This is a genomic window from Kosakonia sp. S57 (assembly GCF_016516575.1).
Taxonomy (GTDB): domain Bacteria; phylum Pseudomonadota; class Gammaproteobacteria; order Enterobacterales; family Enterobacteriaceae; genus Kosakonia; species Kosakonia cowanii.
Map to the genome: position 1 here is coordinate 1 of NZ_JACVUL010000003.1, position 115,343 is coordinate 115,343.

98 protein-coding genes and 1 pseudogene (1 of these 99 running past the window's edge) are annotated in these 115,343 nt (G+C 57.3%); 56 read left to right on the forward strand and 43 right to left on the reverse strand.

All coding sequences use genetic code 11. The annotated features are described in order from the left end of the window. Nucleotides 1-213: 213 nt before the first annotated feature. Complete coding sequence (ydeE, locus tag IAE48_RS03305; RefSeq protein WP_200133468.1) at nt 214-1,401, reverse strand: efflux MFS transporter YdeE; 1,188 nt, start codon at nt 1,399-1,401, stop codon at nt 214-216. Between the two features lie 189 nt (nt 1,402-1,590). Here ydeE and eamA point away from each other — a divergent pair, with 189 nt between their 5' ends. Then, on the forward strand, nt 1,591-2,487 hold the full coding sequence (gene eamA / locus IAE48_RS03310) for an O-acetylserine/cysteine exporter (RefSeq protein WP_076769804.1): 897 nt from the start codon (nt 1,591-1,593) through the stop codon (nt 2,485-2,487). A 38-nt stretch (nt 2,488-2,525) separates the two neighbouring features. On the opposite strand, the gene marB is transcribed toward eamA, so the two are convergent. The 3 genes from marB to marR are packed head-to-tail and all read right to left on the reverse strand — an operon-like array spanning nt 2,526 to nt 3,611. Next, nucleotides 2,526-2,741, reverse strand: coding sequence for a multiple antibiotic resistance protein MarB (gene marB, locus IAE48_RS03315; protein ID WP_042715626.1), 216 nt, complete (start codon nt 2,739-2,741; stop codon nt 2,526-2,528). Nucleotides 2,742-2,777: 36 nt separating this feature from the next. Beyond that, nucleotides 2,778-3,158: an MDR efflux pump AcrAB transcriptional activator MarA gene (gene marA, locus IAE48_RS03320; RefSeq protein ID WP_023478575.1), complete on the reverse strand. Its 381-nt coding sequence runs from the start codon at nt 3,156-3,158 to the stop codon at nt 2,778-2,780. A gap of 18 nt (nt 3,159-3,176) precedes the next feature. After that, nucleotides 3,177-3,611, reverse strand: coding sequence for a multiple antibiotic resistance transcriptional regulator MarR (gene marR / locus IAE48_RS03325; RefSeq protein WP_023478578.1), 435 nt, complete (start codon nt 3,609-3,611; stop codon nt 3,177-3,179). Nucleotides 3,612-3,853: 242 nt separating this feature from the next. Here marR and IAE48_RS03330 point away from each other — a divergent pair, with 242 nt between their 5' ends. Beyond that, nucleotides 3,854-4,528, forward strand: coding sequence for a MarC family NAAT transporter (locus IAE48_RS03330; protein WP_042715624.1), 675 nt, complete (start codon nt 3,854-3,856; stop codon nt 4,526-4,528). Next, the gene (locus IAE48_RS03335) at nt 4,528-5,682 is read left to right on the forward strand and encodes a carboxylesterase (protein WP_200133469.1); all 1,155 of its coding nucleotides are present in this window, start codon (nt 4,528-4,530) and stop codon (nt 5,680-5,682) included. Before IAE48_RS03330 ends, IAE48_RS03335 begins: the two co-directional genes overlap by 1 nt. Before the next feature lie 594 nt (nt 5,683-6,276). Here IAE48_RS03335 and IAE48_RS03340 read toward each other — a convergent pair. Further along, nucleotides 6,277-7,473, reverse strand: coding sequence for a sugar transporter (locus tag IAE48_RS03340; RefSeq protein WP_094419817.1), 1,197 nt, complete (start codon nt 7,471-7,473; stop codon nt 6,277-6,279). A gap of 170 nt (nt 7,474-7,643) precedes the next feature. On the opposite strand from IAE48_RS03340, the gene IAE48_RS03345 reads away from it, so the two are divergent. Further along, nucleotides 7,644-8,435: a PhzF family phenazine biosynthesis protein gene (locus IAE48_RS03345; protein WP_200133470.1), complete on the forward strand. Its 792-nt coding sequence runs from the start codon at nt 7,644-7,646 to the stop codon at nt 8,433-8,435. 40 nt (nt 8,436-8,475) lie between these two features. On the opposite strand, the gene IAE48_RS03350 is transcribed toward IAE48_RS03345, so the two are convergent. Beyond that, nucleotides 8,476-9,420 carry an L-lactate dehydrogenase gene (locus IAE48_RS03350; RefSeq protein WP_128483011.1) on the reverse strand — a complete coding sequence of 315 codons (945 nt, stop codon included), beginning with the start codon at nt 9,418-9,420 and terminating at the stop codon, nt 8,476-8,478. 149 nt (nt 9,421-9,569) lie between these two features. Here IAE48_RS03350 and IAE48_RS03355 point away from each other — a divergent pair, with 149 nt between their 5' ends. Next, the gene (locus tag IAE48_RS03355; RefSeq protein WP_200133471.1) at nt 9,570-10,040 is read left to right on the forward strand and encodes a GNAT family N-acetyltransferase; all 471 of its coding nucleotides are present in this window, start codon (nt 9,570-9,572) and stop codon (nt 10,038-10,040) included. A 678-nt stretch (nt 10,041-10,718) separates the two neighbouring features. On the opposite strand, the gene IAE48_RS03360 is transcribed toward IAE48_RS03355, so the two are convergent. Further along, entirely contained in the window at nt 10,719-11,570 is an 852-nt protein-coding gene (locus tag IAE48_RS03360; RefSeq protein ID WP_139964810.1) for a LysR family transcriptional regulator, read from the reverse strand. Nucleotides 11,571-11,674: 104 nt separating this feature from the next. On the opposite strand from IAE48_RS03360, the gene sad reads away from it, so the two are divergent. The 9 genes from sad to IAE48_RS03405 all read left to right on the forward strand — a co-directional run bounded on the left by sad (nt 11,675) and on the right by IAE48_RS03405 (nt 22,337). Next, nucleotides 11,675-13,063 (forward strand): succinate-semialdehyde dehydrogenase, encoded by a 1,389-nt coding sequence (sad, locus tag IAE48_RS03365; RefSeq protein ID WP_200133472.1) that lies wholly within the window; start codon nt 11,675-11,677, stop codon nt 13,061-13,063. Nucleotides 13,064-13,163: 100 nt separating this feature from the next. Beyond that, nucleotides 13,164-14,753, forward strand: a complete 1,590-nt coding sequence (locus tag IAE48_RS03370; protein ID WP_200133473.1) for a methyl-accepting chemotaxis protein — start codon at nt 13,164-13,166, stop codon at nt 14,751-14,753. 60 nt (nt 14,754-14,813) lie between these two features. Continuing rightward, nucleotides 14,814-15,740 (forward strand): glutaminase B, encoded by a 927-nt coding sequence (gene glsB, locus IAE48_RS03375; protein ID WP_200133474.1) that lies wholly within the window; start codon nt 14,814-14,816, stop codon nt 15,738-15,740. Continuing rightward, a complete protein-coding gene (locus tag IAE48_RS03380; RefSeq protein WP_200133475.1) occupies nt 15,740-16,102 on the forward strand; it encodes a DUF4186 domain-containing protein in 363 nt (120 codons plus the stop codon). The genes glsB and IAE48_RS03380 overlap by 1 nt, the downstream gene beginning before the upstream one ends. A gap of 108 nt (nt 16,103-16,210) precedes the next feature. Beyond that, entirely contained in the window at nt 16,211-17,647 is a 1,437-nt protein-coding gene (locus IAE48_RS03385; RefSeq protein WP_200133476.1) for a GGDEF domain-containing protein, read from the forward strand. 212 nt (nt 17,648-17,859) lie between these two features. Next, nucleotides 17,860-18,834: a diguanylate cyclase gene (locus IAE48_RS03390; protein WP_042715599.1), complete on the forward strand. Its 975-nt coding sequence runs from the start codon at nt 17,860-17,862 to the stop codon at nt 18,832-18,834. Nucleotides 18,835-18,914: 80 nt separating this feature from the next. Further along, the gene (locus IAE48_RS03395; protein ID WP_200133477.1) at nt 18,915-19,439 is read left to right on the forward strand and encodes an N-acetyltransferase; all 525 of its coding nucleotides are present in this window, start codon (nt 18,915-18,917) and stop codon (nt 19,437-19,439) included. 117 nt (nt 19,440-19,556) lie between these two features. Next, complete coding sequence (locus IAE48_RS03400) at nt 19,557-21,008, forward strand: tagaturonate reductase (RefSeq protein ID WP_200133478.1); 1,452 nt, start codon at nt 19,557-19,559, stop codon at nt 21,006-21,008. Between the two features lie 414 nt (nt 21,009-21,422). Next, nucleotides 21,423-22,337, forward strand: a complete 915-nt coding sequence (locus IAE48_RS03405) for a bestrophin family protein (RefSeq protein WP_023478787.1) — start codon at nt 21,423-21,425, stop codon at nt 22,335-22,337. Nucleotides 22,338-22,489: 152 nt separating this feature from the next. On the opposite strand, the gene IAE48_RS03410 is transcribed toward IAE48_RS03405, so the two are convergent. Further along, nucleotides 22,490-23,911 (reverse strand): PLP-dependent aminotransferase family protein, encoded by a 1,422-nt coding sequence (locus IAE48_RS03410; RefSeq protein ID WP_200133479.1) that lies wholly within the window; start codon nt 23,909-23,911, stop codon nt 22,490-22,492. 91 nt (nt 23,912-24,002) lie between these two features. Between IAE48_RS03410 and IAE48_RS03415 the strand changes: the two genes are divergently transcribed. Further along, entirely contained in the window at nt 24,003-24,482 is a 480-nt protein-coding gene (locus tag IAE48_RS03415) for a carboxymuconolactone decarboxylase family protein (protein WP_200133480.1), read from the forward strand. A gap of 172 nt (nt 24,483-24,654) precedes the next feature. Here the strand turns inward: IAE48_RS03415 and IAE48_RS03420 are convergent, their stop codons facing one another. From IAE48_RS03420 to ansP, 3 genes are all read right to left on the reverse strand, one after another. After that, entirely contained in the window at nt 24,655-26,220 is a 1,566-nt protein-coding gene (locus IAE48_RS03420) for a methyl-accepting chemotaxis protein (RefSeq protein ID WP_200133481.1), read from the reverse strand. A gap of 245 nt (nt 26,221-26,465) precedes the next feature. Continuing rightward, complete coding sequence (locus tag IAE48_RS03425) at nt 26,466-27,704, reverse strand: EAL and HDOD domain-containing protein (RefSeq protein WP_042715587.1); 1,239 nt, start codon at nt 27,702-27,704, stop codon at nt 26,466-26,468. 314 nt (nt 27,705-28,018) lie between these two features. Beyond that, complete coding sequence (ansP, locus tag IAE48_RS03430; protein WP_023478618.1) at nt 28,019-29,482, reverse strand: L-asparagine permease; 1,464 nt, start codon at nt 29,480-29,482, stop codon at nt 28,019-28,021. A gap of 461 nt (nt 29,483-29,943) precedes the next feature. On the opposite strand from ansP, the gene IAE48_RS03435 reads away from it, so the two are divergent. The 11 genes and pseudogenes from IAE48_RS03435 to pptA all read left to right on the forward strand — a co-directional run bounded on the left by IAE48_RS03435 (nt 29,944) and on the right by pptA (nt 40,290). Further along, a complete protein-coding gene (locus IAE48_RS03435; RefSeq protein WP_200133482.1) occupies nt 29,944-30,960 on the forward strand; it encodes an LLM class flavin-dependent oxidoreductase in 1,017 nt (338 codons plus the stop codon). Continuing rightward, on the forward strand, nt 30,957-32,078 hold the full coding sequence (locus tag IAE48_RS03440) for an amidohydrolase (protein ID WP_200133483.1): 1,122 nt from the start codon (nt 30,957-30,959) through the stop codon (nt 32,076-32,078). The genes IAE48_RS03435 and IAE48_RS03440 overlap by 4 nt, the downstream gene beginning before the upstream one ends. Before the next feature lie 64 nt (nt 32,079-32,142). After that, nucleotides 32,143-34,406, forward strand: a pseudogene (locus IAE48_RS23995) (NtaA/DmoA family FMN-dependent monooxygenase). Nucleotides 34,407-34,416: 10 nt separating this feature from the next. After that, on the forward strand, nt 34,417-34,926 hold the full coding sequence (locus tag IAE48_RS03455) for a GNAT family N-acetyltransferase (RefSeq protein WP_200133486.1): 510 nt from the start codon (nt 34,417-34,419) through the stop codon (nt 34,924-34,926). Between the two features lie 9 nt (nt 34,927-34,935). Further along, on the forward strand, nt 34,936-35,859 hold the full coding sequence (locus IAE48_RS03460) for an amino acid ABC transporter permease (protein WP_023478874.1): 924 nt from the start codon (nt 34,936-34,938) through the stop codon (nt 35,857-35,859). After that, complete coding sequence (locus tag IAE48_RS03465) at nt 35,843-36,616, forward strand: amino acid ABC transporter ATP-binding protein (protein ID WP_200133487.1); 774 nt, start codon at nt 35,843-35,845, stop codon at nt 36,614-36,616. The genes IAE48_RS03460 and IAE48_RS03465 overlap by 17 nt, the downstream gene beginning before the upstream one ends. A 9-nt stretch (nt 36,617-36,625) precedes the next feature. Next, a complete protein-coding gene (locus IAE48_RS03470; RefSeq protein WP_042718555.1) occupies nt 36,626-37,519 on the forward strand; it encodes a transporter substrate-binding domain-containing protein in 894 nt (297 codons plus the stop codon). A 285-nt stretch (nt 37,520-37,804) separates the two neighbouring features. Beyond that, on the forward strand, nt 37,805-38,818 hold the full coding sequence (locus tag IAE48_RS03475; protein WP_200133488.1) for a LacI family DNA-binding transcriptional regulator: 1,014 nt from the start codon (nt 37,805-37,807) through the stop codon (nt 38,816-38,818). A 4-nt stretch (nt 38,819-38,822) separates the two neighbouring features. Then, entirely contained in the window at nt 38,823-39,350 is a 528-nt protein-coding gene (locus IAE48_RS03480) for a shikimate kinase (RefSeq protein WP_200133489.1), read from the forward strand. 33 nt (nt 39,351-39,383) lie between these two features. Continuing rightward, nucleotides 39,384-40,004, forward strand: coding sequence for a glutathione S-transferase family protein (locus IAE48_RS03485; RefSeq protein WP_200133490.1), 621 nt, complete (start codon nt 39,384-39,386; stop codon nt 40,002-40,004). Nucleotides 40,005-40,059: 55 nt separating this feature from the next. Continuing rightward, on the forward strand, nt 40,060-40,290 hold the full coding sequence (gene pptA / locus IAE48_RS03490; RefSeq protein WP_200133491.1) for a tautomerase PptA: 231 nt from the start codon (nt 40,060-40,062) through the stop codon (nt 40,288-40,290). Nucleotides 40,291-40,308: 18 nt separating this feature from the next. Here the strand turns inward: pptA and IAE48_RS03495 are convergent, their stop codons facing one another. Then, the gene (locus tag IAE48_RS03495; RefSeq protein ID WP_200133492.1) at nt 40,309-40,881 is read right to left on the reverse strand and encodes a flavin reductase family protein; all 573 of its coding nucleotides are present in this window, start codon (nt 40,879-40,881) and stop codon (nt 40,309-40,311) included. Between the two features lie 28 nt (nt 40,882-40,909). Next, nucleotides 40,910-42,688 carry a diguanylate cyclase gene (locus IAE48_RS03500; protein WP_200133493.1) on the reverse strand — a complete coding sequence of 593 codons (1,779 nt, stop codon included), beginning with the start codon at nt 42,686-42,688 and terminating at the stop codon, nt 40,910-40,912. A gap of 231 nt (nt 42,689-42,919) precedes the next feature. On the opposite strand from IAE48_RS03500, the gene IAE48_RS03505 reads away from it, so the two are divergent. The 4 genes from IAE48_RS03505 (at nt 42,920) to IAE48_RS03520 (ending at nt 47,201) form a co-directional block, all read left to right on the forward strand. Beyond that, complete coding sequence (locus IAE48_RS03505; RefSeq protein WP_200133494.1) at nt 42,920-43,621, forward strand: ABC transporter ATP-binding protein; 702 nt, start codon at nt 42,920-42,922, stop codon at nt 43,619-43,621. Further along, nucleotides 43,618-44,586, forward strand: a complete 969-nt coding sequence (locus IAE48_RS03510) for an ABC transporter substrate-binding protein (RefSeq protein ID WP_200133495.1) — start codon at nt 43,618-43,620, stop codon at nt 44,584-44,586. Before IAE48_RS03505 ends, IAE48_RS03510 begins: the two co-directional genes overlap by 4 nt. 41 nt (nt 44,587-44,627) lie before the next feature. Then, nucleotides 44,628-46,283: an iron ABC transporter permease gene (locus tag IAE48_RS03515; RefSeq protein ID WP_200133496.1), complete on the forward strand. Its 1,656-nt coding sequence runs from the start codon at nt 44,628-44,630 to the stop codon at nt 46,281-46,283. 75 nt (nt 46,284-46,358) lie between these two features. Further along, nucleotides 46,359-47,201: an arylamine N-acetyltransferase gene (locus IAE48_RS03520; protein ID WP_200133497.1), complete on the forward strand. Its 843-nt coding sequence runs from the start codon at nt 46,359-46,361 to the stop codon at nt 47,199-47,201. On the opposite strand, the gene IAE48_RS03525 is transcribed toward IAE48_RS03520, so the two are convergent. Further along, nucleotides 47,198-47,773 carry a TetR family transcriptional regulator gene (locus IAE48_RS03525; protein WP_200133498.1) on the reverse strand — a complete coding sequence of 192 codons (576 nt, stop codon included), beginning with the start codon at nt 47,771-47,773 and terminating at the stop codon, nt 47,198-47,200. The genes IAE48_RS03520 and IAE48_RS03525 overlap by 4 nt on opposite strands. Before the next feature lie 119 nt (nt 47,774-47,892). Here IAE48_RS03525 and IAE48_RS03530 point away from each other — a divergent pair, with 119 nt between their 5' ends. From IAE48_RS03530 to fdnI, 4 genes are all read left to right on the forward strand, one after another. Continuing rightward, nucleotides 47,893-49,380 (forward strand): SmvA family efflux MFS transporter, encoded by a 1,488-nt coding sequence (locus tag IAE48_RS03530; protein WP_200133499.1) that lies wholly within the window; start codon nt 47,893-47,895, stop codon nt 49,378-49,380. Nucleotides 49,381-49,669: 289 nt separating this feature from the next. After that, nucleotides 49,670-52,717 carry a formate dehydrogenase-N subunit alpha gene (gene fdnG / locus IAE48_RS03535; protein WP_200133500.1) on the forward strand — a complete coding sequence of 1,016 codons (3,048 nt, stop codon included), beginning with the start codon at nt 49,670-49,672 and terminating at the stop codon, nt 52,715-52,717. Nucleotides 52,718-52,729: 12 nt separating this feature from the next. Further along, on the forward strand, nt 52,730-53,614 hold the full coding sequence (fdxH, locus tag IAE48_RS03540) for a formate dehydrogenase subunit beta (protein ID WP_128482979.1): 885 nt from the start codon (nt 52,730-52,732) through the stop codon (nt 53,612-53,614). Further along, nucleotides 53,607-54,263: a formate dehydrogenase-N subunit gamma gene (fdnI, locus tag IAE48_RS03545; protein WP_200133501.1), complete on the forward strand. Its 657-nt coding sequence runs from the start codon at nt 53,607-53,609 to the stop codon at nt 54,261-54,263. Before fdxH ends, fdnI begins: the two co-directional genes overlap by 8 nt. Nucleotides 54,264-54,628: 365 nt before the next feature. Here fdnI and IAE48_RS03550 read toward each other — a convergent pair whose 3' ends face one another. Next, nucleotides 54,629-55,813, reverse strand: coding sequence for an MFS transporter (locus IAE48_RS03550; RefSeq protein ID WP_200133502.1), 1,185 nt, complete (start codon nt 55,811-55,813; stop codon nt 54,629-54,631). A gap of 108 nt (nt 55,814-55,921) precedes the next feature. On the opposite strand from IAE48_RS03550, the gene IAE48_RS03555 reads away from it, so the two are divergent. Beyond that, entirely contained in the window at nt 55,922-56,833 is a 912-nt protein-coding gene (locus IAE48_RS03555) for a LysR family transcriptional regulator (protein ID WP_200133503.1), read from the forward strand. Nucleotides 56,834-56,951: 118 nt separating this feature from the next. After that, entirely contained in the window at nt 56,952-58,121 is a 1,170-nt protein-coding gene (araJ, locus tag IAE48_RS03560; RefSeq protein ID WP_200133504.1) for an MFS transporter AraJ, read from the forward strand. A gap of 116 nt (nt 58,122-58,237) precedes the next feature. Here araJ and IAE48_RS03565 read toward each other — a convergent pair whose 3' ends face one another. From IAE48_RS03565 to IAE48_RS03620, 12 genes are all read right to left on the reverse strand, one after another. Further along, complete coding sequence (locus IAE48_RS03565) at nt 58,238-59,329, reverse strand: alkylhydroperoxidase domain protein (protein ID WP_200133505.1); 1,092 nt, start codon at nt 59,327-59,329, stop codon at nt 58,238-58,240. A 9-nt stretch (nt 59,330-59,338) separates the two neighbouring features. Further along, nucleotides 59,339-60,328: a putative FMN-dependent luciferase-like monooxygenase gene (locus IAE48_RS03570; protein ID WP_200133506.1), complete on the reverse strand. Its 990-nt coding sequence runs from the start codon at nt 60,326-60,328 to the stop codon at nt 59,339-59,341. After that, the gene (locus IAE48_RS03575; protein ID WP_200133507.1) at nt 60,325-61,932 is read right to left on the reverse strand and encodes an ABC transporter ATP-binding protein; all 1,608 of its coding nucleotides are present in this window, start codon (nt 61,930-61,932) and stop codon (nt 60,325-60,327) included. The genes IAE48_RS03570 and IAE48_RS03575 overlap by 4 nt, the downstream gene beginning before the upstream one ends. Continuing rightward, nucleotides 61,929-62,780, reverse strand: a complete 852-nt coding sequence (locus IAE48_RS03580; RefSeq protein WP_200133508.1) for an ABC transporter permease — start codon at nt 62,778-62,780, stop codon at nt 61,929-61,931. The genes IAE48_RS03575 and IAE48_RS03580 overlap by 4 nt, the downstream gene beginning before the upstream one ends. Beyond that, a complete protein-coding gene (locus IAE48_RS03585; RefSeq protein WP_200133509.1) occupies nt 62,777-63,721 on the reverse strand; it encodes an ABC transporter permease in 945 nt (314 codons plus the stop codon). The genes IAE48_RS03580 and IAE48_RS03585 overlap by 4 nt, the downstream gene beginning before the upstream one ends. A gap of 10 nt (nt 63,722-63,731) precedes the next feature. Further along, nucleotides 63,732-65,354, reverse strand: coding sequence for a TIGR04028 family ABC transporter substrate-binding protein (locus IAE48_RS03590; protein ID WP_200133510.1), 1,623 nt, complete (start codon nt 65,352-65,354; stop codon nt 63,732-63,734). 171 nt (nt 65,355-65,525) lie between these two features. Next, nucleotides 65,526-66,536: an alcohol dehydrogenase AdhP gene (gene adhP / locus IAE48_RS03595; RefSeq protein WP_042713088.1), complete on the reverse strand. Its 1,011-nt coding sequence runs from the start codon at nt 66,534-66,536 to the stop codon at nt 65,526-65,528. Between the two features lie 267 nt (nt 66,537-66,803). Beyond that, a complete protein-coding gene (locus tag IAE48_RS03600) occupies nt 66,804-68,513 on the reverse strand; it encodes an ABC-F family ATP-binding cassette domain-containing protein (protein ID WP_200133511.1) in 1,710 nt (569 codons plus the stop codon). Nucleotides 68,514-68,819: 306 nt separating this feature from the next. Continuing rightward, nucleotides 68,820-70,523, reverse strand: coding sequence for an NAD-dependent malic enzyme (locus tag IAE48_RS03605; protein WP_042713092.1), 1,704 nt, complete (start codon nt 70,521-70,523; stop codon nt 68,820-68,822). Between the two features lie 258 nt (nt 70,524-70,781). Beyond that, nucleotides 70,782-70,919 carry a stationary-phase-induced ribosome-associated protein gene (gene sra / locus IAE48_RS03610; RefSeq protein WP_023478646.1) on the reverse strand — a complete coding sequence of 46 codons (138 nt, stop codon included), beginning with the start codon at nt 70,917-70,919 and terminating at the stop codon, nt 70,782-70,784. A gap of 179 nt (nt 70,920-71,098) precedes the next feature. Next, nucleotides 71,099-72,175 carry a mannuronate-specific alginate lyase gene (locus IAE48_RS03615; protein WP_200133512.1) on the reverse strand — a complete coding sequence of 359 codons (1,077 nt, stop codon included), beginning with the start codon at nt 72,173-72,175 and terminating at the stop codon, nt 71,099-71,101. Between the two features lie 55 nt (nt 72,176-72,230). Beyond that, nucleotides 72,231-73,769: a methyl-accepting chemotaxis protein gene (locus IAE48_RS03620; RefSeq protein WP_200133629.1), complete on the reverse strand. Its 1,539-nt coding sequence runs from the start codon at nt 73,767-73,769 to the stop codon at nt 72,231-72,233. A 477-nt stretch (nt 73,770-74,246) separates the two neighbouring features. Between IAE48_RS03620 and IAE48_RS03625 the strand changes: the two genes are divergently transcribed. The 3 genes from IAE48_RS03625 to IAE48_RS03635 all read left to right on the forward strand — a co-directional run bounded on the left by IAE48_RS03625 (nt 74,247) and on the right by IAE48_RS03635 (nt 79,061). After that, on the forward strand, nt 74,247-75,479 hold the full coding sequence (locus tag IAE48_RS03625) for a diguanylate phosphodiesterase (RefSeq protein ID WP_200133513.1): 1,233 nt from the start codon (nt 74,247-74,249) through the stop codon (nt 75,477-75,479). Between the two features lie 85 nt (nt 75,480-75,564). Beyond that, nucleotides 75,565-77,115, forward strand: coding sequence for a sensor domain-containing diguanylate cyclase (locus tag IAE48_RS03630; protein ID WP_094419867.1), 1,551 nt, complete (start codon nt 75,565-75,567; stop codon nt 77,113-77,115). Between the two features lie 167 nt (nt 77,116-77,282). Beyond that, nucleotides 77,283-79,061, forward strand: coding sequence for a thiamine pyrophosphate-requiring protein (locus IAE48_RS03635; RefSeq protein WP_094419868.1), 1,779 nt, complete (start codon nt 77,283-77,285; stop codon nt 79,059-79,061). Between the two features lie 384 nt (nt 79,062-79,445). Here IAE48_RS03635 and IAE48_RS03640 read toward each other — a convergent pair whose 3' ends face one another. Beyond that, nucleotides 79,446-80,267 carry an alpha/beta fold hydrolase gene (locus tag IAE48_RS03640; protein ID WP_076769836.1) on the reverse strand — a complete coding sequence of 274 codons (822 nt, stop codon included), beginning with the start codon at nt 80,265-80,267 and terminating at the stop codon, nt 79,446-79,448. A gap of 168 nt (nt 80,268-80,435) precedes the next feature. Between IAE48_RS03640 and IAE48_RS03645 the strand changes: the two genes are divergently transcribed. Then, nucleotides 80,436-80,927 carry a GNAT family N-acetyltransferase gene (locus IAE48_RS03645; RefSeq protein ID WP_200133514.1) on the forward strand — a complete coding sequence of 164 codons (492 nt, stop codon included), beginning with the start codon at nt 80,436-80,438 and terminating at the stop codon, nt 80,925-80,927. Nucleotides 80,928-80,964: 37 nt separating this feature from the next. Here the strand turns inward: IAE48_RS03645 and IAE48_RS03650 are convergent, their stop codons facing one another. Genes IAE48_RS03650 through IAE48_RS03660 form a run of 3 tightly spaced genes read right to left on the reverse strand, consistent with a single transcriptional unit; the run spans nt 80,965 to nt 84,444 of the window. Then, nucleotides 80,965-82,296, reverse strand: coding sequence for an MFS transporter (locus tag IAE48_RS03650; protein ID WP_233631408.1), 1,332 nt, complete (start codon nt 82,294-82,296; stop codon nt 80,965-80,967). A 23-nt stretch (nt 82,297-82,319) separates the two neighbouring features. Continuing rightward, nucleotides 82,320-83,237: a hydroxymethylglutaryl-CoA lyase gene (locus IAE48_RS03655; protein WP_200133515.1), complete on the reverse strand. Its 918-nt coding sequence runs from the start codon at nt 83,235-83,237 to the stop codon at nt 82,320-82,322. 10 nt (nt 83,238-83,247) lie between these two features. After that, on the reverse strand, nt 83,248-84,444 hold the full coding sequence (locus IAE48_RS03660; protein WP_200133516.1) for a CaiB/BaiF CoA-transferase family protein: 1,197 nt from the start codon (nt 84,442-84,444) through the stop codon (nt 83,248-83,250). Between the two features lie 234 nt (nt 84,445-84,678). Here IAE48_RS03660 and IAE48_RS03665 point away from each other — a divergent pair, with 234 nt between their 5' ends. The 3 genes from IAE48_RS03665 (at nt 84,679) to IAE48_RS03675 (ending at nt 88,513) form a co-directional block, all read left to right on the forward strand. Further along, the gene (locus IAE48_RS03665) at nt 84,679-86,589 is read left to right on the forward strand and encodes a sigma-54-dependent Fis family transcriptional regulator (RefSeq protein WP_200133517.1); all 1,911 of its coding nucleotides are present in this window, start codon (nt 84,679-84,681) and stop codon (nt 86,587-86,589) included. 371 nt (nt 86,590-86,960) lie between these two features. Then, nucleotides 86,961-88,004: a hypothetical protein gene (locus IAE48_RS03670; protein WP_200133518.1), complete on the forward strand. Its 1,044-nt coding sequence runs from the start codon at nt 86,961-86,963 to the stop codon at nt 88,002-88,004. 131 nt (nt 88,005-88,135) lie between these two features. Then, nucleotides 88,136-88,513 (forward strand): DUF4440 domain-containing protein, encoded by a 378-nt coding sequence (locus IAE48_RS03675; RefSeq protein ID WP_200133519.1) that lies wholly within the window; start codon nt 88,136-88,138, stop codon nt 88,511-88,513. A 680-nt stretch (nt 88,514-89,193) separates the two neighbouring features. Here IAE48_RS03675 and IAE48_RS03680 read toward each other — a convergent pair. The 8 genes from IAE48_RS03680 to IAE48_RS03715 all read right to left on the reverse strand — a co-directional run bounded on the left by IAE48_RS03680 (nt 89,194) and on the right by IAE48_RS03715 (nt 96,908). Then, nucleotides 89,194-90,165: a hypothetical protein gene (locus IAE48_RS03680; protein ID WP_200133520.1), complete on the reverse strand. Its 972-nt coding sequence runs from the start codon at nt 90,163-90,165 to the stop codon at nt 89,194-89,196. A gap of 723 nt (nt 90,166-90,888) precedes the next feature. Next, nucleotides 90,889-92,142 carry a VWA domain-containing protein gene (locus IAE48_RS03685; RefSeq protein WP_200133521.1) on the reverse strand — a complete coding sequence of 418 codons (1,254 nt, stop codon included), beginning with the start codon at nt 92,140-92,142 and terminating at the stop codon, nt 90,889-90,891. A 213-nt stretch (nt 92,143-92,355) separates the two neighbouring features. Beyond that, nucleotides 92,356-92,931 (reverse strand): TerD family protein, encoded by a 576-nt coding sequence (locus IAE48_RS03690; RefSeq protein WP_023478842.1) that lies wholly within the window; start codon nt 92,929-92,931, stop codon nt 92,356-92,358. Nucleotides 92,932-92,986: 55 nt separating this feature from the next. Continuing rightward, nucleotides 92,987-93,565, reverse strand: a complete 579-nt coding sequence (terD, locus tag IAE48_RS03695) for a tellurium resistance membrane protein TerD (RefSeq protein WP_000116676.1) — start codon at nt 93,563-93,565, stop codon at nt 92,987-92,989. Nucleotides 93,566-93,613: 48 nt separating this feature from the next. Next, nucleotides 93,614-94,654 carry a tellurium resistance membrane protein TerC gene (terC, locus tag IAE48_RS03700; protein WP_023478822.1) on the reverse strand — a complete coding sequence of 347 codons (1,041 nt, stop codon included), beginning with the start codon at nt 94,652-94,654 and terminating at the stop codon, nt 93,614-93,616. Between the two features lie 22 nt (nt 94,655-94,676). After that, a complete protein-coding gene (locus IAE48_RS03705) occupies nt 94,677-95,132 on the reverse strand; it encodes a tellurite resistance TerB family protein (protein ID WP_042715814.1) in 456 nt (151 codons plus the stop codon). 22 nt (nt 95,133-95,154) lie between these two features. Further along, on the reverse strand, nt 95,155-96,327 hold the full coding sequence (locus IAE48_RS03710; RefSeq protein ID WP_200133522.1) for a TerD family protein: 1,173 nt from the start codon (nt 96,325-96,327) through the stop codon (nt 95,155-95,157). Next, the gene (locus IAE48_RS03715; protein WP_023478756.1) at nt 96,327-96,908 is read right to left on the reverse strand and encodes a TerD family protein; all 582 of its coding nucleotides are present in this window, start codon (nt 96,906-96,908) and stop codon (nt 96,327-96,329) included. Before IAE48_RS03715 ends, IAE48_RS03710 begins: the two co-directional genes overlap by 1 nt. Nucleotides 96,909-97,228: 320 nt before the next feature. Here IAE48_RS03715 and IAE48_RS03720 point away from each other — a divergent pair, with 320 nt between their 5' ends. The 13 genes from IAE48_RS03720 to IAE48_RS03780 all read left to right on the forward strand — a co-directional run bounded on the left by IAE48_RS03720 (nt 97,229) and on the right by IAE48_RS03780 (nt 109,832). After that, complete coding sequence (locus IAE48_RS03720; RefSeq protein ID WP_200133523.1) at nt 97,229-98,287, forward strand: ATP-grasp domain-containing protein; 1,059 nt, start codon at nt 97,229-97,231, stop codon at nt 98,285-98,287. 9 nt (nt 98,288-98,296) lie between these two features. Continuing rightward, on the forward strand, nt 98,297-99,439 hold the full coding sequence (locus IAE48_RS03725) for a phosphoribosyltransferase domain-containing protein (RefSeq protein WP_200133524.1): 1,143 nt from the start codon (nt 98,297-98,299) through the stop codon (nt 99,437-99,439). After that, complete coding sequence (locus IAE48_RS03730) at nt 99,432-100,205, forward strand: hypothetical protein (RefSeq protein ID WP_054804158.1); 774 nt, start codon at nt 99,432-99,434, stop codon at nt 100,203-100,205. The genes IAE48_RS03725 and IAE48_RS03730 overlap by 8 nt, the downstream gene beginning before the upstream one ends. Nucleotide 100,206: 1 nt before the next feature. Then, the gene (locus IAE48_RS03735) at nt 100,207-101,286 is read left to right on the forward strand and encodes a cysteine protease StiP family protein (RefSeq protein ID WP_200133525.1); all 1,080 of its coding nucleotides are present in this window, start codon (nt 100,207-100,209) and stop codon (nt 101,284-101,286) included. After that, on the forward strand, nt 101,286-102,242 hold the full coding sequence (locus IAE48_RS03740) for an HpcH/HpaI aldolase/citrate lyase family protein (protein ID WP_200133526.1): 957 nt from the start codon (nt 101,286-101,288) through the stop codon (nt 102,240-102,242). Before IAE48_RS03735 ends, IAE48_RS03740 begins: the two co-directional genes overlap by 1 nt. 155 nt (nt 102,243-102,397) lie before the next feature. After that, nucleotides 102,398-102,871 carry a hypothetical protein gene (locus tag IAE48_RS03745; RefSeq protein ID WP_042716798.1) on the forward strand — a complete coding sequence of 158 codons (474 nt, stop codon included), beginning with the start codon at nt 102,398-102,400 and terminating at the stop codon, nt 102,869-102,871. Nucleotides 102,872-103,164: 293 nt separating this feature from the next. After that, nucleotides 103,165-103,803, forward strand: coding sequence for a VWA domain-containing protein (locus IAE48_RS03750; RefSeq protein WP_023478652.1), 639 nt, complete (start codon nt 103,165-103,167; stop codon nt 103,801-103,803). 21 nt (nt 103,804-103,824) lie between these two features. Continuing rightward, nucleotides 103,825-104,466, forward strand: a complete 642-nt coding sequence (locus IAE48_RS03755; RefSeq protein WP_023478766.1) for a TerD family protein — start codon at nt 103,825-103,827, stop codon at nt 104,464-104,466. Continuing rightward, nucleotides 104,466-105,104 (forward strand): VWA domain-containing protein, encoded by a 639-nt coding sequence (locus IAE48_RS03760; RefSeq protein WP_042716801.1) that lies wholly within the window; start codon nt 104,466-104,468, stop codon nt 105,102-105,104. Before IAE48_RS03755 ends, IAE48_RS03760 begins: the two co-directional genes overlap by 1 nt. A gap of 75 nt (nt 105,105-105,179) precedes the next feature. Further along, nucleotides 105,180-106,220 carry a TerY-C metal binding domain-containing protein gene (locus IAE48_RS03765; RefSeq protein WP_042716803.1) on the forward strand — a complete coding sequence of 347 codons (1,041 nt, stop codon included), beginning with the start codon at nt 105,180-105,182 and terminating at the stop codon, nt 106,218-106,220. After that, entirely contained in the window at nt 106,220-107,776 is a 1,557-nt protein-coding gene (locus tag IAE48_RS03770; RefSeq protein WP_200133527.1) for a PP2C family serine/threonine-protein phosphatase, read from the forward strand. Before IAE48_RS03765 ends, IAE48_RS03770 begins: the two co-directional genes overlap by 1 nt. Nucleotides 107,777-107,802: 26 nt before the next feature. Continuing rightward, entirely contained in the window at nt 107,803-109,302 is a 1,500-nt protein-coding gene (locus IAE48_RS03775; protein WP_200133528.1) for a helix-hairpin-helix domain-containing protein, read from the forward strand. A 50-nt stretch (nt 109,303-109,352) separates the two neighbouring features. Beyond that, the gene (locus IAE48_RS03780) at nt 109,353-109,832 is read left to right on the forward strand and encodes an RES family NAD+ phosphorylase (protein WP_200133529.1); all 480 of its coding nucleotides are present in this window, start codon (nt 109,353-109,355) and stop codon (nt 109,830-109,832) included. Between the two features lie 279 nt (nt 109,833-110,111). Here IAE48_RS03780 and IAE48_RS03785 read toward each other — a convergent pair whose 3' ends face one another. The 4 genes in view from IAE48_RS03785 to nirB are tightly spaced (at most 50 nt apart) and all read right to left on the reverse strand, a layout consistent with a single transcriptional unit that may run on beyond the window. Further along, the gene (locus IAE48_RS03785) at nt 110,112-110,624 is read right to left on the reverse strand and encodes a GNAT family N-acetyltransferase (RefSeq protein WP_200133530.1); all 513 of its coding nucleotides are present in this window, start codon (nt 110,622-110,624) and stop codon (nt 110,112-110,114) included. Then, a complete protein-coding gene (locus IAE48_RS03790; RefSeq protein ID WP_200133531.1) occupies nt 110,621-111,316 on the reverse strand; it encodes a transporter substrate-binding domain-containing protein in 696 nt (231 codons plus the stop codon). The genes IAE48_RS03785 and IAE48_RS03790 overlap by 4 nt, the downstream gene beginning before the upstream one ends. A gap of 50 nt (nt 111,317-111,366) precedes the next feature. Next, nucleotides 111,367-114,000, reverse strand: coding sequence for a molybdopterin-dependent oxidoreductase (locus tag IAE48_RS03795; RefSeq protein ID WP_370568942.1), 2,634 nt, complete (start codon nt 113,998-114,000; stop codon nt 111,367-111,369). Beyond that, nucleotides 113,997-115,343, reverse strand: the 3' portion of a protein-coding gene (gene nirB, locus IAE48_RS03800) for a nitrite reductase large subunit NirB (protein ID WP_200133532.1). The gene runs 2,811 nt beyond the window's last position; only the last 1,347 of its 4,158 coding nucleotides appear in the window; the start codon falls outside the window, past its right edge — the gene reads right to left on this strand; its stop codon occupies nt 113,997-113,999. The genes IAE48_RS03795 and nirB overlap by 4 nt, the downstream gene beginning before the upstream one ends.

Sequence of the window (115,343 nt, forward strand, 5' to 3'; positions counted from 1 at the left end):
CCCCCCCCCCCCCCCCCCCCCCCCCCCCCCCCCCCCCCCCCCCCCCCCCCCTGATAAGGGGAGCGCGGCCGCTTCCCTTATCCCGTTCACCGCATAAAAGGTAAATGAAACTCCCGCACGCCTGGTGAACGGAACCCTTCCACCAGTCCAACATGCCAACCCATCGCCGGATGACGGCTCCGCCTTATCCGGCCTACGCGGTTCCCGCGCCCCTTATTGCGTCTGCAACACACCCCATGGCCGGACGCGCATCCCTTTAAGCATCATCAGCCAGGCGATGACAATGGTGACGATCAGGATGACAAACAGCGACCAGGGCGGCAGCGTGGTGAGGATCACGCCGGTTAACAATGGGTTCATCGCCGCGCCCAGCCAGCCGAGCGCCTGCGCCGAGAAATAGGTCGCTTTCATGCCCGGCGGCGCAATGTTATCAATCAACAGATATTCGCCCGGGGCATAGATCACCTCGCCGAGGGTAAAGACCGCGGCAGAGAGACCCCACAGCCATAAATTGTCGCCAGAGAGCATAAAGCCCGCTAGGCCGATAACAAAACTGAGCGTGCCAATCCCCATCAACGGCCGCAGGTTGCCAGGGGTGAGCTTTCGCCCAACGGCATACTGCAAGGTGACGACTATCGCCGCGTTGACCGGCAAAACCACCGCCACCACGCGCTCGGCGAACTCACTGCTGGCCACCACCATCACATACTGCGACAGGCAGGAGGCAAAAGAGCCGGCAACGAACGAGGCGAGAAAGTTTGAGAGGGTAAACCAGCCCAGCGCTTTATCCTTCAGCAGCACCGACGGAGACCAGGAGGCGGCAGGATCGTGGCCCTCTCCAACGGCGATGCGCTGCACATAAAGCTGAATAAACACCAGCGGAAAAGCGGCGCAGAACACGGCCAGCCAGAAGGGCAGATTGATGCTCTGCATCACCAGCAGGGTGCCGAGCGGCGGCCCGACGGTCCAGCCGATATTGAGGAAGGTGTAGTTGAGCGAGAAAATTTTCGCTTTCGTCGCTGGCAGCAAGGTATCGGCAAAATAGGCCTTTAACACCGTTGAAAAGACCGAATAGGCGCAGTTGATGAGGGCGAAAAAGAGCACCACCAGGCCAGCATGATGCGTCAGCGGAATGGCGGCAAATCCGCCGATAAAGGCGACAATTGCCAGCAACATATAGCGTTTTTTGTCGAACTTATCCGCCAGCATGCCAAAGCCAAGGCTGAAGATCACGCCGATGGTCAGGGCGATACTCATCGCATAGCCGACCTGATCGACCGCCATGCCGTACTGGCGATTGAGGTAGATCGTCATAAACGGCAGCGTTGCGCCGCGGCCAATCGTTAACAAAAGTGATGAAAAAAGTAATGCGGCAGTGGAGCGTGTTTGTGTCGAGGTCATTTTCTTACCCGGCATGATTATTTTCGTTTTTGTGATGCCAACAGCAATAACACGCCGAAACTGAGGCGCACAACCGCCAATTTGTCTGGAGGTGCCAAAAACGACCTACCGAATTTAATGATCTATTACTGGACTATTTTTTCAGTTAACGTAAATTTTTTACAAATTTGTAAACAAAAAGGGGCGTAGATGGCGCGTAAAGATGTGCTGCTGGCAATGCTGGTGGTCGTGGCCTGGGGCCTCAATTTTGTGGTGATCAAAGTGGGTCTGCACGCCATGCCGCCGCTGATGCTCGCGGGGCTACGCTTTCTGCTGGTCGCTTTCCCGGCGTTGCTGTTTGTCGCCCGACCCAAAGTGCCGATGCGCCTGCTGCTCGGGTATGGCCTGACCATCAGCTTCGGGCAATTCGCGTTTCTCTTCTGCGCTATTAAGTTCGGTATGCCCGCAGGATTAGCCTCGCTGGTTCTGCAAGCGCAGGCCTTCTTCACCATCATTCTCGGGGCGGGGATCTTTGGCGAACGGTTGCAAGTCAAACAGCTGGTCGGCATTGCGCTGGCGGTCGTGGGCGTGCTGGTGCTGATTCAGGCGAGCTTTACGGGGCAACATATTCCGCTGCTCGGCTTTATGCTTACGCTGGCGGGGGCCTTCAGCTGGGCCTGCGGCAATATCTTCAATAAAAAAATTATGCAGCACAGCTCGCGCCCGGCGGTGATGTCGCTGGTGGTGTGGAGCGCGCTGATCCCGATTGTGCCGTTTATGGTCTGCTCGCTGATTTTCGACGGCCCGGCGCTGATGCTGGAAAGCGTGGTGGCGATCGATACCACGACGCTGCTGTCGCTGGTCTATCTGGCATTTATCGCCACCATTCTCGGCTACGGAATTTGGGGAACGCTGCTGGGGCGGTATGAAACCTGGCGTGTTGCGCCGTTATCGCTGCTGGTGCCGGTGGTCGGCATGGCAAGTGCAGCACTGCTGCTGGATGAGAAATTATCCGTGATGCAGCTGGCCGGTGCCGTGCTGGTGATGGCCGGGCTCTATATCAATGTGTTTGGTTTTCGTCTGCGCCGGGCGGCACAGGCAAACTGAAGGTAAAAAAAAGCCCCGCACGGTACGGGGCAAAACGGTTAGCTGCGTTGATGGTAATACGCTACGCCTAACTCGTCAGATTTGTCGCTTCCCGCCCCCATATGGTTGAAGTCATACGGCGATGTTTGTTGGGCGGCGGGTATGATCATGGCGTCACGGGCGCTTTGCCCTTTGCTGTGATCAAACTGCTCCGCATAACTCTGGCCACTCAGCAGCACCAAAAATGCCGCTGCGGCACAGGTAATACGTTTCATACTTTCCTCGATACGTCTTTAATTACAGGCGATTAGTTAACAAGCGTGATTTAACGGATAGAGATAGCGGGACTCCGCAGGCATATCCGTGACACGGAACTTATGCGGCGGCACGTCAAAATAGTTTTTGAACGTGCGGGTCAGGGTCTGTTGCGATTCAAACCCGTAACGCTCCGCCAGATACAGGATCGGCTCATTGCTTCCCTTGAGCTTCTGCGCAATTTCCGTCAGCTTGCGGCTGCGAATGTATTGTCCCAGTGAATGACCAGTCTCTTTTTTAAACATCCGTTGCAGGTGCCACTTAGAGTAACCCGAACGCTCTGACACCTTTTCCAGGGAGAGCGGCGACTCCAGGTTATCCTCGATCCAGTCCAAAATGCTATGAATGGTAATAGCGTCAGTGTTGCGTCTGGACATCGTCATACCTCTTTGTTTTTACGGCAAGACTTTCTTAAGCAAATGCTCAAGTGTTGCCACTTCTTCTGCGGTTAAGTTTTTTGTTAATTCCTGATGCAGGTCTTGACCCACTAATTGATGACATTGCTCACAGAGCGTCGCGCCTTCAGGTGTTAATCGCACCAGCACGCCGCGCTTGTCATTAGGATTCGGGCTGCGTTCAATCCACCCTTTGCACACCAGCCTGTCCATCATGCGGGTCAGTGCGCCAAGGTCGACGGAGAGAACTTTTTTCAACTCAACCGGGGTAATACACCCTTCACAGCGGACAGAGCAGAGCACCTTAAACTGGGCGGCAGTGATATCCAGCGGCGAAAGATAGTCGTTGAGTAAACGATCTTTTTTTTGGTTAACCATGTGGATCAAGCGGCCTAAAGGAATGATGTCGTTAAATAGATCATTCGTGCTTTTCACAATGGTTGCCCCGGCAAGTAGTTTAATCACGGCAGATATTATTGCTCAGGCAAATATAAGTCAACCAAATGGGTATCGGATGCCACTAATTGCTAAAACTTTTCACGCTTAGGAATGTTTTTAATTTCATCTAGTTGAATTTACGTAACTTTTACCCATTATCAGCATAAGTGAAGGCGCTTTTGCCGCCGCGTTGCGGCTATACTGGCGGGGTTGTTAACCGGGGAGAGGTGAAACGTACCATGATGGAATTGATCAAAGTTATCGGTCTCGGGCTGGTGGTATTGCTGCCGCTGGCTAATCCGCTGACCACCGTCGCGCTGTTCTTAGGCCTGGCGGGCAACATGAACAGCGTCCAGCGAAACCAGCAGGCGCGCATGGCTTCGCTCTATGTCTTTATCATCATGATGGTCGCCTGGTACGCAGGCCAGGTGGTGATGAATACCTTTGGCATCTCGATTCCAGGCCTGCGCATTGCCGGTGGGCTGATTGTGGCGTTTATCGGCTTTCGCATGCTCTTTCCACCGGCGAAAAGTCATGAGTCGCCGGAGACAAAAGCCAAAACGGCGGAACTGGCGGATGAGCCGGAGACCAATATTGCCTTTGTACCGCTGGCGATGCCGAGCACTGCCGGGCCGGGCACCATTGCGATGATTATCAGCTCGGCATCGACCGTTCGCCACGGCGCTGATTTTCCCGCCTGGGTGATCGCCGTTGCGCCGCCGCTGGTTTTTGCCGCCGTGGCGCTGATTTTGTGGGTAAGCCTGCGCAGCTCCGGCGCAATTATGCGGCTGGTGGGCAAGGGCGGCATTGAAGCTATCTCGCGGCTAATGGGCTTCCTGCTGGTCTGCATGGGCGTGCAGTTCATCATCAATGGCGTGCTGGAGATTATTTCGACCTATCCGGCAGGCGCCTGATGCGCCAGCTCTCCTGGTTCATTCTCTGCTGCTGTCTGTTTATCGTTGGCTGCCAGCAGCAAAAGCGCGTCGAAGCGCCGCTTGGGCAGAGCAGTTTTGCCGAGTATCAACAGCAGACGCGCGATTATGTCGCCGCCCACCGCGCCTTTCAGACCCTGGATAAACCCGCCGAATTACGGCTCAATACGCCGCAGGAGTGGCGACCGGCGCAGAGCGCGCGCAAGGGGATTTTGCTGATCCACGGTCTCGGCGACGGGCCGGGATCGTTTGTCGATATCGGCCCGCAGCTTGCCCGCGAAGGGTTTCTGGTGCGCACGGTGCTGCTGGACGGGCACGGCACGCGTCCTGCCGACCTGATTGGCGTCAGCGTTGACCAGTGGCGGCAGGTGGTGAATGAGCAGGCGGCGATTCTGGCGAAAGAGGTCGATTCCCTCTGGCTGGGCGGCTTCTCTACCGGCGGCAACCTGGCGCTGGAATATGCCATGGCGCATGACAACGTGCAGGGGCTGCTGCTCTTCTCGCCAGCCTTCAGGCCAAGTACCCGCTACGCTTTTCTGGCGCCGACGCTTGCGCTGTTTCGCGACTGGCTGCGCCCGCCGGGGACGCTTTTCCCGCAGCAGATCGCCACCCGCTATCTGCGCGTGCCGACCAACGGTTTTGCCCAGTTCTGGCGAACCAGCGCCAGCGCGCAGAGTTTGCTGGCGCAGAAGTCCTTCAATAAGCCGACGCTGGTGGTGTTAACGGAGCATGATTCGGTGCTGGATACGCGCTGGATCCTCGATCTCTTCGACCGCGCCTTTACCCATCCCGCCAGCCGTGCGATCTGGTACGGCACGCCGCCGCCCGAATCAGTGACAATGTCACGTCTGCGCGTGAAAACCGATGTGCTACCGCAGGATCGCATCAGCCAGTTTTCCCATATGTCGGTGCTCTTTTCACCGGATAATCCGCTCTATGGTCGCCAGGGCAGCGTAAGGCTGTGCGGTAACGGGCAGTCGGAAGCTGCGGCAGAGCGTTGCCTGAAGGGTGACGAGGTGTGGTATTCCGATTGGGGGTTAGTGACGCCGGGGAAAATTCACGCCCGGTTGACGTGGAACCCGTGGTTTGCATGGCAGAATTCGGTGATGCACGACGTTATCACCGCAGCGCCCTGATGGCTGCACAGTAGCCGATGAAACCGAGTAGGCCGGATAAGCGTAGCGCCATCCGGCAATCGTTGCGGCACGTTGCCTGGGTGGAAGGCGTTCTGTAGGCCGGATAAGGCATAGCCGCCATCCGGCAATGGGCCTGGCATATGGCGTTTTGTGGAATGGTTCCGTTCACCAGGCGTGGGGGAGTTTCATAAATCTCATGTGCGGTGAACGGGACAAGGGAAGCGGCCGCGCTCCCCTTGTCAATCCCCGCGGCCCCGCAAGGAAATCGGTGCTGCGCACTACGCTCACCTCCCGCGTGCCTGACTACGGCCGGCTCGACTCGACCTGCTCGGCCGTTCCGGGGCTCGCTCCCTGTCTCGGTTCGCCTCTGTCCGCCATCCATGGCGTCCAGACCTTGTCATGCCCGCTTCGGTTCGCCGATTTCAGCGGGGACACAACACCCTCGCTGTCATATTGCAGAGAAAAGCCGCACCGGTGTTGCTGTATGCTCGTTTTGGTAGGCCGGATAAGGCGAAGCCGCCATCCGGCAATGGGTGCGGGAAGACAATGCCGGATGGCGCTGGCGCTTATCCGGCCTACATGGTTTCAGAACGATCACACTGACTCGCTCTGCTCCTCGAGCTGCACCGGCCAGCGGCGGAAAATCACCACCGCCCACACCAGCGCGGCAATCGCCGGGACGGCACCGGCATAACCGATGGTGCTCATCGACCAGTGCAGGCTCACCTGATTGCCCACCAGCGCGCCTGCGCCAATACCGATATTAAAAATCCCGGAAAAAAGCGCCATCGCCACATCGGTGGCATCCGGTGCCAGCGCCAGCACTTTCACCTGCATGCCGAGGCCAATAATCATAATCGCCACGCCCCAAAACAGGCTTAGCACGGCGAGATAGCTTTCGCTCCCGGCTGCGGGAAGCAGCATCACCAGCGAAATCACCAGCAGCCCGATGGCGCTGCACACCAGCCCGGAGGCGTGCCGGTTGCCGAGCTTACCGAACAGCACGCTGCCAATAATCCCCGCACCGCCAAGCAACAGCAGCAGGATAGTCGCGAAATTGGCGCTAAAGCCCGCTACATTTTGCACAAACGGCTCAATATAGCTGTACGCGGTGTAATGGGCGGTCACCACCACTGCCGTCAGCACATAGATGCTGACCAGCGCCGGGCGACGGAACAGCAGCGGCAGGCTTTTCAGCGAGCCGGAGTGCTCACTGTTGAGCGTCGGCAGCAGCTTCACCAGGCAAATAAGCGTTACCAGCGCGCCCATGCCAATCACAAAGAAGGTGGTGCGCCAGCCAAAGTACTGCCCGACGATGCGGCCAATCGGTAAGCCGAGCACCATCGCCAGTGCGGTACCGGTGGCGAGCAGGCTTAACGCCTGTGCGCGTTTACCCGCCGGTGCCAGGCGGATCGCCAGTGAGGCGGTAATCGACCAGAAGATGGCATGAGCAAACGCAATGCCGATACGGCTAATCACCAGCACCTCAAAATTCCACGCCAGGAAGGAGAGGACGTGGCTGGCGATAAACAGCACAAACAGCGCAATCAGCAATTTTCGCCGCTCAATATGGCTGGTTAGCAGCATAAAGGGCAGCGACATCAGCGCCACCACCCACGCGTAGATGGTCAGCATGATCCCGACCTGCGGGGTCTCCATATCGAAGCTCTGGGCGATATCAGAGAGCAACCCCACCGGCACAAATTCGGTGGTGTTGAAAATAAAAGCGGCAACGGCAAGCGTAACCACCCGTAGCCACGCGACTTTACGTGAAACAGTATTCGTCATCATAAGAGTGCTTTGGGTTGGTTTAAGAGAAGAAGAGGCGAAGATCTTAATGCTTTTGCTGGCGGAAAGACAAACTTTTTGTGATGTAGATCTCATTTTTCATTCAGCAAAAAAATAGCGGTTGCGCCGCTGAAATTTTGCCGTCAGAACAAAAGAAAAGATGAGGAAAAACAATGCAAACAATTGACTTCTATCTGGTCGATGCCTTCAGCGACCACACCTTCGGCGGTAACGCCGCAGCGGTCTGTCCACTTACCGAGTGGCTGCCGGACGAGCTGTTACTGAAAATGGCGCAGCAGCATAACCAGTCGGAAACCGCTTTTTTTGTGCGCAACGACAGCGGCTTCGAGCTGCGCTGGTTCACCACGCAGGATGAGATCAACCTCTGCGGTCACGCGACGCTCGCCGCCGCTCACGTTATCTTCGAATACCTCGATTATCCACAGACTGAGATCCGCTTCAGCAGCCGTTTTGTCGGCGAGTTAACCGTTGCGCGCAACGGCGACTGGCTCACTCTCAATTTTCCGGCATGGACAACCCAGGCCGTTGAGAACCCGCCGCCGCTGCTGCTGGAAACGCTGGGCATTGCGACGGCGCAGGCGGTGTATGAAGGGCGCGATTACATGGTCGTGCTGGAGAGCCAGGCGCAGGTCGAAGCCTTACAGCCCGATATCGCCGCCATGAAACCGCTGGGGAAAATGGTCTGCGTCACGGCACCGGGAGAGGAGTATGACTTTGTCAGCCGCTTCTTCTGCCCGGGCGAGTCGGTGGCCGAAGATCCGGTTACCGGTTCGTCGCACAGCATGCTGATCCCTTACTGGGGCGAGAAGCTCGGCAAAACGGTGATGCAGGCGCGCCAGGTCTCCGCGCGCGGCGGCGATCTGCGCTGCGAGTGGCGGGGCGATCGGGTGTTGATTGGCGGCCAGGCGACGCTCTATTTAATCGGCAAAGTCTATCTGCGCTAGCACAATGGCCGGGGGCGATAGCGCCCCCGCAGCGCACTGATTACGGCAAGCGCGCAATGTTGGCTTTGATCACCTCAACGGAGTGGTTGAACTTCGCCACTTCGTCCTCGGTTAAGTGCAGTTCGATAATCTGCTCCACGCCGCTGTGGGTCAGCACCGCCGGCACGCCAATCGCCACCTCATGCGCGCCATACTCCCCGTCAAGAATGCAGGAGATCGCCAGCGCACGGTGGCTGCCGGTAAAGATATTGCGGCAGATCTCGGCGATCGTGCCGGCAATGCCATATTCGGTACAGCCTTTGCGGGCAAAGATCTCAAAGCCGTGGCGGCGCACGCGATCCGCCAGTGCATCTGCATCCAGCGGCTGGCCAGTCTTTTGTTGATAGACGTCGGCGATGGGCGAACCATAAATCGATGAGTGCGACCACACCGGGAACTGCGTATCGCCATGTTCGCCCATAATAAACGCGTCAATGCTCTGCGCGCCGATATCCAGCGCCTGCGCCAGCAGACGGCGAAGACGGGTGGTGTCAAGCCAGACGCCGGTGCCGATCACCTGGTTGCGCGGCAGGCCGGAGAGGGACCACACCTGCCAGGTAATGATGTCGCAAGGGTTGGTCGCCACAAGGAAAATGCCGTTAAAGCCGTTTGCCATCATGGTGGGCACAATGTTTTTCACAATGCGCGCGGTGTTGGCAAGCTCATCCAGCCGCGTCTGGCCGGGCTTCAGCGCGCCACCGGAGACGGTAATCACCGCGATATCGACATCCGCGCACGCCTCGATGGAGCGGGTGGAGATGGTCATCATCCCCGGCATAAACGCGGCGGCATCCGCCAGATCCTGCGCGTGTCCCTCTACGCGCTGGGCATTTACATCCACCAGGATCAGCTCTTCACAAATGTTCTGGTTTAAAAGAGCGTAAGCGGCAGACGCACCGACATTACCGGTGCCGATAATCATCACTTTGCGGGCTTTTGTATTCATGGCGATTCCCTTGTCAGAATATTCTTGTGCGTAAAGTACAGCCTGTTATTGCCGGGGTGCAATATTGTCGCGGATCTATAGGTTATTCATATGAGTTAAGCGGCGGAATTTTCGCTAATTTAACAATGAGATAACCATAAGGAGCCGCTATGTACCGTATTGTTGATGCCACCGCCACACAGCCGGAGGTGATTGCCCTCATCGCCGCCCTCGACCAGTACCAGACCGCGCTCTACCCGGCAGAGAGCAACCATCTGGTCGATCTGGCTTCCTTTCCCGAAGAGACGCTGATCCTGCGTAAAATCATGCATCAGCAGGATGCCGTTGGCTGCGGCGCGGTGCTGCTTAATGAGGATGGCAGCGCGGAGATGAAGCGGGTGTTTATCGATCCGACGCACCGCGGGCAGAAGCTGGGCGAGCAGCTGATTGCCGCGCTGGAGCAGGCGGCGAGCGAGAAGGGGTGCCATACGCTGCGGCTGGAGACGGGCATCGAGCAGCACGCGGCGGTGAAGCTTTATCAGCGCTGCGGATACCAGATTTGCGAGGCGTTTTCGCCCTATGAGCCCGACCCGTTAAGTGTGTTTATGGAGAAGCAGTTGCCTGATGCGCTGCGAGCGTAGGCCGGATAAGGCGGAGCCGCCATCCGGCAATCAGCCGCGGTTTCAGGGGCTCCGTTCACGTAGGTTGGATAAGCGTGTAACGCGCCATCCGGCGATGGGGTTTTCATGTGGCATTGGTGGAATGGTTCCGTTCACCATGCGTTGGGGAGTTTCATTCATCTCTTCTGCGGTGAACGGGACAAGGGAAGCGGCCGCGCTCCCCTTGTCAATCCCCGCGGCCCCGCGAGGAAATCGGTGCTGCGCACTGCGCTCACCTCCCGCGTGCCTGACTGCGGCCGGCTCGACTCGACTTACTCGTCCCATCCATGGGACTCGCCCCTCCGGGGCCAGCGCAAGCGCTGTTCAAAATTGCTCCCGGCAATTTTGTCCCTGTCTCGGTTCGCCTCTGTCCGCCATCCATGGCGTCCAGACCTTGCCATTCCCGCTTCGGTTCGCCGATTTCAGCGGGGACACAACCCCATCGCTGTGAGCTCTGACGTAAAAACAATATCGATGTGGCTGTAGGCTCGTTTTGGTAGGCCGGATAAGGCGGAGCCGCCATCCGGCAATGGGGGCCGGGGAGACAATGCCTGATGGCCCTGCGCTTATCAGGCCTACGCGGTTTCAGCCGCACCTTTCCTGTAGGCCGGATAAGCGTGTAACGCGCCATCCGGCATAAAAAACCGCACGCCGAAAACCCTACGGCAACAGCGCAATAAATGCTTCAAGGTGTCGGCTCTTCGCGCCGCGTCGCCACACCAGCCAGGTGGTGAGCCAACGCCACTCCTCTGCCAGCGGCCAGGCATTGACCTGCTGATGGGCGGGCATGCTCTCCAGCATACTGCGTGGGATCAGCGCCAGCCCGGCACCGGCAATTACGCAGGCCAGCATGCCGTGGTAGGACTCCAGCTCGTGAATTTTCCCCGGCGTGGCGCGGTCGGCCTGAAACCAGCTCTCAAAATGGCGGCGATAAGAGCAGTTAGCGCGAAAGGCATAAATACTGGCACCGTTCACCTGCGAAGCGCGGGTAATCGGCTCATGGCCCGCCGGGGCGACAATCATCATCTCTTCGCGATAGACCGGAATGCCCTCCAGCCCCGGGTGCATAATCGGCCCGTCAACAAACGCCGCGCTCAATGTCCCCTCAAGCACGCCGTCAATCATGGTGCCGGAAGGGCCGGTGGAGAGATCGAACTGAATACGCGGGTAGCGCTGGTTATAGGCGGCGAGCGTCGCCGGAATGCGCACCGCGGCGGTGCTCTCCAGCGCGCCCAGCGAGAACAACCCCTGCGGCTCATCGCCCGCCACTACCATCCGCGCCTCATCAACCAGCGCGAGGATCTGCTGGCTGTAGCGTAAAAAGCTGTGTCCGGCAGGTGACAGGCGCAGGCGCTGATTTTCGCGGATAAAGAGATCGACGCCGAGATCCGCTTCCAGCTGGCGAATGCGCGTCGTCAGGTTTGACGGCACCCGATGCACCTTCTGCGCGGCCTGGGTAATGCTGCCGGTCTGCGCCACGGCGTTAAACATCTCAAGCTGGGTTAAATCCATGCTGTTCTCTTAACGTGAATAGTGAAGTTAATATTATTCAGTTTTCAGAAATAACAAACTGCGTCACCCTAATGCAAGTTCTGAAATCATTGAGGGAAAAAATAATGTCTCTGACCGCCACCACCCATGCACTCTCCATCAACCCGGCAACGGGTGAAACCCTGCGCGCCACACCGTGGGCCAGCCGTGAAGAGGTTGACCGCGCGCTGGCGTTGGCCGATAGCGGCTACCGCCACTGGCGCAACGTCAGCGTCAATGAGCGCGCGCAGAAGCTGCGCGATCTGGCCGCCGTGCTGCGTCACCGCGCAGAAGAGATGGCGCAGATGATGAGTGAAGAGATGGGCAAACCGATCCTGCAGGCGCGGGCAGAAGTAGCGAAATCCGCCGCGCTGTGCGACTGGTACGCCGAGCATGGCCCGATGATGCTCGGCAGCGAAGCCACCCAGGTCGAAGCGCAGCGTGCGCGCATCGAATATCGCCCGCTGGGGCCAATTCTGGCGGTGATGCCGTGGAACTTCCCGCTGTGGCAGGTGCTGCGCGGCGCGGTGCCGATCCTGCTGGCGGGCAACAGCTATCTGTTAAAACATGCGCCGAATGTGCTCGGTTCTGCGGCGCTGATCGGCGAGTTGTTCAGCGAAGCCGGGTTCACGCCGGGCGTCTTTGGCTGGGTCAATGCAACCAATGAGGGCGTTAGCCAGGCGATAAACGATGCGCGCATTGCCGCCGTGACCGTCACCGGCAGCGTGCGTGCCGGGGCGGCAATCGGTGCTCAGGCCGGTGCGGCGCTGAAAAAGTGCGTGCTCGAACTGGGCGGTTCCGATCCCTTTATCGTGCTCAACGATGCCGATCTCGATCTGGCGGTGAAAGCCGCTGTCGCCGGGCGTTATCAGAATACCGGGCAGGTGTGCGCCGCAGCGAAACGCTTCATTGTTGAAGAGGGGATCGCCGACGCGTTCACCGAGAAATTTGTCGCTGCGGCGGCGGCATTACAGCAGGGCGCGCCGGAAAAAGAGGAGAACTACCTTGGGCCGATGGCGCGCTTCGATCTGCGCGACGAGTTGCACGCCCAGGTTGAGGCGAGCATCAAAGAGGGCGCTACCCTGCGACTCGGCGGCGAGAAGACGCCGGGCAACGGCAACTACTATCCGGCCACCGTGCTGACCAACGTTACGCCGCAGATGACAGCGTTCCGCCAGGAGCTGTTTGGCCCGGTTGCTGCGATCAGCACCGCCCGCGATGCAGAGCATGCGCTGGCGCTGGCCAACGACAGCGACTTTGGCCTCTCGGCCACGGTATTCACCGCCGACAGCGCGCAGGCCGAGTGGTTTGCCGATAATCTTGAGTGCGGCGGCGTGTTTATCAACGGCTTTAGCGCCAGCGATCCGCGCGTGACTTTTGGCGGCGTGAAGAAGAGCGGCTTCGGGCGCGAACTCTCCCACTTTGGTTTGCACGAGTTCTGCAACGTTCAGACCGTGTGGAAAGATCGCCTGTAAGCGCAACGCGCCCCTGTGGGGCGCGTCATCACTGGCTGTCATGGATGTGTCATGATCCTTTTGTAGACTCACCGCAACTTAGTGGTTACAGAAGAATATCATGAACTTAACGCAAATTTTACGCCGAGTTTTTCGGCGTATCGCACCGCAGCAGTTTGGTTTGTTGGCCGGGATTTTTTGCATCATCGCGCTCTTTTCCGCCCTGCAAATCGCCTCCTCCTTTTTCCTTACCGCCTCGCTTCGCAGCGCGCAGCACGATGAGAGCCTGAACCAACAGGCGCATCTGCAACAGGTGCGGGCAGACGAAGCGCGCATTGCGCTCCTCAGCGCAAGCGATCTGCTCAACCGCGCCGGGGTCTACTTTATGCAGGATAAAGCGACCGGTTCGGACGGCAGCTGGCACAGCCTGATGGACGAAACCCAGCAGGCACTGGCCGCGTCGAATAAAGCCTGGCTTGCTTTTCAGGCGCTCAACCCGCCAAAAGATGAAGGCTTGGTCAACAGTTATCAGCTCTTTTATGGCGCGCTGAAAGAGCAGGCCGACGGGCTGGTGAAAACCCAGTCGATCGATGCCTTTTTTGCCGTTCCGGCACAGGCATTCCAGGCCGATTTCAACGATAACTACGCCCGTTTTCAGCAGGCTGGCGCACAGCACGCCGAGCAGGGAAGGCAGTCGCTGCTTGCCAGCCTCAGCCGTTTGCAGCAGGTCTTTATGCTGATCCCGGCGCTGCTGGTTGCCATTGCGCTGGTGGTGTGGTTCGGCATGTCGCGCTGGGTCATCACCCCGCTGCGTACATTGATTGCTCACATCAATATTCTTGCCGCCGGCGATCTCGGCACGCCATTGCCGCCGGTGCAGCGCTTCAACCGCGAAATCACTCAGCTTAGCCATAGCGTCGGCACCATGCAGCGGGGGCTGCAACAGCTGGTAATGCAGGTGAGCGACGCCACCGCGTCAATGATTGGCACCATCGGCAGCCTGGCGGAAGGCAACCAGTCACTTAATCAGCAGTCGGCGAAGCAGGCGCAGGAGCTGAACGATGTTACCGAGCATATCGCCACGCTGGAGTCCCATGTCGAAGGCAATACCGGTTTTGCTGAAGAGGCGCGCCAGCAGGCAGATGAAGCACGTAAAGTCGCGGCGGGCGGCGACAGGATGATGGAGACGGTGACGCAGTCGATGCGCGAGATTGTCGACCGCTCCGCCGAGATGCGCAATATCGTGGCGCTGATCGACGGCGTGGCGTTTCAGACCAACATTCTGGCGCTGAATGCCGCCATCGAGGCGGCGCATGCGGGCAACCACGGGCGCGGCTTTGCGGTGGTGGCGAAAGAGGTGGGCTTACTGGCGCGTAAGAGCAGCCACTCGACGCAAACCATTCAGCAGCTGATTAACCACTCATTGCAGGGGATCAATGATGGCACCCAGGCGGTGAGCCGTCTCGAAGATAACCTGCAACAGGTGACCGGGCTGGTCGGGCATCTGAGCGGGGTGTTGAGTGAAATCTCTGCCGCCACGCTGAGCCAGGGGGAGAGCATCCATAAGATGACCCGACGCCTTCACTCCCTTAACAGTGTGGCGCGCCGCACCGGTGAGCTGGTGACCACGGCAGCAGCGGCCTCAGAGCAGCTTTATCACGATTCGCAGGTATTGATGCAAGCGGTTGCGCGTTTTCGTCTCAGCGCCTGACGCGGCAAAACAGCTCTGGTATACTCGCAGCCCGATTTGGCCTGTGGGCGAGGAGTGAAAGTGGCATCGGTGATGGATAATGGCGTGCTGGAGACGATAGTCGACCAGGTACGCCCGCTGCTGGGACGCGGAAAGGTCGCGGATTATATCCCGGCGCTGGCGGCAGTCAGCGGCAATAAACTGGGTATAGCGATCAGCACCGTCAATGGGGAGCACTATCAGGCAGGCGATGCCGATGAGCGCTTCTCCATTCAGTCGATCTCAAAAGTGCTTAGCCTGGTGGTGGCAATGAACCACTACGGTGAGGAGGAGATCTGGCAGCGCGTCGGCAAAGATCCTTCCGGCCAGCCTTTCAACTCGCTGCTGCAGCTGGAGATCGAGCAGGGCAAGCCGCGCAATCCGTTCATTAACGCCGGGGCGCTGGTGGTGTGCGATATGCTGCAAAGCCGCCTCAGCGCACCGCGCCAGCGCATGCTGGAGATTGTGCGCAAGCTCGCAGGCGTCGAGGATATCGTTTACGACACGGCGGTGGCGCGATCGGAGTTCGACAACGCCGCGCGCAACACCGCCATCGCCTGGCTGATGAAGTCTTTCGGCAACTTCCACAATGATGTCACCACTGTTCTGCAAAACTACTTCCACTACTGCGCGCTGAAGATAAGCTGCGCTGAGCTGGCGCGCACCTTTCTCTTCCTCGCACAAAGCGGGCAGGCGGAGCACCTCGGCCAGCCGGTGGTGTCGCCAAGGCAGGCGCGGCAGATTAACGCCCTGATGGCGACCAGCGGTATGTACCAGAACGCCGGGGAGTTTGCCTTCCGCGTCGGCCTGCCGGCGAAGTCGGGCGTTGGCGGTGGGATTGTGGCGATTGTGCCTCATGAGATGGCGATTGCCGTCTGGAGCCCGGAGCTGGATGACGCGGGCAACTCGCTGGCAGGCGTCGCGCTGCTGGAAGCGCTCAGCCAGCGCCTTGGCAGATCGGTCTACTGATGGCGGATCTCGACGCGCTGTTTGCCCGCCTCGGGCGCTCAACCTTTCGCTCCCGTTTTCGCTTAGGCGCAAAGGAGCGGCACTATTGCGAAGAGAAGGGGGCAGAGGTGATTGCTGCCCACGCCGCTGATTTTGTCGCCCGGCGCCTTGCGCCTGCGCTGCCTGACAATGACGGTAAACAGACGCCGATGCGCGGCCACCCGGTGTTTATCGCCCAGCATGCCACCGCCACCTGTTGTCGCGGCTGTCTGGCGAAGTGGCACGCCATTGCAGCGGGTCAGCCGCTTTCACCCGCGCAGCAGCAGTATGTTGTTGATGTGATTTATCACTGGCTGGTGATACAGATGAATTCGCCGCGCTGATGGCGGTTGCGCAACACCCTATAGCGGAAAACAAGCATGCTAAGCTTTAGGCTATTTCCGACGCTACTTCGGGCAGCTCCTGCCGCCCGCGACAGGAATTGAGATTTGATGCGAGCTTTGTTGTCCTCCTGGCGTCCGTTCAGGGAAGAGACCCCGCTGATAAATGCGGGGATGATTTTTGCGCTGACTACGCTGTTCTATTTTATCGGCGCGATGATGCGCCTGGTCGAGGAGCTGTCGCTCTTCTGGCCGCTAAACGCGGTGATGGCCGGGGTCTTCGCCCGCTACGCGTTTTTGCACCGCTGGCACTACTACTTAATTAGCTATGTCGCGATGCTGGCTTACGATGCCGTCACCACCAGTTGGGGCACGGCGTCGCTGATCATCAACTTCTCCAATATGGTGTTTATTATCACCATGGCGCAGCTTATTGGTTGGGAGCGGCGCCAGATCGCCAAGACGCCACAGCCGATCAATGCCCTGAAACTCTTTAGTTACTGTCTGGTGGCGGCGCTGCTCTGCGCCTTCTTTGGCGCGCTGGGCTCGGTCGGGATTGACGATCAGGGTTTCTGGCCGCTGCTGGCGGACTGGTTTGGCGAGCAGTTCTCAACGGGCGTGCTGATTTTGCCCTGCCTGCTGACCATGACGCGCCCGCGCGCGCTCAAAGGCTTTTCACTGCCGCAGGTGATGCCGATCCTCGCGCTGGCGGTGTCGGTCGCCGCCTCGGTGATGATTGGCGGTGCCGGAAGCCTGGCGTTTCCGCTCCCGGCGCTGATCTGGTGCGCGGTGCGCTATTCACTGCCGGTAACCTGCCTGGTGACGCTTATCACCGGCGGGCTGGAGATTATGCTGGTCTCGAGCGGGCAGATCGATATTCACGTCCACTCGCCGTTTGATATTCCGCAGATGCTCTCGGCGCGCCTTGGCGTGGCAACGATGGCCATCTGCCCGGTGATTGTGTCGGTCAGCGTTGAAGCCATCAACCGCCTGATGCGCCAGGTGTCTTTGCGCGCCGATTTTGATTTCCTCACCCGCGTTTACTCCCGCTCCGGCTTGTATGAAGCCCTGCGCAAAGAGGAGAAGCGCTTTGTCGGCAAGCACCTGTCGGTGATGCTGATGGATATCGACTACTTCAAAAGCGTCAATGACAGTTATGGTCACGAGTGCGGCGACAAAGTGCTGACTTCATTCGCGCAAAAAGTGCAGCAGGAGCTTGGCACACGCGGGCTGGTGGCGCGTATGGGCGGCGAGGAGTTTGTGGTGGTCGCCGTAACAGACGATGCGACGGCAGGCAAAGCGCTGGCGGAGACGCTGCGCCATGCGGTGGAAACCCATCTCTTTAAATGGCGCCAGCAGACGCTACATCTGACGATGAGCGTCGGCATCGGGCACGGCACGCCGGACCCGCGCCACTTAACCGAGGGGTTCAATGATCTGCTGGCTGAGGCCGATGAGCATCTCTACCGCTCGAAGAACCATGGCAGAAACTGCACTAGCGATAGCCAAAACGATGCGCGGGAAGTGGCTGTTTCGCCCGCCACGTGAAATAAGCAACACAATAAATATTAATAACTTATAAATATCTTGCGGCTGATTTTTGAGACCAATATGATTAACGTCGCGCGGTCGCAAGCAGCGGATTCGCTCACCCTGACAAACGTGCCGAATAGGCTACGCTTAATGCTGTAAACCGTTGTCTACTCGCCCGTTTGCTTGAGCGCGGCGGTCCAGACTGAGAATGATGAGATCGGCACTCTATGAAAACACCTGCGATTCCCGCAAATGAGGCACAGCGCCTGGCGTCATTACATGACTCCGGCCTGCTGGAGGGTGGCGTCAACGCCCGTTTAGACCGCTTAACGCGCCTGGCGCAACGGATGTTCAATGTCCCGGCGGCGTTGATTACGCTGGTCGATGAAGAGACGCTCCATTTTAAATCCACCGGCGGTTATCCGGCTGAAGCCCAGACGCTGCCGCGCAACATCTCCTTTTGCGGTCACGTTATTTTGTCTGAAACGGCGATGATCATTGAAGATACCCATCTTGATGAGCGGTTTACCGATAATCCGCTGGTGACCGGCGAACCGCACATTCGTTTCTATGCTGGTTACCCGCTGCGCCTGCCGGACGGCGCGCTGGTGGGATCGCTGTGCGTGATTGATAAGGCGGCGCGCGGCTTTTCCGGCGCGGAAGTCGACACCCTGAAAGATTTCGCCATGATCGTCGAAGATGAGTTCGCGGTGATGAGCGCGGCGACGACCGATGAGTTAACCGGTCTCTTTAACCGCCGTGGCTTCGATAACCTGGCGAAGTTCGCGATTGTTGGCGCACGCCGCCGCGCACAGCCATTGACGCTCGCGTGGATCGACCTTGATAACTTCAAAGAGATTAATGACACCTACGGCCACGGCGAAGGGGATGAAGCCCTGAAGGCGATGGCGGAGGTGATGACCGCCAGCCTGCGCGAAGCGGATCTGCGGGTTCGCTACGGCGGCGACGAGTTCGCGATTGTCTTCTCCGATACCAATGAAGAGGGCGCATGGATTGCGATGCAGCATCTGGTCGAACAGGTTGAGGCCTGGAACCAGCAATCGGGTAAACCCTGGAAGCTCGGTTTCTCCTGGGGCGTCAGCGAGTTTAATCACGATGGCAGTGACGATCTGCGCGCCTGGATGAAAGAGGCGGATGAGAAGATGTATGCCATGAAATCCCGCAACAATCGCGGGCGCTGATCCATAACGAAATCGTATGGGCGCGGCGCTTGAGTTAGCCTGTTCCGCGTTGAATAGTGGTCATTTTACAAGGAAGACAAATGACCGCTTATCATATCAATAGCCTCTCTGGTGAGGCGATCCTCTGCCATATCGACAGCCTGTGCGGCGTGCTGGAAAACTGCGTCGCCGGCGGTGCCTCCGTCAGCTTTATGCACCCGCTTTCGCGGGAAAAATCACATCAATTTTGGTCCGGGGTTGCCGCAAGCGTAACGCGCGGTGAGCGCATTGTGCTGGCCGCGCAGGATGAGGCGGGTGAGGTTGTCGGCACCGTGCAGGTGGTGCTCGATCAGCCGGAGAACCAGCCGCACCGCGCCGAAGTCTCGAAATTACTGGTGCATGGTAACGCGCGACGTCAGGGGCTGGCGCGTAGCCTGATGACAGCGCTGGAGCGTGAGGCGCAGGCGCACGGGAAAAGCGTGCTGGTGCTGGATACAGCGACCGGCAGCGGGGCGGAGAACTTCTACACCGCCTGCGGCTGGCAGCGGGTGGGTGAGATCCCGCGTTACGCGCTGATGCCGGATGGAAATGTGACGGCGACGACACTTTTTTACAAGTTCATATAACTGGCGCCAATAAGCCGCGCCAGTTTGATCAAAACAGGGTTTCATGGTCGTAAAGTCTGATAAGTTATTACACCAATCTTCCGAGGTTGTATGACTAATCTAAAAAAGGAACCCACTGTGAACACATTAAACCGTCGCAATTTTCCCGGGGCTGACTATCCAGAACGTATTATTCAGTTTGGCGAAGGGAATTTTTTGCGCGCTTTTATCGACTGGCAAATCGATCTGTTGAACGAGCACACCGACCTTAACGCCGGTGTGGTGGTGGTTCGCCCAATCGAGAGTGATTTCCCGCCTTCTCTGAGCACGCAGGATGGTCTCTACACCACCATTATTCGCGGCCTCAACGAGCAGGGCGAAGCGGTGAGCGACGCGCGTCTTATCCGCTCCGTTAACCGCGAAATCAGTGTTTACACGCAGTATGACGAGTTTCTTAAACTGGCCCACAATGCGGATATCCGCTTCGTTTTCTCCAATACCACTGAAGCAGGTATCAGCTACCACGCCGGGGATAAATTCGATGATGCCCCAGCGGTAAGCTACCCGGCTAAACTGACCCGCCTGCTGTTTGAACGCTTCCGCCATTTTGCCGGTGCGCAGGATAAAGGCTGGATCATTATCCCTTGTGAATTAATTGATTATAACGGCGACGCGCTGCGTGAACTGGTGCTGCGTTATGCCAACGAGTGGGCGCTGGGCGCGGAATTTATCCAGTGGCTTGAGACTGCGAACAGCTTCTGCTCGACGCTGGTTGACCGCATTGTTACCGGTTATCCGCGTGATGAAGTGGCGAAACTGGAAGCGGAGCTGGGTTATCAGGATGCCTTCCTCGATACCGCCGAGCACTTCTATCTGTTTGTGATTCAGGGGCCAAAATCGCTGGCCGCTGAGCTGCGTCTGGATAAATACCCGCTGAATGTGCTGATTGTGGATGACATCAAGCCATATAAAGAGCGTAAGGTGGCGATCCTCAACGGAGCGCATACGGCGCTGGTGCCGGTCGCATTCCAGGCGGGTATCGATACGGTTGGCGAAGCGATGAGCGACACGGAGATCTGTGCGTTTGTTGAGAAGGCGATTTACGAAGAGATCATTCCGGTGTTGGATCTGCCGCGCGATGAGCTGGAGTCTTTCGCCAGCGCGGTGACCGGGCGTTTCCGTAACCCCTATATCAAACACCAACTGCTCTCTATCGCCCTGAACGGCATGACCAAATACCGCACCCGCATTCTGCCTCAGCTGCTGGCAGGGCAAAAAACCAGCGGTGAATTACCTGCGCGCCTGACCTTTGCGCTGGCGGCGCTGATTGCGTTTTATCGCGGTGAGCGTGACGGGAAAAGTTATCCGGTGCAGGATGATGCGCACTGGATTGAGCGTTACCAACAGCTGTGGAGCCAGCATGGTGACCGTCAAATTAACACCCGCGAGCTGGTGAGTGCGGTGCTGTCGGTGAGCGAACATTGGGAGCAGGATCTGAGCAAGGTGCCGGGTCTGGTGGAGCAGGTGACGCGCGATCTGGATGCGATTCTGCTGCGCGGCATGCGCGAAGCGGTAAAACCGCTCTGCTGAGAGCTGGCTGTTAAATGCCGGATGGCGCTGGCGCTTATCCGGCCTACATTTTCCACTTCCACAAACCACTCGATCCCCGTAGGCCGGATAAGGCGCAGCCGCCATCCGGCAATTCCACATATCACTCGATCCCCGTAGGTCGGATAAGGCGCAGCCGCCATCCGGCAATTCCACACACCACTCGATCCCCGTAGGCCGGATAAGGCATAGCCGCCATCCGGCAAAACAGCGATAGCTGAAAGAACCCCTCTAGTTACAACATACTATTAGCGAGTTGTATAACAGGTTCCAGCAACCTCTGCGCCAATACCACGTCGGGCAGGGCGAAATTGCGTCACAATCCATTAGCAAACTTGCAACTGTGACATTGATCACGTTTAATAGCCGCTGCGCTCCTTTTCCCCCTGAATAATTATGATTGTCCGTCCTGAAAAACACTGGCTTGCTCGTCTCTTCGTCTGGCACGGCTCCGTACTGCCGAAAATCGCTTCACGCCTGACCATGAACTTCCTGCTTTCGGTCGCCGTCATCTGGATGCTGCCGTGGTATACCTCGCTGGGCATCAAGCTAACGGTCGCACCGTTCAGCATTCTCGGTGTGGCGATTGCTATCTTCCTCGGTTTTCGCAACAACGCCTGTTTTGCCCGCTACTCGGAAGCGCGTCTGTTGTGGGGGCAGTTGATGATCGCCTCGCGCTCGCTGCTGCGGGAAGTGAAAACCACGCTGCCAGACGAAAGTGACGTGCGCCACTTTATGCAGCTACAGTTCGCCTTTGCCCACGCGCTGCGCATGACGCTGCGACGCAAACCGCAGGGCGACGTGCTGTCAAAATATCTCTCGGCTGATGAGTTACGGCAGGTCTTAAATGCCCATTCGCCGGCAAACCGTATTCTGCTGTTGATGGGCCAGTGGCTGGGCGAGCGCAGGGCACAAGGAGCGCTGTCGGATATTATGTTCCACAGCATTACTCAGCGCTTACACGATATGTCCGCGGTGCAGGCCGGCTGCGAGCGTATCTTTAATACGCCGCTGCCTTTTGCCTATTCACTGATTTTGCACCGCACGGTCTATCTCTTCTGCATCATGCTGCCGTTTGCGCTGGTGGTGGATCTGCACTTTATGACGCCCTTTATCTCGGTGCTGATCTCCTACACCTTTATCTCGCTCGATACGCTGGCGGAAGAGCTGGAAGATCCCTTTGGCGAAGAGGATAACGATCTGCCGCTGGATGCCTACTGCAACGCGATTGAAATCGATCTGCTGCAAATGGAAGACGCCGACGATCTGCCGGTCAAACTGACACCGGACAAAAATTACCAGTTGACCTAAACTTACAGGGGCGTAAGCCGTAAGATTTTTTCACTCTCCTGGCTCAGGTCATCTAAAAAGAGGGACATGTGATGGAAAAGTCCGATAAAACCTTCTCGTTCGCGCTGACGTTTATCGTTGGCCTGTCACTGCTCGCCACGGCATGGGATATCTCACTTTTTAGTAGCCTGCCGTGAGCCATCTGCCAGCAGCGCCTGCGTCTCTTGCGCCGGGCGCTGCAACAGTTCAATCGCCTCTTCAGCTGACGTGACATTGGTGTAACCGATAATCAAACCGTAACGTGGCGAATCGCCCCTGTACCACTCTGAAAGCGGGCTGACCTGCAACTGATGTTGTTGCCAGAGTTGTGCCAGCGCCACATCCTGCGTGCTATTACGCAAAAAGGCGATGATATGCATGCCACCGTCGCGCACCTCTACATCAAAAAGCTGCGGATAAATCTGCGCCAGCGCCGCCAGCACGAACCCGCGCCGGGCAGAGTAAAGATTGCGCATCTTCTTCAGATGTTTATAAAAGTGGCCTTCGCTGAGAAAGGCGGCGAGGATCTTTTGCGTTAACAGCGGCTGGCCGCTCTCGGTGAGTTCAGCCGTTTGCCGGAACTGCGCGATCAGCGCGCGCGGCAGCACCAGATAACTGGTGCGTAAGGAGGGCAGCATGGTTTTGCTGAAGGTGCCCATATAGATGACCCGGTCATCACTATCGAGGCTTTTCAGCGCAGGCACCACTTTGCGCGTGTAGTGAAACTCGCCGTCGTAATCATCCTCAACAACCCAGCTATTATGCTGTGTTGCCCACGCCAACAGCTGCTGTCTGCGGGGCAGGGAGAGGGTGACCGCCAGCGGGCTTTGGTGTGACGGTGTCACAAATAGCAGATGGGCGTCATGGTGATGGCGCAGCAGAAACTGCATATCCAGACCGTCGTTATCGACCGGCACGCTATGCAGTTGCTGGCACGTATGCTCGAGAATGCGCTGGCCTAAAAAATAACCCGGCTCTTCCAACACCACTTTCTGCTGAGGGCCTGCAAGCAGGGTGAGGATCAGCCGCAAATTGTGCTGATACCCTCCAGTGATCACCACCTGTTCCGGACTGCAGGCGAGCCCGCGCGAAACATTCAGATAGTGGGCAATAGCGTCGCGCAGAGGAGCGTAGCCCATTAACGGCGGCGTAAGCATTTCGCCCGGATGCAGCGCGCGCACCGCTTTAGCGCTGAGCAGCAGCCATTTTTTACTCGGGAAGGCATCAAGCGCCGGAATGCCGAGGCGCAAGAAACCGCTCTGTTTACGTTCGGCGTCGCCAAACGTTGACGCTGGGGTGGAAAGGGGCTTATCGCGAGCTTTACGCTTGACCGGCGACAGCACCAGTTCAGGATTGACGCGTGTGCCGCGCGCGCCATCGCTAACCAGAAACCCTTCACCAACCAGAATCGACCACGCGGTTTCCACCGTTTTTCGCGCCACGCCCAGTTCGCTGGCCAGCACGCGCACTGAAGGGACTTTATCTCCCGGCTTGAGCAAACCTTGCGTGATGCTGTCGCGATATTGCGAATAAATAGCTCTGTATCCCGGCTTCATGTCCTACCTGTTTTTCGCGTTTTTGCGTCTTTTTTCTGCGACATTGACGCGTAATATAGCCCCCGTTGAAACAATAAACGAGGCAAATAATATGAGCACCCGCATCAATCTCTTCCAGCGCGTTCCCGATCTGATCAACGCCTTTTCCGCCGCCAGCCAGGCGGCGCACAACAGCGGTCTGGATAGCACACTCAAAAATCTGGTTGATATTCGTGCCTCGCAGCTAAACAGCTGCGCTTTCTGTCTGGATATGCACATTAAACAGGCGCGGATTCTGGGTGAGCGGGAGTTACGGTTGCATCATGTCGCCATCTGGCGCGAATCGCCGCTATTCACCGCGAAAGAGAAGGCGGCGCTGGCGTTGACCGAAGCCCTGACCCGGCCCGGTGCTGAAGGGGTAAGCGATGCCATTTATGACGCGGCGCGTGAACATTTTGATGAAGTGGCGTTATCAGAGCTGGCGTTTGCTATCTCGATTATCAACACCTGGAACCGTTTGATGATCGTCTCGAAAACCGCGCCGGGCGCGCTCGATAAAGCCTACGGCCTCGATCGCGCGAATCTCGAATAGCCGTGCGGTTTCGTCGGCCGGATAAGCGTAGCGCCATCCGGCAACACAATCCGGCACCCATGCAAAATCAGTGCAGTTTCGTATGCCGGATAAGCGCCAGCGCCATCCGGCAATACAGCCCGGCTCATGGCTGAACCGGGCAGGAACATCGCTTTCCGACGTCAAAAAACCATTAATGCGCCAACTGGAAGAAACGCACCGAGTTGCGCAGCGCCTCGCTCTGCTCCGTCATGGATTGCGCTGCCACCGCGGCCTGTTCCACCAGCGTGGCGTTCTGCTGGGTCACCTGGTCCATTTGATCGATGGCGACGCTGATCTCTTTAATCCCCTGATGCTGCTCGGTTGAAGCGGCGGAAATATCGGCGACAATATCCGTCACCTTATTCACCGACGAGACAATCTCCTCCATCGCACGGCTGGCGGTATCGGCAAAACGCGAACCGTCGGTGATTTTTTCCACCGTCCCCTCAATCAACTGCTTAATCTCTTTTGCCGCATCGGCGCTCTTCTGCGCCAGGTTACGCACTTCGCCTGCGACCACCGCAAACCCTTTACCCTGTTCACCAGCGCGCGCCGCTTCCACGGCGGCGTTGAGCGCCAGAATATTGGTCTGGAACGCGATCCCCTCAATCACCGAAATAATGTCGACAATCTTCTGCGAACTGTCAGAGATCTCATGCATGCGCGTCAGCATATCGTTAACCTCTTTGCCGCCCTTTAGCGCGGTTGCAGAGGTCTGGCGCGCCAGCTCGCTCGCTTTGCGGGCGTTCTCCGCATTACTCTTCACGTTTTCCGTGATCTGTTGCATGTTCGATGACGTCTGCACCAGCGACGCGGCCTGCTCCTCGGTGCGCTGCGACAAGTCATTGTTACCCTCGGCAATCTCACCGGCGGCATGGGAGATCGATTCGCTGCCATCAATAATGCCGCGAATAATCTCCGCCAGCTGGCTGTTCATATATTTAATCGTCGCCAGCAGACTATTGCTGTCACCTTCACGCAGATCGACCGCCGTCTCCAGCTTGCCGGCAGCCACCGCCTGCATAATCGACATCGCATAATCCGGCTCGCCGCCCAGTTGCCGCGCCAGGCTGCGCGAAATAAAGAGGGCGCTCACGCCTGTCGCAATCAGCGCCAGCAGCAGTAAGCCGATCAGCACATAGAGCGCGTGGTTGTAATTCGCCTGCGTCGTTTCGCCCATACGATCGCCGATAGCCACTTCCATATCGACCAGCGTCGCCAGGTCTTTCATCAACTGCGTGCGGTACTTCGCCGACACCACGCCGCTGATTTTCGCCGCTTCTGCCGCGTCGCCGTGGTTCATCGCCTCAATCACTTTCGCGTTGACGTCGATGAAGTTTTTGAAGTTATCAACCACCATAACAAACAGCGCGTTCATCTCCGGCGTTGCATCGGCAGAGATTTTTGCGTACTGCCGCTGGGCATTGAGGAAGGTCTGCTGGTTTTGCAGCAGCTCATTACGATGTTGATCGAGGGAAGCGGGGGTTGTCGAAGCGATGTACTGCACCTGCTGTAAGCGCATTTCCGCTAACACACCGCGCATCTCAAGGGTGTAGCGAATGCCGGGCATGCGCTCCTGGCGGAATTTATCAATTTGTTGTTTGCTGCCGTTAAGCTGATAAATAGAGACAATGCCAACAATTAACATCATCACAATAAGAATAGAGAAACCAACGAGCAGTTTCGTTAATACCGTCGCGTGCGCAATTTTTTTCATGATCCTGAAGTTTTAAAAAAGAGTGGTACTGGTAATAACGGCAGAAACCGCAGAAAGATTGAGGTTAAAATTCGATCTGTATCACATATCGCACTGATATTAGGGCAAATATCTTACAGATGAGGTCAGTTTCAATTAAGGCAAGTGAGGGTGTTAAATAAGATCGGAGAGGTCTGTTAATTAATTGAAATAATATTTCACTTAAAGCGATAAATATATTCGCGCACGTTTGCGTGCGCGAATAATTAACCTTTAAGACTCAGCGGCAGCTCATCTGCCCACTTAGTGGCTTGCGTCATTAATTCTGATACTGCGGAGTAAGGCAGGCCAATCTTGTTTGCGATCGCGCTGGTCTCATCCCATAAACGCTGTTCATAGACGCGGGCGAGGTGAACATAGGGGTAGAGTTCGCCGCTCTCTTTTTCCAGCGCTGTTGCCACATCCGGCGAGACGGAGATCTGCTCCATCAGCTCTTCAAGCGGCAGGCCGAGGATCACATCCAGCAGGGAGAAGAGCCCCACCAGGAAAGCGTCATTGGCGACATTATTGCTGGAAGTGCGCGCCGCCACCAGTTCGCAAAACTTGGCGCGGATCAGGCTCAGATAGTAGATCTCGGTATTGGTAACATGCTCAAACGACGTAAGACAGGCCACCAGTACAAAACGGCGCATCTCGTTGATGCCGAGGTAAACCACAATGTCGCGTAAGGACTGGTTACGAAAGCCGCTAATCCCGCGTGTGTTATATAAGATGTTCTGCGCATAACGCATGATCTTAAACGACAGCGAAACATCGCGTTTCAACAGCTCTTCAATGCGGTTTAAGTTCGGCGACTCGACGTTCACTTCCTGCATCAACCGTAGTGCGAAGGCGCGGTTCTGCACCAGCTTGTTGCGCTTAGAGACCACCGGCTTGCTGAAGAAATAGCCCTGGAAGAGGCGAAAACCCAGTTTTTTATAGGCTTCGAACTCATCATAGGTTTCTACTTTTTCCGCCAGCAGCACCGCGTGGCGCAGCGCATCGCGGTTGGCGTTAACCCAGGCGTCAATCTCTTCCAGTGAGCTTCGTCTGATATCGAACTTAATCACATCGATATAGGGCAGGAAAGCGTCCCACTGGTTGCCGGGTGCGAAATCGTCGAGAGCGACGCGAAAGCCAAGGTTCTGCAGGCGTTTTACCGTCTCCAGCAGTTGCTTGTCCGGCTGCGCATCTTCAAGGACTTCGATCACCACGCGGTTTTTCGGCAGCGTTTCGGCAAGACCGTCAATCAGTAACTGGTAGGGGAAATTGACATATACCGTCGTCAGATCGTTCTTACGTCCGACAGGCGCACTGAGAAACTGCTCTTCGATCAGTTGGGTCGTGGCTTGCTCGGCAGAGATCTCCGGAAAACGGTTATCCATGCTATTGCGGAACAGCAGTTCGTAACCGACGGTGTTCAGTTGGTTATCAAAGATCGCCTGTCTGGCCACAAAAGAAAACATTTACCACCCCGTACACCGTGTACTTTTGTATAAGTATTACAAATATATAAGCTTATAACACGCCCTGAATAGCCGAAGCGTGTGTCTGATACTAAAAAAGTGACCTTTAGCGCTAAAAATATAGGCCAGCAAAGCGGTAAGTGTACAGGTAATGAGGATATTCTTAAGCGTAACCGCTCAAAGTAGCAGCATCACGCTGTAAAAAACGGCAAATATGCAGGAAAGCGTAAGCGAGGCAGGGGATAAAACAGGCGCTGCACCTGCGTAACAGTCAAAATCGCTGTCCGGCATGGTGCAGCGCCAAAGGCGCGGGATTAAGTACGCGGCGTCTGTTCAGCCGGCGCGGTGGCATGAACTTCGTTCACGCGTTTACGCACGCCAAACCAGCCGGCAATCAGCAGAACGGCGATCAGCGGAATAGAGCCGATAGTGAAGGTACCGTTCGGATAGTCGAACGCCATCAGTACCAGTACGCTGAGCAGGAACAGCAGCGTCAGCCAGGAGGTCACCGGCGCACCGGGCATCTTGAAGCTGACATCTTCTGCTTTGCCTTCGCGGATCGCTTTGCGCAGGCGCATCTGGCACACCACGATAAAGCCCCATGAAGCGATAATCCCCAGCGACGCGACGTTCAGCACAATCTCAAACACCTGCGACGGCACCAGGTAGTTCAGGAACACGCCCACAATGTAGACGCAGATTGTCGCCAGGATACCGGCATACGGCACCTGCTGGCGGCTCATCTTCGACATAAACTTCGGTGCGGAACCGCCCATCGACATCGAGCGCAGAATACGTCCGGTGCTGTAGAGGCCGGAGTTGAGGCTGGAGAGCGCGGCGGTCAACACCACGATATTCATCACGTCGCCAATGTACGGCACGCCAAGCTTCGAGAAGAAGGTGACGAACGGGCTTTGTCCCGCCTGGTAAGCGTTCCACGGCAGCAGCAGCACCAGCAGCACCACCGAGCCAACGTAGAACAGGCCGATACGCCAGATCACGCTGTTGATCGCTTTCGGTACCATGGTCTTCGGCTCTTTACATTCGCCTGCGGCGGTGCCGACCAGCTCAATAGAGGCGAAGGCGAATACCACGCCCTGCACCAGCACCAGTGCGGCCATCATGCCGTGGGGGAAGAAACCGCCGTTATCGGTAATCAAATGGAAGCCGGTGCTGTTGCCGTCAAGCGGTTTGCCGGTGCCGAGGAAAACCGTCCCGACCACCAGAAACAGCACAATCGCCAGCACTTTCAGCAGCGCAAACCAGAACTCCATCTCGGCGAACCACTTCACGCCGATCATGTTCATGGTGCCGACGATCGCCAGCGCGCCGAGGGCGAAGACCCACTGCGGCACGTCGCCAAAGGCGCCCCAGTAGTGCATATAAAGCGCGACGGCGGTGATATCGACAATGCCGGTCATCGCCCAGTTGATGAAGTACATCCAGCCGGCGACATAGGCGGCTTTTTCACCGAGGAACTCACGGGCGTAAGAGACGAAGCTGCCGCTGGAAGGGCGGTGTAAAACCAGTTCGCCCAGCGCACGCAGAATAAAGAACGAGAAGATACCGCAAACGAGATAGACGATAGCCAGCGATGGCCCGGCCATTTGCAGTCGCGCGCCGGCACCGAGGAAAAGACCGGTACCGATTGCGCCGCCGATGGCGATCATTTGTACATGGCGGTTACCCATCGCCTGGCTGTAGCCCTCTTCATGAGAGTTCAGCCAGCGACGTTTCGCCGCGTGATGCTCCGTGGTGTTGTTGTTCTCTGTTTTCATTGCATTACCCTGTTGACCTGTCTGACCTTGCGGAATGTCTCAAGCCGCAGCACAAAAACCACACGATTTGCACCGTCGGCTACACGTTCTCTCTTTCCATTGTTTCTGTGTATGGATAAGGGAAAACATGGCGCAGCATCGTAACCGCAATCGTTTACTGACGCAAAACATACCCAGCCGTAAACAGCACACTATTAGTCGAAATTGTGAAGTCAACTCCATCAAGCAGAGGAAATGATTCAGGATGGTGAAAAATGCAACAGAAAAAACCACAACCATAAAACGGTGTTTTACCCAGCCAGCACCTGCATTTGTCATCATTCATTTGCAGAACAAATAGCTTGAGCGCCTGGCAACGCTGACTTTGCGAATTTTTTGCTTACCAAATGTAAATTAATTGTTTCACAGCAGATTCTGCGCGCTCCAGTATTGGCTCATCTTCTCTGACACGAGAGCGTGCCATGTCTTACCGACTAAGTTTGCTGGACAAAAGCCCCATCGCGGAGCATGAAACCGCGCAGGACGCGCTCCTGCGCACGCTGCAACTGGCGCAGCAGGCGGAAAACTGGGGCTATCACCGCTTCTGGATAGCTGAACACCACAACACGTCACAGCTGGCGAGCCCGTCACCAGAGCTGCTGATCGCCTGGATACTCGGCCAGACGCGGCGCATCCGCGTCGGCTCCGGCGGCGTGATGCTGCAACACTACAGCCCCTACAAAGTGGCGGAGAATTTTAATCTGCTGGCGAACCTTGCGCCGGGGCGTGTCGACCTTGGGGTCGGTAAAGCGCCCGGCGGTTTACCGCTCTCCACCCGCGCGTTGCAGCAGGGGGTGAACCCAGAAGAGAAGGGGCGCTTTGCCGATCAACTGGCGCAACTGGATAACTGGCTGTCGCTAACTCCGGACGAAACCGCGGATGAATCCTTACTGGCGACGCCGCTTGCGCCAGTGCAGGCGGAGCGTTTCCTGCTCGGCGCCAGTCTTGAGAGCGCCACACTTGCGGCATCCCTCGACTGGAACTTTGTCTACGCCGCGCATCTCAACGGCGACAAAACCCTTTTTCGTGACGTTGTCACTAAATGGCAGCAACTAAGCCGCCGCGACACGCTGGTTGCCGTGCAGGTGATTGTGGCAGAAACCCAGGCGCAGGCTGACACGCTGGCGCAGCAGGTTGAGGTGTGGGGCGTTGAGCTGGCGAACGGGCAAAAAGTGAGCGTGGCGAGTGAAGCGCAGGGGCAGGCCTTTGCCCGCCAGGCTGGCAGCCCTGCAGTGCGTATTGCGCGGCGCGAAAGCGCAATCATTGCCGGCACGCCAGAGCAGGTGCGGGCCGGGCTGGATGAGCTGCATCAGCAGTTTGGCATTGACGAATTTATTATCGACACGCCGGTGGCGGAAGGACGCGCGCGCGTAAACTCGCTCCTGCTGCTGGGGCAGGCGGTCGCGCAGACGCAAACCCTACAGGAGGTGGCGGGATGAGTTTTACCGAACAGTTAATTGCGTGGCGGCGCGAGCTGCATCAGCACCCGGAGCTTTCACTCCAGGAGTTTGAAACCACGCGGCGCATTCGCCACTGGCTGGAGCATGCCGGGCTGCGCCTGTTGCCGCTCGATCTGCCGACCGGAGTGGTCGCGGAAGTCGGAAGTGGCGAAAAGGTGATCGCGCTCCGCGCCGATATCGACGCGTTACCAATTGAGGAGGCGGTTGACTCGCCGTTTGCCTCGCGCAACCCCGGCGTGATGCACGCCTGTGGGCACGATATTCATACCAGCGTCATGCTCGGCGCGGCGTTGCTGTTAAAGGAGCGTGAGCAGCACCTGCCGGGCAGGGTGCGCATCCTGTTTCAGCCAGCGGAAGAGAGTTTTGGCGGCGCGAAACGGCTGATTAAGGCTGGCGCGCTCGAAAATGTGAGCGCGATATTTGGCATGCACAACGAACCCGGCCTGCCGGTCGGCGCATTTGCCACCCGCGGCGGCGCGTTTTACGCCAATGTCGATCGCTTCAGTCTGAAGGTGAGCGGTAAAGGGGCGCACGCGGCGCGGCCGCATGAGGGCAATGACGCCATACTGCTCGCCAGCCAGCTGGTTGTGGCGCTGCAAAGTATCGCCAGCCGCAACGTCAACACCCTCGAATCGGTGGTGCTAAGCGTGACGCGCATTCAGGGCGGCAATACCTGGAACGTGCTGCCGGAGCATGTCGAGCTGGAAGGAACTCTGCGCACCCACGATGCGGCTATTCGCGCGCAGGTGAAAAAGCGCGTTGAGGCGATCGCCGGCGGGCTGGCGCAGGCCTTCGATGCCGGTATTGCGGTGACCTGGTTCGACGGCCCGGATGCGCTGGTCAATCACCCGCAGTGGGCGGACTTCGCCCGCGAGGTCGCCAACGAGCACGGCTACCGTACCGCAGAGGCGGATCTGCATATGGGCGGGGAGGATTTCGCCGTTTATCTCCAGCAGATACCCGGCGCGTTTGTCAGTATCGGCAGCGCCAGCCCGTACGGTCTGCACCACCCCGCGTTCAATCCTGACGAAGGGCTGATTGATGAGGCGGCGCGCTACTTTGCCCGCCTGGCAGAAAAAGCCTTACAGCACGCTTAACAAACCTTTAAATGACCTGGGGCGGTGGCTCCGGGCCACCTGTTGCCTGAATTCCGGAGGGAGTATGTCTACAGCACGACAATTGCGGCTTGGCACCATCTTGCATGGCGCATCGGGAAATATGTCCGCCTGGCGACATCCTGCGGCGGTCGCCGACGCCAGTATTAATTTTGACTTTGTGCAGGAGACGGCGCGTATCGCTGAGCAGGGGAAACTCGATTTCTTATTTGTCGCTGACGGCTTATATATCAATGAAAAATCGATCCCCCACTTCTTAAATCGCTTTGAACCGCTGACGGTGCTGTCGGCGCTGGCAAGCGTCACCCGGCATCTTGGTCTGGTGGGCACGCTCTCAACCTCCTATAGCGAACCCTTTACCGTGGCGCGGCAGTTCGCCAGCCTCGATCACCTGAGCCATGGCCGGGCAGGCTGGAACGTCGTCACCTCACCGCTGGAGGGCTCGGCGAAAAACTTCTCCCGTGAAAAACACCCGGATCACGCCCTGCGTTACCGCATTGCCGATGAGTATCTCGATGTGGTGAAAGGGTTGTGGGACTCCTGGGAGGAGGACGCCTTTATTCGTGATAAAGCCAGCGGGCAATTTTTCGACCCGGCGAAACTGCACACCCTCAACCACCACGGCGACTTTTTCCAGGTCGCAGGCCCGCTGAACATTGGCCGCACGCCGCAGGGCAGGCCGATTATTTTCCAGGCGGGCGCCTCGGAGGATGGCAAAAAACTGGCGGCGCGCCATGCCGATGCCATTTTTACTCACCATGAAACCTTAGCGGAGGCGCAAGCCTTCTACCGCGACGTGAAACAGCAGCTGGAACAGCACGGGCGACATGATGACGAGCTGCACATTTTCCAGGGCGTCAGCGTGATTGTCGGCGACAGTGAAGCGGATGCCGAGCAGCAGTATCAAACCACCGCCGCGCTGGTCTCCATTAATGATGCGCTCAACTACCTCGGGCGCTACTTCGAGCACCACGACTTTAGCCAGTACCCGCTCGACGAACCCTTCCCGGAGATTGGTGACTTAGGGCAGAACAGCTTTCGCAGCACCACCGATGAGATCAAGCGCAACGCCCGCGAACGCCAGCTGACGCTGCGCCAGGTGGCACTGGAGAGCGCCTCGCCGCGTCCGCGTTTTTCCGGCACCGCTGAACAGGTGGCCGACGGCTTGCAGGCGTGGTTTGAGAGCCGCGCCGCCGACGGGTTCATCATCCAGGGCGGTACGCCGGATACCTTCCCGCGCTTTGTCGAAAAAGTAGTGCCGATCCTGCAAGCGCGCGGTCTGTTCCGCACTGACTACCCCGGCACAACCCTGCGCGAAAGTTTAGGCCTGGCGCTGCCCGCACATCCCCGGTCAACACAATAGAAGAAGAGAACACTATGCAGAGACGCACCCTTTTACTGGCGGCAACGCTTGCATTGACGCCGCTGGCGCAGGCCAGCGAGGTGACCATCAATGGCACCGGCGTTAGCCTTGAGGCCAATTCCACGCCGATCCATACGGCGAAAAACCCGCAGGCGATAAGCCAACTGCCGCAAGGGTACCGCTTTGTGCAGCCGGGTAAGTTCACCGTGGCGGTTGCCGCGCTTAACTCGCCGCCGCTAACGGTGTTTGCCGCTGACAACAAAACCCTGCTCGGCAGCGAAGTGGATATTGCCCGGCTGGTGGCCGACAGCCTCGGGCTTGAACTGAATGTGGTGCCGACCTCCTGGGAGGACTGGCCGCTGGGCGTCGCCTCCGGCAAATATGATGCCGCGATCAGCAATATCACCGTCACCCAGGCGCGCAAAGCGAAGTTTGATTTCGCTACCTATCGCAAAGACTCCCTCGGTTTTTATGTCAAAACCACAAGCCCCATCAAACAGATTCAGCAGGCGGCGGATATCGCCGGGCTGCGCATCATTGTTGGCTCCGGCACCAATCAGGAGGCGATCCTGCTGGCCTGGAACGCGGAAAACCTGAAGAAGGGGCTTAAAGCCTTTACGCCGGTCTACACCAAAGATGACGCCGCGCAGACGCTGGCGCTGCAATCCGGTCGTGCGGATGCCTTCTTTGGCCCCAATGTGATTGGTGCCTGGAAAGCGGCGCTGACAGGCAAAACCCGGCTGGTGGGTAGCGTCGACGGCGGCTGGCCAAAGGCGGCGCATATTGCCGTGACGTTGCGTAAAGGCAACGGGCTGGCACCGGCGGTACAGAGCGCGCTGAATGGTGCGATGGCGAGCGGCGATTACGACAAGGTGCTCAACCGCTGGGGTGAAGGGGTAGAGCGTATCGCGCAATCAGAAATTAACCCGCCAGGCCTTGGCGATTAAGGAGCAGAGGATGAACGAACGTTTCCGCGATGTCTCGCCCGACGCCGACGAGCTGCAACCGATCCTCGCCGGGCTGTTTGCTGAGTATGCCGCCCGCTACGGCGACTACTTCTCCCGCGACGCCGAAGTGGAGCTGACTGAGTGGTATTTACCGCCGCAGGGGCTGTTTATCGTGCTGGAGCGCGACGGAAAGATCATCGCCACCGGCGCTTACAAACCTTTTGATCAGCGCACTGCCGAAATCAAACGCATCTGGACCGACGCCTCGCTGCGCCAGCAGGGGCTGGCGGCGCGCGTGGTGCAGGAGCTGGAGCGCCGCGCCGAGCTTGCCGGTTATAGCCAGATCTACCTGACTACCGGCTTTCGCCAGCCGGAAGCGGTACGGCTCTACCTGAGCCAGGGCTACCAGCCGCACTTCGACCTGACGCGCGATACGGAAGAGTACAGCCTGCCGCCATTTGATGGCCGGCTGCGCTTCAGCAAAGTGCTGTCGTCGGCCCGTCTGAGCAAAACCGCCTGAGGAGCGACCATGAAAAGTACCGAAACAATCAAAGTGGTGCCGGCCCGCTACCCGCTGCGCACCGTGGGGGCCATCGTCGCGCTGTTTGTGCTGGCGGCGGTGATCCAGTCCGTCGCTTTCAATCCGCGCTGGGAGTGGGGCGTCTTTGCCCGCTGGTTTTTCGACCCGGTGATCCTTGAAGGGTTAGGGCAAACGCTGCTGCTGACGCTGGTCGGCACGGTGTTGAGCGTCATACTCGGCGGGCTGCTGGCGCTGGCGAGGCTCTCCTCGTCGTGGCTGTTGAGCAGCCTTGCCTGGGGCTATATCTGGCTGTTCCGCTCGCTGCCGCTGATTGTGGTGCTGATCATTTTGTATAACTTCTCCTACCTCTATGACTCGCTCGCCATCGGCATCCCCTTTACCGGCATTGAGTGGGCGCGCTACGAGACGATTAATGTGCTCGGCCAGTTCGCCACGGCGGTGGTCGGGCTGACGCTGGTGCAGAGCGCCTATACCGCGGAGATCATTCGCGGCGGTTTTCTTGGCGTCGATCACGGGCAGTATGAAGCCGCTGCCGCGCTTGGGCTTCCCGCCTGGCGGCGCACGGTGCGCATTATTTTGCCGCAGGCGCTGCGCACTATTTTGCCTTCGGGGTTCAATGAAATTATCAGCCTCGCCAAAGGCACGGCGATGGTTTACGTGCTGGCGATGCCGGAGCTTTTTTACACCATCCAGATGATCTACAACCGCACCCAGGAGGTGATCCCGCTGCTGATGGTTGGCGCCGCCTGGTATCTGGTGATCACCAGCGTGCTGTCGGCGATCCAGTATCTGGTTGAACGCTGGCTGGCGCGCAGTGAACGCCGCTCGGCTATCAATCCGTCCGTTTACCGTGCAGCAGCGACAACGCACACCACCCACGCCACGGAGCCTGCCCATGCCCATCTCTCCTGAAGGCCATATCTCGATTAGCGGCGTCAGCAAATATTTTGGCCGCCATAAAGCGCTGGATAATGTGTCGCTGGAGATCCCGCCTGGCACGGTGACGGTGATCCTCGGCCCCTCCGGCTCCGGCAAGTCGACGCTGCTGCGCACCATTAATCACCTTGAGCGCGTCGACGAGGGCTTTATCCGTATCGACGGCGAGTACATCGGCTACCGCCAGAAGGGGGACAAACTCTACGAGCTGAAAGAGAAGGAGATCCTGCGCCAGCGGGTCAACGTCGGGTACGTGTTTCAGAACTTCAATCTCTTTCCGCACCTGACGGTGCTGGAGAATCTGATTGAAGCGCCGATTGCCCATAAAAAGCTGAGCCGCAAAGCGGCGGTCGAGCAGGCTTTTGAACTGCTGGATGTGGTCGGGCTGCGCAACAAAGCCGATGCCTGGTCGCGTCATCTCTCCGGCGGCCAGCAGCAGCGTATCGCCATCGCCCGTGCGCTCTCGCTGCGCCCGCGCGTGATGCTGTTTGATGAACCAACCTCCGCGCTCGATCCCGAACTGGTGGGCGAGGTGCTGGATGTGATCAAAAAGCTGGCGCGGGCCGGATCGACGCTGGTGGTAGTGACCCATGAGATCGGTTTTGCCCGCGAGGTCGCCGACCAGGTGGTGTTTATGGTCGACGGCAAAATTGTGGAGCAGGGGAGTAGTGAGGCGGTGCTGAACCAGCCGCAGCACGCCCGCACGCGCCAGTTCCTCTCGAAAGTGCTGTAAGGAGTGCGCATGAAACAGGCATTACTGGCGCTGATAGTGTTCAGCGCAGGTCCGGTTGTGGCCGGGCAGATCGATCTGCGCGCCAACGAGCAGCCGATTGTGGCCAAACGGGATGAAGCGGCGATCGCCAAAATCCCGGCGAATTACCGTTTTGTCGAGCCGGGCACGCTGACGGTTGCCATCTCCGCGCTTAACTCGCCGCCGCTGGCTCTGCTGGCGAGCGATAACCGCACGCGTATTGGCAGCGACCCGGATATTGCCAGGCTGCTGGCGAGCAGTCTTGGTCTCAAGCTGAAACTGGTACCGACCGCCTGGGAGGACTGGCCGCTCGGTATCACCTCCGGGCGCTACGATGTGGCGCTGGTCAATATTGCCGTCACCGAGGCGCGTAAGCAGAAGTTTGACTTCGCCACCTATCGCGCCGACTCACTCGCTTTTTCAGTGAAAGCTACCAGCCCGATAAACGCGATTAGCGGCCCAGCCGACCTGGCCGGGCGCAGAGTGATTGTTGGCTCCGGCACCAATCAGGAGCGGATCTTGCTGCGCTGGAGTGAGGAGAACCGCGCCGCCGGGCGCGAAGCGGCAAAACCGATTTACCTGACGGATGACGCCTCCGGCAATTTGTATATTCAGTCCGGGCGCGCGGACGTGGTATTTGGCCCGCAGTCGGTCGCGGCATATAAAGCGGCGTTGAATGGCACAACAAAAGTGGTCGGGCTGGGGCCGAAGAAAACCTGGGTGGCGACCACCAGCAAAAAGGGCAACGGCCTGGTGCTGGCTTTGCAGGCGGCGATCAACGGCGCCATCGCGCGCGGCGAGTATCAACAGGTGCTGGCGCGCTGGGGTGAGCAGGGCGAAGGGGTTGAGACTTCGCAGGTCAATCCGCCGGGCGTGAACTGGTAAAAAATGATAGCGCTAACATGATTGTTGTGGGCTTTTGCAGCTTGTTTAGTGCACCAAACTTGTACAAAAAGTGAAAATGCGATCGGCTGCAAAAATGTCCGTCAGGAGGGTATCAGCTCAGCGGCAGTTGGCGTGCTTATTAATGTTAGCGCTAACATTTTTTAAACAAAATGGTGAGGTAATACACTGATTTAAAAGTGAACGGAGGTATTGATTGGAGTTATGGTTATACTACAAAATATAACGTAGCCAATGCTAACGCCTCTGCGGGCTCTGTGAGTGAAGATGGCAAGACCTTCTCGTGCTGTTATCTCCCGCGCGCCGACGCTGGATGACGTCGCCCGCGCCGCCGGGCTCTCCTCCATGACCGTCAGTCGGGCGCTTAACACGCCGGACCAGGTACGGTCGGAAACCGTGAAAAAGGTGCTCGCCGCTGTCAAAGCGACGGGCTACATTCCCAATGCGTTGGCCGGCGGGCTGGCCTCCCGGCGCAGCAAACTGGTTGCCGTGCTGGTGCCCCACCTCAACGATCCGCTGTTTGCCGATACGCTTCAGGCAATGGGTGAAACGCTCTCGCAACGCGGTTATCAGATGCTGCTGTGCAGCGCCGGTTACACGCCGCAAACGGAAACCGAGCTGGTATCGACCCTGATGTCGCGCCGCCCGGATGGCATTGTGCTCCCCGGTATCCATCACGCTAATGACCTGAAAAAGATCATCTTCAACGCCAGCGTGCCGGTGGTGGAGACGTGGGATATCACGCCAACACCCATCGACATGCTGGTCGGCTTCTCCCATGAGAAAGCGGGCCTGGCAACAGCAGAGTATCTGCTCGGCAAAGGCTACCGGCGTCCGGGGCTGGTATGGACGACAGAGAGAACGGCTGCGCAGCGTAAAAACGGGCTGTGCGAAGGGCTGGCGCGTCACGGCATTACCGACGTGCCTTGTGTTGAGTCGCAACTGCCTGCCCGCTTTGCTGATGGCCGCGCCGGGGCGGCGCAACTGCTGGAAACCACAGAGTTAGATGTGATTATCTGCGGCTCCGACACCCTCGCGCAGGGGGCGATTAGCGAGATCCAGGCGCGCGGGCTGCGCGTGCCGCAGGATGTGGCGGTAATGGGCTTTGGCGATCTCGACTTTGCCGCAGCAACTGTGCCCGCCATCACTACGGTTGCTCTTGATCGTTACGCTATCGGCGCGCGGGCGGCGACACTGCTGGCTAATCGCATCGAAGGGCGCAGCGACGGCGAGCAGATTATCGATATTGGCTTTCACCTGACTGAGCGGGAATCGGCGTAAAGAGATGAGAATCAACATTATTGGCACCAGCGGCAGCGGCAAATCGACGCTGGGCAAGCGTCTCGCGCGCCAGCTTGACGTCCCTTATATCGATATGGACACCCTTTACTGGCGGCCCAACTGGCAGGGGACGCCGGACGAAGAGCTCTACGCGAAACTTGAGCAGATCCTGCAACAGCAGGGCTGGGTGCTGGACGGCAACTATAACCGCAGCCGCGACATCAAATGGCGTAACGTCGATCTGATTATCTGGATCGATTACGGCTTCTGGCGCACCCTGCGCCAGGCGGTATTGCGGGCGATAAAACGCGCGTGGCACAAACAGGAGCTGTGGCCCGGCACCGGCAACTGCGAAAGTTTTCGCCGCTCCTTCCTGAGCCGCGAGTCGATCATTCTCTGGACCATCAAGACCTGGCGCAGCAACCGCGAGCGTTACGCGCGTGATATGGCCGATCCGCGCTATCAGCACCTGCGCTTTGTGCGCCTGACCTCGCCGCAGCAGGCTGACGAATTTCTCGCCACTCTGACCTAAGCTTAAGCCTCTTGTGACGTGCGAGGTAACCCTATGATCACCGTTTATGGCGTACCCGGCTTTGGATCGGCCATCAGCGAAGCGATGCTTACGCTGGCTGATATCCCTTATCAGTTTCACGATGCTAAAGGCTTTGACCAGCCCGGCCCGCAGCAGGAGATGCTGCGCACGCTCAACCCGCTCTGCCAGGTTCCCACGCTGCAACTGGAAGATGGCAGCGTGATGACCGAATCCGCTGCCGTGGCGCTGATGATCCTCGACCGTCGTCCTGATTTGGCTCCGCCAGAAGGGACGCCGGAGCGCCAGCAGTTCTGGCGGCTACTGATATGGCTGGTGGCGAATGTCTACCCGACCTTTACCTATGCCGATTACCCGGAGCGCTGGGTGCCGGACGCGGCGGAGCAGTTGAAAGAGAGCTGCATCGCTTATCGCAAAACCCTCTATCTGTGGCTGGAGAGCCAGTTGCAGGCCGCGCCTTACGCCTTCGGCGAACAGCTTACGCTGCTGGATATCTATCTCTGCGTGATGCGCAGCTGGGGGCCGCGTCAGGCGTGGTTTGCCAGCAACACGCCGAAGATAAACGCCATTGCCGATGCCGTCTGTACGCTGCCAAAACTGCAGGCGGTGCTGCGACGTAACGAGATTATCGGCTAGCGCGCGTTGCCCGCTGTGTTATCGTCATTTTTTTATTAAAAACAAGGAGCAGACCATGCCGCATATCGATATCAAATGTTTCCCCCGCGATCTGAACGACGAGCAGAAGAGTGCGCTGGCGGCGGATATCACCGAGGTGATTATTCGCCATCTCAACAGCAAAGAGAGCTCCATCAGCGTGGCACTCACCGAGATCGCCCCGGAAGAGTGGCAGGTGAACGCCTGGGATAAAGAGATTGCGCCGCAGATGGATAAGCTGATTAAAAAGCCCGGCTACAGCATGTAACGGCTGGCCGGGCAGGCCTTACTGCCCGGCAACCATCCTTTTACCGCTGGCGACAAAGGTACCGCCGCCGAGATGGTGGATCGTGTTCAGCTGATCATTATCAAACTGCCAGCGCCCCTGCACAAAAGCGCGCTCATCGGCGGCGGCAGAGACCACTTCGCCAAACAGCGTGTCATATTTCTCCTGCGCGGCGGTCGGCGGCAGCAGGCGACACTCCATCCACGCCAGACACTTCTCTTCCACCACCGGCAGGCCCAGCACCGGCCCGGCAATCGCCGGAATGCCATAACAGTTGAACTTATCCTCATCGCGCCCGGTAATGCTGCCGACGGCATAGGTCCAGCTGGCGGCGGCGACGCCGGGAACCACAATGCCGAACATGCCGCTGCGCTCAATTAGCTCGCGCGACCAGGTGCTTTTATCCACCACGATGGCGATGCGCGGCGGCGAAAACTCGACCGGCATCGACCAGGCGGCGCTCATTACGTTGCGACGGTCAATCTGCTCATCGCGACTGGTGATCATCACGGTCGGGCCGTGGTTTAACAGGCGGCTGGCGTGCTCTAACGCCACCGGACGAAAATGGCTCATAACCTCTCCTTTAGCAAAATTTCCGCAACTACCCGGCGTGGCGGGCAACCACAATCTGCCCGCGGCCTTGCTCTTTCGCCATATAGAGCGCGAGGTCGGCGGCACGCACCAGGTTATCAGCCCTGGCGTGGCGCGGCCAGGTGGCGAGACCGATGGAGACCGACACCGGGCCGATATCCTGCGACTCGTAGCGCATCGGGTGTTTAAGTATGGTGTTTAGCAGCCGCTCGGCGATCATTTTCGCTTCGGTTTCGCTCTTACCCGGCAGGATCAGCAAAAACTCCTCGCCGCCGTAGCGGAAGGCGACGCCGCATTCGCCGAGCGTGTCGGTAATAATGCGCGACAGCTCGCGCAACACTTTATCGCCCGCGTCATGCCCGTGCAGATCGTTGAGTTTTTTGAAGTAGTCGACATCCAGCATCAGGCAGCTCAGCAGCGTATTGTCGACCATTGCCTGATCGATCATATTGCGCAGCGTCTCTTCAAGGCTATGGCGGTTACGCAGGCCGGTCAGGGAGTCATAGTTCGCTTTTTCGGTCAGCGTGTCGCGCAGCATCTGGTTGGCTAGCGCCAGCGCGAGGGTCTCCGCCAGCAGTTCAAGATAGATATAGGGCGGCTCTTTGCCCGGCGTGTAGTTATCAAAGGTCAGCAGGCCGATACTTTTGTTCTGCGCATTCAGCGGCACGCAGATTGCCCGTGCGGCGATCTCGGGCACGATGTGATCGCAGGGCATATCAACGTCACCGTTACCGGGGCTGTGTAACTGGCCGCGCTTCAGTGCCCAACAGCTTTCCGGCGCGAAAGGAGCATCTTCGCCGGGCGGCAGCGCCCAGCGGGCGACACAATTCATACGATTCGTGTTGTTATCCAGCAGATAGAGCCGCGCGCCCATATCGGGAACGATCTGCGGCGCAAAACGGCTCACCACGCGCACAATCGCGTGCAATGAATCACACCCCTGCAAACGCTGGGTCATGCGCGCCAGCAGGGTGCGCGTCGCCCATTCGGCATCGCGCTCCAGCTCGAGGCGCTGGCGGGCGAGCCCGTTTTCACGAAAAATGCGGATTGCCTGCGCCATATCGCCAATCTCATCGACCTGCGCCAGCACCGGCGCTTCGACGTTGTAATCCTGCGTCGCCAGTCGGTTCACCACGTCGCTCAGCGTTACCACCGGGCGCAGGATGCGGTGTTTGATAATAAAACCGAGCACAAACAGAAACAGCAGGGCGGTCAGGCCGACCATGATCTCAGAGAGGGTGCGCAGACGCAGGGAGAGGTCGGTGGCGTTCGCAATAGCGCTTTGTGTGCGCTGATCGAGCAGGCTGCGAAAATGCGCGAAGCGGTATTCGGCTTCTGAAAGACGCTCCTCATAGCTGGCGCTAAAGAGCAGGTTCATCGCCTCATCGTTTTTTGCCGCCTCAACGTCGTTGATGGCAATTCGCTGCTCATCTTCCAGCTGATCGAGGGTCTTAAGACCATCACGCAAAATAAGCAGCTCCTCATCGGAAGCGCCATTATCGCGCAGCGCGGCGAGATGATTCTCCAGATCAATATCCTGCTCAGCTCTGGTCTTCCAGCTCTGAATGGCTTCAGGCTGCTTTTTGATCACCGCTTCACGCGCCAGTTCGCTCAATGCCCAGGCCTCTTTTTCCAGCGCATCGGTAAGGGTGTCGAAGAGACGGCTTTGCGTCACCGCCTCGCGTTCATTGCGCTCGGCGCTGGAGGCCAGGAAGAGCGCGACGCCGGAGCTGAGCGTTAACACCACTGTGGCGATATAGGCAAAATTGGTTATCGTGGCGATCCGCACGGGCATCCCTTTTTGGTTAAGAACAGCGTTCTTTTCAGTGTAGACATTGCTTAAAAATCAAGGCGCCATATAAGTGTCATTTCACCGTCATACTCCCTGCCTATAGTCAGCCGCAATCAAATCCCAAAGAGGATAACAAGATGTTTGCTCCCCTGACTTCTGCTCAGGTGGATGCGCCCTGCGGATGCAGACCGCGGGTTTCGCACGGCTTCCTGAAACAGGAGGGCGTCGATGAGCGCATTCACTGACATCCGGCTGCAAGGCGTTTCGTACGCTTTCGGCGCGCACACCGTTCTCAATCGTATCGACTTAGCCATCCCCGCGGGCACCATCGTCGCGCTGCTCGGTCCTTCCGGCTGCGGCAAAAGCACGCTGCTGCGCCTGCTGGCGGGGTTGGCGCAACCGGCCAATGGCGACATCTGGTTTGGCGATCGCTGTGTGGCAAAAGCGGGCTGGTCATTACCGCCCGAAGCGCGCGACATCGGCATGGTGTTCCAGGATTACGCGCTGTGGCCGCACATGAGCGTGGCGCAAAACGTCGCCTTTCCGCTGAAGATGCGCGCTGTCCCGCGCGCTGAGCGTGAGGCACGCGTCGTGCAGGCGCTGACGCGCGTCGGGCTGGCGGAATTCGCCGATCGCAAACCCGCCGGGCTCTCTGGCGGCCAGCAGCAGCGCGTCGCACTGGCGCGGGCGATTGTCGCCGAGCCGGGCGTGCTGCTGTTTGATGAGCCGCTCTCCAATCTCGATACTGCGCTGCGCGAAGCGTTGTGCCATGAGATGGCGCGCCTGTTGCGCCAGCTTGGCACCACCGCCGTCTATGTCACCCACGATCGCCGTGAAGCAGAGCTGCTCGCCGACCGCATTGTTCACCTCGCCTCCGGCGAGGTGGAGTCTGTTCGCACCGTTACGTCAACCTCAGGGGAATCTGCATGAAAGGCTTACTGTCCGTGAAAAAAGGAGTCGCCCTCGCTATGGCGCTGTCATCGATGATCATCTCCAGCGCGCATGCGCTGACGGTTTACACCGCCGGGCCGGGATCGCTGGCGAAAAACCTCGCCAGCGGCTTCGAGCAGCAGAGCGGGGTAAAAGTGAATATCTTCCAGGCCACCACCGGCAAAGTGATGGCGCGTCTTGAGGCGGAGCAGGCCAACCCGCAGGCGGATATTTTGATCTCCGCCTCGTGGGAGACGGCAGAGGATCTGCATAAGCGCGGCTGGCTGCTGCCGTTTACCAGCGCTAATGCCGAAAAAGTGCCGGGAACGCTGAAAAGTGCGGACTATGTGGCGCAGGGCATTTCGGCGCTCGGCATTGTCTGGAACAGCAAAAGCGGCACCCCGGAGCCGAAAGAGTGGCGCGATCTCACCGCGCCTGCGTTTAAAGATAAGGTCACAACACCAGACCCGGCGCTCTCCGGCGCATCGCTCGATTTGCTGATCGGGCTGCAAAATGGCATGGGCAATAACGCCTGGCAGCTTTTTGACGATCTGAAAAAGAACGGCATGGTGGTGAGCGGCCCGAACGCGCAGGCGGTGACGCCGGTGATGCAGGGGGCGAAAGCGGCAGTCTTCGGCGCGGTCGATTACGTCACCTATGGCAATATCGCGCAGGGCGAATCGCTGAAGGTCATTTTCCCGGCCAGCGGCACGGTGATTGCGCCGCGCCCGATGATGATCCTCAAATCGACCCAGCATGAGCAGGAGGCGAAAGCCTTTATCGACTATGTGCTGTCGCCGGAAGGGCAGAAAATGGTCGCCGACGCCTGGCTGATGCCTGCCCGTACCGATGTTGCCGCCAAACGCCCGCTGTTAAGCGAGCTGAAACTGCTGCCGACCCAGAGCGACACCGGCAGCGAGCGCGGCGAGATCCTCAAGCGCTTCAACACGCTGTTTGCCCAGTAAAACCCACTGCGGGGGCAACCCCGCTTTCAGGATCCCTTGCCGTGAATCAGACCGTTATCGCCCGGATAACCACGGCGCTGCTGGTGATACTGGTGGCGCTGCCGTTACTCTTTATTGTGCTGCAGGCACTCTTTCCCCACTTCAGCGCAGGCTCGCTGATCGACCCCTTTTCGGCGATCCCGCACCTGCTCGCCGAGCCGCAGCTGCCGGCAATGTTCAGCGGCACGCTGCAAATCGCCTTTGGTGTGGCGCTGCTCAGTGCGGTGATTGGCCTGCCGCTGGGCGTCGCACGCGGGTTGTTCGATCTACCGTGCCCGAAGCTGTGGGATCTGCTGTTTCTGATCCCGTTTCTGACACCGCCTTACATTGCCGCGCTCTCGTGGATGCTGGTGCTGCAAACCCAGGGCTACCTGATGCAGCTCATCGGGCTGGATCTCAATAATCTGCTGTTCAGCAAAAGTGGCATTGTGCTGGTGATGACGCTCAATATCTTCCCGGTGGTCTATTTCGCCGTCTCGCGCAGCCTGCTTGCCAGCGGGCAGCGGCTGGCGCTGGTCGCGCGGGTGCATGGCGCAACGCCGTGGCGAGCTTTCTACCACATCACTTTGCCGCTGCTGTCACCCGCACTGGCGGCGGGGATGCTGCTGGCCTTCACGCTGGCGATTGAGGAGTATGGCGTGCCGGCGGCGCTGGGCACCCGCTCCGGGGTAGTGATGCTGACGGTCGGTATTGAGGAGAAGCTCGCCGACTGGCCGATCGATCTGCCCGGCGCTTCGTTGCTGTCGCTGGTGCTGATTGCGGTTGCGCTCGGCGGCTGGGCGCTACAACGTAAACTGACCGGCGGAACCGATGTCACCAGCGTCTCCGGCAAACCCGCCGCGCATGTTGGCGCGAAACTGGGGCTGTTTACCACGCCGGTGGTACTGGTGATGGCGATGGTCGGTTTTATCGCGGTGGTGCTGCCAGGGCTGTCGATGGCGGTGACCGGCTTTAGCGCGACGCTCTCTGGCGGGCTGGCGTGGGATAATCTCACTGGCGCTCACTTTGCGGCACTCTTTGCCCAGCGCGGTGATGCGCTGCCTGCGCTCGGCACCAGCGTTTCCCTCGCGTTTGCGGCGGCGCTAATTACCGGCCTGCTCGGGTTATGCGCCGCCTGGCTGGTAGTGATGCAGAAGATAAAAGGGCGCGCGCTTATCGATGCGCTGTCGCTTATGCCCGCCGCGCTGCCGGGCGTGGTGGTCGGGGTGGGGTTGATCCTGCTGTGGAACCGCGCCTTCTGGCCGGTTTCGCCCTATAACACGTGGGCGATTTTGCTGCTCTCTTACTGCTGTCTGCTGCTCCCGTGGCCGGTGCGCTACATCGGCAGCGCCATGCGCCAGCTCGGCGGTAATCTTGAACCGGCGGCGCGCGTGCATGGTGCCAGCGCGTTTCAGGCGCTGCGCTTTATTGTGCTGCCGCTGATTTTCCCGGCGATGCTCGCCTCGATGTTAATGGTTTTCGCCATTGCTTCGCGCGAACTGGTCACCTCGCTGCTGCTGTCGCCTGCGGGCACGCAAACCGTGGCGGTCTTTATCTGGCGGCAGTTTGAGCAGGGCTCGGTGGGTCAGGGGATGGCGATGGCGACGCTGACGCTGATTACCGGGCTGGCCTTGATGCTGACGGCGCTGGCCATCATGCAGCGCAGCACAAAGGGATAAAGTGAAGGCACGAAAACGCCAGTGGCGGGGCAAATATGGGTTATAACCAAAGGACATCACACGCAAGGAGCCTGTATGACCCCGTTTTTAAGCGCTTATCTGGATCGCATCGACTGGCCTCACACGCCGGATATTTCCCTTGAGACCTTACGCGCCGTGCATCTGCACCATAACGCCTCGATCCCGTTTGAGAACATTGACGTGGTGTTGCCGCGTGAAATCGATCTCAGCGATGAGGCGATTTTCGCCAAGCTGGTCGTCGGCAGGCGTGGCGGCTACTGTTTTGAGCAGAACGGCCTTTTTGAGCGCGCGCTGCGCGAGATAGGGTTTGAGGTGCGCAGCTTGCTGGGGCGCGTGCTGCTCGCTAACCCGGATCAGATGCCGCCGCGCACCCACCGCCTGCTGCTGGTGCAGCTCGACGGGGAGCCGTGGATCGCCGATGTCGGCTTCGGTGGGCAGAGCCTGACCGCGCCAATCCGCCTGCAGGAGGAGATTGAGCAGGCGACGCCGCACGGCCTTTATCGCCTGCTGCGGGCGGGGGAAAACTGGCAACTACAGTTCCGTCATCATGAGCACTGGCAGACGATGTATCAGTTTGAGATGGGGGAGCAGTACCAGGCGGATTACGTGCTCGGCAACTTCCACTCCGCGCACTGGCCGACCTCCCATTTTCGCCACCATCTGTTGATGTGCCGCCATCTGCCGGACGGCGGCAAAATGACCCTCACCAACTTCCACTTCACCCACTGGCAGCAGGGCAAAGTGGTGGAGGAGACGCATCTGCCCGACGTTGCCGCGCTGTATGAGACGCTACAGCAGCGCTTCGGGCTGGGAGTGAGCGATGCGCAGTCGGGCTTTACTCTGCAACAGCTGCAAACCGTGATGGACGGCTTTGATCTGCACAGCGGCAAGCGCTAGCGGAGCTCTTTCTCAATCATCCGTGCCAGATGGCGTTTGAAGGCTGATTCATCGACATCTGGCATGCCGAGGATGCAAATCCCGTCCATGCCGCAGACCATCGCAATCAGCCGCCAGGCGATATCCGCCGCCGGGTCGTGCAGGGTAAATTCGCCTGCCGCCACGCCCTGTTCGATAAGCCTGACGACTTTGACGTGCCACATCTCCATTGTCAGCAGATAAGCGCCTTTGATTTCCGGATCTTTACTCGCCAGCAGCAGCGCTTCGCGCCACAGATGAATATAGGGCTCCAGCCCGCCTTCATCGCTGCCGAGCATCGCGAACAGTTGCTCGCGCCACGGTGCGGTTTCCGGAACCAGCTCTACCTCCAGCAGTTCATCGATCAGCCGAATAAAGGCCTGCGATTTGAGTTCGTTCGACGAGATGAAATGGTGGTGTACCTGGCCCGTTGCCACCCCGGCTTCACTGGCGATGCGGCGCACCGTCATGGCGGAAAAGCCCTCTGCCAGCGCGACACGCATGGCGGCTTGCAGGATCACTTCCCGGCGATCGTCCCGATTTAAATAGCTCATGAAATATTTTCCCCTTAAAACGTGCCGCGGAGTGTAACAAAAAGCTGGACATGTGTTCAACAATCCGTAGGATCGCATTTCTGGACAGGCGTCCAGAACGGATAAAAGAGGAAGAAGTTATGTTTCGTCAGTGGTTAACGTTGGTCATCATTGTGCTGGTTTATATTCCGGTGGCGATTGATGCGACGGTGCTGCATGTTGCCGCGCCGACGCTCAGCACCGCGCTGGATGCCAGCGGGAATGAGCTGCTCTGGATCATCGATATCTATTCGCTGGTGATGGCAGGGATGGTGCTGCCGATGGGCGCGTTGGGCGACAAAATCGGCTTTAAGCGCCTGCTGCTGATCGGCAGCGGTTTGTTCGGCGGCGCGTCGCTGCTGGCGGCATTCGCCCCCACCGCAGGCTGGCTGATTGCCACCCGTGCGCTGCTCGCCGTCGGTGCGGCAATGATTGTTCCCGCGACGCTTGCCGGGATCCGCACCACCTTTTCTCAGGCGCACCATCGCAACACCGCGCTCGGCGTCTGGGCGGCAATTGGCTCCGGCGGTGCGGCATTTGGCCCGCTGATTGGCGGTATGTTGCTTGAGCACTTTTACTGGGGCTCGGTATTTCTCATCAACGTGCCGATTGTGCTGGTCGTGATGGCGCTTACCGCCCGGTATGTCCCGCGCCAGCAGGGGCGTGCCGATCAGCCGCTGCATCTTAACCAGGCGCTGGCGCTGATTGCCGCCATCCTGTTGCTGGTGTGGAGTGCGAAAACCGCCATGAAGGGCACGCTGCCGCTGTGGCTGGTGGCCAGCACGCTGCTGATTGGCGGTCTGTTACTGACCGGTTTTGTGCGCATCCAGCTGGCGGCGAGCCGGCCGATGATCGACATGCGGCTCTTTACGCACCGCGTGATCCTCAGCGGCGCGCTGATGGCGATCATGGCCATGGTGACGCTGGTGGGCTTCGAGCTGCTGATGGCGCAGGAGCTGCAATTTGTGCACGGCTTTACGCCTTTCGCCGCCGGGGTCTTTATGCTGCCGGTGATGATTGCCAGCGGTTTTAGTGGCCCGATTGCCGGGGTGCTGGTCTCAAGACTTGGGCTGCGTTACGTGGCGGCAGGCGGGATGGCGCTCAGCGCAATCAGCTTCTTTGGGCTGTCGCTGACCAATTTCTCGACCCAGCCAGTGCAGGCAGCAGTGCTGATGGCGCTGCTCGGCTTTAGCGCCGCCAGCGCGCTGCTCGCCTCGACGGCGGCCATTATGGCCGCTGCGCCGAAGGAGAAAGCGGCGGCGGCAGGGGCGATTGAAACCATGTCCTATGAGCTGGGCGCGGGTCTGGGGATTGCGGTGTTCGGCCTGATTTTAAGCCGCACATTCTCCGCAACCATCCACCTGCCACAGCAGCTGAGCGCCGAGGAGGCGGCACAGGCCTCATCGTCCATCGGTGAAGCGTTCCGCCTGGCGCGGGAGTCCGATCCGGCGCTGGCAGAGGGGATTATTGCCGCAGCGAAAACGGCATTTACCCACTCGCACAGCGTCGCGCTCAGCACCGCCAGCATGCTGTTAGTGGTTCTGGCAATTGGGATGTGGTTTAGCCTCGCACGCGTTGAGAAAAGCTGATCCCATCATCGCAACAGGGCACTCTGCCAGCCGTAAAAGCGCGGGGCGCCCATCCCCCTTGTTCCCGCAATAGATGCACCTTTCTGTAACTGACACCTGACGCAGATTGCGAAACCACTGCCATCTTCAGAACGACCGCATTTCTCCTACCTCTTAGGAGGCACTAAAACGCAACGGCAGCGACTATTAGGTGTCACGCGCCAGGCGTTATTGATTTACCGCAATTAATTCATCTCGTGAAATGTTTAGTTTCCCCGCCGCAAGCGAAGATTGATTATTGAGGAAAGCAATGAACGTCAACCGCAGACAGTTTTTCCGTATCTGCGCGGGCGGGATGGCAGGAACCACGGTCGCTGCTTTAGGGTTCGCCCCGAAGATGGCGCTGGCTCAGACGCGAAATTATAAATTACTGCGCGCAAAAGAGACTCGAAACTCCTGTACGTACTGTTCCGTGGGTTGTGGGCTATTAATGTATAGCCTCGGTGATGGCGCAAAGAACGCCAGAGAAGCGATTTACCATATCGAGGGGGATCCGGATCATCCGGTCAGCCGGGGCGCGCTCTGCCCGAAAGGGGCGGGTCTGCTCGATTATGTCCACAGTGAAAACCGCCTGCGTTACCCCGAATACCGCGCGCCGGGCTCGGATAAATGGCAGCGCATCAGCTGGGATGAAGCCTTTAACCGTATTGCCCGCCTGATGAAAGCGGATCGCGATGCGCACTTTGTCGAAACCAACGACGCCGGGGTGAAGGTTAACCGCTGGCTCTCCACCGGTATGCTGTGCGCCTCGGCGGCAAGCAATGAGACGGGCATGCTGACGCAAAAATTTGTGCGCTCTCTCGGCATGCTGGCGGTAGATAACCAGGCGCGCGTCTGACACGGACCAACGGTAGCAAGTCTTGCTCCAACATTTGGTCGCGGTGCGATGACCAACCACTGGGTTGATATCAAAAACGCCAACGTGGTGATGGTGATGGGCGGCAACGCCGCTGAAGCCCACCCGGTCGGTTTCCGTTGGGCTATGGAAGCCAAAAATAACAATGACGCGACGCTTATCGTTGTCGACCCGCGCTTTACGCGCACGGCGTCGGTGGCGGATATCTATGCGCCGATCCGCTCCGGGACGGATATCACTTTCCTCTCCGGCGTGCTGCGCTACCTGATCGAAAACAACAAGATCAACGCGGAATACGTCAGACACTACACCAACGCCAGCCTGCTGGTGCGGGATGACTTTGCCTTCGAAGAAGGCTTGTTCAGCGGCTACGATGCTGAAAAACGGCAGTACGACAAAACGACGTGGAACTATCAGTTTGATGACAAAGGTTATGCAAAACGCGATGAGACGCTGACTCATCCGCGCTGTGTCTGGAACCTGCTCAAACAGCATGTCGATCGCTACACCCCGGAGACGGTGGAGAATATCTGCGGTACGCCAAAAGCGGACTTCCTGAAGGTGTGCGAGGTTCTCGCCTCGACCAGCGCCGTAGACAGAACCACGACGTTCCTCTACGCGCTGGGCTGGACGCAACATACTGTCGGTGCGCAGAACATCCGCACCATGGCGATGATCCAGCTGCTGCTCGGCAATATGGGCATGGCCGGCGGCGGGGTTAACGCCCTGCGTGGTCACTCCAACATTCAGGGGCTGACGGATCTGGGGCTGCTTTCGACCAGCCTGCCGGGTTACCTGACGCTGCCGTCGGAAAAACAGACCGATCTGCAACAGTACCTGGCGGCGAGCACGCCGAAAGCGATGTTGCCCGATCAGGTGAACTACTGGAGCAACTATCCGAAGTTCTTCGTTAGCCTGATGAAATCGTTCTATGGCGATGCGGCGCAAAAAGAGAACGACTGGGGCTTCGACTGGCTGCCGAAGTGGGATCAATCCTACGACGTCATCAAATATTTCAACATGATGGCGAAGGGTGAAGTAACCGGCTACATCTGCCAGGGCTTTAACCCGGTAGCCTCGTTCCCGGATAAGAACAAGGTTGTCAGCACCCTCAGCAAGCTGAAGTACATGGTGGTGATCGATCCGCTGGTCACCGAGACCTCCAGCTTCTGGCAGAACCACGGCGAGATGAACGACGTTGACCCGTCGGCGATTGCGACGGAAGTGTTCCGTCTGCCCTCCACCTGTTTTGCCGAGGAGGATGGTTCGATTGCCAACTCCGGGCGCTGGCTGCAGTGGCACTGGAAAGGGCAGGATGCGCCGGGCGAAGCGCTCAACGACGGCGAGATCCTGGCGGGCATTTACCACCGTATGCGCGCAATGTACCGCATGGAAGGCGGTAAAGGCGCGGAGCCGCTGCTCAATATGTCCTGGCACTACAGCCAGCCGCATAACCCGCACTCTGAAGAGGTGGCAAAAGAGAACAACGGCTATGCGCTGGAAGATCTCTATGACACCAACGGTCAACTTCTGGCGAAGAGAGGCCAGTTGCTGAACAGCTTTGCGCTGCTGCGTGATGATGGCTCCACCGCCTCGTCGTGCTGGATCTATGCGGGCAGCTGGACCGAGCAGGGCAACCAGATGGCAAACCGTGATAACGCCGATCCATCGGGGCTGGGCAATACGCTCGGCTGGGCCTGGGCGTGGCCGATGAACCGCCGGGTGCTCTACAACCGCGCATCGGCGGATTTCATGGGCAAACCGTGGGATGCGAAACGGATGCTGATCCAGTGGAACGGTGCGAAGTGGGTCGGGAATGACATTCCGGACTACAACACCGCGCCGCCGGGAAGCAATACCGGGCCGTTTATCATGCAGCAGGAAGGGATGGGGCGTCTGTTTGCTCTCAATAAACTTGCCGAAGGACCATTCCCGGAGCACTACGAACCGGTGGAGACGCCGCTCGGCACCAACCCGCTGCACCCGAACGTCATCTCCAGCCCGGTGGTGCGTATTTATGCAGAGGATGTGAAGCGTATGGGGAAAAAAGAGCACTTCCCTTATGTCGGCACTACCTATCGTCTGACGGAGCACTTCCACACCTGGACCAAGCACGCACGGCTTAACGCCATTGCCCAGCCGGAGCAGTTTGTTGAAATCAGCGAAACGCTGGCCGCAGCAAAAGGCATCCGCAATGGCGATCGCGTTAAGGTCAGCAGCCAGCGCGGTTTCATTCGCGCGGTGGCGGTGGTCACGCGACGTCTGCAAACCCTGCAGGTGCACGGTCAGCAGGTTGAGACCGTGGGCATTCCGCTGCACTGGGGCTTTGAAGGCGTGGCGCAGAAGGGGTATATCGCCAACACCCTGACGCCTAACGTCGGCGATGCGAACTCGCAAACGCCGGAATATAAAGCGTTTTTGGTCAATATCGAGAAGGCGTAAGGGCGCGACATTATGGCTATGGAAACTCAGGACATTATTAAACGCTCTGCGACCAACCCTGTCACGCCGCCGCCAAAGGCGCGTGACTATAAAGCGGAGGTTGCCAAACTCATCGATGTCTCCACCTGTGTGGGCTGCAAAGCCTGCCAGGTGGCCTGCTCGGAGTGGAACGATATTCGCGACGAGGTAGGGCACTGCGTCGGGGTCTATGACAACCCCGCCGATCTCAGCGCCAAATCCTGGACGGTGATGCGCTTTAGCGAAACCGAGCAGAACGGCAAGCTGGAGTGGCTGATCCGCAAAGATGGCTGCATGCACTGCGCGGAGCCGGGCTGCCTGAAGGCGTGCCCCTCTGCCGGTGCAATCATTCAGTACGCGAACGGTATCGTCGACTTCCAGCAGGAGAACTGCATCGGCTGCGGCTACTGCATCGCCGGGTGTCCATTTAATGTCCCGCGCCTCAGTAAAGAGGATAACCGGGTCTATAAATGTACGCTCTGCGTCGATCGCGTCAGCGTCGGCCAGGAGCCCGCCTGCGTGAAGACCTGCCCGACTGGCGCTATTCATTTCGGCACCAAAAGGGAGATGCTGGAGCTTGGCGAGCAGCGCGTTGAGAAGCTGAAAGCGCGCGGTTACAGCAATGCGGGTATCTACAATCCGCAGGGCGTGGGCGGCACCCATGTGATGTATGTGCTGCATCATGCCGATAAGCCAGCGCTCTATCACGAACTGCCCAACGATCCGCATATCGACACGGCGGTCGGGCTGTGGAAAGGGGTATTGAAACCGCTGTCGGCGGCAGGCTTCCTTGCCACGTTCGCCGGGCTGATTTACCACTACATTGGCATCGGCCCCAATAAAGAGGTGGATGACGAAGAGGACGATCATCATGAGTAAGTCGAAAATGATTGTGCGGACTAAATTTATCGACCGCGCCTGTCACTGGACGGTGGTGATCTGCTTCTTTCTGGTGGCGCTCTCCGGCATCTCCTTCTTCTTTCCGACGCTGCAGTGGCTGACGGAAACCTTCGGTACACCACAGATGGGGCGCATTCTGCATCCCTTCTTCGGTGTGGTGATCTTCCTGGCGCTGATGTTTATGTTCGTGCGCTTCGTGCATCACAACATCCCGGACAAGAAGGACTGGCCGTGGGTGAAAAATATCGTTGAGGTACTGAAGGGCAACGAGCACAAAGTGGCGAAGGTCGGCAAGTATAATGCCGGGCAGAAGATGATGTTCTGGACCATTATGAGCATGACGACCGTGCTGCTGGTCACCGGTGTGGTGATCTGGCGCCCGTATTTTGCCCACTACTTTCCGATACAGGTCATTCGCTACAGCCTGCTGCTGCACGCGACCTCGGCGATTATTTTGATCAACGCCATCCTGATCCATATGTATATGGCTTTCTGGGTCAAAGGCTCGATCAAAGGCATGATCGAGGGCAAAGTGAGCCGCCGCTGGGCGATGAAGCACCATCCGCGCTGGTATCGCGACGTCGAACGTCTCGAAGCGAAAAAAGAGAGTACGGAAGGCATTAAGTAATGCGTTTACCGCTCCGGCATCCTGTCCGGAGCGGTTTTTTAGCTGCACCCCGTCGCGCTTTACTCCCGTTTTGCCGCGCGACTCAACGCAACATAATCTTCTCTTTTCTCCATCCATTCCCATCATCTCCTCCCTGGTTTTGTGCAGCGAAAATTAGCAATCCGCCATCATGCAAACAACGTCCTTTCTTCAGGTTTATGCCGAAATTGCGAGGTCGCTTCCTGAATAAAGCAACGCCATGCAAACGGTGAAAATCTTTGCGAGGCATCTTCCAGAATCCTGCATTCCCTTTGGTTTTCCTGGTAACGGCGCGCGGCGTTATGACGATGATGGCGCCCGGCGAAGAGCGTGCCGGGCGCTTTTTGTTATGGGTGCGACACTGCGCTACGCAAGGCCAGCTTCCTCTGCAACAGCGGCACCAGCAGAGGAAACAGAAGGGCGCTGAGGGCGCAAACTATCAGTAATGGCTTAAGGGCCTCGAGGGTCAGCGCTCTGGCGGAGAGCAGCCACGAAGAGAGTGAAAATGCGGCGGTGGTGGCGAGATGCATCAGCGCCGTTTGCAAGGAGCCAAATCCCGCGCGTTGCGCATTATCCGGGAACTGCAGGGTGAGCACCGATGAGGAGACCAGGCGGCTATAGGCCCCTGAGAGAAACAGCACCATAAAAAGCCAGGCATTAGAGCAGTGCAGTGCGGGGATCAGCAGGCTGGCAACGAACAGGGCGCTGGAGGTCAGCGCCAGCGCCAGGGCGGTATAGCGTTGCGTGAGCAGGCCGGTAAACCGGGTCGCGAGATACCCGGCGATACCACCGGCAAAAAAGAGCCAGGCAAGCTCCGTGACCGTTGCGCCAAGCAGCTGCAACAGCGGCACCAGTACAGGAATGAGCAGCATTGGGCTGAACTGTACCAGCGCATTGCCGGAGGCGAAGAGCAGCGTCTGCGCATCAAGGGTGATCTTCTGGCGTGGGCCTGAGCAGCCCTGCTGGGCGGGAATGACGCACACAATCAGCACCAGCGCCACAAGGCAGCAGGCGCTGATTGAGAGCAGTGAGGTTTTCCACCCCCAGCGGGAGCAGATAAACAGCACCGCTGGCATGCCGACAATGCTGATCATGGAAAACGCGGCGATCACCGTCGACACCATCTTGCCGCGTAGCTGCGCTGGTGCGGCGTTGATCAGCAGGCTGGTCGCCACCCCCATTGTCGTGCCGCCGACCAGCCCGGCAAAAAAGCGCAGCGCCAGCAGCACGCCAAAGTGGGTGGTGAGTGTCGTCATAAGAGTCAATATGCACAGCAGCGCCATATTGCCGATTAAAAAGCGCTGCTGATTGATTGCGCCGATGAAGTAGAACGCGATCGCTCCAGAGAACATCGCGGCGAAGGTGTAGGCCGCAGAGACATAGCCGGAGAAGGCGAGCGGCACTGCAAAGGACGGGGCCATAAAGGCGAATATTGGATTGAAGGCCATATATTCCAGCGCGTTAGCGAACTGGATAAAGGAGACAACGATGGCCATGCTGGTAAGCATCCGGGAGGCGTTTTGTTGTGACATAAGTAACGAGTAAACCTGTAAAAAAGAGGAACAGGCACTCTAATACCTGGCAGTTTTGAGAATAAGACGGTAAAAGTGACCGTCATTGTTATCAAAAATGGGATAAATATGCGGACAGGGCTGGATTTTACCGCGTTGAAGATCTTCTGTGCGGTGGTGGATAAAGGGAGTTTTGTGGCGGCGGCGAAGGCGCTGACCATGCCGACATCGAACGTCAGCCGGACGGTTGCCCGGCTTGAAGAGATGCTCAATGTGCAGCTTATTGAGCGCACAACCCGGCACCGGAAGCTGACGCCGTCCGGGCAGCTTCTCTATACGCGCTCAAAGCCGCTGCTTGAGTCGCTGGAGCAGACGGAGGCGGAGTTGATGTCGCGGCAGGTGCAGCTAAAGGGTCCGCTACGCATTTGCATTCCGAGCGAGATGGGGCCAGCGCTGCTCGGCGATCTGCTGGCGGATTTCGCCTGCCGTTACCCGGAACTGGAGATCAGCTGCATAACCAATCTCTCCGGCTTCGAATCCCTGCGCGAAGAGGTGGATCTCGCCGTTATCGTCACCCGTGGAGATCTGGATGACAGCGATTACATTGCCCGGCCACTGGCGACGTTTCCCTGCACCATTGTGGCTGCGCCTGCGCTAATTGAACGCTTCGGCCTGCCGGTTTCCATCCGCCAGTTTGAAAACTTACCCTGCATTACCACCGTCAGCGCGCTGAATGGCGCGGCCTGGCAATTTGTCGATGCTGCGGGTAAGCATGAGGTGGTCAACGTGAAAGGGCATTACCGCGTCAACAGCGGTGAGATGGCCTTCAAAGCTGCGCTGGCAGGAGTGGGGTTTGCCATCCTGTCAAAACAGGCCTGCCAGCAGCCGATTAACGAGGGGCGTCTGGTCGAGATCGTCTTCCCGCAGGCGGCAGCGCCGCTGCGTCTGGTTGCCATCTACTCCAGCCGCCGCTATCTGCCAGTCAAAACGCGGGCGTTGATTGATTTTCTGCAGCAGGGGCTGCAAAGCCCCGCAGATTAAGCAGGGGCAGAAAAACTGTATTCATGGATTAAAACGTCAGCGGACGGGTTTCAACTGGTCTGCCTTACGCGAATGGTCAATAATGCCCGTCGCAAACTTTTAACAAGTGGTTAGTGGTATGAAAAAAACGGTTTTTTCGTTGGCACTTGCGACCTTTGGTCTTGGGATGGCTGAGTTCGGTATTATGGGCGTGTTGACCGAGCTTGCGAATAACGTGGGGATCTCGATTCCGTCTGCGGGGCATATGATTTCTGCCTATGCAGCGGGTGTGGTGATTGGCGCGCCGATCATGGCGATGTTCTCCAACCGCTTCTCGCTGAAAAATGTGCTGCTCTTTCTGGTGGCGCTCTGCTTTGTCGGCAATACGATTTTCACCTTCTCCAGCGCATATCCGATGCTGGTGATTGGTCGGTTAATCTCGGGTTTTCCACACGGCGCTATCTTTGGCGTCGGTGCCATTATCCTCTCGAAAATCGCGCCGCCGGGCAAAGTGACGATGGCGGTGGCCGGGATGATCGCCGGGATGACCGTCGCTAACCTGATCGGTATTCCACTCGGTACGTGGATCGGCCATCTCTTTAGCTGGCGCTACACCTTTGTGCTGATCTCGCTCTTCTTTGTACTGGTGATGGTGTCGGTCATTTTCTGGGTGCCGAGCCTGTATGACACTGCGCCGACCCGCCTGAGCGAGCAGTTTCACTTTCTGAAGAAACCGGAGCCGTGGCTGATCTTCGCCGCTACCATGTTCGGCAATGCCGGGGTGTTTGCCTGGTTCAGTTACGTGAAACCCTTTATGGTGAGCGTCTCCGGCTTTTCACAAAATGCCATGACGCTGATTATGATGCTGATGGGGCTGGGAATGGTGCTGGGGAACATGTTCAGCGGCAGAGTGTCGGCGCGATTCAGCCCGATACGCATTGCGGCAGCGACCGAACTGGTGATCATGCTGGCGATGGTGGCGCTATTCTTCCTCGGCGATAGCAAAGCGGGGGCGCTCTCGTTGGGCTTTATCTGCTGTGCCGGGCTATTTGCGCTCTCTGCGCCGCTGCAAATCATGCTGCTGCAAAATGCGAAGGGTGGCGAAATGCTGGGTGCCGCAGGTGGGCAGATGGCGTTTAATTTCGGTAACGCTGTGGGAGCCTGGTTTGGCGGGCTGATTATTGCTTTTGGCTTTAGCTATAACTATCTGGCGTTGCCAGCGGCGGTGCTGACCTTCGCCGCGCTTACCTCGCTGCTGATTTATAACCGTCGCATCACCAGACACCAGGCAGAAGTGGTGACAGTGTAACGCAACGCCGGATGGCGGCTTCGCCTTATCCGGCCTACGGGAGATAAAAGGTTGCGGGGTTTCGTAGGTCGGATAAGCGCAGCGCCATCCGACACGAGGCTACGTCAGGAACGTTTCTACGGCAGGAACGGTTCGCCCAGGGTTAACATCAGCCGGTTGGCCCAGGCAAAAAAGGCGGCGGACTGAATAAGATCCAGCTGCTCAAGCGTATCCAGCCCCTCGCTTTCAAGGCGCGTTATATGGTCTCTGGTCAGCGCTGGCGGGGTCACGGAGAGCGCGGCGGCGGCGTCAATTTCCACCTGCCAGCGTGCTGATTGCCCCTCATGCAACGCGCCGCCTGGCGCCACCGCCAACAACGTCTCTACGGCGTTATCCTCCTTTGATAACTGGCTGGTTTTGCGTGCGTGTACTGAGGCGCAGTAGATACAGCCATTCACCTTACTTGCGACCGTCGCGGCCAGTTCGCGCTCGGCACGCGGCAGCCCACCGGGCGTATAAAAGATCCCTTTATCCGTCAGCGTGCGCTGCTCAAGCACCGGCAGGTTGCGCCCCAGCAGACGAAAATAGTCAGAATTGCTGTGGCCAAACCTGGCGAGAACGGCCTGCTCATCCACACTGAACTCTTCCAGCTGTTTTGCGGCGATCCACGGCTCCCAGCCCAACTCCTGCTGCGTGAAATACACCGGCGCCGCTTTGCCGCTTCGCGTTTGCGCGGTTGTGTGCCAACTGCCTGCGACAACAGGGGCGTCATTATGCAATACCGGTTTGCCATTCAGGAGACGCAGCCCGGCAAGCAGGCGGCTCTGAAAACTGACAAAGGCGATCAGTTGCGCCAGCGTAACAATATTTTCCGCGCTCCAGCCCGCGGCCTGCAGGCTGTTTAGCGCCTCCGGCGTCGCTTTAACCGGCGAGAAGGTTAGCAGGCGTGCAAACTCAATCGCGGGTGCCAGCTGTGCTGACGTCGGATCGGTCAGACCCAGGCCCGCATAGTGCGCGGCGAGATCGTCCGCGTTATGCCATTTCGCCACCTTGGCCGCCACGCTAAAGCGCGCCTCGGCAGAAAAGGTTTCATCATGGGTGGTAAAAAGTGCGTCGTAGCTGCCTTGCGCATGTCGCGTTGCTGCCTCGCGGGTCTGGCGGGCGGCGGCGAGGGCAGATGACGGGGCAATCCCGGCAAGATCGGCGAGAATGTCGTGACGTAAGCTCATGGTGACTCCTTATAAAATATGCGGCGCAATATGCCTGGCAATCAGTTCAATAGAACGCAGCGTGTCCGGATGGGAAGGCTCCACCGAGTGCACCTGGAAAGAGATATCCGTGGCGCGATGCAGCACGGAATCCTGCCGGAGCGAGGCGAGAACGGTTTGCGGATCGCCAATATGCGCGTCGAACTGCTGGATATAATCCGTGACGTTGTCACCGATAAGGGCATGACCTGCGGCGCGATGCTGCTCTGCCTGGCGGGTCAAACCCGGCGTGGCAACCTGAAGCGCATACGCGGTGGTATCAGCGACAAACGCGGTGCGGGAGGCGAGAATGCGCGGCGCAACGCCAGTTGGCAGGGCATCGCGATAGGCATCGACTATCGGATTCTGGATCTCATCCAGCCTTAAGCCGGGCTTATCAGCAGGGCGTGGCTGCGTACGCGAGAGCATCAAACCGTGTCCGGCCCGCGCGGCACGAACCGCGCCCTCAATGGAAAAGGTCGCGATCCAGACCCGCTCCGTCAGCTGCGGTGCCGGCGGGTAAAGGTGATTATCCGGATGGGCGAGCGAATCGCCGCGCCAGGCGCTCTGAATCAGATGCAGTGACTCCTCAAATACCGCGGCACGTTGATCAATCGTCAGGCCAAATGGCAGAAACGATGTCGGCGTGCCGCCGGAACCAAAGCCGACTTCCAGCCGCCCGTCCGCCAGCAAGTCCAGTACCGCCGCGTCCTCCGCTACGCGCAGCGGATTTTCCAGCGGCAGGGTGATGATCGCCGTACCGAGGCGAATGGTCTGCGTATGTGCCGCGGCATGGGCGAGGAAAAGCAGCGGCGAGGGTAATCCACCCTCATGCTCATGAAAGTGGTGCTGGGCGATCCACGCACTGTCAAAGCCGTGACGCTCAGCGTGGCGGATCTGCTCTGTCGCCAGGCGATAGCGCTCTTTGGGCGGCGCGTTATCCAGTAGACGGGTAAAAAAGCCCAGGCGTTTTCGCGTCATGCGAACTCCTCCGTAGCGGGTTGAAAATGGGGAATAGCGTCAATAAGCTCGCGGGTGTAAGCATCCTGCGGCGCAGCGAACAGCGCCTCGACGCTGCCGTGCTCAACCACCCGGCCGTTGCGCAGTACCGTGACGCTGTGCCCGATACGCCGTACCGTCGCCAGGTCATGGGTGATAAACAGATAGGTCAGCCCCAGTTGCTGCTGGAGTTGCTGAAGCAGGGCGAGGATCTGCGCCTGCACCGTCACATCCAGCGCGGAGGTGGCTTCATCCAGCACCAGAATGGAGGGCTCCAGAATCAAAGCCCGCGCAATCGCCACTCGCTGGCGCTGCCCGCCAGAGAGTTCACGGGCGCGGCGGCTCAGAAGTTCAACGGGTAAGGCAACCCGACCTGCGACCGCCTCGACCCGCGTTCTGCGCGTCGCTTTATCCAGCGGCGCGAAATTTTTCAGCGGCTCTTCGATGATTTCAAACAGCGTCTGGCGCGGATCGAGCGAGGCGAAGGGGTTCTGATAAACGAACTGGATCTCGCGTCGCAGCTGGCGTCGCGCCTCGCGGTTCAGGTGCGTCACGTCACTGCCGTTAATTACCACCGTTCCGCTGTCCGCCTGCTCGAAACCAAGCAGAATACGCGCCAGGGTGGTTTTACCGGAGCCGGATTCGCCCACCAGCGCATGGGTGCTGCCGCGGCGCACCTCAAAACTTACCGCCTCCAGCGCCTGCAAAGTATGGCCTTTGCCCAACGAAAACTGTTTTGCGATCCCCTGCAGGCGAATCGCCGGGGGGGCGAGAGGGTCGCCGGATACCGGGGCGATGGTCAGCGCCTCGCCGCGTACATCGCTGAGCAACTGTCGCGTATAGGGGTGGCGCGGTGCGCGAAGGATAGCGCTGGTATCCCCGTGCTCCTGGATCTCGCCATTGCGAAACACCAGCAACCGGTCGGCGCGTTCGGCGGCCAGCGCCAGATCATGGGTGACAAACAGCACCGCAGTGCCCGATTCGCGCCGCAGCGTGTCCAGCAGATCGAGGATCCGTTTTTGTACCGTGACGTCGAGGGCGCTGGTCGGCTCATCGGCAATAATCACTTCCGGTTGCAGCGCAATGGCGATGGCAATCAACACGCGCTGCTTCATGCCGCCGGAGAGCTGATGAGGATATTGCGCCATACGCTGCTCCGGGTGACTCAGCCCCACTTTATGCAACAACGAGAGCACCTGCGCGTTGCGTTCGGCAGCGCTCAGTTGTCGGTGCAGGCGCAGCACTTCGCCGACCTGCTCGCCAATGGTTTTTACCGGATTGAGGGCGTTACCCGGATCCTGCGGCACCAGGCTTATGCGCGCGCCGCGCAGGCTGTCGAGACGCTTCGCCGACCAGTGGCTGATGGTTTCGCCATTGAGCACGATCTCGCCCCGATCGCGGCGGGCATTCTCCGCCAGCAGGCCAATGATCGCCTGCGCGGTGGTGGTTTTCCCCGAGCCGGATTCACCGACAAATGCCAGCATCTCGCCGCGCTTCAGGCTGAAGCTGACGTTATGTACCACTTCGCGCCACGCCTGCCCGGTGCGGTAACTGAGGGTCAGATTTTCTACGGACAGAAGCGTCATGCGTGGCCTCCACTGAGCTGACGACTGATGCGGTTGACGGCCAGCACCACCATGATCACCACCAGCCCCGGGAAGGTCGTCAGCCACCAGGCGGTAGATAAGTAGTTGCGCCCTTCGGCGATCAGCAATCCCCACTCCGGTACCGGCGGCGGGGTACCGTAACCCAGAAAGCTGAGGGTCGAGAGCGCCAGAATGGCCTGACCAAACTGCAGGGTGGCAAAAGCCACCACGGCGGTGAGCGAATTGGGCAAAATATGCCGCCACACCACTGTCCAGAAGGTGCCGCCGCTGCCCCAGGCCGCTTCGACATAATCGGTGTGGCGAACGCGCACCACTTCGCCGCGTGCGAGCCGCGCGAAGCTGGCAACAGAGGCGACGCCGACGGCGATGGCCGCATTCACCGTCCCGAAGCCCAGTAAAATAATCACCGTCAGGGATAAGAGCAGGGACGGGATGGCGAGCAGCACATCCACCAGACGCATCAGGACCGACTCCACCCGACCGGCAAACGCGCCGGCCAGCACACCGATCAGCGTGCCCACCACCAGCCCCATGGTGACGGCGGCCAGCGCGGCGGAGAGCGAGTGCCTGGCACCATAAACAATCCGGGCATAGAGATCGCGGCCCAGCTGATCGGTGCCGAGCCAGTGCCCGGCCTGCGGCGCAAGCCGCTGCGCACCGGCGACGCCTTCTTCCGGGTTCCAGCCGGTGAACAGCGCAGGGAAAAAGGCGGCCAGCAGCGCCGCAATGAGAACCAGCCACGCGAGCCATAAGCCAGGTTGCCAGCGCAACGGGCTGTGTAGCGGTGTGCGTTTTTGGGCCGCCGCCGCATAATCAACCAGACTCATGACGCGCCTCCGGTGACCGTTTGCAACCGCGGGTCAAACCACGGCATCAGTAGATCCACCAACAGATTGATCAGCACAAAGCCGAGTGCGGAGATCATCACTACCGCCTGTAGCACCGCAATATCCTGATTATTGACCGCCTGCTGCGTAAGCTGGCCCAGCCCGGCACGACCAAACACGGTTTCGGTGATCAACGCGCCAGCAATCAGTTCGCCGAGCAGCAAACCGGCGATATTGAGCACCGGCAGCAGGGCGTTGCCCAGCACATGCCGCCATAACACGCCGGTTTCGCTCATCCCTTTTGCCCGCGCCACGCCGACAAAGGGCTGAACCGACACCTGATCGATGCTGCGCATCAGGATCTGCGCCAGCGGCGCGGAGATCGGGATCGCCACGGTGATAATCGGCAGGATCAGCCCCTGCAAAGGCGTCGGGTTAATCACCGGAATCAGCCGCAACTGGAAGGAAAAAAGCTGAATAAGGGCGATGCCGAGCCAGAAAGTTGGCAGCGAGATAAAGAGCACCGGCAGGGACTGGAACACGTTGCTCAGCCAGCGCAGCGCCGGTAAGCGCGAGGCGACCGCCAGCATAAAGGCCAGCACCGCCGCCAGTAAGAAGGCGGGCAGCGCCAGTGTCAGGGTGTCGGGCAGGTTACTGGCGATCAGCTCGCTCACCGGCACCCCGGCCTGTACGGAGTAACCAACATCGCCGCGCAGCATGGCAAACAGCGTGTGGAAATATTGCTGCCACAGCGGGCTATCCGCGCCGTAAGCAACCCGCATCTCCTCGATTTGCGCCGGGCTGAGGCCCAGATCCGGGTTCTGAAATTTAATCAGTACCGCATCGCCGGGCAGCACCTGGAGCAGAAAAAAGGAGAGGGTAAAGGCGGCCCATAACACCAGCAGCCCTTGCCCGACGCGTCGCAGCAGATAGTGGCTCATCGCGATCCCCTTACTCTTTCTCGATCCAGGCGCCATAGAATGAGGGGCGTCCGACGGCTTCAAAGGCAACGCCTTTCACCGATGGCGCACCGGCAAACACCTGCGGCTCTTCAAAGATAGGGATCACATACGCGTTATCGAGAAGATAGCGCTGCGCATCGCCGGTGAGTTGCAGCCGTTTTTGCGGGTCAACTTCGGCTGAAATCGCCGTCAGCTTGTCATTAAGCTGGTCGTCGCGGAAATTCTTCACTTTGTCGCTGGAGCCGCCTTTTTGCAGCAGCGCATCGCGGTTGGCCGGGAAGAACATACTTTTCACCACGTCCGGGTCGGCGCGGCCCACTTCAGAAACGGTTAAGGGCGTTTTCAGCGGGTCGAGGTTATCCAGCGTGCGGCTGCCGGCATCGCCTGCTTTTACGCTCAGGGCCACGCCGACCTGTTTCCACTGTTGCGCCACCAGTTGCAGCACCTCTTTGTTTTGCGGCTGCGGCAGCGACTCATACACCGTCAGCGCCAGCCGCTGGCCCTCTTTTGCACGCACGCCGTCCGCGCCAGTTTTCCAGCCCGCTTCATCAAGCAGCTGGTTAGCCTTTGCCGGGTCAAATGCCAGTTTGTCGCTGAGATTGACATACCCGGCGGCGGAGGCCGCGATCACCGAGGTGGCCTGCGGATAGTTGCGGGAGAAGAGGGTTTCAACCACCTGCTTCGCATTGGTGGCATGCAGCAGCGCCTGACGTACGCGCAGGTCGGCGACCAGCGGGTTGTCCGGGCGGAAACTGAGGCTGTCATTAACGCCGCGCGTCGGTGCAGCATAGATGGTAAAGCCCTGGTCGGTGGCCTGCTTCTCGTCGTAGGCCTGAACCTGGCGGATAAACCCGGCCTGGCCTGCCAGCAGCGCGCCAATGCGCACGCTATCTTCCGGCGTGACGATGATTTTTATGCCGTCGAGATTGGCCGGGCCTTGCTGGGGGATATTTTTCGGCCCCCAGCGGTAGTCTTTACGCGCCGTGAGGGTCACTTCACGGCCGAGTTTCTCATCGCTGACCACAAACGGTCCGGAGCCAATAATATGCCGGGCGTCGCCCAGCGAATCGAAGCTGCGTTGCAGCGTGCTAAGGGAGACCAGGCCGGAGCCGATGGTCGCCGTTCCCTGCAGAAACCCCGGCGAGGGCTTTTTAAAGTAAAACTTCACGGTGTGCGCATCGATCACTTCACTGTGGTCGTAGTTGTTGATCACCTCTGAGACCGGCAGGCGCTGCGCTTTATTCCCGAGCCCGTAGGTATCGAAGTTTTTCGCCACCGCTGCCGCATCCAGCGGCGTGCCATCGGAGAAGGTCACGCCGGGGCGAATTTTAAAGGTGTACTCCGTTTTATCGGCGTTGCTGCTCCAGCTCTCGGCGATCCACGGCTCCACCTCCAGTGTTTTGGGGTTCTGCCAGGTGAGTTTGTCGGTAATTTGATTGAGGATGCCGCCATTCGGGTAGAAACCGCCCGCCGGGGGGTAGAGGTTGGTGTGTGCCTGCTGCTCAAGATAGATCAGCGTGCCGCCTTTAACCGGCGTTTGCGCTGCCTGGCTCAGCAACGGAGCAGCCGCGATCAACGCCGCTAACAGCGGTCTACGAAAAGGGAAGCGCATGGTGAATTCCTTTGTTATCTCTTGTTTTAACGTCGCCTTCATCATCCGGGGAGCGTCAGAACAAGCGAACAAAGGAAATGAGATAAGCTTTTCAGAAAAGCGCAAAACAGTGGGGATGGGGAGGCAAGCGTAAGAGCGGTGCAGGGCGCGAACACCCTGCACCGTGCGCGATCAATGACGTAAATCGATCACCATACGGCCACGGATCTGGCCCTGCTCCATCTCTTTAAAGATGGCGTTGATATCTTCCAGCGGGCGCAGCGCCACTTTCGGCACCACTTTCCCTTCGGCGGCAAACTGGAAGGCTTCGGTAAGATCCTGACGGGTGCCGACCAGCGAACCCACCACCTGGATGCCGTCCAGCACCAGACGTGGAATATCGAGGCTCATCGCTTCCGGCGGCAGACCGACGGCGACCACACGTCCACCGGCGCGTACAGCGTCGACCGCCGAGTTAAAGGCGGCTTTCGCCACGGCAGTAACTACGGCCGCATGCGCGCCGCCGGTTTTCTCCTGCACCACTTTCGCCGCATCTTCGCTGCGCGAGTTGATGGTCAGATCGGCGCCCATGCTGGCGGCAAGCTTAAGCTGCTCGTCATTCACATCAATGGCGATCACTTTGGCATTGAAGACATTTTTCGCGTACTGCAACGCCAGGTTGCCGAGGCCGCCCAGACCATAAATCGCGATCCACTGGCCCGGCTTAATCTGCGACACTTTCACCGCTTTATAGGTGGTGACACCCGCACAGGTGATGCTGCTGGCTTCCGCAGAGCCAAGGCCGTCCGGCACTTTTACCGCGTAATCCGCCACCACAATGCACTCCTGCGCCATGCCGCCATCGGCGGTGTAACCGGCGTTAACCACTTCGCGGCACAGGGTTTCATTGCCGCTGTTGCAATATTCGCAGTGGCCGCAGCCCTGGAAGAACCACGCAACAGAGGCGCGATCGCCTGGTTTCAGCGAGGTGACGCCTTCGGCAATCTCCGTGACGATGCCAATCCCTTCATGACCGAGGATCACCCCGGTCTTGTCGCCAAAATCACCGTTTTTAACATGCAGATCGGTGTGGCATACGCCGCAACACTCCATTTTCAGCAGCGCTTCGCCATGTTTCAGCGGGCGCAGCGTCTTCTCTGCAATAGCAACCTGGTGATCCTGAGTAACAACGGCAGCTTTCATCTTTAATCTCCTTGCTGGCAAAAGAACGGTGAAGCGCTATCGCCTCATCCCTCAATACCCCTTAAGAGTTAATGGTTTAGGAAAGGGATTCAATAGCCTGGCAACAGAATGACATACTTTGCCGCCATTACCCTTATATCAGGTAGGGTAAATGATGAGTAATCAAACAGTTAATGTGGTTACAAAACGTGCTGCACAGATGTCATGAATATGTGGGAAATATGAAAAAAGGCACCTTGCGGTGCCTTTGAAGGAGAGATAAAACGGCTACAACAGCAAGCGAAGACGGGCGATCTCGTCGCGCCACTGCGCCTGCAACTGCGGTTTTTGATGCTTCTCTTTACGCGCCAGATCCTCCTCCAGCCGCGTTTCCAGATCGATTAGCCGCTCCAGCAGAGCGTCATCATCGTCCGGTGGCGCAGCGGCGCAGGATTGCGTGTTAACCGCCGCAACCGGCGAGCCAGCGCGTTCACGCAGACGCCCAAACACCGCGTCAGCATCATGCCACTCGCTCAGCTCGCCATCTTCCACCAGCCAGAAACGGTTACAGCTCTGGCTGATTAGCTGCCGGTCGTGGCTCACCAGCAGCACGCCGCCGCTGAACTGCGTTAACGCCTGCGCCAGCGCCTCTTTGCCCGCCATATCAAGGTGGTTGGTCGGCTCATCGAGCATCAGCAGGTTAAAGCGCGCCAGCGACAGCCCGACAAAGAGCAGCCGCGAGCGCTCGCCGCCGCTAAGTGTTGCCACGCGCTGGCCGTGGCGAGGAAAGGCAAAACCGGCGCTGATCAAGGCCATTTTCCTGTCACCCGGCGCCGGGGCGAAAGGCTCCAGCGCGTCGAACAGGGTCGATTCGTCCGGCAACTGGTGCAGGCTCTGATCGTAATACCCGGCATGCAGCCGCGGATGCAGGCGCAGAGCGTCATGCTCCGGCTGGTGGTAAACCTGCCAGATAAGCCTCAGCAGAGAGGATTTCCCGCAGCCGTTGCGCCCGAGCACCGCCACCCGATCGCCGCTTTTCAGGCGGGCAAGGGGGATGCGGAACAGCGCAGGCAACCCCGGCACGGGGGAGACCGCCAGGTTCTCCATCTCCAGTAAGCGGTCAGCCGCTAAGGGTTCGCCATGCAGCGCCAGCCGCCACTGGCTGCCGTCGGTCAGCTCCGTCTGGCTCGCTTTCAGGCGATCCACCTGGCGTGCCATCTGTTTTGCTTTACGCGCCAGATCTTCGTTGTCGTAGACGCGGCCCCATGTCGCCAGCCGTTTGGCGCTGGCGGTCACACGGTCAATCTCCTTCTGCTCCGCTTTGTGGCGCAGGGCATCGCTCTCATCCCGCTCCTCAAGCGCTTTGCGCGCCAGAGTGCAGGGCAAGGCGAAACCGTGCAGCGTATGGTCGCGCAGGATCCACGTGCCGTTGGTGACGGCATCCAGCAGCGCGGCGTCGTGAGAGACCATCACAAAACTGCCGGACCAGCTTTGCAGAAACTGCTCCAGCCACAGCAGAGTGGGCAGATCGAGATGGTTGCCTGGCTCATCCAGTAACAGCAGGTCGGGTTCGCGGATCAGCGCCCGCGCCAGCAGCAGGCGGGTGTGTTGCCCGCCGCTCAGCGTCGCCGCCGTTAAGGCAATTTCCTGCTCGTTCAACCCCATCGTGGCGAGCAGCGATTCTGCGCGCCAGCGCTGGGTTTCCCGTTCAGCAGAGGGGAGTTGCGCCAGCACCGCATCAAGCAGCGTCATTGACAACAGTTCATCGGGGAGGTGTTGCTCCACGCGCGCCAGCAGGCAGTGATGCGCCTGTGTCACCATACCGGAAAGCGGGGAGATCGTGCCATCAAGCACCTTCAGCAGGGTACTTTTGCCGCAGCCATTGTCGCCAATAAGCCCAAGGCGATCGCCCTTTTTCAGGGTAAAGGAGAGGTCAGAAAACAGCGGACCGAAGGCGGTCTCAACACGGATTGATTGTGCAGATAGTAGTGTGCTCATTGCTTACTCAAGAGTTACAGGCGTGAAAACGCCTCGTCAAACATCGCTGACGACAACCCGGTAAGCCCGAGGGAAGGGAGAGTTATGCTTCGCTCAAGCAGAGGTCATCGCAGCACGATACCGGTAACGCTTGAGCTGGCGCGATCGCCAAATGCATGTGAATAGTCAAACAATTCACAATACAGCATAGGTAGCCTCCTTTTTTATATTCAGTAAGTTGATGGGTAAAAAGGAGTTTAGCGAGGAAGTGAATGATTTACCAGCAACAAAAAACCCGGAGCAGCGTGCTCCGGGTTGCGGGGAGAGTTAAATCGAGGTACGGCGATAGTTGCGGTACTGCGGCTCCCAGAAGTTGTCATCAATGGCCTGCTTCAGCGCTTCCGGGGAGGTTTTCACCGCCACGCCTTGCTGCTGCGCCATTTTGCCGACGGCAAAGGCGATTGCGCGCGACACGATCTGAATATCCTTCAGCTCCGGCAGTACCAGCCCTTCGCCATTCAGCAGCAGCGGCGAGTACTCGGCCAGCGTTTCACTCGCCGCCATCAGCATGTCGTCAGTGATACGCGACGCGCCGGAGGAGATCACACCAAGGCCAATGCCCGGGAAGATATAGGCGTTGTTGCACTGGGCAATCGGGAAGACTTTATCCTGAAACTGTACCGGGGCAAACGGGCTGCCGGTGGCAACCAGCGCCATACCATTGGTCCAGCTGATGATGTCCTGCGGCGTTGCTTCCACCCGCGAAGTCGGGTTGGAGAGCGGCATCACGATCGGGCGCGGGCAGTGTTTGTGCATCTCACGGATAATCTCCTCCGTGAACAGCCCGGTCTGGCCGGAGACGCCGATCAGGATATCCGGCTTCACGTTGCGCACCACATCAAGCAGGGAGATCGCTTCGTTCTGCACGTTGATATCCCAGTTTTGCAGGTTTTCGCGCTTCTGGACTAATCCGGTCTGGAACGGCAGTAGGTTCGGCATGCCGTCGGTCAGCAGACCGAAGCGGTCAACCATAAAGACTTTCTGGCGCGCGGCTTCTTCGCTAAGGCCTTCACGCTGGGTCTGAGCGATGATCTGCTCGGCGATACCGCAGCCAGCGGAACCGGCCCCGAGGAAGACAATTTTCTGATCGCTGAGCTGGCTGCCCGCCGCGCGGCTGGCGGCAATCAGTGTCCCGACGGTGACGGCGGCCGTGCCCTGAATGTCATCGTTGAAGGAGCAGATCTCATCCCGGTAGCGGTTCAGCAGCGGCATGGCGTTTTTCTGGGCGAAATCTTCGAACTGCAACAGCACGTCCGGCCAGCGCTGTTTCACCGCCTGGATGAACTCATCCACAAAGGCGTAGTACTCATCGCCGGTAATGCGCGGATGGCGCGAGCCCATATAGAGCGGATCGTTGAGCAGTTGCTGGTTGTTGGTGCCGACATCCAGCACCACCGGCAGGGTGTAAGCCGGGCTGATGCCGCCGCAGGAGGTGTAGAGCGACAGCTTACCGATAGGAATGCCCATCCCGCCAATGCCCTGGTCGCCAAGGCCGAGGATGCGCTCGCCGTCGGTGACCACAATCACTTTGATATTGTGGTTCGGCACGTTTTGCAGGATGTCATCCATGCTGCCGCGGTTTTGCCAGGAGATGAACACACCGCGCGCGCGGCGGTAGATATCTGAGAAGCGTTCGCACGCCCAGCCGACCGTCGGGGTGTAGATCACCGGCATCATCTCTTCGAGATGATTTTCGACGAGGCGGTAGAAGAGGGTTTCGTTGGTGTCCTGAATGTTACGCAGGTAAATGTGTTTATCGATATCGGTCTTGAAGCCCTGATACTGCAACCAGGCACGCTCGGCTTGCTCTTCAATGGTTTCCACCACTTCCGGCAGCAGGCCCAGCAGGTTGAAACTGCTGCGCTCTTCAACGCTGAAGGCGCTACCTTTGTTCAGCAGGGGAAACTCGAGCAACACGGGTCCTGCGTAGGGGATATACAGTGACCGATTCTTATTATGTTTGGCATTCATCTAACAGCTCCTTGAGAAACGAACGCGCGCACGGGGGGTGAGGTCGCACGCGGGTACAGCGGCGGGCGCAATTATAAAGCATTGAATGAGCAAATACTTCCCGATTGACCTATTCGTTGATTGAATTTTTATCAACTTTCCTGGTAAGCGGCGTGTGGGGAGCTGAAAGGTGATGCTGGCGGCATAAAAGAGAAGAGGGAGTAACGCGGAGTAAAGCCCGGATAAACACCACCCCGCAGGGTGGTGTGGGAGTGGGTCTTAACCCGCGCGGCGATGACGGCCGGAGCGGTGGGAGACAACGGTCTCCTCGTTGTTGTCTTTGGTGACAACCTTACGGGTGTTCGACACTTTGTAATCCAGTCCCATAAGATGACGTGCCTGACGGTTCGATTTCATGCTTACTCCTTAATCCAGTTGCGTGTTTCAAGGACAAGCCCGGTAAATGGCCGGGCGAAATACAATCACATCATTGCAAGGTATGTTTCCATACCGAAAGATTATCCTCGGCTATCGCTGCGCAAATCTCAACCCTGATGGGCACTTTTAAGAACAGTCTCGCTGACCTGTGCGCCACATCACGCTTTTGGCCCGACTAGCAGCGTCAGCGGCCCACCGAGGCGCCTGTTTTGCAGCGGTCGCAGGCTGGCGAGCCGCGCGCGCAGATCGTTATCGCAAGTTGAGAGCTGGCACCAGGCCTCCAGCCAGGCGAGATTTGTCGGGTGCTGCAAAAAGGCCATATCCTGCTGAGCGCCGCTTCTGTCGGTGAAGGGCTGCGGGTTATCCAGCCCCGCAATCACCTGCGTGGCAAGCCGCTGTAACGCAGCCCTATTCTCCTGAGCCATATCGACGCCGTTAGCACGGGCAAAAAGGGCGATCATCACCAGCGGTTGCAGGGCGTAATTGTGATAAGCCAGCGCCCGCTGGCGGCGACGCAGCTCATTAGGCAGAAAGCCGTTGGCATCAATCTGGTTCATAGCGGTGCGGTAGATCGCCAGGGACTGGTCAAAGAGATCCTGCCGCCCGGTTGCTACCGAGGTTGCCATTAACGCCCAGGCCGCCCAGTAGCTGTGATTATTGACCTTGCTTTGCGGCAAATCCCGCCATTCACTGGCGGTTAAATCCCCCATTTCGCCCAGCCAGCGGGTGATGTTTTGCGTCTGCTCAGGCCAGGCGTTCAGCGGATGGCTCGCTGAAAATTGCAGCTGAAGCCAGCCTGATGAGAAGGTGGCCAGCGCCCATTTGCGCATCGATTTGCCGGTGTGGTTTCGCGCCTCGCCGAGCAGCGCCCCGGCCGTAGCCCAGCGATTGAGCGCGGTGACAACACAGGAAACATCGCGGGCATCGCCGCTGCGGTGCCAGGCGGTGATTTGCGCGCTGACGAATTTTTCCATATCGGCGATGGCGCGAGTTTGCTGGTGAAAAGCCGCTTCCGCCTGCGGATTGAGCGTGGCGCGGGCGCTGTCTGAACCTTCATATTTACTGCGAAAATCGAGTGCGCCGGTAAAGGGCGGTGGCGCGTCGGGGCAGGAGAGGGTTTTAGCCAGCGTGTGCGTTGCCGGGGACTGGCTAAAGCCTGCGGGGGGAATAAGGTGGGCGGCGTGGGTTGCCGCTGTAAAGAGGATAAAGATCAGCCCTGCGCGCAGAAACACCATGCTACGTTCTCCTTCCGCTACTGGAAGGGGGGACTATAGCATGGCCGTTTGCTTTTCAGCTGCCGCCAAAAACGTGCACCGCACGATGCAGGCGCGCGGCGCGTGCAGAGAGGTTTTCCGCCGCCTGGGTGACGTGGTCAACCATGCCGCTATTGTTTTGCGTCATGCCGCCCACGCGGGAGACCGAATCGTTAATCAGCGCCAGCGCCTGCGTCTGTTCATGGGTGGCGGTTCCGATCTCTTTAATCATCGTCGACATGGTGACCACGTTCTCGATCATCGCCGTCAGGTGGCTCTCCGTGCTGGCAACCATACCGACGCCGCTTTTCACATTTGCCACGTTGTGTTCAATCAGCGTCTGGATCTGCCGCGCTGCCGAGGCGGAGTGCTGAGCCAGATTACGCACCTCGGCGGCCACCACGGCAAACCCGCGGCCCGCCTCACCGGCGCGCGCGGCTTCCACCGCAGCGTTGAGGGCGAGGATATTGGTCTGGAAGGCGATGCTGTCGATGACGCCGATAATATCGACGATCTTGCTGTTATCGGCCGAGACGGCCTGCATCATCGCGATCGCCTGTTTCATCGCTTCTCCGCTCTTCACCGCGCCGGCGCTGGTTTCATCTGCCCGGCTCATGGCCTCTGCCGCCGTTTCCGCCGTCTGTTTCACCGCGCTGGCAATCTCCTCCACCGCTGCCGCCGTCTGGTGCAGGTCGGCGGAGGTTTCTGCCGTGCGGCTGTGCAGCGCGTCGCCTTCGCGGGCGATCTGCTCGCTTACCCCACGGATCCCGTCAATTTGCGCTGAGACATCGCCGACCAGCGAATTGAGGTTAAGCCCGGACTGATTGACCAGGCGCATCAGAAGCCCAATCTCATCAACGCGATTAAAGTGCTGGTAATCAGCTTTGCGCCCGGAAACGACGCGCTGCATTTGCGCGAGTACAATTTTCAGTGGGCGGGAAAATTGCTGCTGCAAAAAGAGCGTGAGCAGGGCAAAAATAATTAACACCGCTGCGGATTTTTCTACGGCATTAAAATAGAAGAATTGCAATACCACTAACAGAGCAGCAGAGGGGATGATGCCGAAATAAATGCGTCCGGCCGCACTGATACGTTGAAATAAAGATAAAAATGAAAGTAAACCGCGACGAACCAGTAATCCTTTATAAAATTTATAACCTTTAATTTTATTTTCATTAACACGCTGATAAAGCGACGCGCTGGCGTCAATCTCTTCGCGTGCCGGAATATTACGCACTGAGATATAGCCGGTTAATTTTCCTTGCTGGTAGACCGGCGTGACGTTGGCGCGCACCCAGTAGTGATCGCCGTTTTGACGGCGGTTCTTGACGATCCCGGTCCAGCTGTCGCCTTGCTGGAGGGTAAACCACATATCGCCGAAGGCGGCGGGCGGCATGTCCGGGTGGCGAATAATATTGTGTGGCTGACCTTTCAGCTGCTCTTCCGTAAAACCGCTGGCCTCAATAAATGCTGTGTTGGCATAAGTGATATGACTTTGCGTGTCGGTTGTCGATAATAATGTCGAGTCTTCGTTAAGTAAATATTCGTTTTGTGTAACGGGTGTGTTGCGTTTCATAATAACCCCACGGTGGATCGCGCCATGTATTGCCGCAGGCGCAAAGAGCATAGTCATTTTCTTCATGAAATGTCGTTATTGTTATTGCCCGGGCATTTTCCATTAACTTAGGCGACACGAAAAGCAGTTGGGTTAATTATTTTTTAAGTGGCACTTAAAGAGTGAAGCGCATAATTGTTATTATTCTGAAAAATTAAAATGGGCTGCGAAATATCAGCTAGCATTAAGTAAATGCTTAAGCCAAATTGATGGCGGGCGATGTGGAAAGGGGACAAAAAAGCGCAGCGGGGAAAAGAGGTTTTAACATCGGGCTGCGAAGGGTGCGTGAAGGAATGTGTACCATAAAGTCACTTTAAACTGCGATCACGCTAACAGATTGGCCTCTGTTCAGCCAACGGGATGGGCAGGATATTGCTAGACTCCCGCGATGGCATCATCCATTCGGGTTCTTTGTGGGCATTTTGAGGGTAGCATCGCGTGTTAGCGACTTTGATATACCGTAGCCGACTGAATCGGGCATTAATTCCCTCTCAACTGACTACTATCGTCGAGCGAGCAAACCACAGCAACGCAACGTTGCAGGTGACGGGTATCTTATTGTTCGACGGCGAGTATTTTTTGCAGGTTCTTGAAGGACCGCTGGAGTCGGTTAACAGCGTTTTTGAACGCATCAACAACGATATTCGCCACGGTAATATCGTCGAACTGCTGCGGGACTTTGCGCCGCGCCGCCGTTTTGTCGATCGCGGCATGGTGCTGTTTGATTTGCGAACGGTGCAACCTGCGGCGGTGCTACGCGCTGTATTGCGCTTTGGCATGGTGCGCTACAACCAGGCGAGCAGCGATCGGGCCTACAAATTTATCCGCAATTTTATCTCCTCGGCAAATAACAACGGCGGCGTACGCAATACCTCGCCTGACGAGTGGCGCTTTACCCGCAAAGCGTCGCCGTTTAGCCAGGAGACGCTGCCCATGCTCGAAGGACAGCCCTGTCAGTTCGCCTTCCAGCCGATTATCGAACCGCTGCGCGGCAAAATTTCTTCACTGGAAGCGCTGATCCGCGGACCCGACGGCGGCAGCCCGCAGGACTATTTCGCGACCATTGCGCCGGAGAAACTGCACGAAGCGGATCTCGCCTCCAAAGCGTGGGCGCTGGCGATGGCACGTCGTATTGGCATCGGCAACCACAAAATTGCGCTTAACCTGCTGCCGATGTCGCTGGTCAAGATCCCGGGGGCGGTGGATATGCTCCTTGGGCACATTGCGCGCAATAAGCTCAGCCCCGGGCAGATTATTGTCGAAGTGACGGAAGATGAGGTGATCTCCAGCTATGACGAGTTCACCTGGGCGATCCGCCAGCTGCGCGCGGCGGGGATTGGGCTGGCGATTGATGACTTTGGTTCAGGGTTTGCCGGGCTGTCGCTGCTGGCGAAGTTTCAGCCCGATAAGCTGAAAATCGATCGCACTATCGTTACCGATATTCATCTTCATGGCCCGAAACAGGCGATTGTTAAAGCCATTCTCGAGTGCTGCGCCGAGCTGCAAATTAGCGTGGTCGCGGAAGGGGTGGAGAAGGTGGAAGAGTGGTGCTGGCTTGAAGCCGTTGGCGTCGAGCGTTTTCAGGGCTTCCTCTTCGCCCGCCCGCTGCTGAATGGTGTGCCGGCGATTAACTGGCCTGAGCGTATTCCTCTCAATAAAAAACCCTCATAGCACGAAACGTTTAACCGGTTTGGCTTATAGATCATCGTACTTCTATGCTTAACGTATCGACAGTGGATGTGACAAAGGAGCGTGGATGAAAATTAAAAAGCAGCTCGCACGGAAACTGGCACTCGAATCTTCTCTGGGGCGCAGTATTACCTTTTTTATCGTGGCGCTGCTGCTGGCAGGAATGGCAACTACCACCTGGACGCTGACCCGCTCCTGGGAGCGTGCGGTCGAGGATATCGAGCGCGATGCGGTTAACCTGTCGATCTCGCAGGCGCGTCAAGCGGAAGATACTTTTCTCCAGGCGGAGCTGGTGCTGCGCGATATTCGCCGTAATCTGCCGGTAGAGAACGTTGACCAGATCAACGCACCACAGTTTGATATCTATCTCGCCGATCTGAAATCCCGCCTGCCGCAGCTGCATGGCCTGATGGTCTATGACGCTCAGGGCAATATGAAGTCGACGTCGTTTGGCAAAATCCCGGTGATGTCAAACAACAGCGACCGCGAATATTTTGTTTATCACCGCCGTAATGGGCACGGTGGCGTGCACATTGGTCATGTGATCCGTAGCCGCACTACCGGTGATTTAGTGATCCCGGTGTCGTTACGCATCAGCGATAAAGCGGGTGGCTTTGAAGGTATCCTGCTGGCGACGGTGCGGATCGACTACTTCCGCCATTTTTATGCTTACTTTGAGCTTGGTCAGCGCGACATGCTGGCGCTGCTGAATATTGACGGCACAGCGCTCTATGTGCGCCCGTATGGTGACGAGATCATTAACCGCAATCTCTCTGCCAGCCCGCTCTTTACCCGGGAGCTGGCGCGAAAAGATCGCGGTAACGGTACCTGGATCTCCGCGCTCGATCACGTTGAACGCACTTATGGCTTTGCCCGGCTTGAACGCTATCCGCTGGTGGTCGCTGCCGGTTACGACAGACCGGCGCTGTGGAACAGGTGGTTGCAGGAGAGCCTGCCGGATCTGGTGCTTAACGGCATGCTGCTGCTCGGCACCCTGTTGATGGGGTCGATTATTTTTCGCCAGGTGCGGCTCAATGTACGTAATCAGACCGAGCTTGCGGTGCTGCGTGATGAGCTGACCAGTATCAACCATACGCTGCAATTGATGGCGCTGGCCGATGGGCTGACGGGGCTTGCGAACCGTCGCCAGTTCGATCTCTTTTTAAATAAAAGCCTGAAGGCCTCAGCGCTGACGCAAAAACCGGTAGCGCTGATTATGATCGATATCGACTACTTCAAGCGCTATAACGATTTTTACGGCCATGTTGCCGGGGATAACTGTCTGCGGATGGTGGGTGAGATCCTGCAAAAGCTGAAACTGAGACCGAATGATTTGATTGCTCGCTACGGCGGGGAGGAGTTCGCGATTGTTCTGCCGGATACTGGCCCTGAAGCGGCGCTGTTTGTTGCCCGTCAGGCGGTGACCGCGGTGCGCAATGCGCAGATCCCGCACGTGAAGACCAGCGCGCAGCAGAGCATTGTGACCATCAGCGCCGGCTGTTATAGCCTGGTTGCCGATCAAAATTATGATGACGCCATTCGCCTGAAAGAGGGGGCGGATAAGGCGCTCTATCAGGCGAAAATTGATGGGCGCGACCGGGCGCTCTCCGCCTCCTGATATGAGCCCTTGCCGGGTAGCGCTGCGCTTACCCGGCTTCCAACTGCAATTCCCCGTAGGCCTGATAAGACGAAGTCGCCATCAGGCGATCTGCATGCTTACCCAACCTGCAAATTCATCATCGACTACCCTTAATGTTTCTAATGAAGCTGCAAGGAGAGAGCACGATGAGCATGAAGACCAGCGATTTCTTCGTCCAGCGCCTGAAAGAGTGGGGCGTAACACGTATTTATGGTTACCCCGGAGATGGCATCAACGGCGTGCTCGGGGCAATTCAGCGCGCGAATAAATCCGGCGACGGCATTGAGTTTATTCAGGTTCGCCATGAAGAGATGGCGGCGTTTATGGCGGTTGGACATGCCAAATTTACCGGCGAGCTGGGCGTCTGTCTCTCGACCGGCGGCCCGGGGGCAACCCATATGCTGACCGGCCTCTACGACGCCAAAATGGATCACGCCCCGGTGCTGGCGATTGCCGGCCAGGCAGAGACTACCGCGCGCGGAGCGAGCTATCAGCAGGAGATGAATCTCGATCGCGTCTTCTCCGACGTCGCCAACTTTGTCCAGGAAGCCGCGACTCCTGCGCAGGTGCGCCATCTGGTGGATCGCGGTGTGCGCGTGGCAATGGCGCAGAATGGCGTCGGGGTGGTGATTATCCCGAAAGATGTGCAGGACGAACCCTGGCAGGCTCCGCAACATGCCCACGGCTTTACCCACTCCGGCTCGGGCTATCAGCGCCCGCGCGTTATTCCTCATCAGGTCGATTTGCAGCGTGCCGCTGAAGTACTGAATGCCGGTAAAAAAGTGGCCATCCTGATTGGTGCTGGCGCACGCAATGCAGCGGTGGAAGTGGTGCAGGCGGCGAATGTGCTGGGTGCTGGCGTGGCGAAAGCGCTGCTCGGTAAAGATGTCCTTCCCGACGATGCGCCGTTTGTTACCGGCTCGATTGGTCTGCTTGGCACCGAACCCTCGTGGAAACTGATGCAGGAGTGCGACACGCTGCTGATGATTGGCAGCGGTTTCCCGTGGACCGAATTTTTGCCGGCAGAAGGCAGCGCCCGCGCCGTGCAGATTGATATCGACCCGGCAATGCTGGGGCTGCGCTATCCCTGCGAAGTCAATCTCCACGGCGACTCAGCAGAGACGTTACGCGCCTTGCTGCCGCTGCTGGAGCAGAAAACAGACCGTAGCTGGCAGGAGTCGATTGCGAAAAATGTGCAGAGCTGGTGGGAACTGATGGAGCAGCGCGCGATGGCACCGGCGAACCCGGTTAACCCGCAGCGCGTGGTGTGGGAGATGTCTCCGCTGCTGCCGGATGACGCGATTGTCACTTCCGATTCAGGTTCCTGCGCCAACTGGTTTGCCCGCGATTACCGCGTTAAGCAGGGGCAGCGCGCGTCGCTCTCCGGCGGGCTTGCCTGTATGGGCGCGGCGGTGCCATATGCGATTGCGGCGAAATTTGCTGCGCCGGAGAAGGTGGTTGTCGCGCTGGTGGGCGATGGGGCAATGCAGATGAACAATATGGCAGAGCTGATCACCATTCAGAAGTACTGGCAGCAGTGGGCAAACCCCCGGCTGGTGATCTGCGTTTTCAATAACCAGGATCTTAACCAGGTAACCTGGGAGCAGCGGGTAATGGAGGGCAATCCGCGCTTTGAAGCAACCCAGCAGCTGCCGGATGTCCGTTATGCCGAGTTTGCGCAATCGCTGGGGCTGGGCGGGATTTTTGTTGATAACCCGGACGCGCTCTCAACCGCCTGGCAGCAGGCGTTGCAGTCCGACCGCCCGGTAGTGCTGGAGGTGAAGACTGACCCGGAAGTGGCGCCGTTGCCGCCGCATATTACCTTTAAGCAGGCGAAAGCGTTTATGGCCTCAATGGCGAAGGGAGATCGCGGTGCCGTGCAGGTGATTAGCGATACCGCCAGCCAGTTGTTCCATAAGAAGTGATGAAAAAGCCCGGTGAGAATGATCTCACCGGGCTTTTGTCAGACTGCCTGCTTATCAGGCCTACGCGGTGTTGTAGGCCGGGTAAGCGCAGTGCTATCCGGCAAGCAATGCCTGATGGCGGCTTCGCCTTATCAGGCCTACGCGGTGTTGCAGGCCGGGTAAGCGCAGTGCTATCCGGCAAGCAATGCCTGATGGCGGCTCCGCCTTATCAGGCCCACGTGGTGTTGTAGGCCGGGTAAGCGCAGCGCCACCCGGCAAGCAGTGCCTGATGGCGGCTTCGCCTTATCAGGCCTACGTGGTGTTGTAGGCCGTGTAAGCGTAGCGCCACCCGGCAAACAATGCCTGATGATGGCTTTGCCTTATCAGGCCTGGAGAGTGTGTAACTCAAATCTTCTGCAAGAACGCCAGCAGATCGTTGTTAAGCTGATCCTGATGGGTAACGGCAAAGCCGTGCGGGCCATTGTCATAAACCTTCAATTCGGCACCGGGGATCATCTCGGCTGAAAGCTTACCGGTCGCTTCGAACGGTACCACCTGGTCATTGCTGCCATGAATCACCAGCGTCGGCACATCCACTTTTTTAATGTCTTCGCGGAAGTCGGTTTCTGAGAACGCGGTGACGCAATCAATCGTCCCTTTCAGCGACGCCAGCAGGGCGATATTCAGGGTCTGCGTCAGTACGCCGTCAGACACTTTCTGCCCGGCGTTAAGCCCATAAAACGGTGTGGCGAAATCACTGATAAACTGCGCGCGATCTTTACGCAGACCCTCTTTGATCTCATCAAACACGCTCTTATCGACGCCTTCTGGGTGGTCATCCGTTTTGCCAAAAATAGGCGTAACGGCGCCCAGCAGCGCCAGGCCAGCCACGCGCGAGGTGCCATAACGGCCAATGTAGCGCGCCACGTCGCCGCCGCCCATGGAGAAGCCGACAAGCGTGACATCATGCAGATCCAGCGCGGTGATCAGATCGTTGATGTCGGAGGCAAAAGTATCGTAGTCATAACCGTTCCACGGCTGCTCAGAACGTCCAAAGCCACGACGGTCAAAGGCGATAACCCGGTAACCACGCTCGGCGAGGAAGTTGAGCTGGCTGTCCCACATATCACCATCCAGCGGCCAGCCGTGGCTGAACAGCACCGGTTTACCTGAACCCCAATCTTTGTAGTAGATCTGCGTTCCATCTTGCGTTTTGATAGTACTCATTGCCTTACCTCATCGTTGAGTGGTGACACATTCTTGCTGGTTATTCATTAAGGTTCGTATCGCGGCTGATTCGCCTCGCGTTTCGAATCACTACCGTAAAACTGTAGCAGCCCATCGCGCGCGTGCAGAGCATGCGGATGGAATCGGAGAATACGTAAGGAGATAAGGATGAAGATCAGGCTGGCACACCCCGATGAGGCACCGGCTATCTGGCGTGTTCGCAATGAAGCGATTCGCCACGGCTGCAAAGGGGTTTATAGCGATGAGATTATTGCCGCCTGGACGCCGGAGACGATGCCGCAGGGGCAGGTAATGATGATTAACGAGAACCCCTTTTATATCGCGCTATCAGAAGAGGGGCAGCCGGTAGCGACCGGCTTTCTTGATATTGCCACTGGCAGCATCGAGGCCATTTTTACCCTGCCGGAGTGGGAAGGCCACGGGCTGGCAACGCGCATTATGGATGCTCTGAAACAGGAGGCGCTCATTCGTGGCTTTAGCCATCTGACGCTTGCGGCAACGCCCAATGCCTGCAACTTCTATCAAAAGCGCGGGTTCACGGTGGTTCGGGAGAGTGTGTATCACTCGAAGCTGGCGGGAGCGGATCTGAAGTGCATTGATATGATCTGCGATTTGGCTGAGACCGCGTGTAAAACATAAGAGGGAGAAAAGGGGCGTTTCCGCCCCCTGATCGTGCTTATCTGATAATTTTTATGCTCTTCGACAGGGGTTCTATTACCGTCGAGACCATAATAAAGCAGAGCGCGCAGAAGCCGGTCATTGCCATAAACACCGCGTCCCAGTTCCATGTGTCCAGAATCACGCCAACCAGCAGCGGCATACACATTCCGCCGAGCTGCCCGCCCATGTTGATAACGCTGTAGGCCACCGGATAGATCTCTTTACTGGCGCGGCCCATGGCGTAAACGGAGTAGGCCGAGTAGCCCAGCGACAGCATCAATCCAAGCATAAAGAGCATCAGCGAGAGGACTATTTTGCTCTCCGGCGCATAGACCAGCGAATACATGGTAAAGATTGTGGCACCGGCGCTCAGCAGCATCAGCGGTTTGCGACGTTTATTTAACACCCGGTCCGACAGCACGCCGCCGAGAAAATTGCCTAATACCGTGCCGAGGAACGGTGCCGCCGCCAGCACGGCGGAGCTGGTTAAGTCGAAACCGCGCTCGGTAATCAGGTATTTGGGCAGCCAGGACATCAGCACGCTGACGATGCCGACCATCGAAAAGTAGCCCAGCGCCACGCCATAGATATCCCAGCAGCGAAACACCTGTTTCGAGGTAGTGAGTTCGTCCACCTGCTTTGTGCGGATCAGCTTATCCAGCCAGCCATATTTCAGCGTGTTCTGTTGCACACTCTGGGTCACCGCCGTTGACTCTTCGCGAATATAGGCCACCTCCTGCGCATTCACGAAGCGGCTCTCTTCCGGCTTGTTACGCACCATGAGATACCAGAACAGCGAGAGCAGGATGCCGGGAATGGCAAAGAAGACAAAGATATAGCGCCAGCCCCAGGTCATGATTATCCAGGCGCAGAGTGCGGGCACAATCAATGGGCCAAACTTGGATCCCGCGAGAAACAACCCGGTTGCGGTGCCTTTCTCTTTCGCCGGAAACCACTGATTGATGGTGGCCGTTGACCCAATCACCACCGGCGCTTCGCTGATGCCCACCAGGCAGCGCAGCAGCTTCAGCAACCAGACACTATTTACCACGCCCATAAAGCCGGTAAATATCGAGGTGAGCAGCATGCCGAGAGCGAAAATATTGCGCATGCCATAGCGTTTAATTAAGTAGCCGGCAGGGATTTGAAAGAAGGCGTAACCGGCAAAGAACAGGCTAATAAGCACGCCAGCCATGGTGTTGGAGAGATTAAACTCCTCCTGAATAAACGGGATGGCAAAGCCAATATTGGCGCGATCCGCATTGGCGACGGTGTAGATGACAAAAATAAAGCTCATCACCCACCATCTATAGTGCGTCATTTTTGGACTGACTGTTTTGTTATCCATAATAGGTAATTCCGTAGGGTTTATTATTTTTTATCGCCGCAAAAATCAAATTCGCTGTAAGGACGCGCGCGTGAAAGGGCGCTTAAAAGCTGCGGCTCAATGGTTTCCCGTATACCAGAGGCGACGGTTAACAGTGCTTCAAGAGAAATTCCGGTGTTGACGCCCATGCGGTTAAACATATTTACCGCGTCTTCCGTGGCGCAATTTCCCGCAGCACCTGGAGCGAAAGGACAACCGCCCAGACCGCCCACCGCCGTTTCGAAACGCCTGATACCGTTCTGATAACCGACCAACATATTGGCGAGCGCCATGCCGTGGGTGTTGTGCATATGCAGGGCGAAATCGACGTCCGGGAAGCGCAGCTGCACGCTTTGCAGCACCCGCGCGGTCTGGCGTGGATTAGCAACGCCAATGGTGTCGCACAGGGTGACGCGGCGGATGCCCAGTTGATGTGCGGAGTCGATGATCTCCAGCAGGGTGTTGCTATCCGTTGCGCCAATAAAGGGGCAACCGAACGCTGTCGCCAGCGACAGCGTGATCGTTAACTCCGGCCAGCGGTGGCGAATCGCACGGAGATCTTCCAGTGACTCCTGATGGCTGCGATTGATATTTGCCCGGTTATGCGCCGGGCTGACCGATATCACATAGTTGATGTGCTTAATCTGATGCTGGTGCGCTAACTGCGCACCTTTACTGTTAGGCACTAATACCCAGGGCGTTATCTGCGGATGTTTCGCCAGCACATGGGCGATAACATCGCCAGCATCTGCCATTTGCGGGATCGCTTTTGGGCTGACCAGCGAGGTTATTTCGATCTGGGTTAAGCCTGCGTCAACGAGTTTATCGATAATCAGCGTTTTTAAATCCGTGTCGATAAACGATTTAATATTTTGAAAACCATCGCGCGGGCCTACTTCGGTAATCTGAATCGCTGTTGGCATCGTTATCTCCTTATAAAACGCCTGTCTGAATAAGCTCTGCGATCTTTTCATCGGAGTAGCCCAGCAGCTCTTTTAATACTTCGTGGTTGTGCTGGCCGAGAGTCGGGGCAGGGAAGCGAATCGAGGCTTTCTTATTGGTGAATTTGACCTGGTTTCCGGTCATGGTGATTTTTCCGGCGACCGGATGGTCAATATCGACGAACATCTCGCGCGCTTTGGCAATATGCGGATCTTGCGTGACGCGATCGATGGTATTAATCGGTGCGGCGGGAATACCGGCTTCCAGCAGACGATCGACGATGCGGTCAATAGGGAGCGTGCGCGTCCAGGTCTCAATAATAGGTTTCAGTTCTGCATGATGAGTGACGCGATCGATATTGGTGCGGAATTGTTCATCTTCCAGTGCCGGAATATTGAGCGTCTGTTTCAGCAGACCATAGAGTTTGTCGTTGCCGCAGGCGATGATGACGTAGCCATCTTGCGCTTCGAAGGAGTCGTAGGGGTAGATGGCTTCGTAACGGTTGCCGATACGTGTCGGAATACGCCCGGTATTCAGGTAGATGATATTGATGATCTCAAGGGAAGAGACCATTGAGTCAACCAGCGCAATATCGACTTTATCGCCAACGCCGGTTTTCAGGCGGTTCGCATAGGCCGCCAGCACGCCGATGGCGCAGCTCATGCCGCCGACGACATCCGCAATCGCCGTGCCGGTACGGGTTGGCGGCGTGTCTTGCCAGCCGGTAGTGCTCATCAGCCCGCTCATCGCCTGGCCGATAATGTCGTAACCTGCGCGCCTGGAGTAGGGTCCGGTATGGCCAAATCCAGAGACGGCGCCATAAATAATCGCCGGGTTAACTTTGCGTAAATCTTCGTAACCGAGACCCAGCTTTTCCATTACGCCTGGGCGATAATTCTCAAGAACAATATCGCTACTGCGCACCATGTCGAGAAAAATAGCACGGCCTTCTTCTAATTTTAAATTAAGTGTGATGCCGCGCTTGTTTCTATTTAAATTCATAAAGTAGGCGCTTTCGCCATTTATTTGTGGTGCATTAGCTCGTGAATCATCGCCTCTGCCCGGTAATTCAACTTTAATCACATCGGCACCAAAATCCGCCAGCATCATACCGCAATAGGGGCCTGCTAATACGCGAGTTAAATCGAGAACCCGCACGCCGGATAATACACCTGTCTGATGACTCATAATTGATTCCTTTAACGTTAAGAATGAATGTGTGGGTATTTATTACACCCATCAAAGAGTAATCAAGATGTATGCCAGAAATGATGCGTATTAATGTAATCTTTAACTTATTGATAATTAATTATTTTTAACAATAGTGATGATCTGAATGGCGTAATAGGCTCATAGCAATTGTGTTAGCAATTTCAAATGTGTTATTCAGTTAATAAGATAACAACAAAGCAGATCGAAAATATGAAACATAAATCATTGCCAAATTTAGCGTTAATTACACCTTATCCTTACTTAGCGGATGTCGTAATTGCACAGTGCGCCGGTTTATTTAATTGTCATGTTTATCATGGCAGCCTGGAAAAAGCGGCGACCATTGCGCGCACGCTCGATAAAGAGTATTACGATGTAATCCTGAGCCGGGGCGGAACCGCAGAGTATATTGCCCGCGCGACAGATATTCCTGTCGTCACTATTCAGATGTCGGTTTCTGATTTACTGAAAGCGTTAATTCCGCTTAAAGATTGTCAGCGTCCGATTGCTTTTTTCAATTATCAGCGCTATTTATCCGATGTTGTGCTGCTGGCATCCTCCCTGAATATCGTTATCGATGAGTTTGTCTTTATTTCTCATGAGGATATGACATCACAACTGGAGCAGTGTTATGCCAGGCACTACACCATCGTGGCGGGGGGATGCCCGGTGACCGAAACGGCACGGCACTATCAGATGCAGGGGATTTTGATTGAAAACGGGGTGGAGTCAGTAAACAGCGCGCTGCGAGAGGCGCTGGCCATCGTTGAGACAACCAGACGCAAAATGCTGGATATGACGCGGCTGGAGATCATTTTGTCCTCCATCACCGAGGGGATTATCGTCACCAATGAAAACAATGATATTCAGCTCTTCAATAAAGCGGCTGAAAACATCATTGGGATAACCGCTCCGCAGGCGCTGGGAAAACAGATTGATGCCATTATTAAAAACACGCGCATTAATCAGGTGCTGCTATCGAAGTCGCCGGAGATCCGCGAACTGCAGGAGCTGGAAAACACCTCAATCATTACCAGCCGCGTACCGATGTTTATGGGGAAAAACTGTATCGGCGTGGTCTGCTCATTTACCGATACGCCGCAGATCCAGAAAGTTGAGCGCATTATTCGCGGCAAATTACAGAAGAAGGGCTTTAATGCCCGCTATACCTTCGATCATATCCTGACCGCCGACAGCGCAATGCAGGCGGTGAAAAAGCTGGCGCAGGTCTATGCGCGAACCGATTCGCCGGTGATGATCTATGGCGAGTCCGGTACCGGTAAGGAGCTGTTTGCCCAAAGTATTCATAACCACAGTAACCGCAAAAGCGGCCCGTTTGTGGCCATCAACTGCGCCGCCATTCCGGAGAGTTTACTGGAGAGCGAACTGTTTGGTTATGAAGGCGGATCCTTCACCGGCGCAAAGCGGGAAGGGAAGGAGGGCCTGATTGAGCTGGCGCATCGGGGCACGCTTTTTCTCGACGAAATTGGCGAACTGCCGCTGCCGATCCAGAGCCGGCTGCTGCGCGTTCTTCAGGAGTATGAAATCATGCATATCGGTGGGAAAGATATTATTCCCGTTGATGTGAGAATCATTGGCGCAACCAATCGCGCGCTCTCCAGCATGGCCGGGGAGGGAAGCTTTCGCCGCGATCTCTTTTACCGGCTCAATGTTTTGCCTTTGACCGTGCCGCCGCTGCGCGAACGTGCAGGTGATTTCCGTTACCTGGCGAGTAAGTTTTTGTGTGACGCGGCGGCAGAACATCTGCTCGGGCAGTTTGTCGATTTTTTCGCGGCTTACTCCTGGCCGGGCAACGTGCGCGAGATGCGGTTTATCATTGAACGGCTGGCGCTGCTCTCCGTCGGCTTTCCGCATTACTCATTGCCGGAGATGCTCTCGCTTACCGGATCAACTTTTTCCGCTGCGCCAGCGCCGCAACCCAACGCGCCGCTGCAGGTCAATCTGACAAAAGGCTCACTGAAAGAGATCACCAAAGATGTGGAGCGCCAGGTGATACGGTTTTATCTTGACCGGTATCAGCAGAATCAGGAGCAAGCCGCGTCTACGCTGGGCATCAGCAAAATGAGTTTATGGCGAAAGCTGAAGGGGAAAAGCCATTAATCTTGTGGAGGAAAGTTCGTGGAGGAGCGGCGGCTTAAGCGCACAAGCGCCGCAGCAAAGCGGCGCTGGCGTGAGCGATTAACGCTTACGTTTTTTCATCGCCATAACGATAAAAATGACAATCAGTGCACCGCAAATCATTCCTAATGTATGCATCTCTTCCTCTATCTCTTTATAACACCTGTTTTAGGCAAGCAGCGAAGTATAGTCAGTAACGCCTTAAGATAATACCTGGCCTCCTATAATTAGGGGGCTGGCCGTATTTATCTTTTATTGCTGATAGTGACGCTGCGTAATTAAACCCCTCTGGTCAGGTTGCCACCAGAAATATTCCGCTTTATGGTTAGTTTTTTCTGACAGAAGGGAAGGTCATGTTCGTTTTATTGCATAAACTGTCGCGGCAGATACCCGCGCTAATTCTTTTCTGGTGCATTAACTGGGTCATTACGCTCATTCTGCTCGCCATTGCCAATAAAACCCATCACCCGTCCCTTGTCGGCGCGGCGGTCTGGTTCAATATGCTGTGGGTCTGTGCATATATCACCGAATACAAGGGGAGCGCACTGTTTCATGGGCAGGAGAGCCAGCGTCTGAAGCGTTTTCTGCCGCGCCAGCAATACAGTAAAGTGAAAGTGCTTGTGTCGATGGCGCGAGCAACAACGCTGTTGCTTTCGGCATGTTTTCTGCTGGCGATCGCCCATGCCAGCGCCACAATTGTCTGGTTTTTGGTCGCTCTTTGCTGCGCACTGGGCTTCGCTTGTCTGGTGCGTTTCTATTTGCTCTGCACATCGGTATTGTCAAAGCAGGCCGCCTCGCTGCTCGGTAAACTCTGGCCGTTGGTGCTCGCGTTGGTACTTTTTTTCGCAAAAATGTCTGCCAGCGCTATTTTGCTTGAGTCCTGGGATGTTTCCGCCGCGCAAATGCCTTACACCACCTGGTGCCTGACGCTATTTATGGCGGCCTTTATCGCTTTCAATATTGCCTATTTTTTAATTACGGTGATTTCAGGGGTGATGGAAACCAGCGTGCAACGACGTAAAAAGCGCGTCACACTGCCGATGAGCAGCCAGATATTTTTGGTGGTTGCATTTGCCTGCGTCATGCCGGGATTAATGATGGCTAATGTCCGTACACTTGGCGGTGCGCTGATGAATACATTTTATCAATTCGATACGCGCAGCACGTTTCGCTGTGGCGACCGCTATCAGACGATTGATGAACTTGGCGAAAAAGCGCGTTATTTAGCGGTGGGTATTAATCAGTACCGTGGCTTTTTCCTGAAGGACGGGGATTTACACGGCGTGGTCGTGAGATGCACCACTGGTGATAAATTTACCCGTTATCAGATTTTGGGGCGCGAAGATCTGGCTGAAAATCCGGCTGCAAAAGAGAAGGGCGATAAGACCGCGCACTAAGGCTAAAAGACGCTGCGGGATCGCCTCCCGCAGCCGCCTGGCTACTGCTGACTTTCAGCTTCGCGAAGTCAGTGACGAATTTAATAACTGGTTTTTAAACCATGCCGCGTTTTATGAAACTGGAGCAGATTATGGATGACAACCAAACGCTGTGCGCGAAGCTTCGCGCACGTGAGCGGCAGTTGCATTGCCCGGAAAACCGTAACCAACTCAGCGTGGTCGACGAATTGTTGCATGAACACTTTTTTGAGATTGGTCGCTCAGGTAGACGTTACGACAGAGCGCAGGTTGTTGATGCGCTGATCAACGACGCGCCGGAAGATGAAATCCACGCGGAGGATTTTGCAGTTACAGTGCTGAGCGAAGGATGCGCGTTACTGACGTATCGTAGTTTTGCTCTTAATGCTCAAGGCGAGATCGCCAGACCAACGCTGCGGGCTTCGATATGGGTCAAAACAGGTGAAGCGTGGCAATTGCAGTTTCATCAGGGTACGCCAGAGGCGTGTTGATAGCACTTTTATGTTGAAAAGGCCGCTGTGATATATTTCCCACAGCGGTCTCTTTAAAACAACATAATTATACGAGCTAACATTTGTAATATTTTTCTTTTATTTTTATCTGTTTTCGCCAAACGCGATTGTGTAGACATAACGCTACTGAGCGATAAAAAATAGAGGAGTTGAGCCACTTGCAGTTAAGCAACAGAAAAATAACGCCTAACAAAGAACTTATTTGCGGCGTGTAGTTGGAAATATTATCCAGGAGTAATGAAAGAAAAGATGCGCAAAAAAAGATAATGGCTACGATGCCTGTTAACGCAATTAGAGAAAGGTACAGCTTATAACTAATAAGAGACCCGCGCGCGGTAGCAAACATCGTGGTAACGATCAATATGGTATAGGCAATCGCTCCTAAGAATACGCCCGCTAAGAGTTTATATTCCGGTATTATTAACCACTTGAAAATAAAAGTAAAAACAGAGACTTGCGACATTGCGTAACAAAAAATTGCAAGAATCGTGCTTATACCTAACGGGATCCCCGTCATATGTATCCCTACGGGATTACCTAGTCTATTCTTCAATCCGTTTTTTATCTCTTCAAGCCGCAACGGATCCTGGGTTGCCATTTTTTTGGTAACCACGGTGCTCAAGGCAAGGCTTTTTTTTATATAGTTCATCATTGAACGATTAATTAAATCCTGTGGATGCGAATGATTGTATTAAGCCAATAACGTATTTACCAGAGCTTGTTACGTTTTGTGGGTTTTTTATGGTGCCTGATAAGGCGCTACCAAAAAAAGCAGATGAATTAGCAACTGCATTCATTAACTCTCTCTGCAGTAAATTTTGCAGAGCTTCAGAAGGATAACGCTTGGGATAAATGCCTGCTTTCATGACAGCCTTAACCCCAGAAGATGATATGCCTGGGTTACGAATTCGGATAATTTCTTCAGTTAAACGTTTTCTGTCAGCCCTGCTCATTGTTTGCAGTAAAGTTCGCATGTTGCTCTTAGAGGAACTCTTAAGCAACCGATAAGTAATGCTAGCGCTTTTTAAACCAGCGCCAGCACCTGCCAAAGAAATAAGATCTAAGGCAGTGTTTGTAGCGGTATACCATTCACTGGAATCCAGCCATGCAATGTAATCATCATGACCAACGGCTATTAAAGAGAGCCGCCCTATACCATTAAGGCATTGAATACCTGTAGCGATACCGCCTGCAGCGATAACATATGCTACCAGCCCGGATGCTCCTGCGCTTATAGGAATTGCCGCGCCAGCTCCAGCAGCTAGTACGAGAGTAACGATTGCAGCACCACAGGATATTGCTGTTGAGCCAATTTCCGTCGTTAAAGAGGGTGCTTGAATAGTTTTTGCCATCGCCTGAGTTGCGTCATTCGACGAGGAAGAATTAACTTTTGTAACCACAACATGACTTACTGAGCTTTGATTGGTTGTTGCAACCCGTCTGGAGGGCCTTACCAGCCACTGGCGATTACCATCCGAATAGATAATTCCCGCCTGATTAAAATTACGGGAACAGTCCAGGTGTCTAGCAAGACATTCGAAATCAAAATCTTCACCAGAGGTAAGGCCAAGGCTACGGGCAAAACCATAATCGGGGAGAGTATCACCTGAGAATTGCTGTGGAAATGTCATTACTTATCTCCATATCTGACAGCGCTTATGATCCAATATGTTAAGAGTAAATGCCGTTATGAAGCAAAAACCTAAGAATAATCCGAATGGCTAGCATGATAGGGAAGTGGAAAGAGGTTTAAATAGCCCAGGCGGAGTTTCATATACAAATAGTATTTAAACCAGTATGGCAAGATGTAGAGCTTCGATAAAACTAATATGCCAGCACAAATGCTGGCGTATTGTGAAGTCTAACAACAAACGGGTAAGAAAAGAGAAAGAATCATCGATACATAACGGAGGTCAAACTCAGAACTGATGCTCAGTGAAGGTGCATGCTGGCAATACAACCAAAAGCAAAAAAAGCAAAATCAAAATGCTGAGATTAATGCTGATTCAGGGTCGAACAGGTGTATAAGGCGTCACAATGAACAGATATTACCAACGCCATTAAAGTCCCAGAAAGTAATAGCTCTTATTTTGGTGCGCATAATGTATATTATGTTAAATGATGTATTTGGTTATCCATCCAGACTCTCAGTTGTCTCAAGCTTATCGCCCCGGCCATGTTGTTCCCTGCTCCACTCATCCTTATGGTCGGCAATGAGCAAACCTCATATCAGCCGACTGGTTACGTACTCGATATTAAAGATGCATCTCTTTGCTCAATCCGCCTCACCGCTGCCGTGGAAAACGCCACCATAAAAAAAGCCGGGAGGATCCCCGGCTCTTTTATGCGTATTGTCAGAGAATCCCCATCTTCCTGGTCTCATCGATCCAGGGCCTGAACTCTTCCAACAAGTTGTCATAGAGTTTTTCGTCACTCATGGTGCCGAAGTCATCCATCGCAAAGAAATCGGTGTTATCAACCCGGCGATCGGTAAAGTCATCCAGATTTTCGAGAATGCCGTAGTTCGAACCGCCAAGGCCGACGAACTTCCAGAAGATCGGATAGTTTGCGGAGCGACGAATCGCCTCTTTAATCTCGCGCGTCTTGCTGATGCCGCCATCGGTAATGAAGACCACGTAAACCGGCAGTCTGGACTCTTTGAAGTAATCGACGATCTCTTCCATCACCGGCGGCTCATTATTCACACCGCCCAGCCCCGGCAGGATCTCAAACATTGTACGCTTGCCGTTCTTGCGTATTGTCTCGACGTAATCGTCAAGATTATCCAGCGTGACGTTGGGGTATTTTTTATGTTTCTTGCCGAACGCCCACAGATCCATCTCGCCGTCATCATCAAACTGAACGGCAAGCACCGCGATGCGATCGAGTACAGCCTGGACGTTACCTTTGTTAAATTGCCCGCTCATTGAGCCGGAAGCATCCAGAACAAACGCAACGCTTGCCTGCAGCGTATCCAGTTTATTCTTCGTCAGGCTGACCGTGGCTTTCTTCGCCAGGCTAACCAGCCGAGGCGATTTATCTTGCAGCTTTTTCTCAAGGCTAATGCGCGTCGGCGCCGGTGATGGCGTTGAAGGTTGCGCGGCAGGCTGGGCAACATCCACACCATAGCTGACGGCTAATGGTTCAAGCCCGCCGTTAAAGCCCTGCCCCATTGCACGTAATTTCCAGGCGCTATTGTGGTGATAGACTTCAGCCAGAATGATCGCTTTTTCGCTGCGTCCTGCGGTTTCAACGTGAAAATCCGCACTGCCCCGAGCCTCAATGCTTAACTGGCTCAGCGCATCAATGCTTTCGCTGCCGTCAATGACGACCGTGATGCTAATCTTGCTGACGGTGGCGGGAACCCGATCGAGCGCGATCGTGACGCTGGATTGCTGCTGCCCGAGCGCCAGTTTGACCGCCCCCTCCGCAGAGGTGAGATTATTGAAGAAGATAAAGTCGGCATCGCCGCTCACTTTTCCCCCGGCATTGAGCATAAACAGACAGGTATCGACTTCGCTCTTAAACCCTGCCCGTCCCGTGTAGTTGAGGTTCAGAGTGATGAGGTTCTCCGCCAGCGGCGTGTTTTGTCCCGGTTGTAATCTCATACGTGTTGTCCTTATCAATAACCCTGCTCCCTGCCCTCAGACATGCGGGCGTGCCTGAAGCGCTGAAGCGGATTCATCTCTTTTGCGTCGTTAAGGAAGTGATAGCGCGGATGCCACAATAGCCATAAAAATTGTAAACGCGGCAACGCCTTAAATATAAGAAGCAAATAAAAACCCCGGCTTATTCTCCGGGGTTTTATATTTTTATAGCGTTTAGATATTCACGCCGTGTTGGGAAGCAAGCGCAGCCAGGCCGCCCGCGAAGCCCTGCCCAACGGCTTTGAATTTCCACTCTGCGCCGTGGCGATAGAGCTCGCCGAAGATCATCGCAGTTTCAGTGGACGCATCTTCAGAGAGATCGAAGCGAGCAATTTCAGTGCCGTTGTCGTTGTTGTAAACGCGCATGAAGCTGTTGCTCACCATACCGAAGTTCTGTTTACGCGCTTCGGCTTCATAGATGGTTACCGCAAACACCAGTTTTTTGATGTCAGCAGAGACTTTGGTCAGATCGATTTTGACCTGCTCATCGTCACCGTCGCCTTCGCCAGTACGGTTGTCACCCTGGTGCTCGATTGCGCCGTCAGGGCTGGTTTTGTTGTTGAAGAAGATGAAATGGGCGTCTGACAGCACTTTACCGTCATCACCAACTGCGAATACGGAGGCGTCCAGGTCGAAACCCTGACCGTCAGTTACACGTGCATCCCAACCCAGACCGACCATGGCGATATTCATGGTAGGTGCTTCTTTAGTCAGAGATACGTTACCGCCTTTAACGAGAGAAACTGCCATTTTTAGCTCCTGCTAACAGTTGTGTTTGGGCTGAATAATCAGCCCATGTATGAGATCAAGATGCGTTGATGCCGTACTGAGCACAAACGGATGCCAGACCACCAGCATAACCCTGGCCGACCGCGCGGAATTTCCACTCGCCATTGTGGCGATAGAGTTCACCAAACAGCATCGCGGTTTCGGTTGAGGCATCTTCGGTCAGATCGTAGCGAGCCACTTCAGTCTGGTTATCATCATTAACCAGGCGAATGAACGCGCCGGAAACCTGTCCGAAGCTCTGGCGACGCGCCTGCGCGTCATGAATTGTCACCACGAAGATGATTTTGTCGACGTCAGACGGCACCGCATCCAGTTTGATTTTCAGCGACTCATCATCACCGTCACCCTCACCGGTGCGGTTATCACCGGTATGGGTTACGGAGCCGTCAGAAGAGGTTAAGTTGTTATAAAAAATGAAATCGGCGTCACCGCGCACTTTGCCGTTAGCGGCCAGCAGAAAAGCTGACGCATCCAGGTCAAAGTCCTGACCATCAGTCGAGCGCGCATCCCAGCCAAGGCCCACCAGGACATTTTTCATTGACGGCGCGGCTTTACTCAGGGATACGTTCCCACCTTTGGAAAGAGAAACACTCATAAAATAACCTCTCAAATTGTTGTGGATTTAGCGTAATTCGTGAGGGGATTAACTCCCCTTTTCCTCTGAATCGGGTTTCGCCGGGAACATCACGCTGGCGATAATGCCCAGCGCCAACACACCCAGTACAACATACAGGCTGGTCGTCGCCGAAATGCTGTAGCCATGGTGCCAGATGTGGTCGGTGGCATTGAGGCCAAGCTTCGCTGCGATAAAGAACAGCAGAACGATAACCGCCTTCTCCAGATGAACCAGGTACTGCTTCAGCGCTTCGAGCACGAAGTAGAGCGTACGCAGGCCGAGGATAGCAAACATCATGGCGCTATAAACAATCAGCGGTTCACGGCTAACAGCAATAATGGCCGGGACAGAGTCGAATGCAAACATAACATCCGAAAGTTCAACGACGGCCACACACAGGAACAGCGGTGTTGCATACAGGGCGGCTTTCTTACCGCGGCCGATGGTCACATCACTGTTTTCTGGTTTTGCCAGTTCCGCATCCACTTCTTTCTGATTAAGCAGGAAGGCATGACCCTTCAGCTTTGGCCAGATCGGGAAGAAGCGTTTCACCATGCGGTACGCCAGATGCTGGGAGTAATCCTCGATTTCATCATCGTCGTCGCCGCTTTTCAGCATCATCACCGCAGTCCAGGCCACAATAATGGCGAAAACCACTTCAACGTATGGACCAAGGCTTAACAGGCTGGTACCAATCGCAACGAAAATACCCCTGAACACGATGGCACCAATTACGCCCCAGTAAAGCACGCGGTGACGGTAACGATCCGGCACGGCGAACCAGGAGAAGATGGCCATCATCACGAACAGGTTATCGACGGAGAGCACTTTCTCCAGCGCGTAACCGGTCACAAACAGGCTGGCGACTTCCGCGCCGTGATGAATATAGAGGAAACCGGCAAATGCCATCGCAACCGCAACCCAGAAGAGTGACCAGAGCGCGGCACTCTTCAGGGATATTGGCTTGTCGTCACGGTGCATAAACAAGTCAATAAAGATGGCACCGACTGAGAGCGCGATAAAAACAATAACTGTTTCAGTCGGAAAACCGATGTGTGTTGAAACCATAATTTACCCTTAGGGATGCAGATCAGAGGCCAAATTCAGCCGGGTCGAAGCCCAGCGCGAGAGCAATTTCGCGCACGGCAGTTTTCTCATCCTGGTCAAAGTTGCCGTCACTTTTCGCAACAGCAATACCAACACGCAGAGCCAGCTGCGCGGCTTCCGGTTGGTCTTTTAACGCCAGGATGTATTTCATGGTTTCGCCTTTACCGATTTCGATATCGAAATCAAAGCTCGAGACCAGTTTGTTAAAGAACTCGATCACCTCATTGGTATCGAACACTTTCAGTTCTTCCGAAGAGCGCAGAAAGCCCATCATCTTCTGCTTCTCTTCAGAGCTTACGCCGTCGCTGGAGACGGCGATCCGCGCGCAGACCGCCACGGTGCCCTGCATAAATTTTTTGTTTTTGAAACGGCCAACTTGTCGGGTCAGTTCATCACGACTGGAGTTGATGGCGCCTTTTACTTTGTCAAAAAAACTCATAGTGGTGTCCTTTATTGCTGTGTTATTTAGAGCCGGCACTCCAGCGAAACCCCCAGCCAAATGCCCGGTCCATCTCATCCTGGCCTTTGAAGTACTGGTTAATTCGCTCGACTTTGATTGCACCGTTTTCGTTTACCAGCCTGGCGATAGCGCACAGCGTGCGGCGGTTTTCACCTTCGGTAAGACGTGTCTCGATGGGTGGTTGATCCGGCATATGGATCGTGACAACACCATCCGTCTTATCCCAGCTCGGCACGCCCTGGTAGATAAAAGCGTAGATCAGGACTTCACGGATCTGCTTCCATTCACGACCATTAATGTGTAACCACTCGCCATCCGACACTTCACCGGTACGATCGTCGCCTTGCAGCTGAACGTACGGCTCGCCCTGATAGTTCCCGAAGGCGTTACCAAGCGCCTGGATAACCGACTTATAGCCATCCTGCAGCTCAACAAATGCGCCGAGATCGAGATCGATGCCCTTCGCGCCGAAAATACCGGCCAGGCCCGATTTTCCGTTGCCACGGTGCCAGTTGAGGTTAATGCGGATCTCGCCAAAGTTATCCCGTTTGGTCAGGCTGATCGCCGGTTTCTCTTTGGTGAGTGACACTTTGCTCAGGCTGATTTTGCTCTCTTTCGGCGGTGCCGGAGGCGCCACAGGCGGCGCGGGTGGCGGCGAAACAGGCGCTGGCGCAGGATCGTCGGCGATGTTGACACCGAAATGCTCTGCCAGTGGTTTCAGGCCGCCGTTAAAACCCTGCGCGACAAAGCGGAATTTCCACTCATCGTTACGGCGATAGAATTCACCCAGGATCAGCGCGGCTTCCTGACGACCGTTGACATCGACAACGCCGCTCACCAGGCTGGTTGCGCCCTGCTCTACATCAATAGTCAGCGTGCGCAGCCCGGCAACCGTCTGCCCACCGTCACAGGTGACGGTAAAAGCAACCTTCTGAACATCAGGCTTCAGGCGGTTAAGTGCCACAGTAAAGGTGGAGTACTGGCCTTCGCTGGCGAGGCTGATTGAGCCATCGTCGTTGCGCGGCTGGCCGTAAAAGACCATATCCGCATCGCCCTGCACTTTACCGCTGGCATAGAGACGAAACGCTGAGGCATCAACCGCGCCGCCAGAGGTGACGCGAACCCGAAGCTCTTGTGCTGGAACGGGGGCATTGCCCCCCGGCGTCAGGTTCATTAGCGTACGACCGTTGCGACGATATCAGTATGCATATCGTCAATGGTACGACCGCGGCAGGCGTGACCGTGGGCCGTAAAGTCCCAGTTGCCGCCGTTACGGCGCAGCGAGGAGATAACAATACCGGTGTGGGAGCCCTGCTCGGTCAGTTTGTAGCGGGCAAGCTCTTTGCCAGACTGATCGACCACGCGGCAGAACGCATTTTCAACGTCATTAAAGGTCTGGCCACGGAAGCTGTTTACCGTGAACGCGAGGTATTCAACGTTGGCAGGTAACCGGGTGAGATTAACGGTGATGACCTCATCATCGCCATCGCCTTCCCCGGTGAGGTTGTCACCGCTGTGGACGACGGAGCCGCAGCTGGAGGTCAGTTTGCGAAACCAGATGGTGTCGATGGTATTGCCGGAGCTGTCCATCAATACGCAGCCCGCATCGAGATCGATAGAGTCGCTGCCGCTAAACAGCCCGCCGAACAGGCCCTTTTTCTTAATCGGATCCCAACCGAGACCAAACTGAAGCTGACTGAGTGCCGAAGATTGTTTGCTGAGTGATACCGTCTGGTTCTTCGTTAATGAAACCATGCTTTGTTCCTTAAATTGGTAATGGTCATGACAATCAAAGGTAGGCTAATCGCGAACGAAAAAAATCATATCATGATGAAGTTCTCTGACAAGGTAAATATTGGTAGGTTTTGGCGAAAAGGCAACATTGCTGCGCTGGAGTGTTCCTGTAAAAACGCGTCAAGACATTGAATTTATTATTTATTTTATTGGTTTATTTTTTTAGTAAAACGCAATCTGATGCCAGTTTTACTCATCATATTATGATTGACATGCTCTGATGACATTCTTAGACTCACCCATCACCTCCTGCTGCATGCTTTTTCGGGTAATAAAAAAATATGAATAACAAAATTTGGCTCATGGAAGGTTTGTCATCCCAAAAAGATATTATTCAGGGAATTAAAACCTTCGCCGCAGCGCAACATCTTCAGTTGACCGTGTATGCCTCACACCGCCATGAGCGTAATGAGATCTTATCCGTTGCAGACCACGCGCTGATCGAGCCACAAGAGGCCTCAGAGCGCCTGTCGTTTATCACCGATATTGTGGCAACACATGGGATTCACCATATTCACGCTGGCCGCAACACCCTGTGGTTTGAAGAGAACCGCGCCGCCATTGAGGCCACCGGTGTTACGCTCACTACCGGTTCCACCAGCGCAGAGTGGCTCGCATTAGCCGAAGATAAAGTCGCATTTGCCGGGCTGATGCAGCAGCACGCGCTGCCGGTCGTCCCCTCATGGCGGGTTGATTCGGTGCGCGATCTGCAAAACTACCTCGCGTCGCCGCCCTTCTCTGACAGCCCAGTCTGCGTAAAACCGGTAACCGGCATTTATGGCATGGGTTTTTGGCGTTTTGATGACACCGCAGCGGCAATGGATCTCTTCAACCATCCCGAAAACCGCACGGTTAACCCGCAGTACTATCTTGCCGCGCTCGCCAGCGCCGAATCATTTAAGCCGCTGGTATTGATGCCCTACCTGCCTGGCCCGGAATACTCCGTCGATATTTTTGCCGACAACGGCGAAATCCTCGCGGCCGTTGGTCGCAGAAAAGAGGGCGCGATTCAGTATCTGGTTAATGAAGGTGCTGCCTTCGAACTGGCCTGTGAGTGTGCCCGCGTGATGAAAGCCGACGGGCTGGTTAACGTGCAGACACGCAACGATCGTCAGGGAACGCCGCTGCTGCTGGAGATTAACATGCGCCCTTCCGGCGGGATCGGTTATACCCAACATAGTGGTGTCAACTTACCTGGCCTGTTTGCGGCGTTTAAACTTGGCCTGCTGACAAAAGATGAGGTCATCGGGCGTGCAGCATCCGCCTTTTCCCCCGTCGCCGTAAGAGCGGTGACAGACGTGCTGCTCTATCCGCAGACCCTCTCTAACCGACTGAACTAAGGCTGGATTATGTCTTTAGTGCCTGAAGATGCACGCTATCGCCGTACGCTCTCCTGCGGCGTCATCCAGGTGACGCGCAACCAGGGAGAGATCGCGCTGCAAAACCTGTTCGAAATCGCCGAGCGACGCAACCCTAAACGGGCGTTTCTCTTTGTCAGTAAAGTGCTCGGCCGCCATATTCCCGTTTCGCCTGCCATCATGCGCCAGGCTTACAGGCAGCTTGCCAGTCAGTTCCCGGCCGATCTGCCGGGCCCGGTGCTCTTTATCGGCATGGCGGAAACCGCCGTCGGGCTGGGCGCTGGCGTATTTGACGAACTGCGCCATACCTATAGAGAGTCGGTTTATCTCACGTCGACCCGCCACCCTGTCGAGGGTGAACTGCTCTGCGAGTTTAAAGAAGAGCACAGCCATGCCACCGACCATCTGATCTACTGGCCGGATGATGAAGAGAAGCGCCGCCGGGTGAGCGATGCGCGCACGCTGGTGATGATTGATGACGAAGCGACAACCGGCAACACCTTCATCAACCTGCTGGCGGCGCTCCGTGAAACCGGCCACCTGCCGCAGCTGGAGCAGGTGGTTGCCATTACGCTGACCGACTGGAGCAATAATGCGTTACCGGCGCGCTGCCCGCTGCCGGTCACGGCGGTCTCCCTTGTCAGCGGCGAATGGAGCTGGACTCCGTTTCCCGATGCGCCTGTACCGGTCATGCCCGCCGTAAATGTCACCTCCCGCGGCACGTGGGAGATCACCGGAAAACAGAGCTGGGGCCGTCTCGGGATGATCGCGCCGGCCGCCGATCTGGGCCGCGAGATCCGCGTTGCGCCGGGTGAGCGCGTGCTGGTTCTCGGCAGCGGTGAGTTTGTCTGGGAGCCGTTCCTGCTGGCCGAGCGTCTTGAAAACGCCGGCGCGCAGGCCTTTTACAGCTCGACGACCCGCTCCCCAATTGCGCTGGGCTTTGCCATCGAGTCGGTTATCTCCTTTACCGACAACTATGGTCTCGGCATTGCCAATTTTGTCTATAACGTCGGCCACCAGCGGTTTGACCGCGTGCTGCTCTGCACCGAGACGGCGGCTGAGAGTATCGATACCCAGTTGCTGACGGCGCTGGCGGATGTTGCCCCTGTCGTTGAGGTTGTTACCTATGAATAAGCCAGTCGTATTGAGCGATCTTGATGACACCCTGTTCCAGACCCGCCGCAAAATGGTCGACGAGCTGGCGCTGGAGCCTTTTCGCACCGGTGCCGTGGACCGCTCGCTGTCGCCACGCAGTTTTATGACCGAAGAGCAGGCGATGTTAGTGGACTGGCTGCTGGAGCAGGCGGAGCTTATTCCGGTTACCGCCAGGGGAACGGAAGAGATTAGCCGCGTGCAGATCCCTTTCCGCTCCTGGGCCATTACCACCCATGGCGCGGTGATCCTGACGCCAGAGGGCAAGCCCGATGAGGCGTGGAAAGCCCATATGCTCGATAAATTGTCCGCCTATGGGGAGAGGCTCGTCACCATGCAGCGCCTTATCACCGAAATGATGGAGGCGAAGGGCATCAACGCCTGGGCGAGACTCAATTATGAGTATGATGGCACACCGATCTATATGGTGATGAAACACCGGGACAGCACGCGCCTTGACGAGCTGAATGCCATTGCCGATGAGATCGAGCAGCAGTTCCCGACCGACGGTTTCTACATTCACCGCAACAGTAACAATGTCGCCTGGCTTCCGCAGCCCGTCGAGAAGGGGCTGGCCGTGAGCTGGTTGCTGGAGAAGCTGCGCGCCGAGCGCGGCATTTTCCCGGTGCTGGGTCTCGGCGACAGCCTGAGCGATCACCGTTTTATGCAGCTCTGCAGCTGGTTTGGGATGCCGCGTCAGAGCCAGTTTGCCGACGCCATTGCGCAACGCATTTTTAATGAGGGTTAACATGCAGCCACAAGCGAGCTTTTCCGGTTCCTACTTACCCGGCGACGTGGAGTTCCTGCTTCAGCCTGTCGAGATGGAGATGACCCCGGTCGATCAAAAAGAGGCGTTGATCCAGTCAGGCAAAAAGCACTACTCCGACATGCTCAGCCAGGAGCCAGCGCCGACACCGTGGCACCTCGATCTGTTTAAGCGGGCGCTCGACAGCGGTGCTGAACGGCTTGCCAGAGAGGTTACGCAGCTTGCCCGCGAACTGGCGGCACGTTTTGGCGACGAACCGGTTATTCTGGTCAGCCTTGTTCGCGCGGGCGTCCCGCTCGGCGTGATGCTGCACCAGGCACTGCGCGACATGGGCAAAAGCTCTTTTCATTACGGCATCAGTATCATTCGTGACCGTGGTATCGACAGTGAAGCGCTGAAGATTATCGAGCGTCAGCACGGCACGCGAGGCATTGTGTTTGTCGATGGCTGGACAGGTAAAGGCGCCATCACCGGGGAGCTGATCCGCACCCTCAAAGGGCGCGAGGGCTATCCGCCCCAGCCGCGTCTGGTGGTGCTGGCCGATCCCTGTGGCTGTTCATGGCTGGCGGCAAGCGACGACGACTGGCTGATCCCCTTTGGTATTATGGGTGCGCCGGTATCGGGCCTCATCTCCCGCTCGGTGTGGACTGAAACGGGGCTGCACGGCTGTGTGGTCTGCGATCATCTGCGTGAGTATGAGTGCAGCCGCATGCTGGTCGATACCGTTGCGCAGTTTCGTAAAACGCTGCGCCCCGCGAGCCTCCCTGCCCTGCACTGGGATCTGGATGCCGCGCAGGCGCTATGGCAAAAGAGCCGCGAGGTGATCACCGATCTCGCTGAGCGGTTTAACGTCGACAGCGTCAACCGTATCAAACCCGGGATTGCGGAAGCGACCCGCGCGGTGCTGCGCCGCGTACCCGATCACGTCTTTGTGCGTGCAACCGACGATCCGGACGTTGCCCTGCTCGTCGGGCTGGCGCGCGGAAAAGGCATTGCCGTTACTGAGATGGGCGCGCAGCTCGGGCAGTACCGGGCCGTCACGATAATCAAGAAGGTACTCTGATGACTACACGCCTTTCACCCTGGCATCTGGGCGCGACGCTCTACATGCCCGCCACACGTAACGATATTGCCGGGGCGATCCTCGACGGGAAGATCCCCGGCCTGCGCTCGCTGGTGATCTGTCTGGAAGACGCGGTCAGCGAAGCGGATATGCCGGATGCCCTTGCCAACCTTGCGCAGCTGTTACACACCCTCAACGCTGCTAAACAGGCCGGTGGCAATAGTGACTGGCCGCTGGTGTTCATTCGCCCGCGCCACCCTGAGATGGGGAAATGGCTGACGGAGCACCTCGATCTTTCGGCCGTTGACGGGTTTGTGCTGCCGAAATTCACCCTCAGCGCACTGCCGCTGTGGTGGGAGATTATGGGCAATACGCACCTCTGCATGATGCCTACCCTCGAAACCGAAGAGGTGTTTGACGTTGTTCAGATGCGTGAGCTGGCTATCGCCCTGCTCGCCCACCCCTGTCACAGCCGGATTATTGCGCTGCGCATCGGCGGCAACGATTTGATGAACGTGGTCTCCCTGCGTCGTCCACGCGATCTGACGCTCTACGACAGCCCGATGGGGTACGTGATCAAAATGCTGGTGTCGGTTTTTGCACCGCGTAATTTCGCGCTGACCGCGCCCGTTTGTGAACACATTGACGATCATGATGTGATGGCGCGGGAGCTGGCGCTGGATATGGCGCACGGTCTGGTCGGTAAAACGGCGATCCACCCGCGGCAGATTGCAGTCATTGAACGCGCGTTGATGGTCACTCAGGGCGAGCACTCCGACGCCCTGCGCATTCTCAACTCGACCCAGGCGGTGTTTAAATCCCAGGGGTCGATGTGCGAACCGGCAACGCACCGTCGCTGGGCCGTCGGGATTCTCGAACGCGCGCAGGTGTATGGTCTGGTGAATGAGCAAAGCGCCGATGGCATCAGGCTGCTTCCCGCGACTCAGCATCAATAAGGGCGCGCGTGATTTAGCTCATATTGAGGATCGGCCTGCTAGCATTGATGGCCATTTTGTTCAGGGAAGCGAACTGAGAGAAGAATAGCGCAACGTTAATGTCAGACGTTTGAACGCAATTGATCCACTACCTTTGAGGCAGGCTAAACCTAACGATGCAATTAAACACCAGACAGGAAAGGATTTTTAAGCTCGCCAATTTACTGGGTTCCGGTAAACCCGTCGCCGCGGCCGATATTATCACCAGCCTCGAGTGCTCGGAGCCGACGCTTACCCGGGCGCTGAAGGAGCTGCGTGAGTCCTACTCCGCGGAGATCAAGTACAGCAAGGCGGCGCACTCTTACCACCTTGTTAATCCGGGGCATCTGGATAAGAAGACCTTGCGTCGTATGAATGAAGCGCTCGCGGCGCACGCCGAGCTGAAAACCAGCGAATCGGGCGGCAGAGTTTATCTCGATAAAGATAAAAAAACCGCCGTTTCGCTCTCGCTGCGTATGCGCATCTTGCGCAAAATCGACCGCCTGGCGAATCTCAGCGGTACGACGCGCAGTGAAGCCGTGGAAAAGCTGGCCGAACGCGCCGTCGACGACCTGATTAAAGAGTTCAACGCCAAAAAGCTCGCGCGTTAACTCCCGTGCCCCGGCAGCAGGCCGGGCGCCCCTTTTTGCCTCTCTTCTTATCTTTCCCTGTTGATGCCTATAAAAGTTGGCGTCTTGACACGCATTGCACATGGTCGCCACGCTGAATGCGGACTAAACTTCGCAGAGGCCGCGCGGCATAACGCTATGTAGTTGTTGAAAAAGCGCTAATTTCATTTAAGGCTCTCTTTTTTTTCCTGCGCTTCGCTGCAATTCACAGTCTCTCCCGGCTTTCTCTGCTATTGCTGGATACAAACCTTTCATACCTCTAACAGGATTAGATAATGCGAAGATTACCCGTTTATCTGTTGCTTGATACCTCTGGTTCGATGCATGGCGAACCGATCGAAGCCGTCAAAAACGGCGTGCAGACACTCCTTACTACCCTCAAGCAAGATCCCTATGCCCTGGAAACCGCCTATGTTTCGGTGATCACCTTTGACTCATCGGCACGCCAGGCCGTTCCGCTGACCGATCTGCTGAGCTTCCAGTTACCGACCCTTGCCGCCAGCGGCACAACCTCCCTTGGTGAAGCGCTCTCGCTTGCCGCCAGCGCCATCAGCAGTGAAGTGCAGAAAACCACCGCAGATACCAAAGGTGACTGGCGACCGCTGGTGTTTCTGATGACCGACGGTTCCCCGACCGACGACTGGCGCAAAGGATTGCAGGATTTTAAATCGGCGCGCACCGGCGTCGTGGTGGCCTGCGCAGCGGGCCATGATGCGGACACCAGTGTGCTGAAAGAGATCACCGAAGTGGTGCTGCAGCTTGATACCGCCGATAGCTCATCCATCAAAGCGTTCTTCAAATGGGTCAGTGCCAGCATCTCGGTAGGCAGCCAGAAGGTGGAATCCAGCAAAAAAGAGGTGATTGGCCTCGACGATCTGCCGCCACCGCCGCCGGAAGTGAATGTCGTTTTATAACTCATCGATTAAGGGGACGTTATGTCTGTCAGTCTGAGCAAAGGCCAGGGCGTGAGCCTGAAGAAAAATGAGCACGATCTCTCCTCCGTCACCATTGGTCTGGGTTGGGATATCAACGAAGAGAAGAAAGGCTTACTGGGCGGGCTGTTTGGTAAGAAAGAGGAGGAGTATGACCTCGATGTGATCGCCTTCCTCTGTAACGCCGCAGGAAAGGTGACCGATCTCGGCAAAGTGGAGAATGGCAAACCGACGCTGGTCGATGGCGACATTATCTTTTTCAATAGTCTGCGCCATAAATCGGGCGATATCTGGCTGACGGGCGATAACCGCACCGGCGCGGGTGACGGCGACGATGAGCAGATCATCGTCAAGCTGAATGCGCTGGACGCCAGATATGAAAAAATCGTCTTTATCGTGCAGATCTATAACGGGGAAAAATTGCAGCAGCACTTCGGTAAAGTGCAAAACGCGTTTATCCGTGCCGTTGATGCCCGTAACGTTGAGATGGCGCGCTTTGATCTCTCCGGCGGGCCGAACTTTACTCACCAGCGCTCAATGGTGTTTGCCGAGCTGGTGCGTGAACCGACCGGCTGGAAGCTGAATGCCATCGGTGAACCGTCGCCTTCAGACTCCTTTGTCGCCCACCTGAGGAACTATATGTGATGCGCCGCTTACCTGTTTACCTGGTGATCGACACCTCCGGCTCGATGCGCGGCGAGTCGATTCACGCCGTTAACGTCGGTATCCAGGCGATGCTGAGCGCCCTTCGTCAGGATCCCTACGCCCTTGAAAGCGTTCATATCTCCATCATCACCTTCGATAATGCGGCGCGTGAGTTTATTCCGCTGACGCCGCTGGAGGATTTCCAGTTCGCCGACATCGTCGTGCCAAGCGCGGGAGCCACCTTTACCGGTGCGGCGCTGGAGTGCCTGATTGAGTGCGTCGACCGGGATGTGCGTCGCGCCGATGGTGACCAGAAAGGTGACTGGCGACCGCTGGTCTTCCTGATGACTGATGGCACGCCCTCTGATGCCTTCGCTTATGGCGAAGCGGTGAAAGCGATTCGCAGCCGCGCGTTTGGCTCGATCATCGCCTGTGCGGTTGGCCCGAAAGCGGGCCACGAGCATCTCAAACAGCTGACAGATAAAGTGGTGTCGCTCGAAACCCTCGACTCAACGGCCTTCGCGGGCTTCTTTAAATGGGTCTCGGCGAGCGTCTCATCGGGCAGCTCCAGCGCGGGCGTGAATAACGACTCGGATAACCTTCCGCCGCCACCGCCGGAGATCCAGCTGGTGCTGTAAGGTACAGGAGAGGCGGCTGCGCCTCTCTGCCACTCCCCTTTTGTTCGCGTTACACGGCCCTCACGAGGATAAGCAATGAGACGCCTTCCGGTATTTTTTGTCCTGGACTGCTCAGAGTCCATGATTGGTGAAAACCTGAAAAAAATGAACGATGGTCTGCAAATGATCGTCAGTGATTTAAGAAAGGATCCCCATGCGCTGGAGACCGCCTGGGTCTCGGTCATCGCCTTTGCGGGCATTGCGCGCACCATTGTTCCGCTTCATGAAATCGCCTCGTTTTATCCACCGCGCCTGCCGATTGGCGGTGGCACGCACCTTGGCGCCGCGCTGCGGGAGCTAAGCGTGCAGATCGACAGCCAGGTGAGGGTCACCACCCATGAAGTGAAAGGGGACTGGAAACCGGTGGTCTACCTGCTGACCGACGGCCGTCCGACGGATGATCCCAGCGCGGAGATCAAACGCTGGAAAGAGCACTACGCCCGCAAAGTTAACCTTATCGCGGTCGGTCTTGGCCCCTCGGCGGATCTCAATATCCTCAGGCAACTGACGGAAAATGTGATGCTGTTTACCGAGTCCCGTGAGGGTGACTTTACCCGCTTTATTAAGTGGATCACCGCCTCCGTCACCGCCCACAGCCGCAGCGTGGGTGAAGAGAAACCGCCTGAACTCAACCAGACGGAGTATATCGTCCGGCTGGCGAAAGAGGACGTTGTCCGCGCCTATGATGAGAACTGCGTGACGCTCACCGGGCGGTGCAGCAAAACCCGCCGCCCCTATCTGATGAAATATGAGCGCCCGCCGGTGAACGTCTCCGGTCTCGATTTCCGGCTTAACCTTAACAACTTCAATATTGCCGGTTGCTACCCTATCGATGAAGAGTATTTCGACTGGTCTGACGCATCCACCTACAACGTGCAGGTAAACACCCGCGATCTGCACGGCGTGCCGGGCTGCCCCCACTGCGGTAACGCCAGCGCGTTTGCCATGTGCGCCTGCGGCAAACTGCTCTGCATCGATGGGCCTGATGAGGTGGTCTGCCCATGGTGCGAAAGAGTGCTCTCCTTCAGAGATAACGGCGGAGAGTCCGATTTTGACGTCAGCAGAGGACGAGGCTAATGAGCGTTAAAAAAGAGATTATCGGCTTTATTCTCCACTCGCACGGTCATCACGTCGGCGACGAAGAGTTAGACGCGTTATCCGGGGAGCCTGCGCTGCGGGACAAACTCGACGCGTTATTAACCGAACTGGAAAACCAGCTCGCGGCCGTCGAGAGTAAGACCACAACACCGCAGGCTGAGGAGAGCGCTGAAGCGATCGAATCACCAGAAGACGCGATAACAGAACCCGACGCTGAACAGGCCGCGCCGCGCCCGGAGTTGTGGAAGCTAATGCCCTATTACGAATTTGAGACCCCGGCAAAAGCGACCCTTGACCCAACCCCGCCAGTGTTGAAACCAGGCCAGGTGCCGCCAGCGCGATCCGCTGAGGCAGAACGTCCACGACCTGCGCCCTGCGCACGTATCAGCGTGCCGAATGCCCGCGCAGGCGAAGCCTTTTGTGCCCCGTTGGTGATTACCCTTGATGATGGGCAGACGGCAACCATTAATGATGTGGTGATCCCTGACGCGTGCGGGCTTCATTTCGACAAGGTGCAGCAAGTGCTGAGCGGCGTACCGACACAGAGCGGCGATATCGAGATGCTGGTGCGCTGGTCCTGCGCCTCGCACGAAAGCGGTGAAACGCCGCTGCTGTTTGTGGTGAACCCCGATCCGCGCAGCCTGTGGAAAATCATTGAGCCGCCGGCGGATGCCCCCTACCCGAAAGCGCATGTCGAACATGAAGGGATTGTGCGTGATGGCGTGAAGATCGCCGGGGCGAGCCGCCGCGGGCGCTCCCATGAGCATGCGGGCAGCTTCCGCGATGATGACTTCTACCTCAACCACAGCGAAGAGACGGGCTGGAGCGTGATGCTGGTGGCCGATGGCGCGGGCAGCGCGGCAAACTCCCGCGAAGGGTCGCGAATTGCCGCCGAAGTGGCCGGGGAGTATCTCTTCAGCCAGTTACGCGGGCCGCGAGGCGCGGAGTTAAAGCAGCAGATCGCGCGCTGGGGCACAGAGGAGCAGCAAAACACCATTAACGCGATGCTGCACCACTTTAAGCAGGCGGCAACCCTTGCGGTTAACAGCATCTCAAATGAGGCTATTCGCGCGGAGCAGCCGGTCAAAACCTACTCCACCACGCTGCTGGCAACCGTCTCACTGCGGCTCGGCGAGCAGCTGTTTGCCGCTTCGTTCTGGCTGGGCGACGGCGCAATTGCCGCCTACAGCCCCTCGGGCAAAGTGCGCGTGTTGGGCAATCCTGACAGCGGCGAGTATGCGGGGCAGACGCGCTTTCTCGACGCGTCGATCATTGCCGATCCCGCCTTCTCCGGGCGCATCAGCGTCGGCAAGTGGCAGGATGTCTCGCATCTTATCCTGATGACCGATGGCGTCTCCGACCCGCGCTTTGAAACGGATAACGGCCTGCGCAGCGACGAGAAGTGGACGCAGCTGGTCAACGAGCTTTCACCCCTGCTTGCGGATGCCGGGCAGGCACCGGAACGTCTCGCCGAGTGGCTCAACTTTTTCTCCCCAGGCAACCATGATGACCGCACCCTTGTGCTGGCATGGTGACTGACACGCGTTACGGGTGACTGAATATGGCAAATATCGTTACATGTACAACAAAAGATGGGCAGACGGTGCAGTACGTCGACGACGTCATCGGATCGGGTTCGATGAAAGATGTCTACTTCTCGCCGGACAAGTCCTATGTGGTGGCCTTCTACCACAAGCCGCAAAACGCCCAGGCGAGAGAGCGGATTGATATGATCACCGGGCGTTACCGGCAGAATATCTTTGAGCAGGCGGGCGGGGATTACTGGAAAGATCTCTTCTGCTGGCCGACGCATGTCGTGGAACACAACAATAAAATCGGTATTGTCGTTCCCGTCTATCAGCAGCACTTCTTCTTTAAATATGGCTCGAAGAATGATGACTTCCTCGGCATCAAAGGACGCGAAAAAGAGGGGAAATGGTTCGCCAGCGCCAGTAACCAGAACAAATTCCTTGATCCGCGCGAGCGCGGCAACACCCTCACCTATCTGAAGGTCTGCCTGCTGCTGACCCGTGCGGTGAGAAGGATGCATGCCGCAGGCCTCTGCCACAGTGATTTGAGCTACAAAAACGTGCTCGTCGATCCCGAGCAGGGCCACGCCTGTATTATCGACGTCGATGGGCTGGTGGTGCCGGGAAAATACCCGCCTGATGTGGTTGGCACCCCCGATTTCATCGCGCCGGAAGTGGTGGAGACCAGCCATCTTGCGAAAGAGGATCCTAAGCGCGTGCTGCCGAGCATCGCGACGGATCGCCATGCGCTGGCGGTGCTGATCTATATGTATCTCTTTTTCCGCCACCCGCTCAGAGGTGGAAAAATCCACGATCTCGATGATGAGACACGGGACGAAACGCTGGCGATGGGCGAGCGGGCGCTGTTTATCGAACACCCGACGGACAGAAGCAATGCGGTCAAGCTTAATCAGATCTCCCCGTTTGCGCTGCCCTGGGCCGACCCGGAAAAAATTCCCTATACCATCATGGGACCTTACCTGACGCCGCTGTTCGATCGTGCGTTTATCGAGGGGTTACATAACCCCACCCGTCGCCCGACGGCTGATGAGTGGGAAAGCGCGCTGGTGAAAACCGTGGATCTGATCCAGCCCTGCCAGAACAGCAGCTGTGATCAGAAGTGGTATGTCTTCTCCGGCAAAACCAAACCGGTCTGCCCTTACTGTGGAACGCCCTACCGCGGGAAATTGCCGATTCTTAACCTCTACTCCTCCCGTAAAGCAGGCAGCTTCCGGCCTGACGATCACCGGTTAATGGTGTGGAGCGGTCAATCCCTTTACGCGTGGCATGTGAACCGGCTGATTGCGCCGAATGAGCGCACCACCGCGGAGCAGAAAAAGCGTGTTGGCTACTTTGTTTACCATAACGATCAGTGGTGGCTGGTGAACGAAGGGATTGAGGGGCTGATGTCGCTCCCGGATAAAAAGCCCATCCCGATTGGCGACAAAATCGAGCTGACGGACAACGCGCAGTTCGTTCTCTCCCAGGAAGAAGGCGGCAGGCTTGTGGTAGTTCAGCTCCTTTCTAACTGATCAACATCAACAGCAGGCAGCCTTTGCCTGCTTTTTTCACGGAGTTCACCATGCTGCCAATGCTTACCACCATCAGTGGCATTTTTTACCGGGCAATCGATCCTGCGTACCGCGATCTGGCGCTGGCGGGGTCGCGAAACGCGGGTAGATATTCGCGGGCCGATCAACCGACGCTCTACCTCAGTTCTTCGCCCGAGGGCGTCGACGCCGCGATGCAGGCGCATAAAGCGAACCGCAGCGCGCAGCAGGAGATTATTCAACTGCGCGTTCACGCCGCCCGCATTTTCGATTTACGCAACGCTGCGGCGTTATCGGCCGCCGGTATCGATCTCGCTGATGCCGTTGCGCCGTGGCAGGAGATTGTCGCTTCGGGCGGAACCCCCTCCTCCTGGCGCGTGCGTCAGCAGCTGGAAACAGTGGGTGCGGCGGGATTGATCGACCCTTCGCGCAAAGCGCCGGGTCTCTGGCATCTGGTGCTGTTTAGCTGGAATAACGGTGCCGGGCAGCCTGAGGTGGAGATCGTGACGTGAAGCCTGTGAACATAACAGATTGTTTATCAATGTAAAAAAGTATGAGAGAACGCGCTTTTTGAGCACAGATAAATCTCAGATCGTTGCAAAACCATTAATTATGGTAGGCAATTATTGTTGATCGACACTATTTTTATGCGATATTTACTCTTGTCTTGACGGTGTCTCCTGCCTAATCAAGACCCGCTCGTGACTGAGCAAAACTGATGATGTACTAAAAGAAAAAATAGTATTTTGACTCTGCTGCCCTCCCGTGAGGGCATTTTTTTTGCCTGCGATTTAATAAGGACGCTGCATCGCCATCCGCCGCTTCGCATCCAGCCCGCTTGCGGCTTCTGCGGCGATCAGGTTTTTAAGCCGTGGCGAAAGCGCCTCCTCTTTGCTCGGCTCAAACCCCAGCGAGGCGTAAAACGCAGCGTTGAATGGCGCATAGCGATCGGTGGTCAGCGACGCGCCCGCTAAACCGCGCCTCTCTCCTGCGCTCAGCAGCGCCTGCAGCAGCTGGCGACCAATCCCCTTGCGCTGCCACGCCGGGTGAACATCCATTTCGGCGATATGCAGCCAGTTATCCACGATCTGCGCCCCGGCAAAGCCAACCGGCTGTTGGTCGGCAGTCAAAGCTACCAACAGCAGCCCTTCGCGGGATAACTGTTCGAGATCTTCAAGGCTGGAGGCCGCCGGTTCACCGCTTACCGCCCCGGCGGCCCGCAGCGTCTCAAAAGCGGCGAGTTCAATCTCTCTTAGCGCGGCGAGATGCCCGGCGCGGGCTGGCGCAATGGTGATGTCATTCATTGGGTTCCTGAATTATTCGAAGCAATCAACTCACTGTCGATTATCTCTTTAACCACCCCTTCTGTCTGCCAGCGCGTCAGCTTCTCCACTACCGTGTGAAAGAGCGCATCCTGCTGGCGCGGCAGGCAGATCGCCTGGGCAATCTGCATAAAATCATCCTCCAGCACACGGTAGCCGGGGTGTTGAGCCGCCGTTTGCTCAAGGGGCTGGCGGATCCCGGCCACCATATCGCCCTCACCACTTAGAAAAGCCTCGATCGCCGCCTGGGATGAACTCAGGCGATTGAGCGTGGCGTGATCAAGCTCGCGGGTTAAGTAGAGATCGTAGGCCGCGCCCCGGCCGACGTTTATCACCACGCCGGGTTTATCCATCTGCGCCACGCTCTGCCACGGGCTTTGCGCCTTGACCAGCGCCGTGCCCTGAATGGTGATATAGGGCTGGGTAAAGCGTAATGTCTCTTCGCGTTTCGGATCGACGGCAAGGAAAGCGATATCCCAGACACCGTTCTCTGCATCCTCCACCACTTTTCCGGCGGTCGGATAGGTAATAAATTGCGCCTCTTTTGCCATATCGGCGGCAATCCGCCGGGCAAGTTCTACGGTGATCCCGGCAGGCTCACCCGCCGCGGTCTGGCGGGCAAGCACGGCGTTACCTAAATTGATGGCGAAACGAAGCGGTTGACTGGCTGACATAGTGCTTCTCCTGAAAGCAGTTTATGCCTTCAAAAGATAGCAGACGGGCGTCACTGCTGGCGGGCAATCAACCTTTTCAGCTCGGGAATACAGGAACCGCAGTTGGTGCCGCACTTAAGCTTTTCACCAAGGCGCGAGACGCTGTTGCACCCGGACTGAATCGCCTCGCCGATCGCCCGCTCACCGACAGCAAAACAGCTACAGATTGTCGCACCGGCAGGCGCTTTGCCGCTGGCGCTGCGCCCGGCCAGCAGCGCCAGCCGTTGTGCGGCGCTTTGTGGCGGCCGGGAAAAGGCGGCGATCACCGCTGCCCGGTCCGGCTGCGGGCGCTGGCGGTGCGCGTAAAAGGCCAGTTGCAGTTCGCCATCCGCCCAGGCGAGTAGATTAAACCCCTCGTCGCCAAGAGTGGCAGGCTGGCACAGCCAGGCGTCAGCCAGAACATGTTCACGCAGCCACGCCATCCATGATGTTGGCCACGCACTGTCCGCGAGCGCAAAGTGCGTCACGCCGGGCTGAGTGATGCGGCTCCAGTAGGCGGTTTTCGGCGCGGAAAGCGTATCTTCACGCAGAAAGAGTTCGCCCTGCCAGGCGGCCTGCCAGCGCTGAATATTGACCGGCATCTGTTTGCTCTCCGGCTGGCCGGAAAGGGGATCGGTCTCGGCGGCAATCAGCGCATCGACTCTCGCCTGCTGGCTGAAGGCGCTGTTCCAGTGCATCGGCACAAACACCCGTCCGCGCGGTTGCAGCGCATCCGGCTGCGCGCGCAGCAGCAGCCAGCCGTGTGTTGATGAAACGCGCAGCAGATCGTCGGCGCTAATTTGCGGCGCATCGTCGGGGTGAAACTGGCAAAACGGTTCGCTGATATGCTGCATCAGCCGGGAAGACTTACCGCTGCGCGTCATGGTGTGCCACTGATCGCGGATGCGCCCGGTGTTCATCACCAGCGGCCAGCGCGGCGTCGTTGGGTTGGTGGGCAGACGCGGCGTTACGGCAATCAGGCGTGCCTTCTCGTCGGCAAAAAAGAAGCGATTATCGGTAAATAAGCGCGCCGTGCCGTGGGGATGCAGCCCATTCACTGGCCACTGAATGGGCTTAAGATCGTCCCACTGTTGGTGGGTGAGCGTCGCCAGGCCGCTGATATCAAACGCCCGCGTGCCCTCATTTTCAAACCCCGACAGTGCGGCATGCTCACAAAAGATCTCCGACGGGTGCTGCCAGCTAAAGGCGTCGGCAAACCCCATGCGCTGCGCCACCTGGCTTATGATCCACCAGTCGGCGCGCGCCTCGCCCGGCGGCGGCAGAAAGGCGCGCTGGCGGGAGATGCAGCGCTCAGAGTTGGTAACGGTGCCGTTTTTCTCACCCCACGCCAGCGCTGGCAGGCGGATATGCGCTGCGCGAGTGGTATCGGTGTCGCGCATCACGTCCGAGACAATCACCAGCTCGCAGCGCGCCAGGCCGGCGCGCACCCGATCGGCATCCGGCAGCGAGACCAGCGGGTTAGTGCCCATAATCCACACCGCTTTTATCTCGCCCTTTTCCACGGCGCGAAAGAGATCGACGGCATTCAGTCCGGGATTTTTTGTGACGTTGTCACTCTTCCAGAAGCGCCCGACGCGGTCGACCTCCTGCGGCGAGAAGCCCATATGTGAAGCCAGCTGGTTAGCCAGCCCGCCCACTTCCCGGCCGCCCATCGCATTTGGCTGACCGGTTATCGAAAACGGCCCGCATCCTGCGCGGCCAATTTTTCCCGTCGCTAAGTGAAGGTTAATAATGGCGTTGCACTTATCAACGCCGGAGGTGGACTGGTTAATCCCCATTGAGTAGAGCGTCACCAGCGTATCGCTGGCGGCAATCATCTGGTAAAAGGCCCGCAGCGCCTCCTGCGGCAGCTGGCAATAGTCGGCGGTGCGCTCAGGCGTCCACTCCCCGACCGCCGCCAGCGTCTGCGCTGCGCCAGTGGTGTAATGGTTGAGAAACTCCCGGTCGAGCTTGCCCTGCTGCGCCATAAAATGGAGCGCGCCGCAAAACAGCGCCGCATCGCTGCCGGGGCGCAGCGGCAGGTGGAGGTCGGCGAGATCGCAGGTGGCGGTGATGCGCGGGTCGATAACGATAATGCGCATCTCCGGGCGCGCCTGTTTGGCTCTCATCAGCCGCTGGTAAACCACCGGGTGCGCCCAGGCGGTGTTTGAGCCGGTGAGGATCACGCACTCGGCAAGCTCCAGATCCTCATAGCTGCAGGGCACCGCATCGGCACCAAACGCCCGTTTATAGCCGACCACCGCCGAGGCCATACAGAGGCGCGAGTTGGTATCCATATTGCCGCTGCCGATAAACCCCTTCATCAGCTTATTGGCGACATAGTAATCCTCCGTCAGCAACTGGCCGGAGCCGTAAAAGGCCACTGCCTGCGGGCCGAACTGCGCAATCACCCGCTGCAACCCTTCCGCCACCGCATCCAGCACGCGCTCCCAGCTTACCGGCTGCTGGTCGATCTCCGGCTGCAACAGTCGCCCGGCGAGATCCAGCGTTTCACCCAGCGCGCTGCCCTTCACACAGAGCCGCCCGTGGTTCGCCGGGTGCAACGTATCGCCCTGGGCGCTAAACCCTTGTCCTTCAGGCTGCATACGCACCCCGCACCCGACGCCGCAGTAAGCGCAGGTGGTGGAGACCGCCGCGCCCGTCACAGGCTCACCGTGGCGATGCGCTGTTCGCGCCCTGCCGCGACGCTTTGCGGCTGCGCCAGCACCCACACGCGCCCGCCCTCCACTTTCACCGGCCAGACGCTGAGCGCGGTCTGCTCATCATCGAGGCTGCGGCCATCGCGCAGGCGAAAACGCTGCTTATAGAGCGGCGAAATCACCACCGGTTCGCCGTTAACATCCCCCAACAGGCCGCGCGCCAGCACGTTTGCCTCGCTATCCGGTTCGTGGTTGCTGAGGGCAAACACCTGCTGCGGATGATCCGGCAGATGGAAGAGCGCGATTTGCTGATGACCGAGCCGCGCCGCCATCCCCGCATGGTGCGGGATCGCCGATAATGCGCAGAGATCGACCCAGCCCTGCGGCAGCAGTTTGTGTCCAGCAGAAGGCAGCGCGGCGCGCTCCTGCGCCGTTGCCGGGCGGATCTGCTGGCGCTCCGGCACCATCACCACCCCTTCATCGGGCTGGTCGCTGTTGACAAACGGGCGGAACAGCGCCAGCCGATCCGGGTCCGAGAGCGTGGTTTGCCACTCACACTGATAAGCGTCGATCACCGTCTGCATCTCGCTCTCCAGCTCGGCGGCGATGTTCAGGCTATCCTCCAGCACCACTTCGCGCAGGTAAGCCATGCCGCCGTCGAGATTATCCATCCAGGTGCTGGTGCGTTGCAGGCGGTCAGCGGTGCGGATGTAGAACATTAAAAAGCGATCGACGGTGCGGATTAACGCCTCGGTGCTTAGATCCTGCGCCAGCAGATCGGCGTGGCGCGGCTTCATGCCGCCATTGCCGCAGACATAGAGGTTCCAGCCCTTCTCGGTGGCGATCACACCAACGTCCTTACTCTGCGCTTCGGCGCATTCGCGGGTGCAGCCGGAGACCGCCATCTTGATTTTATGCGGCGAGCGCAGCCCTTTGTAACGGTGCTCCAGTTGCAGCGCCAGCGCGGTGGAGTCCTGCACGCCATAGCGGCACCAGCTGGAGCCGACGCAGGATTTCACCGTGCGCAGAGATTTGCCATAGGCATGCCCGGTCTCAAACCCGGCTTCAACCAGCAGCTGCCAAATCTCCGGCAGCTGTTCGAGGCGCGCGCCAAACAGATCGACGCGCTGGCCGCCGGTAATCTTGGTATAGAGGTTATAGCGCCGCGCAATCTGCCCGATGGCAATTAACCCGTCCGGCGTGATCTCGCCTGCGGGAATGCGCGGCACCACAGAGTAGGTACCATCTTTCTGGATATTGGCAAAAAAGCGGTCGTTGGTATCCTGCAACGGCAGGTGCTGCGGCTTCAGCAGGTACTCATTCCAGCAGGAGGCGAGCACCGAGCCAAC

What these genes read in the sequence shown, in the direction of transcription:
- ydeE (WP_200133468.1), bottom strand. Translation starts at nt 1,401, where the DNA reads ATGACCTCGACACAAACACGCTCCACTGCCGCATTACTTTTTTCATCA.
- eamA (WP_076769804.1), top strand. Translation starts at nt 1,591, where the DNA reads ATGGCGCGTAAAGATGTGCTGCTGGCAATGCTGGTGGTCGTGGCCTGG.
- marB (WP_042715626.1), bottom strand. Translation starts at nt 2,741, where the DNA reads ATGAAACGTATTACCTGTGCCGCAGCGGCATTTTTGGTGCTGCTGAGT.
- marA (WP_023478575.1), bottom strand. Translation starts at nt 3,158, where the DNA reads ATGTCCAGACGCAACACTGACGCTATTACCATTCATAGCATTTTGGAC.
- IAE48_RS03330 (WP_042715624.1), top strand. Translation starts at nt 3,854, where the DNA reads ATGATGGAATTGATCAAAGTTATCGGTCTCGGGCTGGTGGTATTGCTG.
- IAE48_RS03335 (WP_200133469.1), top strand. Translation starts at nt 4,528, where the DNA reads ATGCGCCAGCTCTCCTGGTTCATTCTCTGCTGCTGTCTGTTTATCGTT.
- IAE48_RS03340 (WP_094419817.1), bottom strand. Translation starts at nt 7,473, where the DNA reads ATGATGACGAATACTGTTTCACGTAAAGTCGCGTGGCTACGGGTGGTT.
- IAE48_RS03345 (WP_200133470.1), top strand. Translation starts at nt 7,644, where the DNA reads ATGCAAACAATTGACTTCTATCTGGTCGATGCCTTCAGCGACCACACC.
- IAE48_RS03350 (WP_128483011.1), bottom strand. Translation starts at nt 9,420, where the DNA reads ATGAATACAAAAGCCCGCAAAGTGATGATTATCGGCACCGGTAATGTC.
- IAE48_RS03355 (WP_200133471.1), top strand. Translation starts at nt 9,570, where the DNA reads ATGTACCGTATTGTTGATGCCACCGCCACACAGCCGGAGGTGATTGCC.
- IAE48_RS03360 (WP_139964810.1), bottom strand. Translation starts at nt 11,570, where the DNA reads ATGGATTTAACCCAGCTTGAGATGTTTAACGCCGTGGCGCAGACCGGC.
- sad (WP_200133472.1), top strand. Translation starts at nt 11,675, where the DNA reads ATGTCTCTGACCGCCACCACCCATGCACTCTCCATCAACCCGGCAACG.
- IAE48_RS03370 (WP_200133473.1), top strand. Translation starts at nt 13,164, where the DNA reads ATGAACTTAACGCAAATTTTACGCCGAGTTTTTCGGCGTATCGCACCG.
- IAE48_RS03380 (WP_200133475.1), top strand. Translation starts at nt 15,740, where the DNA reads ATGGCGGATCTCGACGCGCTGTTTGCCCGCCTCGGGCGCTCAACCTTT.
- IAE48_RS03385 (WP_200133476.1), top strand. Translation starts at nt 16,211, where the DNA reads ATGCGAGCTTTGTTGTCCTCCTGGCGTCCGTTCAGGGAAGAGACCCCG.
- IAE48_RS03390 (WP_042715599.1), top strand. Translation starts at nt 17,860, where the DNA reads ATGAAAACACCTGCGATTCCCGCAAATGAGGCACAGCGCCTGGCGTCA.
- IAE48_RS03395 (WP_200133477.1), top strand. Translation starts at nt 18,915, where the DNA reads ATGACCGCTTATCATATCAATAGCCTCTCTGGTGAGGCGATCCTCTGC.
- IAE48_RS03405 (WP_023478787.1), top strand. Translation starts at nt 21,423, where the DNA reads ATGATTGTCCGTCCTGAAAAACACTGGCTTGCTCGTCTCTTCGTCTGG.
- IAE48_RS03410 (WP_200133479.1), bottom strand. Translation starts at nt 23,911, where the DNA reads ATGAAGCCGGGATACAGAGCTATTTATTCGCAATATCGCGACAGCATC.
- IAE48_RS03415 (WP_200133480.1), top strand. Translation starts at nt 24,003, where the DNA reads ATGAGCACCCGCATCAATCTCTTCCAGCGCGTTCCCGATCTGATCAAC.
- IAE48_RS03420 (WP_200133481.1), bottom strand. Translation starts at nt 26,220, where the DNA reads ATGAAAAAAATTGCGCACGCGACGGTATTAACGAAACTGCTCGTTGGT.
- IAE48_RS03425 (WP_042715587.1), bottom strand. Translation starts at nt 27,704, where the DNA reads ATGTTTTCTTTTGTGGCCAGACAGGCGATCTTTGATAACCAACTGAAC.
- ansP (WP_023478618.1), bottom strand. Translation starts at nt 29,482, where the DNA reads ATGAAAACAGAGAACAACAACACCACGGAGCATCACGCGGCGAAACGT.
- IAE48_RS03435 (WP_200133482.1), top strand. Translation starts at nt 29,944, where the DNA reads ATGTCTTACCGACTAAGTTTGCTGGACAAAAGCCCCATCGCGGAGCAT.
- IAE48_RS03440 (WP_200133483.1), top strand. Translation starts at nt 30,957, where the DNA reads ATGAGTTTTACCGAACAGTTAATTGCGTGGCGGCGCGAGCTGCATCAG.
- IAE48_RS03455 (WP_200133486.1), top strand. Translation starts at nt 34,417, where the DNA reads ATGAACGAACGTTTCCGCGATGTCTCGCCCGACGCCGACGAGCTGCAA.
- IAE48_RS03460 (WP_023478874.1), top strand. Translation starts at nt 34,936, where the DNA reads ATGAAAAGTACCGAAACAATCAAAGTGGTGCCGGCCCGCTACCCGCTG.
- IAE48_RS03465 (WP_200133487.1), top strand. Translation starts at nt 35,843, where the DNA reads ATGCCCATCTCTCCTGAAGGCCATATCTCGATTAGCGGCGTCAGCAAA.
- IAE48_RS03470 (WP_042718555.1), top strand. Translation starts at nt 36,626, where the DNA reads ATGAAACAGGCATTACTGGCGCTGATAGTGTTCAGCGCAGGTCCGGTT.
- IAE48_RS03475 (WP_200133488.1), top strand. Translation starts at nt 37,805, where the DNA reads ATGGCAAGACCTTCTCGTGCTGTTATCTCCCGCGCGCCGACGCTGGAT.
- IAE48_RS03480 (WP_200133489.1), top strand. Translation starts at nt 38,823, where the DNA reads ATGAGAATCAACATTATTGGCACCAGCGGCAGCGGCAAATCGACGCTG.
- IAE48_RS03485 (WP_200133490.1), top strand. Translation starts at nt 39,384, where the DNA reads ATGATCACCGTTTATGGCGTACCCGGCTTTGGATCGGCCATCAGCGAA.
- pptA (WP_200133491.1), top strand. Translation starts at nt 40,060, where the DNA reads ATGCCGCATATCGATATCAAATGTTTCCCCCGCGATCTGAACGACGAG.
- IAE48_RS03495 (WP_200133492.1), bottom strand. Translation starts at nt 40,881, where the DNA reads ATGAGCCATTTTCGTCCGGTGGCGTTAGAGCACGCCAGCCGCCTGTTA.
- IAE48_RS03505 (WP_200133494.1), top strand. Translation starts at nt 42,920, where the DNA reads ATGAGCGCATTCACTGACATCCGGCTGCAAGGCGTTTCGTACGCTTTC.
- IAE48_RS03510 (WP_200133495.1), top strand. Translation starts at nt 43,618, where the DNA reads ATGAAAGGCTTACTGTCCGTGAAAAAAGGAGTCGCCCTCGCTATGGCG.
- IAE48_RS03520 (WP_200133497.1), top strand. Translation starts at nt 46,359, where the DNA reads ATGACCCCGTTTTTAAGCGCTTATCTGGATCGCATCGACTGGCCTCAC.
- IAE48_RS03525 (WP_200133498.1), bottom strand. Translation starts at nt 47,773, where the DNA reads ATGAGCTATTTAAATCGGGACGATCGCCGGGAAGTGATCCTGCAAGCC.
- IAE48_RS03530 (WP_200133499.1), top strand. Translation starts at nt 47,893, where the DNA reads ATGTTTCGTCAGTGGTTAACGTTGGTCATCATTGTGCTGGTTTATATT.
- fdxH (WP_128482979.1), top strand. Translation starts at nt 52,730, where the DNA reads ATGGCTATGGAAACTCAGGACATTATTAAACGCTCTGCGACCAACCCT.
- fdnI (WP_200133501.1), top strand. Translation starts at nt 53,607, where the DNA reads ATGAGTAAGTCGAAAATGATTGTGCGGACTAAATTTATCGACCGCGCC.
- IAE48_RS03550 (WP_200133502.1), bottom strand. Translation starts at nt 55,813, where the DNA reads ATGTCACAACAAAACGCCTCCCGGATGCTTACCAGCATGGCCATCGTT.
- IAE48_RS03555 (WP_200133503.1), top strand. Translation starts at nt 55,922, where the DNA reads ATGCGGACAGGGCTGGATTTTACCGCGTTGAAGATCTTCTGTGCGGTG.
- araJ (WP_200133504.1), top strand. Translation starts at nt 56,952, where the DNA reads ATGAAAAAAACGGTTTTTTCGTTGGCACTTGCGACCTTTGGTCTTGGG.
- IAE48_RS03565 (WP_200133505.1), bottom strand. Translation starts at nt 59,329, where the DNA reads ATGAGCTTACGTCACGACATTCTCGCCGATCTTGCCGGGATTGCCCCG.
- IAE48_RS03570 (WP_200133506.1), bottom strand. Translation starts at nt 60,328, where the DNA reads ATGACGCGAAAACGCCTGGGCTTTTTTACCCGTCTACTGGATAACGCG.
- IAE48_RS03575 (WP_200133507.1), bottom strand. Translation starts at nt 61,932, where the DNA reads ATGACGCTTCTGTCCGTAGAAAATCTGACCCTCAGTTACCGCACCGGG.
- IAE48_RS03580 (WP_200133508.1), bottom strand. Translation starts at nt 62,780, where the DNA reads ATGAGTCTGGTTGATTATGCGGCGGCGGCCCAAAAACGCACACCGCTA.
- IAE48_RS03585 (WP_200133509.1), bottom strand. Translation starts at nt 63,721, where the DNA reads ATGAGCCACTATCTGCTGCGACGCGTCGGGCAAGGGCTGCTGGTGTTA.
- IAE48_RS03590 (WP_200133510.1), bottom strand. Translation starts at nt 65,354, where the DNA reads ATGCGCTTCCCTTTTCGTAGACCGCTGTTAGCGGCGTTGATCGCGGCT.
- adhP (WP_042713088.1), bottom strand. Translation starts at nt 66,536, where the DNA reads ATGAAAGCTGCCGTTGTTACTCAGGATCACCAGGTTGCTATTGCAGAG.
- IAE48_RS03600 (WP_200133511.1), bottom strand. Translation starts at nt 68,513, where the DNA reads ATGAGCACACTACTATCTGCACAATCAATCCGTGTTGAGACCGCCTTC.
- IAE48_RS03605 (WP_042713092.1), bottom strand. Translation starts at nt 70,523, where the DNA reads ATGAATGCCAAACATAATAAGAATCGGTCACTGTATATCCCCTACGCA.
- sra (WP_023478646.1), bottom strand. Translation starts at nt 70,919, where the DNA reads ATGAAATCGAACCGTCAGGCACGTCATCTTATGGGACTGGATTACAAA.
- IAE48_RS03615 (WP_200133512.1), bottom strand. Translation starts at nt 72,175, where the DNA reads ATGGTGTTTCTGCGCGCAGGGCTGATCTTTATCCTCTTTACAGCGGCA.
- IAE48_RS03620 (WP_200133629.1), bottom strand. Translation starts at nt 73,769, where the DNA reads ATGAAACGCAACACACCCGTTACACAAAACGAATATTTACTTAACGAA.
- IAE48_RS03630 (WP_094419867.1), top strand. Translation starts at nt 75,565, where the DNA reads ATGAAAATTAAAAAGCAGCTCGCACGGAAACTGGCACTCGAATCTTCT.
- IAE48_RS03635 (WP_094419868.1), top strand. Translation starts at nt 77,283, where the DNA reads ATGAGCATGAAGACCAGCGATTTCTTCGTCCAGCGCCTGAAAGAGTGG.
- IAE48_RS03640 (WP_076769836.1), bottom strand. Translation starts at nt 80,267, where the DNA reads ATGAGTACTATCAAAACGCAAGATGGAACGCAGATCTACTACAAAGAT.
- IAE48_RS03645 (WP_200133514.1), top strand. Translation starts at nt 80,436, where the DNA reads ATGAAGATCAGGCTGGCACACCCCGATGAGGCACCGGCTATCTGGCGT.
- IAE48_RS03650 (WP_233631408.1), bottom strand. Translation starts at nt 82,296, where the DNA reads ATGGATAACAAAACAGTCAGTCCAAAAATGACGCACTATAGATGGTGG.
- IAE48_RS03655 (WP_200133515.1), bottom strand. Translation starts at nt 83,237, where the DNA reads ATGCCAACAGCGATTCAGATTACCGAAGTAGGCCCGCGCGATGGTTTT.
- IAE48_RS03660 (WP_200133516.1), bottom strand. Translation starts at nt 84,444, where the DNA reads ATGAGTCATCAGACAGGTGTATTATCCGGCGTGCGGGTTCTCGATTTA.
- IAE48_RS03665 (WP_200133517.1), top strand. Translation starts at nt 84,679, where the DNA reads ATGAAACATAAATCATTGCCAAATTTAGCGTTAATTACACCTTATCCT.
- IAE48_RS03670 (WP_200133518.1), top strand. Translation starts at nt 86,961, where the DNA reads ATGTTCGTTTTATTGCATAAACTGTCGCGGCAGATACCCGCGCTAATT.
- IAE48_RS03675 (WP_200133519.1), top strand. Translation starts at nt 88,136, where the DNA reads ATGGATGACAACCAAACGCTGTGCGCGAAGCTTCGCGCACGTGAGCGG.
- IAE48_RS03680 (WP_200133520.1), bottom strand. Translation starts at nt 90,165, where the DNA reads ATGACATTTCCACAGCAATTCTCAGGTGATACTCTCCCCGATTATGGT.
- IAE48_RS03685 (WP_200133521.1), bottom strand. Translation starts at nt 92,142, where the DNA reads ATGAGATTACAACCGGGACAAAACACGCCGCTGGCGGAGAACCTCATC.
- IAE48_RS03690 (WP_023478842.1), bottom strand. Translation starts at nt 92,931, where the DNA reads ATGGCAGTTTCTCTCGTTAAAGGCGGTAACGTATCTCTGACTAAAGAA.
- terD (WP_000116676.1), bottom strand. Translation starts at nt 93,565, where the DNA reads ATGAGTGTTTCTCTTTCCAAAGGTGGGAACGTATCCCTGAGTAAAGCC.
- terC (WP_023478822.1), bottom strand. Translation starts at nt 94,654, where the DNA reads ATGGTTTCAACACACATCGGTTTTCCGACTGAAACAGTTATTGTTTTT.
- IAE48_RS03705 (WP_042715814.1), bottom strand. Translation starts at nt 95,132, where the DNA reads ATGAGTTTTTTTGACAAAGTAAAAGGCGCCATCAACTCCAGTCGTGAT.
- IAE48_RS03710 (WP_200133522.1), bottom strand. Translation starts at nt 96,327, where the DNA reads ATGAACCTGACGCCGGGGGGCAATGCCCCCGTTCCAGCACAAGAGCTT.
- IAE48_RS03715 (WP_023478756.1), bottom strand. Translation starts at nt 96,908, where the DNA reads ATGGTTTCATTAACGAAGAACCAGACGGTATCACTCAGCAAACAATCT.
- IAE48_RS03720 (WP_200133523.1), top strand. Translation starts at nt 97,229, where the DNA reads ATGAATAACAAAATTTGGCTCATGGAAGGTTTGTCATCCCAAAAAGAT.
- IAE48_RS03725 (WP_200133524.1), top strand. Translation starts at nt 98,297, where the DNA reads ATGTCTTTAGTGCCTGAAGATGCACGCTATCGCCGTACGCTCTCCTGC.
- IAE48_RS03730 (WP_054804158.1), top strand. Translation starts at nt 99,432, where the DNA reads ATGAATAAGCCAGTCGTATTGAGCGATCTTGATGACACCCTGTTCCAG.
- IAE48_RS03735 (WP_200133525.1), top strand. Translation starts at nt 100,207, where the DNA reads ATGCAGCCACAAGCGAGCTTTTCCGGTTCCTACTTACCCGGCGACGTG.
- IAE48_RS03740 (WP_200133526.1), top strand. Translation starts at nt 101,286, where the DNA reads ATGACTACACGCCTTTCACCCTGGCATCTGGGCGCGACGCTCTACATG.
- IAE48_RS03745 (WP_042716798.1), top strand. Translation starts at nt 102,398, where the DNA reads ATGCAATTAAACACCAGACAGGAAAGGATTTTTAAGCTCGCCAATTTA.
- IAE48_RS03750 (WP_023478652.1), top strand. Translation starts at nt 103,165, where the DNA reads ATGCGAAGATTACCCGTTTATCTGTTGCTTGATACCTCTGGTTCGATG.
- IAE48_RS03755 (WP_023478766.1), top strand. Translation starts at nt 103,825, where the DNA reads ATGTCTGTCAGTCTGAGCAAAGGCCAGGGCGTGAGCCTGAAGAAAAAT.
- IAE48_RS03760 (WP_042716801.1), top strand. Translation starts at nt 104,466, where the DNA reads ATGCGCCGCTTACCTGTTTACCTGGTGATCGACACCTCCGGCTCGATG.
- IAE48_RS03765 (WP_042716803.1), top strand. Translation starts at nt 105,180, where the DNA reads ATGAGACGCCTTCCGGTATTTTTTGTCCTGGACTGCTCAGAGTCCATG.
- IAE48_RS03770 (WP_200133527.1), top strand. Translation starts at nt 106,220, where the DNA reads ATGAGCGTTAAAAAAGAGATTATCGGCTTTATTCTCCACTCGCACGGT.
- IAE48_RS03775 (WP_200133528.1), top strand. Translation starts at nt 107,803, where the DNA reads ATGGCAAATATCGTTACATGTACAACAAAAGATGGGCAGACGGTGCAG.
- IAE48_RS03780 (WP_200133529.1), top strand. Translation starts at nt 109,353, where the DNA reads ATGCTGCCAATGCTTACCACCATCAGTGGCATTTTTTACCGGGCAATC.
- IAE48_RS03785 (WP_200133530.1), bottom strand. Translation starts at nt 110,624, where the DNA reads ATGAATGACATCACCATTGCGCCAGCCCGCGCCGGGCATCTCGCCGCG.
- IAE48_RS03790 (WP_200133531.1), bottom strand. Translation starts at nt 111,316, where the DNA reads ATGTCAGCCAGTCAACCGCTTCGTTTCGCCATCAATTTAGGTAACGCC.